Source organism: Novosphingobium sp. RL4 (genome assembly GCF_035658495.1).
In the GTDB taxonomy this organism is placed as follows: domain Bacteria; phylum Pseudomonadota; class Alphaproteobacteria; order Sphingomonadales; family Sphingomonadaceae; genus Novosphingobium.
The window spans coordinates 2,328,209-2,439,025 of sequence record NZ_CP141944.1 but is presented as its reverse complement, the minus strand read 5'-3'; the positions used below and the strand labels follow the sequence as shown (position 1 = coordinate 2,439,025).

The 110,817-nt window shown below is 63.2% G+C and carries 114 protein-coding genes, 1 tRNA gene and 1 pseudogene (2 of these 116 only partly in view); 56 read left to right on the top strand and 60 right to left on the bottom strand.

The window, feature by feature from the left end:
• The 5 genes from U9J33_RS11905 to U9J33_RS11885 form a co-directional block, all read right to left on the bottom strand.
• Positions 1-268: the 5' portion of a DUF4054 domain-containing protein gene (locus tag U9J33_RS11905; protein ID WP_324695510.1), read on the bottom strand. The gene continues 128 nt to the left of window position 1, outside the view; only the first 268 of its 396 coding nucleotides appear in the window; the start codon lies at positions 266-268; the stop codon falls past the left edge of the window.
• A 66-nt stretch (positions 269-334) separates the two neighbouring features.
• Entirely contained in the window at positions 335-517 is a 183-nt protein-coding gene (locus U9J33_RS11900; RefSeq protein ID WP_324695507.1) for a hypothetical protein, read from the bottom strand.
• A 3-nt stretch (positions 518-520) separates the two neighbouring features.
• A complete protein-coding gene (locus U9J33_RS11895) occupies positions 521-1,537 on the bottom strand; it encodes a major capsid protein (RefSeq protein WP_324695505.1) in 1,017 nt (338 codons plus the stop codon).
• Positions 1,538-1,548: 11 nt separating this feature from the next.
• Positions 1,549-1,914, bottom strand: a complete 366-nt coding sequence (locus tag U9J33_RS11890) for a head decoration protein (protein ID WP_324695503.1) — start codon at positions 1,912-1,914, stop codon at positions 1,549-1,551.
• Positions 1,915-1,917: 3 nt separating this feature from the next.
• Positions 1,918-2,994 (bottom strand): DUF2213 domain-containing protein, encoded by a 1,077-nt coding sequence (locus U9J33_RS11885; protein WP_324695501.1) that lies wholly within the window; start codon positions 2,992-2,994, stop codon positions 1,918-1,920.
• A 140-nt stretch (positions 2,995-3,134) separates the two neighbouring features.
• Here U9J33_RS11885 and U9J33_RS11880 point away from each other — a divergent pair, with 140 nt between their 5' ends.
• Positions 3,135-3,302, top strand: a complete 168-nt coding sequence (locus U9J33_RS11880; protein WP_324695499.1) for a DUF2158 domain-containing protein — start codon at positions 3,135-3,137, stop codon at positions 3,300-3,302.
• Here U9J33_RS11880 and U9J33_RS11875 read toward each other — a convergent pair.
• Together U9J33_RS11875 and U9J33_RS11870 are read right to left on the bottom strand one after the other, a co-directional pair.
• Positions 3,299-4,102, bottom strand: a complete 804-nt coding sequence (locus U9J33_RS11875) for a phage minor head protein (protein WP_324695497.1) — start codon at positions 4,100-4,102, stop codon at positions 3,299-3,301. The two genes, U9J33_RS11880 and U9J33_RS11875, sit on opposite strands and share 4 nt — an antisense overlap.
• An 88-nt stretch (positions 4,103-4,190) precedes the next feature.
• The gene (locus U9J33_RS11870; RefSeq protein WP_324695495.1) at positions 4,191-6,152 is read right to left on the bottom strand and encodes a DUF1073 domain-containing protein; all 1,962 of its coding nucleotides are present in this window, start codon (positions 6,150-6,152) and stop codon (positions 4,191-4,193) included.
• 361 nt (positions 6,153-6,513) lie between these two features.
• On the opposite strand from U9J33_RS11870, the gene U9J33_RS11865 reads away from it, so the two are divergent.
• Together U9J33_RS11865 and U9J33_RS11860 are read left to right on the top strand one after the other, a co-directional pair.
• Positions 6,514-6,942, top strand: a complete 429-nt coding sequence (locus tag U9J33_RS11865; protein WP_324695493.1) for a DUF4145 domain-containing protein — start codon at positions 6,514-6,516, stop codon at positions 6,940-6,942.
• On the top strand, positions 6,942-7,472 hold the full coding sequence (locus U9J33_RS11860) for a DUF4760 domain-containing protein (protein WP_324695491.1): 531 nt from the start codon (positions 6,942-6,944) through the stop codon (positions 7,470-7,472). Before U9J33_RS11865 ends, U9J33_RS11860 begins: the two co-directional genes overlap by 1 nt.
• On the opposite strand, the gene terL is transcribed toward U9J33_RS11860, so the two are convergent.
• The 17 genes from terL to U9J33_RS11775 form a co-directional block, all read right to left on the bottom strand.
• Positions 7,459-8,886: a phage terminase large subunit gene (gene terL, locus U9J33_RS11855; protein WP_324695488.1), complete on the bottom strand. Its 1,428-nt coding sequence runs from the start codon at positions 8,884-8,886 to the stop codon at positions 7,459-7,461. The genes U9J33_RS11860 and terL overlap by 14 nt on opposite strands.
• Entirely contained in the window at positions 8,883-9,152 is a 270-nt protein-coding gene (locus tag U9J33_RS11850; RefSeq protein ID WP_324695486.1) for a hypothetical protein, read from the bottom strand. Before U9J33_RS11850 ends, terL begins: the two co-directional genes overlap by 4 nt.
• Positions 9,149-9,622 (bottom strand): DUF2280 domain-containing protein, encoded by a 474-nt coding sequence (locus U9J33_RS11845; protein WP_324699055.1) that lies wholly within the window; start codon positions 9,620-9,622, stop codon positions 9,149-9,151. The genes U9J33_RS11850 and U9J33_RS11845 overlap by 4 nt, the downstream gene beginning before the upstream one ends.
• Positions 9,623-9,624: 2 nt before the next feature.
• Complete coding sequence (locus U9J33_RS11840) at positions 9,625-10,254, bottom strand: putative metallopeptidase (protein WP_324695484.1); 630 nt, start codon at positions 10,252-10,254, stop codon at positions 9,625-9,627.
• Positions 10,251-10,451 carry a hypothetical protein gene (locus U9J33_RS11835; RefSeq protein WP_147222467.1) on the bottom strand — a complete coding sequence of 67 codons (201 nt, stop codon included), beginning with the start codon at positions 10,449-10,451 and terminating at the stop codon, positions 10,251-10,253. Before U9J33_RS11835 ends, U9J33_RS11840 begins: the two co-directional genes overlap by 4 nt.
• Positions 10,438-11,010, bottom strand: coding sequence for a hypothetical protein (locus U9J33_RS11830; protein WP_324695481.1), 573 nt, complete (start codon positions 11,008-11,010; stop codon positions 10,438-10,440). Before U9J33_RS11830 ends, U9J33_RS11835 begins: the two co-directional genes overlap by 14 nt.
• Positions 11,007-11,507 (bottom strand): hypothetical protein, encoded by a 501-nt coding sequence (locus U9J33_RS11825; RefSeq protein ID WP_324695479.1) that lies wholly within the window; start codon positions 11,505-11,507, stop codon positions 11,007-11,009. The genes U9J33_RS11830 and U9J33_RS11825 overlap by 4 nt, the downstream gene beginning before the upstream one ends.
• Positions 11,508-11,511: 4 nt before the next feature.
• Positions 11,512-12,204, bottom strand: a complete 693-nt coding sequence (locus tag U9J33_RS11820; RefSeq protein ID WP_324695477.1) for a hypothetical protein — start codon at positions 12,202-12,204, stop codon at positions 11,512-11,514.
• A complete protein-coding gene (locus tag U9J33_RS11815) occupies positions 12,201-12,515 on the bottom strand; it encodes a GIY-YIG nuclease family protein (protein WP_324695475.1) in 315 nt (104 codons plus the stop codon). Before U9J33_RS11815 ends, U9J33_RS11820 begins: the two co-directional genes overlap by 4 nt.
• On the bottom strand, positions 12,512-12,859 hold the full coding sequence (locus tag U9J33_RS11810) for a DUF1064 domain-containing protein (RefSeq protein ID WP_324699054.1): 348 nt from the start codon (positions 12,857-12,859) through the stop codon (positions 12,512-12,514). The genes U9J33_RS11815 and U9J33_RS11810 overlap by 4 nt, the downstream gene beginning before the upstream one ends.
• Positions 12,859-13,191, bottom strand: a complete 333-nt coding sequence (locus U9J33_RS11805; protein ID WP_324695473.1) for a hypothetical protein — start codon at positions 13,189-13,191, stop codon at positions 12,859-12,861. Before U9J33_RS11805 ends, U9J33_RS11810 begins: the two co-directional genes overlap by 1 nt.
• Entirely contained in the window at positions 13,188-13,388 is a 201-nt protein-coding gene (locus tag U9J33_RS11800; RefSeq protein ID WP_324695471.1) for a hypothetical protein, read from the bottom strand. The genes U9J33_RS11805 and U9J33_RS11800 overlap by 4 nt, the downstream gene beginning before the upstream one ends.
• Positions 13,388-13,669, bottom strand: a complete 282-nt coding sequence (locus tag U9J33_RS11795) for a DUF2312 domain-containing protein (RefSeq protein WP_324695469.1) — start codon at positions 13,667-13,669, stop codon at positions 13,388-13,390. Before U9J33_RS11795 ends, U9J33_RS11800 begins: the two co-directional genes overlap by 1 nt.
• A gap of 44 nt (positions 13,670-13,713) precedes the next feature.
• The gene (locus tag U9J33_RS11790) at positions 13,714-14,160 is read right to left on the bottom strand and encodes a hypothetical protein (RefSeq protein WP_324695468.1); all 447 of its coding nucleotides are present in this window, start codon (positions 14,158-14,160) and stop codon (positions 13,714-13,716) included.
• A 158-nt stretch (positions 14,161-14,318) separates the two neighbouring features.
• A complete protein-coding gene (locus U9J33_RS11785) occupies positions 14,319-15,089 on the bottom strand; it encodes a DNA methyltransferase (RefSeq protein WP_324695466.1) in 771 nt (256 codons plus the stop codon).
• A 3-nt stretch (positions 15,090-15,092) separates the two neighbouring features.
• Positions 15,093-15,407, bottom strand: a complete 315-nt coding sequence (locus tag U9J33_RS11780) for a hypothetical protein (protein ID WP_324695464.1) — start codon at positions 15,405-15,407, stop codon at positions 15,093-15,095.
• Complete coding sequence (locus U9J33_RS11775; protein ID WP_313437199.1) at positions 15,404-15,610, bottom strand: helix-turn-helix transcriptional regulator; 207 nt, start codon at positions 15,608-15,610, stop codon at positions 15,404-15,406. The genes U9J33_RS11780 and U9J33_RS11775 overlap by 4 nt, the downstream gene beginning before the upstream one ends.
• Before the next feature lie 97 nt (positions 15,611-15,707).
• Between U9J33_RS11775 and U9J33_RS11770 the strand changes: the two genes are divergently transcribed.
• From U9J33_RS11770 to U9J33_RS11650, 26 genes and pseudogenes are all read left to right on the top strand, one after another.
• Positions 15,708-16,361: an XRE family transcriptional regulator gene (locus U9J33_RS11770; protein ID WP_324695459.1), complete on the top strand. Its 654-nt coding sequence runs from the start codon at positions 15,708-15,710 to the stop codon at positions 16,359-16,361.
• A gap of 65 nt (positions 16,362-16,426) precedes the next feature.
• Positions 16,427-16,918 (top strand): hypothetical protein, encoded by a 492-nt coding sequence (locus U9J33_RS11765; protein ID WP_324695457.1) that lies wholly within the window; start codon positions 16,427-16,429, stop codon positions 16,916-16,918.
• Positions 16,884-17,318: a helix-turn-helix transcriptional regulator gene (locus U9J33_RS11760; protein WP_324695455.1), complete on the top strand. Its 435-nt coding sequence runs from the start codon at positions 16,884-16,886 to the stop codon at positions 17,316-17,318. The genes U9J33_RS11765 and U9J33_RS11760 overlap by 35 nt, the downstream gene beginning before the upstream one ends.
• Positions 17,318-17,752 carry a hypothetical protein gene (locus U9J33_RS11755; protein WP_324695453.1) on the top strand — a complete coding sequence of 145 codons (435 nt, stop codon included), beginning with the start codon at positions 17,318-17,320 and terminating at the stop codon, positions 17,750-17,752. The genes U9J33_RS11760 and U9J33_RS11755 overlap by 1 nt, the downstream gene beginning before the upstream one ends.
• A gap of 23 nt (positions 17,753-17,775) precedes the next feature.
• Complete coding sequence (locus U9J33_RS11750; protein ID WP_324695451.1) at positions 17,776-18,156, top strand: HIRAN domain-containing protein; 381 nt, start codon at positions 17,776-17,778, stop codon at positions 18,154-18,156.
• A gap of 116 nt (positions 18,157-18,272) precedes the next feature.
• A complete protein-coding gene (locus U9J33_RS11745; protein WP_324695450.1) occupies positions 18,273-18,602 on the top strand; it encodes a hypothetical protein in 330 nt (109 codons plus the stop codon).
• The gene (locus U9J33_RS11740; protein WP_324695448.1) at positions 18,599-18,982 is read left to right on the top strand and encodes a hypothetical protein; all 384 of its coding nucleotides are present in this window, start codon (positions 18,599-18,601) and stop codon (positions 18,980-18,982) included. Before U9J33_RS11745 ends, U9J33_RS11740 begins: the two co-directional genes overlap by 4 nt.
• The gene (locus U9J33_RS11735) at positions 18,979-19,308 is read left to right on the top strand and encodes a hypothetical protein (RefSeq protein ID WP_324695446.1); all 330 of its coding nucleotides are present in this window, start codon (positions 18,979-18,981) and stop codon (positions 19,306-19,308) included. Before U9J33_RS11740 ends, U9J33_RS11735 begins: the two co-directional genes overlap by 4 nt.
• The gene (locus U9J33_RS11730) at positions 19,305-19,511 is read left to right on the top strand and encodes a hypothetical protein (RefSeq protein ID WP_324695444.1); all 207 of its coding nucleotides are present in this window, start codon (positions 19,305-19,307) and stop codon (positions 19,509-19,511) included. The genes U9J33_RS11735 and U9J33_RS11730 overlap by 4 nt, the downstream gene beginning before the upstream one ends.
• Positions 19,511-19,840 (top strand): hypothetical protein, encoded by a 330-nt coding sequence (locus U9J33_RS11725; RefSeq protein WP_324695442.1) that lies wholly within the window; start codon positions 19,511-19,513, stop codon positions 19,838-19,840. Before U9J33_RS11730 ends, U9J33_RS11725 begins: the two co-directional genes overlap by 1 nt.
• Entirely contained in the window at positions 19,840-20,082 is a 243-nt protein-coding gene (locus tag U9J33_RS11720) for a hypothetical protein (protein WP_324695440.1), read from the top strand. Before U9J33_RS11725 ends, U9J33_RS11720 begins: the two co-directional genes overlap by 1 nt.
• A 117-nt stretch (positions 20,083-20,199) precedes the next feature.
• On the top strand, positions 20,200-21,123 hold the full coding sequence (locus U9J33_RS11715; RefSeq protein WP_324695438.1) for a YqaJ viral recombinase family protein: 924 nt from the start codon (positions 20,200-20,202) through the stop codon (positions 21,121-21,123).
• A gap of 2 nt (positions 21,124-21,125) precedes the next feature.
• A complete protein-coding gene (locus tag U9J33_RS11710; protein ID WP_324695436.1) occupies positions 21,126-22,106 on the top strand; it encodes a recombinase RecT in 981 nt (326 codons plus the stop codon).
• A complete protein-coding gene (locus tag U9J33_RS11705; RefSeq protein ID WP_324695434.1) occupies positions 22,103-22,411 on the top strand; it encodes a hypothetical protein in 309 nt (102 codons plus the stop codon). The genes U9J33_RS11710 and U9J33_RS11705 overlap by 4 nt, the downstream gene beginning before the upstream one ends.
• Entirely contained in the window at positions 22,408-22,848 is a 441-nt protein-coding gene (locus tag U9J33_RS11700; RefSeq protein WP_324695432.1) for a DUF551 domain-containing protein, read from the top strand. The genes U9J33_RS11705 and U9J33_RS11700 overlap by 4 nt, the downstream gene beginning before the upstream one ends.
• Positions 22,841-23,731 (top strand): phage Gp37/Gp68 family protein, encoded by an 891-nt coding sequence (locus U9J33_RS11695; RefSeq protein ID WP_324695430.1) that lies wholly within the window; start codon positions 22,841-22,843, stop codon positions 23,729-23,731. The genes U9J33_RS11700 and U9J33_RS11695 overlap by 8 nt, the downstream gene beginning before the upstream one ends.
• Positions 23,724-24,017 carry a hypothetical protein gene (locus tag U9J33_RS11690; RefSeq protein ID WP_324695428.1) on the top strand — a complete coding sequence of 98 codons (294 nt, stop codon included), beginning with the start codon at positions 23,724-23,726 and terminating at the stop codon, positions 24,015-24,017. The genes U9J33_RS11695 and U9J33_RS11690 overlap by 8 nt, the downstream gene beginning before the upstream one ends.
• Entirely contained in the window at positions 24,014-24,247 is a 234-nt protein-coding gene (locus U9J33_RS11685; protein WP_324695426.1) for a hypothetical protein, read from the top strand. Before U9J33_RS11690 ends, U9J33_RS11685 begins: the two co-directional genes overlap by 4 nt.
• Positions 24,187-24,717: pseudogene (locus U9J33_RS24880) on the top strand (DNA cytosine methyltransferase); the annotation flags it as partial. The gene U9J33_RS11685 and the pseudogene U9J33_RS24880, both read left to right, overlap by 61 nt.
• Positions 24,718-24,772: 55 nt before the next feature.
• Positions 24,773-25,420: a hypothetical protein gene (locus tag U9J33_RS11680; protein ID WP_324695424.1), complete on the top strand. Its 648-nt coding sequence runs from the start codon at positions 24,773-24,775 to the stop codon at positions 25,418-25,420.
• Positions 25,417-25,668 (top strand): hypothetical protein, encoded by a 252-nt coding sequence (locus U9J33_RS11675; RefSeq protein WP_324695422.1) that lies wholly within the window; start codon positions 25,417-25,419, stop codon positions 25,666-25,668. Before U9J33_RS11680 ends, U9J33_RS11675 begins: the two co-directional genes overlap by 4 nt.
• On the top strand, positions 25,652-26,662 hold the full coding sequence (locus tag U9J33_RS11670; RefSeq protein WP_324695421.1) for a tyrosine-type recombinase/integrase: 1,011 nt from the start codon (positions 25,652-25,654) through the stop codon (positions 26,660-26,662). The genes U9J33_RS11675 and U9J33_RS11670 overlap by 17 nt, the downstream gene beginning before the upstream one ends.
• 95 nt (positions 26,663-26,757) lie before the next feature.
• On the top strand, positions 26,758-27,060 hold the full coding sequence (locus tag U9J33_RS11665; protein WP_185997323.1) for an Hpt domain-containing protein: 303 nt from the start codon (positions 26,758-26,760) through the stop codon (positions 27,058-27,060).
• Positions 27,061-27,149: 89 nt separating this feature from the next.
• The gene (locus U9J33_RS11660; protein WP_324695418.1) at positions 27,150-28,331 is read left to right on the top strand and encodes a hypothetical protein; all 1,182 of its coding nucleotides are present in this window, start codon (positions 27,150-27,152) and stop codon (positions 28,329-28,331) included.
• A gap of 35 nt (positions 28,332-28,366) precedes the next feature.
• On the top strand, positions 28,367-29,320 hold the full coding sequence (locus U9J33_RS11655) for a hypothetical protein (protein WP_324695416.1): 954 nt from the start codon (positions 28,367-28,369) through the stop codon (positions 29,318-29,320).
• Positions 29,320-30,696, top strand: coding sequence for a sensor histidine kinase (locus U9J33_RS11650; RefSeq protein WP_324695414.1), 1,377 nt, complete (start codon positions 29,320-29,322; stop codon positions 30,694-30,696). The genes U9J33_RS11655 and U9J33_RS11650 overlap by 1 nt, the downstream gene beginning before the upstream one ends.
• A 7-nt stretch (positions 30,697-30,703) precedes the next feature.
• On the opposite strand, the gene U9J33_RS11645 is transcribed toward U9J33_RS11650, so the two are convergent.
• The 3 genes from U9J33_RS11645 to gltX form a co-directional block, all read right to left on the bottom strand.
• Entirely contained in the window at positions 30,704-30,928 is a 225-nt protein-coding gene (locus U9J33_RS11645; RefSeq protein ID WP_324695412.1) for a hypothetical protein, read from the bottom strand.
• A gap of 267 nt (positions 30,929-31,195) precedes the next feature.
• Positions 31,196-32,479 carry a citrate synthase gene (locus U9J33_RS11640; protein ID WP_054437623.1) on the bottom strand — a complete coding sequence of 428 codons (1,284 nt, stop codon included), beginning with the start codon at positions 32,477-32,479 and terminating at the stop codon, positions 31,196-31,198.
• 13 nt (positions 32,480-32,492) lie between these two features.
• A complete protein-coding gene (gene gltX, locus U9J33_RS11635; RefSeq protein ID WP_054437621.1) occupies positions 32,493-33,947 on the bottom strand; it encodes a glutamate--tRNA ligase in 1,455 nt (484 codons plus the stop codon).
• Positions 33,948-33,976: 29 nt separating this feature from the next.
• Between gltX and U9J33_RS11630 the strand changes: the two genes are divergently transcribed.
• Positions 33,977-36,190, top strand: coding sequence for a ComEC/Rec2 family competence protein (locus U9J33_RS11630; protein WP_324695409.1), 2,214 nt, complete (start codon positions 33,977-33,979; stop codon positions 36,188-36,190).
• Positions 36,191-36,245: 55 nt separating this feature from the next.
• Here the strand turns inward: U9J33_RS11630 and lexA are convergent, their stop codons facing one another.
• From lexA to U9J33_RS11585, 9 genes are all read right to left on the bottom strand, one after another.
• Positions 36,246-36,941 carry a transcriptional repressor LexA gene (lexA, locus tag U9J33_RS11625; RefSeq protein ID WP_132469009.1) on the bottom strand — a complete coding sequence of 232 codons (696 nt, stop codon included), beginning with the start codon at positions 36,939-36,941 and terminating at the stop codon, positions 36,246-36,248.
• A 97-nt stretch (positions 36,942-37,038) separates the two neighbouring features.
• Entirely contained in the window at positions 37,039-38,250 is a 1,212-nt protein-coding gene (locus U9J33_RS11620) for a molybdopterin molybdotransferase MoeA (RefSeq protein ID WP_324695406.1), read from the bottom strand.
• Positions 38,247-38,726: a cyclic pyranopterin monophosphate synthase MoaC gene (gene moaC, locus U9J33_RS11615; protein WP_324695404.1), complete on the bottom strand. Its 480-nt coding sequence runs from the start codon at positions 38,724-38,726 to the stop codon at positions 38,247-38,249. Before moaC ends, U9J33_RS11620 begins: the two co-directional genes overlap by 4 nt.
• 62 nt (positions 38,727-38,788) lie before the next feature.
• Positions 38,789-39,577 (bottom strand): indole-3-glycerol phosphate synthase TrpC, encoded by a 789-nt coding sequence (gene trpC / locus U9J33_RS11610; protein ID WP_324695402.1) that lies wholly within the window; start codon positions 39,575-39,577, stop codon positions 38,789-38,791.
• 22 nt (positions 39,578-39,599) lie between these two features.
• Positions 39,600-40,601, bottom strand: coding sequence for an anthranilate phosphoribosyltransferase (gene trpD / locus U9J33_RS11605; protein ID WP_185997332.1), 1,002 nt, complete (start codon positions 40,599-40,601; stop codon positions 39,600-39,602).
• Positions 40,598-41,194, bottom strand: a complete 597-nt coding sequence (locus tag U9J33_RS11600) for an anthranilate synthase component II (RefSeq protein WP_054437615.1) — start codon at positions 41,192-41,194, stop codon at positions 40,598-40,600. Before U9J33_RS11600 ends, trpD begins: the two co-directional genes overlap by 4 nt.
• Positions 41,191-41,967 (bottom strand): phosphodiester glycosidase family protein, encoded by a 777-nt coding sequence (locus U9J33_RS11595; RefSeq protein WP_324695399.1) that lies wholly within the window; start codon positions 41,965-41,967, stop codon positions 41,191-41,193. Before U9J33_RS11595 ends, U9J33_RS11600 begins: the two co-directional genes overlap by 4 nt.
• A complete protein-coding gene (gene trpE / locus U9J33_RS11590; protein WP_054437606.1) occupies positions 41,967-43,478 on the bottom strand; it encodes an anthranilate synthase component I in 1,512 nt (503 codons plus the stop codon). The genes U9J33_RS11595 and trpE overlap by 1 nt, the downstream gene beginning before the upstream one ends.
• 23 nt (positions 43,479-43,501) lie before the next feature.
• Positions 43,502-45,469, bottom strand: a complete 1,968-nt coding sequence (locus U9J33_RS11585) for a peptidylprolyl isomerase (RefSeq protein ID WP_324695395.1) — start codon at positions 45,467-45,469, stop codon at positions 43,502-43,504.
• Positions 45,470-45,792: 323 nt separating this feature from the next.
• Between U9J33_RS11585 and tpiA the strand changes: the two genes are divergently transcribed.
• The 3 genes from tpiA to U9J33_RS11570 all read left to right on the top strand — a co-directional run bounded on the left by tpiA (position 45,793) and on the right by U9J33_RS11570 (position 48,897).
• The gene (gene tpiA, locus U9J33_RS11580; RefSeq protein ID WP_054437602.1) at positions 45,793-46,551 is read left to right on the top strand and encodes a triose-phosphate isomerase; all 759 of its coding nucleotides are present in this window, start codon (positions 45,793-45,795) and stop codon (positions 46,549-46,551) included.
• Between the two features lie 155 nt (positions 46,552-46,706).
• Positions 46,707-47,126 carry a preprotein translocase subunit SecG gene (secG, locus tag U9J33_RS11575; RefSeq protein WP_185997336.1) on the top strand — a complete coding sequence of 140 codons (420 nt, stop codon included), beginning with the start codon at positions 46,707-46,709 and terminating at the stop codon, positions 47,124-47,126.
• A 142-nt stretch (positions 47,127-47,268) separates the two neighbouring features.
• Positions 47,269-48,897: a CTP synthase gene (locus tag U9J33_RS11570; protein WP_132469010.1), complete on the top strand. Its 1,629-nt coding sequence runs from the start codon at positions 47,269-47,271 to the stop codon at positions 48,895-48,897.
• A gap of 74 nt (positions 48,898-48,971) precedes the next feature.
• Here U9J33_RS11570 and U9J33_RS11565 read toward each other — a convergent pair whose 3' ends face one another.
• Both U9J33_RS11565 and U9J33_RS11560 read right to left on the bottom strand, forming a co-directional pair.
• Positions 48,972-49,907: an AEC family transporter gene (locus U9J33_RS11565; RefSeq protein ID WP_324695391.1), complete on the bottom strand. Its 936-nt coding sequence runs from the start codon at positions 49,905-49,907 to the stop codon at positions 48,972-48,974.
• 165 nt (positions 49,908-50,072) lie between these two features.
• A complete protein-coding gene (locus U9J33_RS11560; RefSeq protein WP_054437593.1) occupies positions 50,073-50,543 on the bottom strand; it encodes an Hsp20 family protein in 471 nt (156 codons plus the stop codon).
• A gap of 157 nt (positions 50,544-50,700) precedes the next feature.
• Here U9J33_RS11560 and grxC point away from each other — a divergent pair, with 157 nt between their 5' ends.
• From grxC to U9J33_RS11540, 4 genes are all read left to right on the top strand, one after another.
• Positions 50,701-50,964, top strand: a complete 264-nt coding sequence (grxC, locus tag U9J33_RS11555; protein WP_324695386.1) for a glutaredoxin 3 — start codon at positions 50,701-50,703, stop codon at positions 50,962-50,964.
• A gap of 5 nt (positions 50,965-50,969) precedes the next feature.
• Positions 50,970-51,800: a carbon-nitrogen hydrolase family protein gene (locus tag U9J33_RS11550; protein WP_324695385.1), complete on the top strand. Its 831-nt coding sequence runs from the start codon at positions 50,970-50,972 to the stop codon at positions 51,798-51,800.
• Positions 51,801-51,806: 6 nt separating this feature from the next.
• On the top strand, positions 51,807-52,322 hold the full coding sequence (locus U9J33_RS11545; RefSeq protein WP_324695383.1) for a DUF1178 family protein: 516 nt from the start codon (positions 51,807-51,809) through the stop codon (positions 52,320-52,322).
• 44 nt (positions 52,323-52,366) lie between these two features.
• Positions 52,367-52,443, top strand: a tRNA-Arg gene (locus U9J33_RS11540).
• 45 nt (positions 52,444-52,488) lie between these two features.
• Here U9J33_RS11540 and U9J33_RS11535 read toward each other — a convergent pair.
• The 3 genes from U9J33_RS11535 to U9J33_RS11525 form a co-directional block, all read right to left on the bottom strand.
• Positions 52,489-53,652: a glycerophosphodiester phosphodiesterase gene (locus U9J33_RS11535; protein WP_324695381.1), complete on the bottom strand. Its 1,164-nt coding sequence runs from the start codon at positions 53,650-53,652 to the stop codon at positions 52,489-52,491.
• A gap of 87 nt (positions 53,653-53,739) precedes the next feature.
• The gene (locus tag U9J33_RS11530; RefSeq protein ID WP_324695379.1) at positions 53,740-55,452 is read right to left on the bottom strand and encodes a peptidase M61; all 1,713 of its coding nucleotides are present in this window, start codon (positions 55,450-55,452) and stop codon (positions 53,740-53,742) included.
• A gap of 91 nt (positions 55,453-55,543) precedes the next feature.
• Complete coding sequence (locus U9J33_RS11525) at positions 55,544-56,023, bottom strand: Lrp/AsnC family transcriptional regulator (RefSeq protein WP_231635872.1); 480 nt, start codon at positions 56,021-56,023, stop codon at positions 55,544-55,546.
• Positions 56,024-56,167: 144 nt separating this feature from the next.
• On the opposite strand from U9J33_RS11525, the gene U9J33_RS11520 reads away from it, so the two are divergent.
• A complete protein-coding gene (locus U9J33_RS11520) occupies positions 56,168-57,130 on the top strand; it encodes an ornithine cyclodeaminase family protein (protein ID WP_324695376.1) in 963 nt (320 codons plus the stop codon).
• Positions 57,130-59,220 (top strand): amidohydrolase family protein, encoded by a 2,091-nt coding sequence (locus U9J33_RS11515; RefSeq protein ID WP_324695373.1) that lies wholly within the window; start codon positions 57,130-57,132, stop codon positions 59,218-59,220. The genes U9J33_RS11520 and U9J33_RS11515 overlap by 1 nt, the downstream gene beginning before the upstream one ends.
• 61 nt (positions 59,221-59,281) lie before the next feature.
• On the opposite strand, the gene U9J33_RS11510 is transcribed toward U9J33_RS11515, so the two are convergent.
• The 5 genes from U9J33_RS11510 to U9J33_RS11490 form a co-directional block, all read right to left on the bottom strand.
• Positions 59,282-60,577, bottom strand: coding sequence for an APC family permease (locus tag U9J33_RS11510; protein ID WP_324695371.1), 1,296 nt, complete (start codon positions 60,575-60,577; stop codon positions 59,282-59,284).
• Positions 60,574-61,815 carry a S10 family serine carboxypeptidase-like protein gene (locus tag U9J33_RS11505; RefSeq protein ID WP_324695369.1) on the bottom strand — a complete coding sequence of 414 codons (1,242 nt, stop codon included), beginning with the start codon at positions 61,813-61,815 and terminating at the stop codon, positions 60,574-60,576. The genes U9J33_RS11510 and U9J33_RS11505 overlap by 4 nt, the downstream gene beginning before the upstream one ends.
• Before the next feature lie 299 nt (positions 61,816-62,114).
• On the bottom strand, positions 62,115-63,284 hold the full coding sequence (locus U9J33_RS11500; RefSeq protein ID WP_324695367.1) for a pyridoxal phosphate-dependent aminotransferase: 1,170 nt from the start codon (positions 63,282-63,284) through the stop codon (positions 62,115-62,117).
• A gap of 80 nt (positions 63,285-63,364) precedes the next feature.
• Positions 63,365-66,376 (bottom strand): TonB-dependent receptor domain-containing protein, encoded by a 3,012-nt coding sequence (locus tag U9J33_RS11495; protein ID WP_324695365.1) that lies wholly within the window; start codon positions 66,374-66,376, stop codon positions 63,365-63,367.
• A 161-nt stretch (positions 66,377-66,537) separates the two neighbouring features.
• The gene (locus U9J33_RS11490) at positions 66,538-67,998 is read right to left on the bottom strand and encodes a S10 family serine carboxypeptidase-like protein (RefSeq protein WP_324695363.1); all 1,461 of its coding nucleotides are present in this window, start codon (positions 67,996-67,998) and stop codon (positions 66,538-66,540) included.
• 263 nt (positions 67,999-68,261) lie between these two features.
• Here U9J33_RS11490 and U9J33_RS11485 point away from each other — a divergent pair, with 263 nt between their 5' ends.
• Both U9J33_RS11485 and U9J33_RS11480 read left to right on the top strand, forming a co-directional pair.
• On the top strand, positions 68,262-69,437 hold the full coding sequence (locus tag U9J33_RS11485) for an aminotransferase class V-fold PLP-dependent enzyme (protein WP_324695361.1): 1,176 nt from the start codon (positions 68,262-68,264) through the stop codon (positions 69,435-69,437).
• A gap of 15 nt (positions 69,438-69,452) precedes the next feature.
• Positions 69,453-70,970: a S10 family serine carboxypeptidase-like protein gene (locus U9J33_RS11480; RefSeq protein WP_324695359.1), complete on the top strand. Its 1,518-nt coding sequence runs from the start codon at positions 69,453-69,455 to the stop codon at positions 70,968-70,970.
• A 10-nt stretch (positions 70,971-70,980) separates the two neighbouring features.
• Here the strand turns inward: U9J33_RS11480 and U9J33_RS11475 are convergent, their stop codons facing one another.
• The gene (locus U9J33_RS11475) at positions 70,981-71,469 is read right to left on the bottom strand and encodes a GNAT family N-acetyltransferase (RefSeq protein WP_324695357.1); all 489 of its coding nucleotides are present in this window, start codon (positions 71,467-71,469) and stop codon (positions 70,981-70,983) included.
• A 235-nt stretch (positions 71,470-71,704) separates the two neighbouring features.
• Here U9J33_RS11475 and U9J33_RS11470 point away from each other — a divergent pair, with 235 nt between their 5' ends.
• Together U9J33_RS11470 and U9J33_RS11465 are read left to right on the top strand one after the other, a co-directional pair.
• On the top strand, positions 71,705-74,017 hold the full coding sequence (locus tag U9J33_RS11470; protein ID WP_324695354.1) for a TonB-dependent receptor: 2,313 nt from the start codon (positions 71,705-71,707) through the stop codon (positions 74,015-74,017).
• A 22-nt stretch (positions 74,018-74,039) separates the two neighbouring features.
• A complete protein-coding gene (locus U9J33_RS11465; RefSeq protein WP_324695352.1) occupies positions 74,040-75,659 on the top strand; it encodes an alkaline phosphatase D family protein in 1,620 nt (539 codons plus the stop codon).
• A gap of 46 nt (positions 75,660-75,705) precedes the next feature.
• Here U9J33_RS11465 and U9J33_RS11460 read toward each other — a convergent pair whose 3' ends face one another.
• From U9J33_RS11460 to U9J33_RS11445, 4 genes are all read right to left on the bottom strand, one after another.
• On the bottom strand, positions 75,706-76,716 hold the full coding sequence (locus U9J33_RS11460; RefSeq protein ID WP_324695350.1) for a FecR family protein: 1,011 nt from the start codon (positions 76,714-76,716) through the stop codon (positions 75,706-75,708).
• Positions 76,709-77,233, bottom strand: a complete 525-nt coding sequence (locus U9J33_RS11455; RefSeq protein ID WP_324695348.1) for an RNA polymerase sigma factor — start codon at positions 77,231-77,233, stop codon at positions 76,709-76,711. The genes U9J33_RS11460 and U9J33_RS11455 overlap by 8 nt, the downstream gene beginning before the upstream one ends.
• 105 nt (positions 77,234-77,338) lie before the next feature.
• Entirely contained in the window at positions 77,339-80,095 is a 2,757-nt protein-coding gene (locus U9J33_RS11450) for a TonB-dependent receptor (protein ID WP_324695346.1), read from the bottom strand.
• A gap of 335 nt (positions 80,096-80,430) precedes the next feature.
• On the bottom strand, positions 80,431-83,160 hold the full coding sequence (locus tag U9J33_RS11445) for a TonB-dependent receptor (RefSeq protein WP_324695344.1): 2,730 nt from the start codon (positions 83,158-83,160) through the stop codon (positions 80,431-80,433).
• A 349-nt stretch (positions 83,161-83,509) separates the two neighbouring features.
• Here U9J33_RS11445 and acpA point away from each other — a divergent pair, with 349 nt between their 5' ends.
• Positions 83,510-85,189: an acid phosphatase gene (gene acpA, locus U9J33_RS11440; RefSeq protein ID WP_185997358.1), complete on the top strand. Its 1,680-nt coding sequence runs from the start codon at positions 83,510-83,512 to the stop codon at positions 85,187-85,189.
• A gap of 219 nt (positions 85,190-85,408) precedes the next feature.
• Positions 85,409-86,788 carry a M20/M25/M40 family metallo-hydrolase gene (locus U9J33_RS11435; RefSeq protein WP_324695341.1) on the top strand — a complete coding sequence of 460 codons (1,380 nt, stop codon included), beginning with the start codon at positions 85,409-85,411 and terminating at the stop codon, positions 86,786-86,788.
• 39 nt (positions 86,789-86,827) lie between these two features.
• On the opposite strand, the gene U9J33_RS11430 is transcribed toward U9J33_RS11435, so the two are convergent.
• From U9J33_RS11430 to ggt, 3 genes are all read right to left on the bottom strand, one after another.
• Positions 86,828-88,432 carry an NAD(P)/FAD-dependent oxidoreductase gene (locus U9J33_RS11430; RefSeq protein WP_324695339.1) on the bottom strand — a complete coding sequence of 535 codons (1,605 nt, stop codon included), beginning with the start codon at positions 88,430-88,432 and terminating at the stop codon, positions 86,828-86,830.
• 1 nt (position 88,433) lies between these two features.
• Positions 88,434-89,759, bottom strand: coding sequence for an amino acid permease (locus tag U9J33_RS11425; protein ID WP_324695337.1), 1,326 nt, complete (start codon positions 89,757-89,759; stop codon positions 88,434-88,436).
• A 100-nt stretch (positions 89,760-89,859) separates the two neighbouring features.
• Positions 89,860-91,533: a gamma-glutamyltransferase gene (ggt, locus tag U9J33_RS11420; RefSeq protein ID WP_420719882.1), complete on the bottom strand. Its 1,674-nt coding sequence runs from the start codon at positions 91,531-91,533 to the stop codon at positions 89,860-89,862.
• 288 nt (positions 91,534-91,821) lie between these two features.
• Here ggt and U9J33_RS11415 point away from each other — a divergent pair, with 288 nt between their 5' ends.
• Genes U9J33_RS11415 through U9J33_RS11395 form a run of 5 tightly spaced genes read left to right on the top strand, consistent with a single transcriptional unit; the run spans position 91,822 to position 96,857 of the window.
• Entirely contained in the window at positions 91,822-92,202 is a 381-nt protein-coding gene (locus U9J33_RS11415) for a MarR family transcriptional regulator (RefSeq protein WP_231635882.1), read from the top strand.
• Positions 92,199-94,250, top strand: a complete 2,052-nt coding sequence (locus tag U9J33_RS11410; protein ID WP_324695334.1) for an FUSC family protein — start codon at positions 92,199-92,201, stop codon at positions 94,248-94,250. Before U9J33_RS11415 ends, U9J33_RS11410 begins: the two co-directional genes overlap by 4 nt.
• The gene (locus tag U9J33_RS11405) at positions 94,247-94,462 is read left to right on the top strand and encodes a DUF1656 domain-containing protein (protein WP_054437824.1); all 216 of its coding nucleotides are present in this window, start codon (positions 94,247-94,249) and stop codon (positions 94,460-94,462) included. The genes U9J33_RS11410 and U9J33_RS11405 overlap by 4 nt, the downstream gene beginning before the upstream one ends.
• A complete protein-coding gene (locus U9J33_RS11400) occupies positions 94,459-95,412 on the top strand; it encodes an efflux RND transporter periplasmic adaptor subunit (protein WP_324695332.1) in 954 nt (317 codons plus the stop codon). The genes U9J33_RS11405 and U9J33_RS11400 overlap by 4 nt, the downstream gene beginning before the upstream one ends.
• A complete protein-coding gene (locus U9J33_RS11395) occupies positions 95,412-96,857 on the top strand; it encodes an efflux transporter outer membrane subunit (protein ID WP_054437823.1) in 1,446 nt (481 codons plus the stop codon). Before U9J33_RS11400 ends, U9J33_RS11395 begins: the two co-directional genes overlap by 1 nt.
• An 8-nt stretch (positions 96,858-96,865) precedes the next feature.
• Here U9J33_RS11395 and U9J33_RS11390 read toward each other — a convergent pair whose 3' ends face one another.
• Genes U9J33_RS11390 through U9J33_RS11375 form a run of 4 tightly spaced genes read right to left on the bottom strand, consistent with a single transcriptional unit; the run spans position 96,866 to position 100,678 of the window.
• Positions 96,866-98,017 carry a glycosyltransferase gene (locus tag U9J33_RS11390; protein ID WP_324695330.1) on the bottom strand — a complete coding sequence of 384 codons (1,152 nt, stop codon included), beginning with the start codon at positions 98,015-98,017 and terminating at the stop codon, positions 96,866-96,868.
• Positions 98,014-98,538, bottom strand: a complete 525-nt coding sequence (locus tag U9J33_RS11385) for a DUF2141 domain-containing protein (RefSeq protein ID WP_324695328.1) — start codon at positions 98,536-98,538, stop codon at positions 98,014-98,016. Before U9J33_RS11385 ends, U9J33_RS11390 begins: the two co-directional genes overlap by 4 nt.
• On the bottom strand, positions 98,535-99,461 hold the full coding sequence (locus tag U9J33_RS11380) for a hypothetical protein (protein WP_324695326.1): 927 nt from the start codon (positions 99,459-99,461) through the stop codon (positions 98,535-98,537). The genes U9J33_RS11385 and U9J33_RS11380 overlap by 4 nt, the downstream gene beginning before the upstream one ends.
• Positions 99,462-99,487: 26 nt before the next feature.
• Positions 99,488-100,678 carry a glycosyltransferase gene (locus tag U9J33_RS11375; protein WP_324695324.1) on the bottom strand — a complete coding sequence of 397 codons (1,191 nt, stop codon included), beginning with the start codon at positions 100,676-100,678 and terminating at the stop codon, positions 99,488-99,490.
• A 619-nt stretch (positions 100,679-101,297) separates the two neighbouring features.
• Here U9J33_RS11375 and U9J33_RS11370 point away from each other — a divergent pair.
• Positions 101,298-103,109, top strand: a complete 1,812-nt coding sequence (locus tag U9J33_RS11370) for a DEAD/DEAH box helicase (RefSeq protein ID WP_054437818.1) — start codon at positions 101,298-101,300, stop codon at positions 103,107-103,109.
• Positions 103,110-103,189: 80 nt separating this feature from the next.
• Here U9J33_RS11370 and U9J33_RS11365 read toward each other — a convergent pair whose 3' ends face one another.
• Together U9J33_RS11365 and U9J33_RS11360 are read right to left on the bottom strand one after the other, a co-directional pair.
• Positions 103,190-103,648, bottom strand: a complete 459-nt coding sequence (locus U9J33_RS11365) for a GreA/GreB family elongation factor (RefSeq protein WP_324695322.1) — start codon at positions 103,646-103,648, stop codon at positions 103,190-103,192.
• The gene (locus U9J33_RS11360) at positions 103,645-105,522 is read right to left on the bottom strand and encodes an ABC-F family ATP-binding cassette domain-containing protein (protein WP_324695320.1); all 1,878 of its coding nucleotides are present in this window, start codon (positions 105,520-105,522) and stop codon (positions 103,645-103,647) included. Before U9J33_RS11360 ends, U9J33_RS11365 begins: the two co-directional genes overlap by 4 nt.
• Positions 105,523-105,661: 139 nt before the next feature.
• Here U9J33_RS11360 and U9J33_RS11355 point away from each other — a divergent pair, with 139 nt between their 5' ends.
• The 5 genes in view from U9J33_RS11355 to U9J33_RS11335 are tightly spaced (at most 59 nt apart) and all read left to right on the top strand, a layout consistent with a single transcriptional unit that may run on beyond the window.
• The gene (locus tag U9J33_RS11355; protein ID WP_324695318.1) at positions 105,662-106,678 is read left to right on the top strand and encodes an HlyD family efflux transporter periplasmic adaptor subunit; all 1,017 of its coding nucleotides are present in this window, start codon (positions 105,662-105,664) and stop codon (positions 106,676-106,678) included.
• 38 nt (positions 106,679-106,716) lie between these two features.
• Positions 106,717-108,483, top strand: a complete 1,767-nt coding sequence (locus U9J33_RS11350; protein WP_324695315.1) for an ATP-binding cassette domain-containing protein — start codon at positions 106,717-106,719, stop codon at positions 108,481-108,483.
• 59 nt (positions 108,484-108,542) lie between these two features.
• Entirely contained in the window at positions 108,543-109,622 is a 1,080-nt protein-coding gene (locus U9J33_RS11345) for an ABC transporter permease (protein WP_324695313.1), read from the top strand.
• Positions 109,623-109,626: 4 nt separating this feature from the next.
• The gene (locus U9J33_RS11340; RefSeq protein ID WP_324695311.1) at positions 109,627-110,739 is read left to right on the top strand and encodes an ABC transporter permease; all 1,113 of its coding nucleotides are present in this window, start codon (positions 109,627-109,629) and stop codon (positions 110,737-110,739) included.
• A gap of 17 nt (positions 110,740-110,756) precedes the next feature.
• Positions 110,757-110,817, top strand: the 5' end (the start) of a protein-coding gene (locus tag U9J33_RS11335) for an efflux transporter outer membrane subunit (RefSeq protein WP_324695309.1). The gene runs 1,457 nt beyond the window's last position; 61 of the gene's 1,518 nt are visible here — the first part of the coding sequence; it begins with the start codon at positions 110,757-110,759; its stop codon lies off the right edge, out of view.

The following is a 110,817-nucleotide window of genomic DNA, read 5'->3' as shown; positions in this document are numbered from 1 at the left end:
CCGAAAGGGTTGCGCTGAAGGTTCCGCTCTTGAAGCTAGTCGCGCCGGTAGCCGCGAGCGTGCCGACCCCTGCGGCCAAGCCCACGCCATTCAGGGCAAGCAGGTGCGCCGTGAGCAGCTCGGTCGCGCTCTGCTGCTGATCGCCATAGTTCTCATCGACGCGGCCCTCCGCTTCCGAAGCCCAGATGGCATACGACTCCTCGGTGAGGGTCGAGAAGGCGGTGTACTTGGCCTTGAAGGTGGCGAGGGGAAGGTGGGCGTAGGGCATATGGTCCTCACGAAAAGGGCCGCCGCCCGGTTGAGCAGCGGCCCCGTTTCATTGGTCGCGAATTGGTCAGACGGTGGGCTTGGCCAAGGTCTTCTTTTCCTCGACCAGTTCGACATCCAGACCCTCGATCTCGCCCAGCGGCTCCAGTACTTCGACAGAGGCGCTTTCACCCGGCTCGACCAGCTTCACGCCCTGCGGCGTCTGGAAGGCCTTCGCGCGGAAGTCGTTGTTCTTGACCTTGTACTTCATGGCTTACGTCCTCGTGCCGCGTGCGATGAGATCGGGCCGCTGGTTGAAGTACAGCGGGTAGCTGTAGAGTTCGCCACGCGACCATGCTGCGCGCTGGAGGTCAGGGATGTTCAGGGCGTAGATGTCCTGGCCCGGCGTGTTGACGTAGGGACCGAACTCGGCCGGAGCCATCGCCTTCTTGAACACGTCCTGCGCGCCGACGGGGAAGAAGATGGCATTGTCGACGCCGACAGCGACGGTCGAATTATCGTCGGTGCCCTGGTAGTTGTGCCAGGTGATGCCGCCGTACTCGAAATCGCCGAAGCTGTTGTTGCCGCGTAGGTCAGCGGCGGCCGACCAGTTCAGGTAGGTCTCACGGACCTGCGGGTGGTTGATGAGCGCGTCATAGAACGCATCGCCGACCAGCGCGTGCACCTTCGTCGCCGGGGTGAAGGCGCCCTTGGACGCGCGCTTCATCGAGCGGATGATCTGAGCGCACTTGCCGCGAACGTCGGTCGTGTCGACGTTCAGCGCGAAGCTGACTGCGGAAGGCTGGGTCACGCCGAAGGCCGTGTAGTAGTTGTAGATGACGGTGCTGCCGTCAGCGTCGAGCAGCAGGCCTTGCAGCGCGCCGAGGCGGTGGAACTCGTGGGTCAGCTCCATATCGTTGCGGATGCGCTGCATGCGACGCAGGTACTCGCCCTGAACCGACTGAAGTTCCGTCTGCGAACCGAAGGCGCGGATGCCCTGAACCTCTTCCGCGTAGATCGTGAAGCCCTTGGCGAGGCGCGTGGTCTTGAGCGGCACGGCATCGCGATTGTCGCGCACCAGCTCGGCGGGCGGCGCACCGACTGGCGACGAGGGGATCAGTGCGAGAGTTGCGCCCCGGCGATCAACCCAGATGTCGCGGGTGTTGACCGGCATTGCGTCGAACAGGCCAAGCTGTCCGAGAAGCTGCGGGTTGAAGTCCATCTTGTCGACCGCGCCGGTGAGCGAGGTCATCGAGAAGGCCGACGAGTTGAAGACGTCCATTCCAGCCATTTTCGGCCCCTTTATCGAACGATGATGCCGAGCGCGGCGAGGGCCGCGTTGGCGGTTGCGATGGCTGCGGCGTCAGCGCCCGCCGAATAGGTGAGGTGAGCACCCACCACCTGCGCGGCGCGCGAGACGATGGTGCGCTTGGCCGTGCCGACGACGCCCTCGAAAAGGATGCCCGCCACAGTCTGCGAACCATCCGACGCACCGGGCGCATAACGGACGAAATTTCCGCCTGCGGTCAGCTTGCCCAGCAGCGTGCCAGCGACGAGGCCGGGGGCTGCGCCGCCTGCGACCGTAACCTGGTCGCGAGAGCGATACATGCCCTGCGCCTCCGAGATCAGGAATCCAGCGGTGTGGATGCCCTCGGTGAGAGTTGCCATGGCTTAGGCTCCCTTCTTGATGGCCACACCGGCCGACTGGAATACGTTGTCGTTCCACGCCGCTGCGCCGTCCGACATGTTAATGGGCGAGCCGAGCGGCTGCACACCGTTGTCCTCGACCTTCGCGTCCTTGGTCAGGACGGCGAACGAGGCGGCGATCTGGTCTGCGGTCCAGCCCTTGGCCGCGTCACCCATCTGCTTCGAGACGGTGGCCGACATGATGGCGGCTTCGTCCATCTCGTCGGTGACGGTGATTCCGAGGGTCTTGGCCTTGTCGGCGACGATGATCAGCGCCTTGCCTGCGTCGCGCAGCTGGGCCGGGGTCGGCTTGGCATCCTTCACCTGCTGTTCGAGCGTGGTGATCTTCGCGTCCTTGGTCTGACTTTCGGCCGTCAGGGTGGCGACCTGCGTTTCCAGGCCTGCGACCTTGCCATTGGCGGCGTCACGGGCGGCGAGGAGGGTGGCAATGTTCGCGGCGGCGGTGTCCGCATTGCTCACATCGACGGACAGCCCGTCGATAAGTACGATCTTCGGCACAGGGCTCTCCTGAGTGAGTGAATCGAGAATGTTGGAGGGAAGGGCGTCGCAGACGGCGAACCCGTCCTTGATGGCGCACTCGGAACCGGCGCGGCCGCGATCGACGAGCGCAACGTGGTTGCCGGTGATGGACTTCTGGCGGGCCTGGCACTTGGTGCCGTCTGGTGCCGTGAAGTCGCCGAATTCGAGGTCGCTGCTGTAGCCGTTGCTCAGCTCGCGCTTGCCGCCGTCGACCTTGGCAATGGCCTCGGCGTCGGTCAGCAGCAGGTCGAAGGCGAGGTAATCGCCGTCGCGCATCGCGCCCATGATCGTGCCGCGCGCGTGGTCACGCCAGTTGGTGGTCGTGACGGGGGCGGCGGGGTGATCGTCGGTGATCGGCTTGCCGATGAAACTGCGGACGGACTTCTCGTCGAAGACGGTGCCGTCGTCGCGGAGCACGTTGACAAGGGCGGTATCGCGCAGGCCGTGCTTATTCTCGGGATCTACCTCGGGCCCGCCATACTGGTAGACGCCGGCGCGGGCCGCGCGTGCGCGAACGGCCATGGCGCCGCCTTCGATCCGGCGCGGGGCATCAAGGGTGAGGGCGTCCCGAAATTGCATAGACGGGACGATATTGGTTGCGGAAAGTCGGGTTTACCGCCGTCAAACTTTGAGTAAGCTGATTGTTCCAAAAGGAGAACAATATGAGTGAAGCGATTCAGCCTGGCGACGTTGTGCAAATGAAGTCGGGTGGCAATTTGATGACCGTCTCGAAGATCGACGGTAATTCCGCAAACGTTTATTGGATGCTTGAGGGCGAGATCAAGTGGGGCTCGGTTGCCCTTGTCGTCCTGGATAAGATTGCGCGTTAATCGAACGCCACCACCGCCTGAGATCTGCACCCGCAATAGGGCAGCCTACCCGGCAGGTCCTGCGGAGCCGTCTCATCGGTGTATTCTTTCCCATCCCGCGCCTGGTGATCCGCGCGCGGGTGGGCCTTCCGGCTATGCCGCCAGATCCATGTGTCGATACCTGCTTCCCGCCGCCGCTCCTCCGCTAGCGCGCTGGTCAGCTTGTTTAGCTGGTCCGAGGCAATGCGCGTCGCCCGGCTGCGGCTCATGCCTACGCTGTCCCGGATGGTCTTCGCCACTTCGCGCGCCGGGGTCCGGTTGCGCAGCCCGTCGAACACGGCGTTGCTGATCTTCTGGCGGGTCACGTCGGACACGTCCTTGATCAGGGCGACGTTCCACTCGATCGAGGTTTCCAGGCTGGCGCGCACGTCACCGGCGCCGATCATGGTTTCGAGGTCCACGCCGGTGGCCGATAGGACCGCGCCTCGCCACTTGCCGCGGAACCACTGCTCCGTTCGAAGGGCCCAGTCGCGCACCTCTGGCGTGAGCAGCAGCACAAGCCGGTTGATCTGCTCGGCAGCGCCGTCGATCTCGGCGCGTATGTCGGCGGGGGCGTCCGTCGTCATCTCGGACACGGTGGCGGCATAGGCGGCGATGATGCGTTCTGCACCGGCTGCCCACCCTTGAATCACAGGGTTATACACAGCCCGAAACAGGTTCGTCGCAAGCGTTCCCGGAGGATCGATGTCCCGCAGGACGATCGAGCGCTTGCGCATCCCCGGTTTGGCCCGGCGCGCCATGGCTGCGAGATCATACGTCATTGCATGCTGCTCCGGCATACGCTATATTGCGTGCTTCCACGGGTCGTTTCGGACGTGTGTTTGAGGCTCGCTTCATCAAACCCCGTGGTCATTTCACCCACCATGCATTCATCGGATAGACGGCTTTCGAGCTTGTCTCGTAGATGACCGTCATCGTTCCGCGGCGGTTCGTGTAGGTTACCTCGAAGCGGGGACCGTTCATGCCGCGCGACTTGGCTGGGCGAATATCCGTCGCTTGGTTGAGGCCGGTGGCAGCCCGCACGAGATCGCCCTTCGTCAATGACTTCGCGCCGTGCACCTTGCCGTCGGGACCATGGTTTTTCCACGCGTGCGCGATTCCGGAATGATCGAGGCGCAGTTCCTTCTCTACGATGTCGATCCCGGTGCGCTGCTTCACGAGCCGAGCAGCAGAAGGTGACACTTCACCGACCGGTCGCTGCTTCTGACCGTGACCGCCGCCTATCGCCCGGCCGACATAATCGCTCGGAGATCCGCCACCGCCTGGGCCGGACTTGAATTGCCCACCGCGAGGGCCACGCCCCCAGTGGTGCTTATTTGCGTCCTCAAAAGGGGAGCCGCCAGTCGGCGCACCCCCATCACTGGCAGCACGGCGGGCGGGCGCGTTCGTCCCGCCGCCGGCAGATACGGGATCACCTTCCTTTCCGGCTTGGAGGGTGGACGGATCGTCGTCCGTCCCGTCATCCTCGGAGGAGAGGCCGAAGCGTTCTGCCTCCGGGATCTCGGCAAGGGCGCCCTCAAGTCCAGGGATCCAGCCCCTCTCGGTCATGAGGTTCTGCACGCCCTTGGCGAAGGCTTCATCCGGGATGGTGCCGGTAGCCTGAAGCTTGGCCACCGCATCCATAGTGACGTTGAAGGTGTCGGCCTCTTCCTTCTCGCTGGGCGTGTCAAGGGGGGCCCAATCTGCCCAGACCTCGGCACCGTCGGTCGATACTACACCGGCAGACGCCATCAACAGCGGGTCGAACTGGTCCATGCAAGGCTGTAGCTCAAGCATCTGCTTGGCCTTGACCATGCGGTTCCAGTTCGCAGTGTCGCTGTCGCCGGTGGAGTTCTGGCCGTCGGGCGACTTGCCCATGAGGCGGGTAGCAGGGATGTCCGAGACCGCCGACAGGAACGTGGCGAACGCCATCATCACATCGGGGATGCCCGCCCAGTTGACCTGACGGTGATCGATCGTCTCGCCCGCGCCGGGAGTGCCATCCCCAGCATCGCGGAGCATGGCGTTGTACATGCTCTCGCCGAGGATCATGGCCGATAGGCGACGGCGCAGCGCGGCCTCGCCGTCGGCGTCTGACACGAGATCCATCAGGCCTGGAATGCCGATGATGACGTTGCGGACCTTGGTGATCAGCGAGGCGAAAGAGCCCTGGGCGGTGTCGACGTTCTGGACCGCATCGAGCACGCGCTGGACGCGAGCCCGGCCCCAGAAGCGTTCATCCGCCGATACCGGCAGGATCGGCGGTACCGGGTCGCCCCGGAAGCAGATCACGCGGGAAGGGTGAATGTTCGTCTGGCTATTGCCCATGCGCCAGTACGTGGGCTTGCCGTAATTCGGATCGGCGATCTCGTCGATGTAGTCGACGCCGGTAATCTGCCAGCGGGTGACGACGTTGATCGCGACAATACCGCCCTTGGCGATCTGCTCAGGCTTCAATTCGGACGAGTGCTCACCGGCGGTGATGATGATGAGGGCGCCGCCACCGAGGCCGCGATAGGTCTCGGCCATGCGGACCTTCTCGCGCAGGCTAAGGCGGCGTTCCTCAGCCTCAAGCGCCTTGATCTGCTTCGCATCTGCCTGCCAGTTCCGCCACTCCCGCACCATGTCGAGCGCGGGAATGTCGATGACCTTCGCCATCATGCCGGAACCGTCGTAGGCAGCGGCAATGTGGAACTGATCGAGGTTGCGCGGCAGGTAGCGGTTGTAGCTGCGCGGGTCGGCATGAGTGCCAAAGCCAGAAACCGCGTTGGTCAGGCTATCGACGGTGTATCCGTCCTTAAAGCGAATGGATCGGATGCGGCCGCCGGACATGTTGGGGAGGCTATGCAGAGGAGCATTGCAAGCTTACCGCCGTCGTTCACTCGATCGAGGGGGAATCAACGTGAAAGAGCTAACTACGGCAGATCAAGCTTACGCAGATTTGAAAGTTAATGCGGACGGTATACCTCGTTCGCCCGGAACTGCGTTTGTTTGCGTTTACAGTGACTGTCGGGCCTTCGCCCAACATCAATGGGGATCTGTTCGCGAGATACAAGGAATCTTCGGTGCACGTAAGCCTAGTGAGCCGCTCCTAGTATGCGCAACGTGCACATCATGTAAGCGCGATACCATCTGGGCCCAAGATCAGATCGTTTGGCCAGCTCAGGTCAATGCTCCACCGCCCACCGCCGATATGCCAGTCGAAGTATTGGAAGATTTCGAGGAAGCACGCCGAATTCACGCTCTTTCCCCCCGTGGCGCCGCTGCACTTTTGCGGTTGGTCGTGCAGAAACTTTGCCCCATTCTTGGTTCGGACAAGAAAGATATAAATCCGGCAATTGGCGAGCTTGTTGAAAAAGGGATCATCACTGGTGCCTTGCAGCAGGCCTTGGATTCCGTACGTGTAATTGGGAATGAGGCCGTTCATCCTGGCGAACTAAATCTAAAAGATGATGCGGTTACAGTTCATTCGCTTTTCAAGTTGATCAACTTCATCATCGAAAAGGCCATTACCGAGCCTAAAGCCATTGACGCCATTTATCAGTCACTCCCCGCCGGCAAGTTGGCTGGGATTGCCGCCCGAGATAAATCATCGCTTTCTGCTGTTTCGGACGAAGCATAATGATGCTGCAGCAAAGCTTTTCCAGATTGGCGGAAGCTTATGGATTCATCGTTGAACAGCATGACTTCCTCGAAACATTGGCTGCTGGCGCGACGTTTTTTGCACTTGTCGTTCAGTTACCAATTTTTTTGTGGGGTCAGAAGAAGCGCCGAAAGGATGAAGCGGTTGAGCGAGCTTTTAATTTATTAGAGCAATTTGATCGGGGAGATTTGGCCAAATTGCGTAGTGATGTCGTGCAAGTAAAGCGGAAGCACAATTTATCTACCCCCGGTATACTGGGTCTACTCTCATCATCGGAAGTTTCAGCGCTTCGTGAGTTCATGAATTATTACGAACTCATGGCGATTCAAATGCAAAAGGGGCGTGTTGATAGGGCTACTTTCCGCCTATGGTGGAACAATACCTTGATAAAGGATTGGGAAGACTTTCGACCGCTTGTTCAAGAACTTAGGGCTAAGGGTAGCAAGGCCCTTTTTGTACATTGGGAACGAGAGGCCTTGTTATATCAACGAAAACCTAAGCATTCCTGATGTTGTACCGCGTCCCAAGCGCGATGGCTGCGAACGCCCGAGAGGTGCTGTCCGGCGTGTCATCGTGCTTGGCGCTGGGGAAGTTCTCGTTCGCTGAGAACCACGCTTCGTTCCATGGACCGCGCAGCACATCCACATTGCCTGCCTCCGCTTGTGCCGAGAAAGGCCCGAAGCGCGTGACCTTGTCTCCCGACTCCGGTGAAGATCGCACATTGTAGCCCGCCAACTTCAGCTTGAGGCTCTGCACCTGAGCCTTGCCCGCCTGGCCCGGGTCCTGGGGGAGGTAGATCAGGCACCCCTTGCCGTCCTGCGACGCGGTGTTGACGATAAGGCTTTCGACGCCGTTCGGGCTGAGGCAGTCGGCATGACTGTCAACGACAATGAACCGGCCATCGGGCATGCGGCCAATCTTGGTCGAGGCTGTGGCATCTGGATCGGGGTTGTCCGCGGTGCGCGGCGTGGCAGCAAGGTCATAGCCGCGTGCGAATACGGTACCGGCCGGGATAGCATCGACCACCCGGCACCAGGAGCGCTGGAAGTAAAGCCCCGCGGCGGGCCTGATCTTCCAGTTGCCGCCAAGCAGGCGCTCGCGCTCGACCAGCGGCAGGGCCAGCAGGGACGCCATGTACCCCGGATCGGCGGCCATCAGCGCCTTGTTGTCGGTCAGCTTGGCCGGGATGAACGTCAGCGACTTCGGCGGGATCGGAACGCTTTCGCCCGCGTCGTTGAGCATGGTGTAGTGCTGAAGCTCGGACGGATCGTCTGCCCAGCGCAGGTCCTCGCCGACACGCACGAACCACCGCAGCTTGCCCGATCGCTCCGGGATCGGCAGGCCAGTGTCCTGGTCGATCCACCATGCGATGAGGTCGGCGACCCAGCTATCCGCATCAGGATTGCAGGTCGCGCGGATGTAGGGCCGAACCCCGCACATCGAGCGATTGCGGCTGACCATGTACCAGAACTGAGTGGGCGTGAAGTGCGTCAGCTCGTCGAAGCAGATCAGAGGGATCTGGCTGCCCTGCCAGTTAAAACGGGTCTTGTCGTGTTCCAGATGGGCGAAGCTGACGCTGGCGCCGGTCGGGAACGTCCACGACAGCGTGTGCTCTTTCGGCTCCGCGCGCAGCAGGGGATAGAGCGTGGTGCTCTCGTCCCATAGGCCGCCCTCGTTGCGGATCTGAACCGTGGAACGCCGGAAGAACACCGCGCCGAAGCCGGGGTTGCTGACATGGCGCAGCGGCTCCATGAGTAGACCCCAGGTCTTCCCGCCGCCGGCACCTCCGCCGTAGATGACGATGTCGGCAGGCGACGACAGGAATGCGGTCTGGGGGCCGGGCTGGGGCTTAATCGTCTCGGCGGTGATCTCCGGCCCGCCGTTATGGCCTATGCGGGGAGTGATGGAGGTGTGCGCGTTCACAGGTGCACGCGGTCCTCTCGCAGCATCTCGGCGGCGCGCCGGAGGTAGGCGAGGTGCATGCCGGCGCGCCCATCCTTGGGCAGCAGGCTTTCCACCATGCGCGCCGCTACCAAGTGTGGCGCGCTATCGAAGCACCGCCCGCCCATCGAGCATCGCCCCTGATCAGAACATGACGGCGCGTACCCTTCGCATGCGAGGATTGCATTACCGAAACGGACGGAATCGGCATCGTGCCCCAGGTCGCGCTCAGTGACCTTTACCCTCATGCATCCCTCCCGTTATCAGGCAGCGCGAACACCGCAACCGCAGGCGCCGCAGAGGGAAGATCCTTCCCGCCCTTGCCGGTCAGCTCGCGGCGATTGGTGTAGGCGTTGCCCATTTCCTCGGCGGCCTGCTTGTGCAGCTGGGCGGCGAGGGGGAAGTTGCCTTTGCGCTCGGCGGCCTGCGCCATCCTTTGCAGCGCCCGGAGCCGGGTGGAGCGGTGCGCGATCGGAATGCCGGAAGTATCGTCGATGAAGACCTTGCGCGCCTTCTCGAACATCGTCTTCCATTTCGCCGCCAGCTTGCGCCCGGCGTACTTGGTCGGGTCGTAAAGCTGCACGGCTTGCGGGGATAGTACGATGCCGTATTCCGCCTTTACCGCGTCTGCCACCTGCGATGGGCTGTCGAACGACGCGAGGGCCTGAATTACGAAGGCTTTCACCTCATCGGTCATGGCTGGGTTATTCGCCGCCATGTTCAAGCCGCCTTCAAGCCGCAGGTGCCGCAGACACCGGCGATCGATGCGCGTCCGATAGTCGGGCCAGCCTTCGCGGCATCGATCATGGCGGAGACGCCAGCGGCCTCCGCACCGTACCGGGCCACCACGCCGACGAACTCTTCCACGTCGTGTCCGCGCATCACGAGGATCGGCTTGCCCGTGTCCTTGTTGAAGGCTGGCATCCCGTAGCGATCGCGCTTCTGCGCGCAGTGGTAGAGCTCGTGCTCCACCAGGGCGCAGAACGATGGATCGTCCATCCCGGCGGCAGCGGGCGCGCTGAAGGTCAGCAGGAAGTCGGGCATCCCGTCGAACCACTCTTCTACCTGCTGGATTGCCCGGGCGCGCTGCCACTTCCCCATTGCCATCGGGGGCATCAACTCGGCCTGGCCGATGACGGCGCGCATCTGCTTGCTGTTGTCGCAGTTGGTCCAGAGCACTCCGAGGTCGGCGTCGCGGAGGTGAGCGTGCTCGTGGTTGTAGAGCGGGCTGGCCTCGTCGATGAACGTCGAGCGTATCCACTCCAGCAGGTCCGGCGCGGGGACGAACCGGTGCAGCATTTCCAGATCGGACAGCGTGGCGAGGTCATGGGGCGGGTACGGGCGGCTCATCGTGCAGCCTCCTCCTTCAGGAACCGCTTGCGTTCCGCTGCCATGCGCTTCGCCCCGATCGCCTTGCGCCAGGCGAGCACCGTGGACTTGCCCCAGATCTGTTCTACTCGGCGCCATCCGTGCTTCTTGAACTTCTCCATGAACTCGGGGGGGATGGGCTTCGGTGCGGAGGTGGGCAGGAGCTTACTCTTCGACATCGGAGGCCTCGTCTTCATCAACAATTGCAAACCCGTGGGAGGCGGCGAGCTTGAAGTGCTCGAAGGCGCTCTCTCGGGCTTCGGGGGTGGCGCGGTTCCAGGCGCGGACGATCAGGGTGCAGAGCGTGCTGTCCGTGTCGTCGTCGGCGAAGTTGGCGCCAGTCTCATAACGGCGCTGGGTCACATGCTCCCGGAGGGCGTTGACCGGCAGGTGGTCGGTGCTGGCGCGCTTGAGCAGGGGCAGGGCTTCATCCTGGGGAAGCGAGGCAACTGCGGCGTAGTGGTCTACCGACAGCGCGCGGTCGCGCAGGGCCGGGGGGAACGTCGTCGCGGCCTTGAGCGCGTCCTTCAGGCGCTTCGGGGCGAGGCCGAGGTTTTCCGACAGGAAGTCGAAGCCGGATTGCGTGAGGTATCCAGCCTCTTTGCCCTCAGCCATCCAATCCCCAAGGGCCCAGTCGACTTCACGGCGCTGGTCGGCGAGGCCACGGCCGCGCTCGATCCATTCCTCTTGGGTGGTCGCCGGGGCGCCAGCAGGGATGATGGTGGTGAGCGCGTTCATGCCGCCGTCTCCCGGCGGACGCGCGCCGTGTAAGTGCCGTCCTGATGGCGCCAGAGATAGCTGCGGGTCTCGGCGATCTCCTTCCAGCGGATGGGGAGAGCGTCGATCTCGCCTTGGCCGCAGGCGCCGGAGGCGAGACGGGCCATGGTCTCATCGAGGCGGGCTTGAAGCTCCCAGCGGACCGCTGCTTTGGCGTTGCGCTTTGCGCGAAGGACATCGTCGTTCCGCTCCCAGCGGCTCAGGATCTCGTTGCACTCCGAGGTGCTGGGGAAGAACTTGCAGGTGCGCAGGGCTTCCGTGACCAAGAACTCGATCGCTTCCTTCGGCCGGTTGCCGATCGCGATCTCGTAGGCCCTGATGCGTAGCTTGCCGCCAAGCGTGTCCGTCTTCTGGCGGGGCAGGGCATCCAGCATCAGCAGGCACTGGGCGAAGAACTGACCGTCGGCCTGCACCATGGCCGGCAGCGGTGCGGCGGCGACGGCTTCGGCGGCTGCCAACTGGCTATCCGTGAGCCGGACCGCCGAAAGCTCGTTCCTCGAGTTCGAGGCGGAATCCATCGCGGTTGTCGGCGGGGCGATTGCCGGGAGAACTGCGCCAAGCGTCCGGGCTCCGGGGTGTCGGGACAGGTCGGTCATCGTATTTGCCTTCCAGGATCTTGGTCACGGTGTCGGGGCGGAGGAGAAAATCGATGTTGGCGCCGGACCAGCTTCCGGTCTGGCCGCGCAAAAACGAACTTCGGGGTATTCGCTCGATCGCTTGGAGGATCGCAGGCAGGCCGTCGTCGCGGAGACGGGCTTGGCAGGCCTTGCGGCGAGCGGCGGTGAGCTTCTGGCAGGTCCGCAGGTCGTTGGCCTGGGCGGTCTCATTCCACTTTTCGACAACCGCCGTGCAGTCATCGCCTCTCGCAGTCTGACTTTCACCGTCAGGTGAAATGTCAGGAGAGGGGGTATGAGTATTATCTATAGGGGGCGTAACGCCGCGTAACGCGTTACGCGCGTTATCATCGTTACGAGCACCGGATTTGCGGGATTTCCGACTGTCGCGAAAGCGCTGCTGACGCTCCGCATTACCGGCGCGCTTGGCTTCCTTGCGGCCTTCCTGCTCTGCAAGATCAGCCTTCACGGCGGCGACTATTTGTTCTGCGGAGCAACCCGCAGCGAGCATTGCATCAAGGACGGCCGACGAGATCGTCACGGGTGAGCTGCCTCCGGGGTATAGCCGGAGAGGGCGTTGTTGATCTGGATGAGGGTGACGATCGGTTTCCAGAGACCGGAGGCGCTATCGTCCAGGCGGAACCATTCCCCCCCGATGCGATACGCGGCCAGGCTTTCATGCAGTCCGCGCTCCTCGCGCTGGGTGCCGGGGAACCAGCCAAGCAGCTTGAGCTTCATCGGGTTACCCGTCTGCAGCTGCTTCAGGCGCACACGCGGATCCTGTTTGGTGAAGCCAATCTTCACCGCGAGAGGCTCAGCCGTTCCGAGCAGGTAGATGTGGCCTTCGCTCACACCACCCGCCAGTCTATCGACGGCCACATGGCGCGCGCGAAGGCGAGCCGGAGGGTCGAGGCCTCTGTGTTGGTGGCTGATCCGCCCTTCACGTCCTCGCAGACCTTCTGGCCCTTCTCGACGTAGGAGAAATCAGGGGTGTAAATCGCGCAGCGCCCGTTGAGATGCATGACCGGCTTACCCTCAATCGCGAAGGTGAAGACGGGTTCGACCTCAAGGCCGACGATCTCGCCGGCGCGCTGGAGCAGGTGCAGATCGTTGCACCGGCGCGCTTCCTTGGCGCTGGCGTGCTTGTGCCCATGGAGGCAAGCCGACTTGCGAGCCCCGAACTTGTTGGGTCGCATCACGGGCGCACCGCCATCCGCCCGGCGCGCTCGGCAGCGTCGAACACATAGGGGTAGGAACGGTGCAGGGCGCGAAGCAGGGAAATGGATCCCCGCTGGATGTCTTCGGCACCGCCGTCGTTTGCGAAAATGGCAGCTGCGCCCCCAAGGTGGTGGTAGTTGCTCATGTTGTGCCCAGGCACCGGGGCGATCTCGCCCATCTGGGCAAAGCGCTTGGCGCGGGCGCGTCGCTCACGGCGGCGGCTTTCCTCGCATGTCCTGCACTGGAAGAAGCCCTTGGTGAACCGGCGGTTCTCGGGTGACTTTTCGTGGCCGCAGCGAAATGTATTCATAGGGCGCTCCAGTCTATGGCCGGCTTATCGATGCCGCGGGCGCGCATGTCGGCGCGCATCTGGTCGGCACGATCGCGGATGATCTTGCGGGCGGCGGCCCGGCGCTTCTCGGCGCCGTGGCTGGCGAGTTTCGATGCCGCTACAGGGGTGGTGGGCGGCACGGGCGCGGCGGCGCGCCGGAAGAGCCGGGACAGCATCAGTCGATGCCCAGCGCGTTCTTGTAGGTATCAAGCATCATGTCCGCTTCGCGCCGATCATCGGGCTTCAGCTTGCGGATCGCGACGACTTTGCGCATCGTCTTCGGGCAATACCCGACCGCCTTGCCCTCGTTGTAGACGTCGCGGATATCGTCGCTGATGCCCTTTTTCTCGTCCTCCAGGCGCTCGACGCGCTCGATCAGCAGGCGCAGCCGGTCGTCGGCGGCGCGGTGCTCTTTGCGCTCGGTGCCGGGGATGGAGATCTGTGCAGAGTCGGACATGGTGGTTCTCCGTGGGGAGGGGGATTGGAAAATGCGGGTTCCGGTCAGGCCGCCGGGCGCAGCTTCGCGAGCTGAGCCTCGATCGCGTCGCGGGCGAGTTCGAGGGTGCTGCGGTTGGCGCGCACTTCCTCGTGGTCGACAACGCCGTCTTCCAGCGCGACCGACAGAGCGAGGGCGGCTTTCAGGATCGCGGACTGGCCAGCGTAATCGCAGTGGGCTCCGGGGCGGCTGCCCTCGACGAGATCGCGGATCGGGCCGATGAACCGGCCATTCCACTCCCGCCAGGCAGCGAGCAGGGAGAACCCCGACATGTCGGAGAAGTCGCCGTTGCAGTAGGCCTCGGCGCGGTCGCCGCTCTTACCGATGACCCGGCCCATGTCGGCATAGGTCAGGCCGTCCTCTTCCTTGATTGCAGCAAGGGTCTCGGAGATCTTGTCGCGCACGGACGACGCGGAAAACACCGGGCGGGCAGGGGTGGATGTGCGGTTCACGGTCAGATTACCTCACGCTCATGAGCGAAGTGGTTCAAATCGATGGAAAGACCCGCCCGGCCTTGGAGGGGGGTGTGGGTTTCAGACCGGGCGGGCAGGGCCACGACCTCGCGGGCAGGGGCCTGCGGGGTGTGGGTTGGGAGGGTGATGGCGCGCATTCAGGCGGCTCCCTGCAGGAACAGGTCGCCTTGGCGCTGGGCGTCATCGATGCGGCGACAGGCTGCATCGAAATACATCGGCTCCACCTCGACGCCGACGAAACGGTGGCCCGCCTTGACTGCCGCCATCCCGGTCGATCCAGCACCCATGTAAGGGTCGCAGATCAGGCTGTCGGGCTTGAGATCGAGGAAGCTGAGGCACCATGCCATAAGGCTTTCCGGCTTCTGAGTGGGATGTTCGCGTTGCTGCCCAGCAGTCACTTCGTGTCGAGCAGCCGAACCGACGCAGACGCCATCCCAGAGCAAGCGATAGATGCGAAGAGCCGCATCAGGGTTGACGCTGCAGAGAGCGGTTTCGCCATCGCCTTGATCGCGGACTTTGCCGGTGGGCACCTTATCCCAGACCAAAGTGCGCCCGCGCGGCAAACGCTGCCCGAACTTGTGCGCACCCCAGAGCAGCCATTTGTCGGCGGCTTCCAAAAGGTGCGCAGGATCGAATGGCTTGTCGTCTCCAGCGATACCTTGCGGGAACTGGCGAGCAACGCCGGTGGAGTGTATCCCCGCAGCGGTCTTCCGGCGCTTGTCCAAGATGGCATAGGGCCGTCCACTGCCCGGCTTGCGGCCAGAAACCGACTTCCCGGTGACGTTGGTGTTGAGCTTCTGCCCATACGGAGGGTCGCTCAAGATAGCGTCAGGCCGCTCGATTGTCGGCAACACGTCCTCGCATCGGCCCAGATACAACGTCGCGCGCCCGATATGCTCAACGCGCATGCCTCAAGCTCCCACGACTTCTGGATTGGTCTGGACGGACCCGATACGGCGGCGTTCGAGTTCTGCGATGAGGTCGGCAGTGGACACGGTGTGGAGCGGTCCAACGTCTACGATCTCGATAGCGCGCGCTCGGTTCGGCGCCCGGCGGATGCGACCCCGGTCTTTGAGAGAAGCGAGCAGTCGATGCACACCGCTCTTGGAGGCGAGGCCCACAGCATCCCGCATTTCCAGGAAGCTCGGCGCTACTCCGCCCGTGCTCTCGATATAGCCCGTAAGGTAGGAGAGCAGGCGGCTTTGCTTTGTGGTGAGGCCGATCATGCGGCGGCATCCCGAGGCTCGACGATCATTTCGCCAGGCTTCGTCTTCCCGCCAGTCGCATCGCTGATCTTCACAGCCAGCGGAAGCGAGGGCTGCCTTTGACCGTAGACGATCTTGCGAATGGTGGTTTCCGCTTCGCCAACTCGGTTGGCGAACTCGGCGACGGCCACTTTCTCGGCCTTGAGATAGTCGAGCAGTTTCATGTGCCCTGATATGCCCAATATGGGCACATTCGGCAAGCCTAAAATGTGCCCAACTGGTCCACTATCGCATTATGCCCTTTCTGGGCACATAGGCCGCATGGCAGCGAACAATATAGCGGTGTTTCGGAAGCAGCGGGGCTTGTCTCAGACCGAGCTGGCCGAGCGCATCGGCACGACGCTCAACATGCTCGGCAAACTGGAGCGGGGCGACCGCTCGCTGGACCAGGCTTGGCTGGACAAGATTGGTGGCGCCCTTGGGGTTGCCCCGCACGAACTCATTGCCCCCGATGTGGCGGTAAAGGCGATCGCACCAGTTTCGGTCTTGGCTCCTTCGGCAGAGGAGGTGGTCTATATCCAGAAACTGGACCTCTCCCTTTCTATGGGGCCAGGAACGCATATCGAGGATTGGGTAGAGGCGGAGCCGGTCGCGTTCGACCTCGCTTTTATACGGTCTGTCACCCGAACTGCATCAGATCGGCTCAAGCTCGTCACCGGCATCGGCGACAGCATGTACCCGACTCTGAACTGGGGTGACGTGATCCTCATTGACACAACGGAGCGGCAGCTGGCGCGCCAAGATGGCGTCTATTGGATCGACGTGTACGGCGCAGCGGGGCTCAAACGCCTGCGGAACGTGGGGAAGAACCGCGTGCTAGTGATCTCGGACAATCCGACGGTGCCGGATATGGAAGTTGATGCTGCGGATCTGCGCATCCAGGGGCGCGCGATCTGGCTGGCTCGGGGAATTTGAGGATGGCTGTACCTCTTCCGATCCAGGCCAAATTCGTAACTTGCCATTAAGCTTGGTTGACTTATATGGCAACTATTGACGATGCGCTTCGTTCTCAGGTCCTGCATGAATTTGCGTTGCCGGATCATGAAGGGCGCATCCCACGGCGGCGATTGCTTTTGGCATCGGCGCTGTTCGATTGGGTAGATGAAACGGATGAGCTTTATGAAACCCATTGGGACAAGGCGTGGGGTGGTCGAACAAGGTTCGAGCATCTTCAGCAGACGCTCGCGGATTTTCGCTGCGACGAACGCGTGCTTGTCGGTGAACTCAATCGGGTTGTGCCGACTAAGCGGGGTGTCTGGAAGATTCACAGCCCCGGCCTGAGACTGTTTGGCTGGGTGCCTAGCGTCCACGAGTTTGTTGCCGTGGGGGCTGCATTGGCAGCTGACGTTCATGGTCCGAACTCAGCCGTCAAAATACATGTACAACAGGTTCTTACCTTCGCGCGAACACATCGCCTTGAGGGTACTATAAAGATGGGTGATCGCCGTGCGCTCTTTCCGCCGCCAAACTGACAATCGTAGATCGATCTACCTCAATCTCGTTGGATCGATCGAGGGTCAAATACGTCAGGCATACGCCAAACGGCACGATGCGGACGGCACAACGCAAAAAGATCTCGCCGACAAACTCGGTGTAGGAAAGTCGGTGATCAATCGCCGCCTCAATGGGCAGTCGAATATGACGGTCGAAACCTTGGCTGACATGGCATGGGGGTTGGGACACTGCGTGAGCGTAAACATATTTGACCCGACTGAGTCTCCGACGAATAGCTTTCATATCATCCCGCAAGATATAGGCCACGTGGTGGCAGAGCCTGCGAAAGTAAAATCTAAGCAATTTTGCACCACAATCGTAGGCAGTTCAGACCAATGGACGTCGTACATGACATCTGGCGAAGAGTTGGATCTCTGATGTCAAAAGGTATTTCTGCGACTGGCTTGTTCTGCGAAGATTTTCGCCAGGAAATTAGTGGCGCACACACTTTGGTTGGGATTTTTTCCGATACTATCACTATCAGTGATGTGCCTGGGCTTTTCCCGAAGCTCGTTGCGTACGTTCGGGCTGGTTTGTCTTTAGATTTTAAACCAAGTGGACCCATCAACATATATATTGTTGAAGCAACAGGGAGCAGGTTGTTAGTCGCAACGTTGTCCGAGGAGATGCTTAAGAAGTCAGTATCTGATGCGAAGCAAAAAGGCTCGCCTGCTCCTGGAGTTTATTGCGCGTCTCTTTCTTCGCCTTTTAATATTCCACAGGTCGGGAGAATTTCTCTCGAAATGGAATATGAAGGTCAAACTTCGGCGCTCGTCTCGATAGACATCAAAAAGGCTGCGGCGGGCTCTTGATACCGGCGATTTCCCTGCCAGTAGTGGGGGCTGATTATCCCAACAAGGGCAAGGCGCCTGGGCGCCGCTTCGAGCTCGCCCTGTGCGCACCAGGCGATCCGCTAGAATTGCGGCCGGAGCCTGAAAACCCGGCCGACGAGCATGCGATCGCTGTCTATTCTGAGCGCGGCGTGCAGCTGGGCTATATCTCGTCCCAGCGCGCCGTGCGCGTCGCCCAGCTGATCAGGCAGGGTCACACCACCACCGCCATCTTCCAAGAAGCGACGCGTTTCGGCGCGTTCGCGCGCGTCTCTTTTGACGGCGCTGTGCCCGCGTTACCTCAACCTGTTTGCGTCGGGGAAGAGCCTAACGGCGCTTTCGATCCAGAGCCGGATTGGTATCCCGACGAGGTGTGGCCTGACTAAAATTCAATATGCCCAAACCGGGCATATTTTACATGTTGACATATGCCCAAATAGGGCACATTGATTCTCCATCAGCCCAGCAGTGAGCCGCAAGCGCAGACCTGCCGGGACCACCGATGGAGGTCTATGTGTCCACCACCACGAAATTTACGCCAGGGCCTTGGTCCGCGAGCAAGCTGATCGGGGCCGATGACCTCGGCATCGTCAACAGCTACGGAAGCGCGGTCGCCCGCATCGGCAATCTTGATATTGCCAATCCGGCGAACGCCCACCTGATCGCTGCCGCGCCTGAGCTTTACGAAGCGCTGCTCGAACTGGCTCAGCACGCCAGCCATCAGGACAGCGCGATCAAGAACGGCGGATCTCTCGTTCCGTTCGATGTCCCGGCAAAGATCAAGAAGGCAATCGCCGCCCTCGCCAAGGCTCGCGGCGAGGTGGTGTCGTGAAGCACTTCGCTCCCGCATTCACCCCGGCGCGCGCCGCCGAGTGGCACGAAACCCCGGCTATCCTGGCGGTAATCGCCAACATCGACATCCACGACCTGTTCCTGCGCCGCCCGTGCCTCGTCATGGGTGCGGACCAGCTCGTGATCACCGGCGAGCCTGTCGAGGTTCTCGACCGCCTGCGCGCCGAGCATGCTTCCAACACCATGGGCAGCTTCGAGAACGCCGCTGACAAGCGCGCGTACATCGCTGCCATGGGGCCGGACGCTCGCGATGTTCTCGCTGACTGCTTCGGCGATCCCCACAAGTTCAACGGATACTCGGAATACGAGGCTACCGCGATGTGGCGGTGGGACTTCGAAGCTCGGGGGATTGCGGCATGAGCGCGCCTATCCTCAACCAGCCTTGGGAAGATGTGGCTGCAGATGTCACATCGGCCATTGAGGTAGCTGTTCAGCCGCTTCTCAAGAAGGCGGTAGACGACCTGTATTGCGGCCTGCTCGACGCGACGCAGGACTACCTGACCGAGAACCTCGCGTTCAACATCGCGAGCCGGATCGACACTGCCGAGCGTGAGGCCGCAAATGCCCGGCGATTGGTCGCGGAGATGGCAGACGCTCTCGAAGACGCTCGAAATAACGGCTTTGGTGAGAAGTTCTTCCGCATCCACGTTGGTAGCCTGCTGGCTCGCGCCCGAGGTGCGGCATGACCCACCCCGACACCACCCGCTGCCAGCGCGCCGTCGCAACTTCTCCAGAAGCACCGGCCTGCCTGCCCACCTTCACGCTCGATCGTCATATCGCTCAGAGCCGCCGGGAAATGGGCGAGGCTCGCTGGGCTGAACTCAACGCCGAATGGGAGGCTCCGTTCGCTGCTGGCCTTATCGCTGACATGGAAGAGGGGTGCGCCTGATGGCTGAGCAGCTTCCGCCAGAGTGGGCAATTGAGCGCGCGATTGAGCTTGGCGACAATCCACCTAGTCCGAACGTCAAGCAGGTCGTGGAATCTCCTCACGCATACCACGGCTATATCGCCTTCGCCCGCTACATCGCCGAGCACGAAGAGGCGCCGGTCGATCCGCTGCTGATTGAGGCACGGGCATTAGTTGCCGCTCGCTACAACGATAGCTTCGGCGCTGAACACAAGGCGGCCACCTTGGCTGGTGAAGACGATAGCAGCGAGCCAATTCGCAACTGCCTGATCGCTCTCCGCCGCGGCATCGAGATCGGGAGGGCCTCCTGATGGTCCGCATCGCTTTTGCCACCATCCTCTGCACTGCCATGCTCTTCGGTGTCGATGCATGGGCTTCATGGCTCATGGAAACCGATCACCAGACGCGGGAGGTAGTGCTCTCGCCTTGGTTTACGGTTCTGGCGATTGGCGGCGCGATTTTCGTCTGCTTTGCAGCCGCCGCCGCTTGCTACGCCCTCATTGTTTCCGCCTCCCGCCCGTCGGGTCGCCGGGCGAGCGGGGAGGGCGAATAATGCTCACCCGCTCGCCCCTTCGAGACATGGCGATGCTCGCCTTCATCCTCACCGCTTCTGCCAGCCTCGGCGCTCTCTGGGCGCACCTGATGGCCTGGCACTGAGAAGGACACGCACATGAGTATCAACCCGAACCATGACGCCATCTTCCGTGCCAAGCATGTCGGTGCGTCTGAGGTTTCGGCGCTGTTCGGCTGCAATCCTTGGCTGACCGAATTCGAGCTTTGGCATCGAAAGCGCGGAACCATCGCAACGCCGGACTTCAATGCGACCCGCCCGGATGGCTCACCCGAGAACGAGCGCATTTACTGGGGCGTGAAGCTGGAGGCCGCGATCATCGAAGCGGCGTTCGAACGGTATGGCTATGTTGATCGCGAGGACAAGGGCGCGCTGAGTAATGGCCAAGGGCTGGGCGGTCATCCCGACCGCATGGTCACTTGCCCCCAGCGCGGGCCGATCATCCTTGAAACCAAGATGGTTGATTGGCTCGAGCGCAAGAAGTGGGGCGAGGAACCGCCGCTGCACTATCTGCTGCAGGGAAACACCTACGCTGGCCTCGATTACGTCAATGGCTTCGACATGCTCGTGCTCGTCGGCGGAAACCAACTCGAGCGCATTCAGTACGACTTCCGGCCAAAGCTCTTTGCAGAGGCAGAGCGGCGCGTCCGAGAGTTCTGGAAAGCCGTTGCCGATGGCAAGGAACCGAAGCCCGACTATTCCCGCGACGGCGCTGCGCTCAAGGAAGTCTATTCCGAGCAGGGCGACGAGACGGTCAACCTTGAGGGCGACAACCGCGCTGCGATAGCTGCTGCCGAATATCTGGCCGCTGCCGAGGAAGTGAAGCTGGCGCAAGCCCGCAAGGATGCCGCGCAGGCTGAACTGATCGGCAAGCTCAAGGACGCTGCCGTCGGGTTCATGGACGGCTTCACCATCAAGTCAACGCTCGTCGCCGGGATACCGGATCGCAAGGCCAAGCCTGACGAGATTATCCGCGGGCGCAAGCCGTACCGCAGGTTCAGCATCAAGGAATTGGAGGCTTAATCATGGCATCCCAAGCAAACAACCCTGTCGCCGTGATCCGGCAGAACCTCGAAGTCATGGCGCCGCAGTTCAAGGCAGCGCTTCCGGCGCATGTCACGGTCGAGAAGTTCAGCCGCGTCGCCATGACCGCGATCCAGAACAACCCGCAGCTGCAGAACGCCGACCGCTCCAGTTTGTTCGGCGCCGTGGTTCGCCTCGCGCAGGACGGCCTGCTGCCCGATGGCCGGGAAGCCGCGCTCGTCATGTTCGGCAACAAGGCTCAGGCCATGCCGATGATAGCGGGCATCTTGAAGAAGATCCGGCAGAGCGGCGATGTCAGCTATGTGTCGGCACAGATCGTCTATGAGAACGATCGCTTCAAATGGTCGCTCGGCTTTGATGAGACGATCGAGCACGAACCCGCGCCTCTCGACCAGGAGCCGGGAGAGCCCATTGCGGCCTATGCCGTCGCCGTCCTCAAGGATGGATCGCGTCTGCTGGAAGTGATGCGCAAGAGTGAGATCGAGAAGGTCCGCGCCGTAAGCCGGGCCGCCCGCAATGGCCCGTGGGTGCAATGGTGGGGCGAGATGGCCCGCAAGACTGTCATGCGCCGGCTGTCCAAGCGCCTGCCGATGAGCACCGATCTGGAAGACACGGTTTTCCAGCGTGACGAGACCATGGCCCCGGAACCGCAGCCGCGCATTGTCGATGTGCAGGCCGAACCTGAAACGCCCGTCAGCCGTCTGGAGGCTCTTGAGCACCAGATCGACGATGACTCCAGTATGGAAGAGGGAAACGACAGCCAGATGGGCGAGGATGGCCCGGCATGGGAATCGCACGTCGCCGCTCTACGCAGCCGCCTGGCAGACGCGAGCGACGCCAAGTCCGTCGAGAAGGTTGAGAAGGACTGGATCAACAACGTGCGCCTTGGAGTGGACGGCGAGCAGGCTGTGCAGGCTTTCGAAGCCGAGATTGCAGCTCGCAAGCGGGAGTTCGCCGCATGAAACCCCACCACCTGGAACTGCGCGTTGACCCCGATACGGGCCGCATCATCGCCGTCCATGTCCAGCGCGGCAAACCGCTGCGCCGGATCAAGGATATCACCGACGAGGTTCTTCTGTGCCTTTGCGCGGACCTTTCGGCCGACAACGTGAGCAAGGAGGTCGAGCGCTCGATCAAGTTCAGCGACGGCATGGTCTGCCGCGTGCTGGTCGAGATGACGCAGGCGCCTGACATGGCGGTTCGGCAGAGGCTTGATCGGGAATATGCCGCGGGGAACGGCAATGGGGTGGAGGTGCTGGCGGCATGAGCACCACCACCTCCGATATCGCGGCGGGCGAGAAGATCGCATCGCTAGTCGAAGCCATGCAGGGCATCTCGCATTTCCGCGATGCCGTTTCCTTCCGTGCTGACCCGCTTTCCGTTGCGCTGCGCCAATGGATCGACGCCGGGGAAGAGGCGCTCGCTGCAGTCGAGAACCCTGACGGCCCAGTACCGGCGAAATGGCAGCCTATCGAGACCGCGCCGAAGGATGGTAGCGGCATAATCGTCATCGACATGACAGCGCCTCTGCCAGAAGCGGGACAGGCGTGGTTCAAGCATGGCGTCTGGACAGCTGTATGCCCTGATGGCGCAATTGCGCTGGAGGCAGAAGTCTACCGCGCCATGGCGTGGCCGACGCCCACCCACTGGATGCCTCTCCCCTCCGCCCCCTCTCAGATCGAGGAGGGGAAGGACAATGGCTGAGAACAGCGCAATCGAGTGGACGCACCACACCTTCAACCCGTGGATCGGCTGCACCAAGGTCGGGCCTGGCTGCGACAACTGCTATGCGTCGGATTTGGCGCAAGCCCGCCTTGGCGTCGAGTGGGGACCGGGGAAACCCCGCCGCCACACCGCTGCATCAACATGGAAGCAGCCGCGCGCATGGAACCGGAAGGCGGAATCCGCTGGCACCCGCTATCGGGTGTTCTGCGCCTCGCTGGCGGACGTGTTCGACAACGAGGTTCCCGCCGAGTGGCGCGCCGAGCTGTTCCAGCTGATCCGCGAGACGCCGCACCTCGACTGGCTGCTGGTGACGAAGCGCATCGGCAACGCTGGAAAAATGGCTGAAGCCGCAGGTGGGTGGCCCGGTAACGTCTGGCTGGGAATTTCCGTCGTGAACCAGGTGGAAGCAGATCGAGACATTCCGAAGTTGCTGACGACCTTCGGTCCGCGCTACCGATTCCTTTCGATGGAACCGCTGCTGGGCCCGGTCCATATTCGCGACCACTGGCTGATCCATCACCATCCCGGCGACGCCGCGATAGACTGGATTATCGTCGGCGGAGAAAGCGGCCCGCGCGCAAGGCCTATGCATCCGGATTGGGCACGTAGCTTGCGCGACCAGTGCGCAAGCGTGACTATCGCCAGCGGTCCAGCGCCGGTCCCGTTTCTGTTCAAGCAGTGGGGCGAGTTCTCAGACTTCGACCACATCGGCATGGGTTGGAATGACCTTCCTGATCGCATCCGTGGTCGCCAGCAGTTCATCGACGGCAAGGCGATGGTCCAGATCGGCAAGAAGCGCGCCGGTCGCCTGCTCGATGGCGTCCAGCACGACGGTTATCCGAAGGAGGCGTCCAATGCCTAACACCCGCACTGAGCATACGCCGGGGCCTTGGGAGCTTATCCACTTCGGTGGCCCGCAGATCGGGCACAAGGCATCCGGCGAAGCTGTTTGCACCATGTGGGGCGACGAGAACGATCCTGCCGATCCGTTCCACGCCAACGCTGCCCTGATCGCGGCCGCACCTGAACTGCTCACAATAGCCGAGCGGCTGCTCGATCGGGGCTATGTCAGCAAGCACATCGATGAAGAGCATGACGACCACATGCAACTCGTCGCCGCCATCGCCAAAGCCCGAGGTGCCGCATGAAGACCCTCACCACACAGGTCACCCAGATCGTGCAGCCCTACACCCTGCACCCTGTCACAGACGATTCCACCTTCGAAGAACTCCACCTCACCGACGTAGAGCGCGACTCCATTGCTCTGGATATCGAGAACACCCTCGGAATCCATGTGTGCGACAAGACCGCACGCGGATGGCAGTCGGTGGGGGATGTGGTGCGGGCTATGAATGCCCGTATGGGGGAGGTCGCTTGAATGTGGCTCTTCGTACCCGGAACATCCTCTCCTGCTGCGCAGGCGTCGGAGGTCTCGAACTCGGCATACTGCTCGCCCTCCGCCATCGGGGAGAGGATGGGCGAGGTATATGTTACCTGGAGGGGGAAGCCGCAGCCGCCGCAAGCCTGGTCGCGTCGATGGAAGCAGGGTGGTTTCATCCGGCTCCTGTCTGGTCTGACATGCGAACCTTCGACGCTCGACCGTGGCGTGGCCTCGTTCATATCCTCGCTTCGGGAGATCCCTGCCAAGACAATTCCGTCGCCGGGAAGCGACAAGGAGACAAAGGAGAGCGCTTCCTCGCCTCCGAGGTCACCCGCCTTGCCGAAGAGTGCAGGCCTGATCTTGTCTTCCGCGAGAACGTCCCGGGGAACGCGGACGGACAGCTTGCGGCCATCGCTCCGGCACTGGAAGGGCTGGGCTACCGCGTTGCGGCAGGAATATTCAGCTCGGCCGGCACTGGCAACACCATGCGACGCGAGCGACTGTTCATCATGGCCGTCGCCAATGGCGGGAGCCGCAGGGACGGACGCCTACAATGCGGCGGGGAACTCCGACTTCTCGCGCAAGGCGATGGAGCTGGCGGATGCGATGTTGGATCGTTGGCGCGGTCCATCCGACGTATCGAAGCGGGGCGGGAGCCAGACGCCGGAGAAGCGGATGGCCGGAGGGCATTCTGTCAATCTGGAGGATCAGGCAGAACATTGGGCCGGACCGAAGGCATCGGACCCGGAGAAGGCTGGCCCGAACATGCGGGGCAGCAAAGGCGATGTGCCGCTGCCGGGGCAGGCGGCCCAGTGGATAGCGCCGATGGCATCGGACGATGGCCGGAAGGTAACCAGCGTCGCTCATCAGAAGATGCTGTGCAACCAGGCTGCTTCGTTCCGCCCGCCGTCATCCCGGGGCCGACCGATAGCAGGTGGATCGACGTCCTCGACCGATTCCCCGAAGTCCAACCAGCCCTCGGTGAAGAGGAAGCTGAATCCCATCTTCGTCGAGGCGTTGATGCGATGGCCCACCGGGTTGAGCGGCTTCGAGCGACAGGAAACGGCGTGGACCCGCTGGTGGCTGCTCATGCCTTCCTTTCTCTCGGCGCTCTACTCGGTGTCTGAACCGGAGGAGCAGATGGACCTGTTTGGAGGATTGGCAGCATGACCCCCCATAGCATCGCCCGCTGGCCTGCAATGATGGGCCGAAAGACCGCGATGGAATACCTCGATGTGGGAGAGACCGCATTCGAGCGCGAAATCGCTGCTGGTCGCATCCCTGAGGGGATCATGTTCGGCGGGAAGCCCCACTGGCGCCGTGACGCGCTCGATAAGGCTCTGGCCGTCATTTCCGGCGAAATGGTCACCGACCACATCGCCCGTTTCGAGGAGCGCAGGCGTGGCAAGGCTGCCTAAACTGAAATACGTGAAATTCACCCGGTCGAAGGGGAAGGTCTATGCCTACTTCGACACGGGGCGGAAGAAGTCCAACGGTGAGCCGATTCGCTTGCCGCTCCCGCCGTATGGCACGGTCGGGTTCTACGATAGCTATTCGTCATTCCTGGGCGCGCGCACTAAGCGCATGGCCATTGTCCCCACGATCGCCAGCGTGGCGGAACTCTACCAGAACAGCGACGACTTCAAGGATCGGTCAGAGGGCACCAAGAAAGTGTACCGAATCACCCTGAAGAAGGTCCTGGCAGAATTTGGGGAGTTCCCCCTGGAGGACGTGACCCGCAAGAGAGTCTACGACGTGCTTGATGAAATTCCAGGGCCAGCCTCCAGAAACCTGTTCGTGGCCATGCTGGGTGTTCTTTTCCGCTACGCCCGCTCGCGCGACATGACCGAAGCGAACCCGATCAAGGATATCCGGCAGGCGAAGACAGGCGAGCACGAGCCATGGCCCGACGATCTACTCACCGCTGCATTGGCGGCGGACGAAGCTATGATCCGTCTGTCTGTCCATCTGCTCAATTTCACCGGCCAGCGCCTAGGCGACGTTCTCAAGCTGCGCTGGTCAGACATCCGCGGCGGCAATGTCGTGATGACCCAGCAGAAGACGGCCAAACCTATGATCATCCGCATGCACCGCGATCTGATTGCTGAACTCGATCAGGCGCCGCGCCTTGGAATGACGATCATCAGCCATGCAACCGGCAAGCCGGTGGGCGCTGACTTCCTGCGGAACCTCCTGAAGGGGTTCGCTGCAAAGCTTGGGCATTCTGTTGTGCCGCACGGTCTCCGCAAGAACGCGGTCAACAGCCTCTTGCGCGCCGGATGCACCATCCCTGAGGTACAGGCCATCACGGGGCAGAGCGTCGAAATGGTAATGCACTATGCCAAGCAGGTCGATCAGGGAGCTTTGTCGGAGGCGGCCATCATCAAATTGGAGCGAGGAAACAGATCGTGAATCCGCAAACCACTCGGAAAATACCCCAAAAAGCCCCGGAATTCCGCCATTTTCATTTAACCCTCCTTTAACCCGTTCGTCATTAAGCTGGGGAAATGGCTTACGAAGCAGGTGCCCTCGAAGCGACCCTCGCCGCCGCGGCAGGCGGGGATTCTGCGCTTTTTGCCGAATTGCGCGCATCCTACGCAGAAAGCGTGATGCGGCAGGCCGACCTTCTCGCGCGGTCGCGATGTGATGGGAACTGGCATCTTGCCGCGATGCGGCTCAAGGGGCTCGCGGCGAGCTTCCATTCCATGAAGCTTCTGGTACTGGCAGAGGAGGCGCTTCAGTCTGCGCCGGGCGAGCCGGCCGTCATTCGCAAGCTCAAGGCCTATCTCACGGAGTTTTCCGCCGACTGATGTGCCTGCGGTGCTTGGCACTGGCACGGCCATTGCCTACAGGTTGACGGTCGCTGGAGTTTACCAAACTGCGTATTGCCTTGCTCGCCATGATGGAGCCCGCCGTGGCGGGCCAGTCGATCCCGCGCGCCTTCCTGCGGGTGGGCGGCGCGACCTTGGCGCAGCACCAGCTGGGCATGGCCCTTGCGCTCGACTGCCAGCGGGTGATCTGCCTTGCACGCGGCCCGTCTCCAGATCTGATTGCCTTGCAGCACATGGCAGAAGATGCCGGGCTGCAATTCTACATCGCCACGGGATCGCGACCCCTTTCCGGGCTTGTCACGGCGAATGACGAACTCGTGGTGATTGGCGAGGGCCTTTTCGCGGAGCCTTCCGGCGTCGTGCCCTTGTTCGAAGGACGATCGCCGGCAGTCCTCGTGCAGCCGGTCGAAGGGGCGCTGGCGGCGGGTTTCGAACGTATCGACATCAGCCGTGCATCTGCGGGAATTATGAGAATTCCTGGACATCTGGTTGAAAATCTTCACGAACTTCCGGCCGATTGCGACGTTATCTCCGCCCTGATGCGCATTGCCCTGCAGTCCGGTGTGCCGATGCGCGAAGTCCCTGCTGCGGCACGGAGCGGTGTGGACTGGCGCCTGATCCGCGATGAGGGCGAAGCTCACGCGGTTGAGATGGAATGGCTGCGCGGCCGGTTCGAGGGTGGGGACAAGGTTTCGCCCGGGCGCGCGGTCGCTCGTTACGGCGTGCTCAACTTCGGCTCCTCGCTGCTGCATGCCGGCAATGCCAGCAATGTGCTCAGCGCGGCGGTACTTGGGGCACTGGCGATCGCGGGCGGTCTCGTCTGGTTCAGTTTCGTGGCCGCCGGTTTCCTGTTCCTCGCGCTTGCATCGGTGCTGGTGGAGGCGAGCCGCCTGCTGCGGTCTGCCGAGCGTCATGCGCTCGGACAACTGCCTCCCGCAATCCCGCGTGCCGATGTGCTGGGATGGCTGGTGGACACTGCTTTCGGGCTTTCCTTGCTGGCAGGGATCGCTCGGCTTGGTGGAGAATCACTCATCTCCTGGATGTTCCCGCCGGCCATGTTGATGATGCTGCTGGTGATGATCCCGCGTTTCGTATCCGGAACGGCGGCATCTCTCGCGGCGGACCGTGCCACATTGGGACTGGTGCTGGCTTTTGCCGCAGGATTCGGGCAAGTTGAGCCGCTGGTGGAAGTTCTGGCGATCGTGCTCGTTGTGATCGGCATGGTTCTTCCGCTACGTCGGAAGAACTAACCGGGGCTTAACCAGATACAAGGTAAACGGGACGGATGATCGACAACGCTGTTCATCCGGCCGACGACCAGACCGCGGAGGCATTGCTTCGCGCGGACCTCGCGCGCGGCGACGCCATGGCCGAGAGCGTACTTCCGATCCTCCAATATCTGCTGGCGGCGGAAGACAGCGCGCTGTTCAGTGACGAAATTCTTGCGCGGGTTCGCGGGATGCTGGCGGAACTGGCGCGCGGAGTGATCGAGCCTCTTCACGCTGACGGATCCACAGCCGTCCAGATGTCCGAAGATATCGAGGATCTGGCGCGGATGTTCATGGGCGACCCGCTGATTCTCTCGCACGTTCATGCGCTTGCACTCGAATGGCAAATGACCGAGCGCCTGCAGTCGCGTCTGGCGCTCGATCCCGTCGTTTCACCGCTGGTGCAGGCCATGGCTTCTTCGCCCGACAGCACTGTGCAGGGGATTGCCGTCAAATGGCTCGCGTCACAGGCGCGCTGGTGCCAGCGCCAGCGCCGCATGAGCCTCAGCCTTACCGAACTGCCGGGTGAACTGCTGCACCGAGCGCTGCTGGCTGTTCGCGGCATGGTAGCGGGCAGTCCCGAACGGATGGAGCGTCTTGCGTTGGTGGAGGCCGATGTGCGCCGCCGCTACGATGAAGGCGCGACCCGCCTTGGCCTTTCGGCAAGGCTGGTGACCGGCCTTGGCGCCGCGTTCCACGCCGCGCTTTCGGTAGGACATGCCGGCGCCGCGCTGTTCCTTACGGCTCTGGCGATCGGTTCCGGCCTGCGCCGGGAGGCAGCGGTGCTCGCCACCCATGAGGCGCAACTGGCGCGTCTCGCCCTTGCCTTGCGCGCAGCGGGGCTGAAGGCTGCCGACATCGAAAAGCAGTTTCTGGCCATTCACCCCGAAGCGATGTTGCCAGACGGCTTTGAGAGGCTCGGCAGCCATCTGGCCGCATCTATTCTGGCAACCGGGCGGCACGGCGGCTGATGCTGATGGAAGGCACCATCATCGCCCGCGCTGTTTGCGATGCGCAGGACCGATTGCTGGAAGCGGACGAACCGCTGGCGGGTTTGCAGGAGCGTTGCGGCGGGGAACTGCCCGGTACTATCGCCGTGCCCGAACTTCTCGAACTCGTTCGCAAGGCCCGTCGCTATGGTTTTCGCCTCGCGCGCGCCGTCAGCGCGCACGACGGCGGCGACGTGATCACCGCCTGGGTCGAAGTCGAGCCGCAGGGACGGGGCGAAGGTTGCCAGATCGTGGTTCGTAACTGGCAGACTGCGCCGGCACCGGTGGAGGATGCCGCGTCGGTCGAACGTCGCCGGACCATGATCGATCGCCACCTTGCCGAATTGAGCGCACAGCTTGACGCCGGGCAGCGCGTGCTTGCCGTCATGTCGGACAGTGCGGAACTCGCTGACGTGACGGCGGCGATGGAAACGGGGTTCGGGCAACTCTGGACGGAATTTCTTCCCCCCGAGAATGTCACGCATCAGCAGCCGCTGCATTGGCGCCTTCTTGACGGCGTGCGGGTCGCGGTGCCGGGTTCGCAGCGATCCTGGCGCGTCTCGCTGGTTCCGCACATGCGCCCGGGCTTCGACCCTGCCGGTTTCGAACTGCTGCTGGTCTCCGATACCCCGGCTTCCACCGCCGCGCCGGCGCGTGAGCCGATGGAGCCCATGCTTCGCCGGAGTCTTGTCGGGCAGGATCTGGCACCGGTCCTGCGGCAGCCGATCTCGCGCATCATCGCCAATGCCGAGACCATCCGCACGCGCCTCGCCGGGCCACTGCCGGATGCCTACGCGGAATATGCCGGAGAAATTGCGGGCGCAGGAAAGCTGCTGCTCGATCTCCTCGGCGATCTTGCCGATCTCGAAGTCGTGGAGACCGAAGGCTTCAGCACCGCGCCGGACCATGTGGACTTGTCCGAACTTGCGCGGCAGGCAGCGGGCATCCTGAATGTACGGGCGCGGGAGAAGAACATCGTGATCGAGGCCCCGCACGCAGCGGAGGCGCTTCCCGCCGTGGCGGAATATCGCCGCGTTCTTCAAGTTTTGCTCAACCTCATCGGCAATGCGATCCGCTATTCTCCCGAACAGTCCCACATCTGGCTCCGACTGGAAGCGGCCGGCGACCGTGCGCGCGTGATCGTGGCTGACCAGGGGCCGGGGATCTCGCAGGAGAGCCAGGAGAAGGTCTTCGAGAAATTCGAGCGCCTTGGCCGCAGCGGCGACGGCGGTTCCGGGCTCGGCCTCTATATATCGCGCAGTCTGGCCCGCGCGATGGGCGGCGAACTGTCGGTGCAAAGCGCTCCGGGGCAGGGGGCTCGTTTCATTCTGGAAGTGCCGGCAGACCCCGAGGCCTGAACCTCACCTAGAGGTGGTTGTTGCTGGCGCCATTCCCGCGACGGGCGAGCCAGATCAGGATGCCGCCCACGGCTGCCATCACGGCGCCGCGTATCGCCCATCCACGGTCATCCAGCATGAAGCTGTCCAATGGCCATGGGACGACGCCCGTACCCTGGCCGACGAGCAGGATACCCATGCCGATGGCGCATAGTCCAACAAGGATCACAAGAATTCTGAGGAACAGCATCATGATTCCTCCAAAGGAATTTTGACACCTGACAGCAACTTGCGGCGAGAATGTGGCTGGATCTGTGAAGTTCCTGCGGACGCCGCGCAATTGATTCGCAAGTTGTTCCTGCCAGCAGGATACTCCCCGCTCATCGCGTGCGACACCCCGATTTTTCGAAGAGCCGGTTCGCCGCTGCGACGTCAGCCGAAGCACAACGAAAAAGGCCCCCGCTTTCGCGAGGGCCTCTTCGAATTATCGCAATGTCTCGCGATACTTTGCTGCTCAGTCTCAGCGCTTGTCGAGCGGGATGTAATCGCGCTGCGTCGGGCCGGTGTAGAGCTGGCGCGGACGACCGATCTTCTGGCCGGGATCGGAGATCATTTCGTTCCACTGCGCGACCCAGCCCACGGTGCGGGCGAGAGCGAAGAGCGCGGTGAACATCGTGGTCGGGAAACCGATGGCCGAGAGGATGATGCCCGAATAGAAGTCGACGTTCGGGAAGAGCTTCTTCTCGACGAAGTACGGATCGCTCAGCGCGATTTCCTCGAGGCGCAGGGCCGTCTCGAACAGCGGGTCGGTGACCTTGAGCGCGTCGAACACCTCGCGGACGGTCTTCTGCATGACCGTGGCGCGCGGATCGTAGTTCTTGTAGACGCGGTGGCCGAAGCCCATCAGGCGGAACGGATCGTTCTTGTCCTTCGCGCGCTCGATGTAGTGCGGGATCTTGTCCGGCGTACCGATTTCCTTGAGCATGTTGAGCGCGGCTTCGTTCGCGCCACCATGGGCAGGACCCCAGAGGCAGGCGATACCGGCCGCGATGCACGCAAACGGGTTCGCGCCCGACGAACCGGCAAGGCGCACGGTCGAGGTCGAGGCGTTCTGCTCGTGGTCGGCGTGGAGGATGAAGATACGGTCCATCGCCTTTTCGACGGCGGGGATCACTTCATACTCTTCCGCAGGCACGCCGAAGGTCATGCGCAGGAAGTTGCCCGTGTAGCTCAGCGAGTTATCCGGGTAGAGGAAGGGCTGTCCGACCGAGTACTTGTAGGCCGCAGCGGCGATCGTCGGCATCTTGGCGATCAGGCGGTGCGAGCTGATCTTGCGATGCTCGGGATCGGAGATGTCGGTCGAATCGTGGTAGAACGCCGAAAGGGCGCCGACCACACCGCACATGATCGCCATCGGGTGGGCGTCACGGCGGAAACCGCGGTAGAAGTTCGCCAGCTGCTCGTGGAGCATGGTGTGGCGCGTGATGGTGTTCGAGAAGTTGTCGAGCTCACCGCCGTTCGGCAGTTCGCCGTTCAGCATGAGATAGCAGACTTCCATGAACGACGAATTCTCGGCCAGCTGACCGATCGGGTAACCGCGATGGAGCAGGACGCCCTCGTCGCCGTCGATGTAGGTCAGCGCGCTCTCGCAGCTCGCCGTCGACGTGAACCCCGGATCGTACGTGAACTTGCCCGTCTGGGCATAGAGCTTGCGGATATCGATGACATCCGGGCCGACGCTGCCCTTGAGCACGGGATAGTCGAATTCCGTGCCACCAGCATTCAGTTTGACCTGATCACCCACCAGTTCTTACTCCTTATATGTGCGACCCGGTCGTGGCGTCCGCTTGCGCGCCAATGCGTGCGAGGCTTTCGTCCCGGCCGAGCAAAACCAATACGTCGAAAATACCCGGAGAGGTCGTCTGACCAGTCAGGGCCGCCCGCAAGGGTTGCGCGAGCTTGCCGAGGCCCAATCCCAGATCCTCGGCCATTGCCTTCAGGCTGGCTTCCAATGCCTCCAGAGCCCATTCGGGCTGCGCGGACAGACGCTCGTGAATGGCGGCAAGGCGCCCCCGCGCCTCGTCCGTCAGAAGCGCCTGCGCCTTCTCGCTGAATGCGAGCGGACGCTTGGCAAAAAGGAAGGCGGCGCCTTCTGCAAGTTCGTTGAGGTCCTTTGCGCGGACCTTCAGTACCGGCATCGCCTGCGTGAGCAGGGCGAGGTCGGGGTCTTCGTAGCCGGCCTGCACCAGTCGCGGCAGCACCAGTTCGGCGAGACGCGCATCGCTGGCCTCGCGAAGGTAGTGGCCGTTGAGATTCTGGAGCTTGGCGAGGTCGAAGCGGGAGGGCGACTTGCCCACGTCCGCCATGTCGAACCATTCGACCGCCTTCTCGCGGCTGATGAATTCCTCGTCGCCATGGCCCCAGCCAAGGCGAAGCAGGTAGTTGAACAGCGCTTCCGGAAGCACGCCCATATCGTCACGATAGGCGTCCACGCCCAGCGCGCCGTGACGCTTCGACAGCTTTGCGCCGTCAGAGCCATGGATGAGCGGGACATGGCCGTAGACAGGCACGTCCCAGCCCATGCCGTGAATGATCACAAGCTGCCGGAAGGCATTGTTGAGGTGATCGTCTCCGCGCAGGACGTGCGTGACGCCCATGTCGTTGTCGTCCACGACGACGGCGAGCATGTAGGTAGGCGTGCCGTCGGAGCGGAGGATGACGAAATCGTCGATTTCCTCGTTCCTGACGGTAACTTCGCCCTGCACGAGATCGTTGATCGTCGTTTCGCCGTCGCGCGGGGCCTTCACGCGCACGACGTAGGACTTGTCAGCAGGCCAGGTCGAGGGATCGGCATCGCGCCATTCGCTGTCGATGCGGAACGGACGGCGTTCTTCCTGGGCCTTCTGCCTGCGCTCGGCCAGTTCCTCGGAAGTAAGGTAGCAGCGATAGGCATGACCGCCGGCCAGCAGTTCGGCAGCCACTTCGGCATGGCGGTCGGAACGGGCGAACTGGAACACGGCCGGTTCATCGCCTTCGAGCCCGAGCCATGTCAGGCCGTCGAAGATCGCCTCGATCGCGGGCTCGGTCGAACGAGCGCGATCGGTATCTTCGATGCGAAGCAGGTACTTGCCGCCGTGATGGCGGGCGAAGAGCCAGTTGAAAAGTGCGGTACGGGCGCCGCCGATATGGAGATAACCCGTGGGCGAGGGGGCAAAGCGCGTGACGACGGCCTTGCTGCCGTCTGGTCCGCTCGATGCACTGCCGCTTGCCATTATTGTAACCTTCCTGTCCTATGCGCGCCATGGCCAGCCAAGCCGCCACGTCACTTGATTCAGAGCATCCGGATCTTGCCGGAACCGCTGCATTGCAGCATCGCCCATGGATCAGCCAGAGCCACTTGTCGAGCAGTTTGGCCGGTGTCGAGTGTTTTCTTTCGAACTGCGGTTTCGCTAGAGGACCATGGCTCACCGTAGCCTTCGGAACCGGCATAACTGCGTGGTTTTTCCTGCCTACAGCCGAGGAGTGGGTCACCCTTTGCGTAGTATGCGTCGCAGTTGCTTTATTCGCACTGTACTGCCTTCAGGGTGCTACGCGGATTCCATATATCAGGCAGGCGATGATCGCTTGCTCGCTTCTCGTCATGGCGGGATGTCTCGTTGTCTGGGCGCGCTCGGAAACGGTTGGTCAGCCGGCGATCGCAAGGCCGCTGTTCGGAACATTCACGGCCCGCGTTCTCGCGATCGAGGAGCAGCCGGCGCTGAAGCGGGACAGACTGATTCTGGCACTGCGGGAGCCGGGGACCGGCAGGCCGATCAAGGTTCGCGTGAACTTGCCCGCATCGGCGCGGTCTCCGGCACTTTCAACCGGCGCTATCATCCGATTCCGCGGGAGATTGATGCCTCCGGCACCTCCGATGCTGCCTGGCGCCTACGATTTCGCCAGGGCGGCTTGGTTCGCCGGGATATCCGCAACCGGCGCCGTGCTTTCCCCTGTGGAGGTGCTTTCCCCCGGAGCGGGTGACGACTGGCTTGGCGAGCAGCGAATGCGGCTGTCCCGTCATATCGCTGCAAGCCTTGAAGGATCCGCCGGCGGGATCGCCTCGGCGCTCGTCACAGGGGACATGGGCGGGATCGGCAAGGCAGAGGCCCAGGCGATGCGCGATGCCGGACTTGCGCATCTGCTCTCGATCAGCGGCCTGCATGTCAGCGCAGTTGTCGGTGCGGTCTATATCCTCGCGCTGCGCCTGCTGGCGTTATCTCCCGCGCTGGCGTTGCGGGTGCGATTGCCTGTCCTTGCGTCGGCTAGCGGGGCATTGGCGGGCGTTGGTTACACTTTGCTGAGCGGATCGCAGGTGCCGACCATACGCTCCTGCGTGAGCGCGCTACTGGTACTTGCCGCATTGGCGATGGGGCGTGAGGCGCTGTCGATGCGATTGCTTGCGGCGGCCGCCTTCATCGTCCTTCTGATCTGGCCCGAATCGATTGTGGGCGCTAGCTTCCAGATGAGCTTTGCCGCCGTTGTCGTGCTGATCGCGTTAGGCAATGCGGTGCCCATCCGGCATTGGTTCTCGGCCCGTGACGAAGCATTGCCTTTCAAGGCGCTGCGCAGCCTATCCCTGATCCTCGTCACGGGCGTAGCCATCGAACTCGCGCTGATGCCGATCGGACTTTATCATTTTCACCGCGCCGGACTCTATGGATCGATCGCCAATGTGGTTGCCATCCCGCTCACGACCTTTCTTGTCATGCCCCTGGTCGGCGCGGCGCTGCTTTTCGATATCGTTGGGGCCGGATCGCCGGTCTGGTGGCTTGCTGGAGTAGCCATCGATCTGCTGATCGGTCTGGCACGGTTCATCGCCTCGCGGCCCGGTGCGGTGAGCATGGCGCCGACGATGGGCGGATGGCAGTTTCTACTTTTCGTGACTGGAGGACTTTGGCTGGGGCTTTGGCACGGAAAAGCCAGGCTCTGGGGTCTGCTTCCAGTCGCCAGCGGCTTTATCGGCCTGCTCCTGCTGACCCCGCCGGACATCGTCGTTTCGGGAGATGGCCGCCAAGTTGCTTTGATTGACGGTCCGGGGAGGCGCCTTGTCATGCTGCGCGACAGCTCGAGCGATTACGTTTTGGACAATCTGATGGAAGTAGCGGGAGTTCAGTCAAAACCCGTCTTGATTGCAGACTGGCCGGGCGTGCGATGCAACCCGGATTTCTGTGCGTTGATGCTGGAACGTGGCGGGAAGGCGCGCCACATACTGATCGCCAGGGGCCGGGATATCGTGCCGGAAGACACTTTGGCTCGGGCCTGCCAGCGCGCCTATCTCGTAATTGCGGGCCGACGTCTGCCGCGAAGTTGTCAGCCAATCTGGCTGAAGGCGGATCGCAACATGCTGAGCAAGACGGGCGGCGTGGCGATCGACCTGAAGCGCCGCACGGTACATTCAGTGGCAGATGCGCAAGGTGATCATGGGTGGTGGCGTTCGCCGCCGCTTTCTTATGGCGTCATCGCCAAGGCCCGGTAATAACGCGGCGGCGAGACGGCGGAACAACCGGACATCGTCTCACGCTTGAGCCGCATCAGTGATAGCGGCGTAGCAGTCCGGCCAGTTTGCCCTGAACCTCGACTTCGTCAGGCCCATAAATCTGCGGTTCGTAAGCGGCATTGGCAGGGTCAAGGCGCACCATTCCGGCTTCGCGGCGCAGATACTTGAGCGTGGCTTCAGCCCCTCGCACGAGAGCGACGACAATTTCACCGTCGCGAGCGGTATTGGTGCGCTTCACCAAGGCGAAATCGCCGTCGAGGATGCCCGCGTCTATCATCGAATCACCCGAAACCTCGAGCGCATAGTGTTCGCCCGAACCAAGCAGCGCTGCGGGAACCGGGAGCATGGACTGTCCTTCGAAGGCCTCGATCGGCACGCCGGCGGCGATGCGGCCGTGGAGTGGGATTTCGATGACATCGTTCGCGGGGGCAGGTGCGATCTGGGGTGCGCGGACAGGCGCTGCAGTATCGTTGCTGTTCGCCGCCGGAGTCGATCTTGCAGGTTTGGACGTTGCATCCTCAGGCTGGCGCAGGACTTCGAGAGCGCGAGCGCGATTGGGGAGGCGGCGAATGAAACCCCGTTCCTCCAAGGCGGAAATCAGGCGGTGAACGCCGGACTTGGACTTGAGGTCCAGCGCTTCCTTCATTTCCTCGAAGCTGGGCGAGATGCCGCTTTCCTCAAGCCGGACCTGAATGAACCGGAGCAATTCGTGCTGCTTGCGCGTCAACATCTGCGTTGCCTCTTCGTTCTGCGGCCCATGGCCCTGTCTCGTCCGGCGATTTGCCTGCGAACAATGAGGGAACAATTATGCAACGAATCCGGTATCGTCAAGCAATACCGCCATTTTGGAGCAAGAACACTTCAACAACATCTCCTGCATTCGCGGCCGGCGCGCCAATGGGGCGATCGATCAGTACATTGCTTGCCGCGAGCGATGCCAGAGCGCCGCTGTCCTGAAGCGGGTTCGCGCAGACCGTCTCGCCGTTCCAGTAACCGCGCAAAAACTCCCGGCGGTTGCCCGCAGCGGGCAGGGGGGCCGAAAGCCGGGTTGCAACCGGCTGTGGGATTGGCCGTGAAGCCCCCAACAGGGCCCGCAGGACAGGCAGGAGAAACTGATAGGCTGTCACAAGGCTGGATACCGGATTCCCCGGTAATCCGATGATAATTTGCGGCCCGGTAGCGCGCTGGCGGGTCGCCACGAGCAGGGGCTTGCCCGGCTTGATGGCCACGCGCCAGAAGTCCAGCTGTGCGCCCCATGCTTCGAGGGCCGGGCGGACAAGATCGTGATCGCCGACCGAGGCACCCCCGCTGGTCACGATGACGTCAGAATCGCTCGCCTGTTCGAAGGCGGCGATGAGGTCATCGAGCTTGTCGGCCACGGGGCCTATCCGGTTCGCATCCACCGGAAGAGAGCGGGCCATGGCAACCAGCATGACGCCGTTGCTGGCAGGAACCTGATGGTTGGCGCAGAACTCAGGGTCGGTCGAGAGTTCGTCGCCGCTATCTATGACGGTTACCCGCGGAATCCGTCGGACGGGCAGGTGGCGATGGCCGGCGGCAATGCCGAGCGCGGCTTGCGCCGGGCCGATCAAAGTACCGGCGGCGAGAAGTTCGCGGCCTTCCACAAAGTCCATGCCGCAGCGCCGGATATGGCGGTGGCTAGGTTCGGGTGCCTCTCCCGTCAGGGTGATCTGTTGCCCCTCGCGAGCGAGGTCTTCCTGAAGGATAACGGCTTGGGCGCCCTCAGGCAGCATCGCACCGGTCGAAATCCTTACTGCTTCGCCCGCGCCGACTGACGCTTCGTAAGGATGGCCGGCCGCGCTCTCGCCAATAACGCGCCAAGGCCCCGACAGGTCGGCGGTTACGGCATATCCATCCATTGCCGAGAGATCAGCCGGAGGCTGACTGCGATGAGCGCGCAAGGGTTCCGCTAGAAAGCGTCCGAGCGCGCCGTCGATATCGACCCGCTCGATGGGGAGAGGCTCGACAAGTGCAAGAAGACGGGACTGCGCTTCCTCGAGGGAAAGGTGCGGCTTCACAGCGCTTCAGCTCGCCAGTGGCCCGATTTTCCACCTGTCTTCTCGATCAGGCGAATGTCGCCGATGATCATGCCCTTATCAAGCGCTTTCGCCATGTCGTAGATTGTTACGAGTGCGACGGAAACCGCTGTAATCGCTTCCATTTCAACGCCAGTCTTGCCGCTTAGACTTACCGTTGCCTTGGCGGATATGGCTTGTGCGTCAAACGTGAAATCGAGGTTTACGGCATCAAGCAACAGCGGGTGGCACATCGGGATAAGGTCACCGGTCTTCTTAGCGGCCATGATGCCGGCGATACGGGCAGTGCCCAGGACATCTCCCTTGGGGGCATTGCCGGCCTGGATCGCTTCGAGCGCATCCTGCGTCATCACGATGCGGCCGGAGGCCACCGCGACACGCCGTGTCTCATTCTTGGAGCCGACGTCGACCATGCGTGCGGTCCCTTCGGTATCGATGTGCGTCAGGCTCTTGCTCATCGCCTCACCTCTCCATGGATCTGCGTGCTTACGCTAATCTCGAAACGGTCTGAAGTCGCGGATCAGCCGAAAAGCAGTGCTTTGGTCGCAGCTTCCACGTCAGCTTCGCGCATCAGGCTTTCGCCGACCAGGAACGTCCGCGCACCGCAACCTGACAGACGGATCAGATCGGAATGGGCGTTGATCCCGCTTTCACTGACGAGCAGGGTCCCTCCGGGTGCGAGGGGGGCCAGACGTTCGGTAATGGCGATATCCGTGACGAAGTGCTTGAGATCGCGATTGTTGACCCCGATCAGGCGCGATTTCAACCGGCTTGCACGCTCCATTTCAGATTCGTTGTGAACTTCGACGAGGCAATCCATGCCCCGTTCGTGAGCAGCTGCTTCGAGTTCAGCCATCAGGACGTCGTCGAGAGCGGCAACGATGATGAGGATGGCGTCCGCGCCGATCGCGCGGGCCTCTGCGACCTGCCAGGGATCGACCATGAAGTCCTTGCGGATGACCGGCAATGCGCATGCAGCGCGAGCATCCTCCAGATAGTCCTCGTGGCCTTGGAAATAGGGAGCGTCGGTGAGGACCGAAAGGCAAGCCGCGCCGCCGCGCTCATAGGCGACAGCATGTTCTGCCGGGCGAAAATCAGGCCGGATCAGTCCCTTGGACGGCGAAGCTTTCTTGATTTCCGCAATCAGGGCAAAGCCATCCTGGGCCTTGCGGCGCAGCGCAGCCTCGAAACCGCGCGGAGCGGACTGGCCCACGGCGCGAGCGTCGAGGTCGTTCACGGTGGCGAAGCCCTTGCGGGTTTCGACTTCCACGCGCTTGGTGTCGCAGATTTCGGTAAGCTTGTCGGACATGGTTTCCTCGGGACCGTCTGGGTCAGGACTTGAGCGCTGAAATCCAGCAGTTGAGCAGGGCATTGGCGAGGCCCTTGTCGATGGCTTCCGCCGCTTCCTCGACGCCTTCCTGCCAGGTTTCGACTTCACCGGCGACGATCAGTGCGCCGGCGGCGTTCAGCAGCACGGCATCGCGATAAGCGCCGGTTTCACCCAGCAAAAGGCGGCGCAGGGCATCGGCGTTGTGAGCGGCGTCGCCGCCGCGGATGGCGCCGACCGGCGATATCGGCAGGCCGACATCTTCCGGCGATATCCGGCGCATTGAGAGTTCGCCATGCCTGATCTCGGCCACTTCGTTGCCGCCGGCGAGGCTGAGTTCGTCGAGCCCTTCATCCCCGGATATGACGAACGAGTGCTCACTGCCGAGGTGCATCAGCGCTTCGGCATAGATCGGCACATAGGCAGGGCGGGCAATGCCGACGAGCTGGCGCTTGACGTTCGCGGGGTTGGCGAGCGGGCCCATGAGGTTGAAAATCGTGCGGCGGCCGATCGCCTTGCGGATGGGCATGATGCGGCCCATCGCGGGGTGGTGGCGCGCGGCGAACAGGAAGCAGATGCCAAGGTCGCCGAGCGTTTCTTCCGCGGTTTCGGCAGCCCGGTCCAGGTTGAGGCCCAGCGCTTCGAGGGTATCGGCCGCGCCGGCCTTGGAACTGGCCGCACGGTTGCCGTGCTTGGCGACCGGGACGCCGCAGGCTGCTACCACCAGCGAGACCGCTGTGGAGACGTTGAGAGTATGGTGCCCGTCGCCGCCGGTGCCGCAAACGTCGATAGCGTTGCCGGGCGCTGCGATGGGGATCATCCGTGCCCGCATCGCGCGAGCAGCGCCGGCGATCTCGCCGGCGGTTTCGCCGCGGTCGGTCAGGGCAATGAGGAAGCGAACGATGGCTTCGTCATCGACCTTGCCATCGAGGATAGCACCGAAAGCCTCTTCGGCTTCGGCTTCCTCGATAGGGTGCAGCGGATCGGGAAGGCTTGCCACAGTCATGCGGCGAGGCGGGCCGGAAGCTTCGGGTCGAGGCCGCAGAGCTTGAGATAGTTTGCCAGCATCGCGTGGCCGTGTTCGGTCGCGATGCTTTCCGGGTGGAACTGCACGCCGTGGATCGGCAGCGTGGCATGGCGGAAGCCCATGACGTGGCCATCGTCCGAACGGGCATTGACCTTGAGCGCCTGCGGAATGTCCTCGACAATGAGCGAATGATAGCGCGTCGCGGTGAAGGGCGAGGGGATGCCCTGGAAGACGCCGGTATCGTCATGGGTGACAGGGGAAGTCTTGCCGTGCATCAGGCCGCCGCGCACGACCTTGCCGCCAAAGTACTGACCGATCGACTGATGGCCAAGGCAGACACCGAGAAGCGGCTTGCCGGCGTCGGCAGCGGCGCCCACGAGATCGAGGCTGATACCCGCCTCGTTCGGCGTGCAGGGGCCGGGCGAGAGAAGGAAACCCTGCGCGCCGCTGTCTATGGCCTGCGCGGCGGTCAGGGCGTCGTTGCGCACCACTTCCACTTCGGCGCCGAGTTCCATCACGTAATGGACCAGGTTCCAGGTAAAGCTGTCGTAATTGTCGATGACGAGGATCATGTACTGCCTTTCGTCGCTTTCTCGACGACGATCAAGGGGCCCAGCGGAGGCCCGCCGTCCACGCGCCCGTGCTCCGGGTCCCAGAGCGAGGATACACTGCCGTCGAGGAACAGCGCATTGGGGCAATCGAGTTTGTCACGGAAGTAGCGTCCAAGCTTCCCGAAGGAAACCGGCTCGTCCGAAATTACGAAATGGGCGCGGCCCTTGCGGTCCACGCCCACGGCATTGCGCAGTTTCCTGGATCGGCCGTCCGCGTCGATCTTTGGATGAAGCTTGCCGCCGATCACCAGCATGGGGCCGGACTGGGTGCCGAAATCCGGGCGGTTGACGATGTTCCTGGCGAAATCGTTCGTGGCTCGCACGGCCCAGTGGCCATCCGCATCGCCATAGAACACGCCGTTGGGCTGGAGGTGGAAATTGCCCCAACCCTCGTTCGTGTTCAGTTTGTGCAGTCTTACGCCGTCCTCGACATAGTAGCCGATCGGCTGTCCCTTCTCGTCGAACATGCCGCCGTTCATCGCGAAGGCGACGGCGTGGTTCTTGCCGGGCCGATCCACCGCCAATTGCGAGAGGCTGCGGTAAGGGGCGCCGCCCTTCGGGCCGAGCACCATCTGGATGGTGTGCCGCGCGGGATCGGCGGTGCAATGCGTAAAGGAGGCGCCTTCGAAGGTGGCGCCTTCACATGGAGGCGGGGGCGGCGCGGCGGCCTCCTGCCGCGCATCGCCCGACGAGCAGGCAGCGAGAAGCAATACGGCCGCGGCGGCGGCGCGCATCACTGGCCGAAACCCGGCTCCCCGGCGACGCGCACGGCTTCGCGGGCGGCGGCGAACAGCGCGCCGGACTTGGCCTCGCATTCGCGCTGTTCGTAGACGGGATCGCTGTCGGCAACGATACCGGCTCCCGCCTGCACGTGGAGCACGCCGTCCTTGAGGACACCGGTGCGCAGGACGATGCAGGAATCGACAGAACCGTCCGGCGCGAAATAGCCCACGCCGCCTGCGTAAGCTCCGCGCGTTTCCGGTTCGAGTTCCGCGATGATCTCGCAGGCGCGGACCTTGGGGGCACCGGAGACAGTGCCGGCCGGGAAGCCCGCGAAGACGGCGTCGATGGCATCGTGCCTTTCCGTGTCGAGCTGGCCGACCACGTTCGAGACAATGTGCATGACGTGGCTGTAGCGCTCGATCGTGTAGCTGTCGGTCACTTCAACGGAACCGGCGGCCGCCACGCGGCCCACGTCGTTGCGGCCGAGGTCGAGCAGCATGAGATGCTCGGCGCGTTCCTTGGGATCCGCGAGGAGGCTCACTTCGTTGGCCTTGTCCTCGGCAGCGCTCTTGCCGCGCGGGCGGGTGCCGGCGATCGGGCGGATCGTCACTTCGCCCTCGCGCACGCGCACGAGGATCTCAGGGCTCGATCCGATCAGCGCAAAGCCGGGCATGTCGAGAAAATAGAGGAATGGCGAAGGATTGATGCGGCGCAGCGAGCGGTAAAGCGCGAGGGGCGGCAGCGGGAAGTCGCAAGTGAAGCGCTGGGCCAACACCACCTGGAATATGTCGCCGGCCTCGATGTAGTTCTTTGCCCTGAGGACCATGGCTTCGTAGTCGGCAGCAGCCATGACCGGGGTCTGTACCGGCTCGGCGAGATCCGTAGCGGTGGGCGCGGCGGGCACCGGCGCGGCCAGCTTGCGCAGGGCCTCGTCGATGCGTTCCGCTGCGAGTTCGACCAGACGCTCGGGCGCTCCTGCTTCCGGCCAGAGCGGCGCGACACAGAACAGTTCGTCGCTAAGGCGATCGAACACGAGGATCAGTGAGGGGCGCACGAACAACATGTCAGGCAAGGAAAGCGCGCTTTGCGGCGCGCGCGGCAGCTTCTCGACCAGGCCAATCGTCTCGTAGCCGAAATAGCCGACGAGGCAGGCAAGTGCCGGGGGAAGTTGCGGCGGCACGTCGAACCGGCAGCTTTCGACGAGCGCGCGCAGTTCCGCCAGGGCGTCGCCGGGAAGGGCGGTGAAGCTCTCCCGGTCGTGCTGCCAGTTGCGGTTGATCTCGCAGGCGTGGCCTTCGGCGCGGAACACCAGGTCGGGGTCAAGGCCGATCAGGCTGTAGCGCCCGCGCGTTTCGCCGCCCTCGACGGATTCCAGCACGAAATCCCCGCGCCCTTCCTCGAAGAGCTTCAGCGCGGCGGCGACCGGGGTCTCGGTGTCGGCGACAAGCTTGCGCCAGAGCAGCGCAGGCTTGCCTTCAGAGAGCTGCGCCAATGCTGCAAGGCGATCCGATTCGCGTTCCATAACCCCGGTCATCATCTCAGTTGTTACTCGGCGCTGCCGGCGCCATCGAGTTGGCGGCGAACGGCTGCGATAGCCTTGTCGTGCTTGGTGACGCCCACTTCCTTGCGGATCGCCTTGCCGAGGGCGTCGGTATAGGCCTGGCCGAGCTGGCCGCCCAGCTCACGCTGGGTGCCTTCGACGAGGACCGGCGAATCGACCTTGCCTGGCACGACCTCCTTGAGGACGACGACGAACCAGCCGCGATCCTGTCCGGCTGCCTGCACCTTCACGGTGCCCTTGGCCATGTGGAACATCAGCGACACCGGCGGCGGTACCTGACGGCCCGAACGCAGTGCGGCGGTGAGCGTGGCGCGCGACATGGAGACCTGTTCGACAGGTGGTACCTTGGCGCCGCTGGCGGCAATGGCCTGTTCCAGCGTCTTGCCCTGACGCATTGCTGCCTGAACCTTGAGCGCAGCGGCCTTGGCTGCGGCCGAGCCCTTGTCCAGCGCCCAGGCGGCCTTCACGTCGTTGGTGATTTCCTTGATCGGAGCAGGCGCCGACGGCGTGATCTGGGTCACGTCGTAGACGATGTAGTTCTTGCCGCCGAACTGGGTCGCATCCTTGCCGACCTGCGATGCCTGCGGCTTTTCCTGATCCATGCCGAACGCGGTGGCGAGAACGGGCTGGAGCTGCGCAGGCGCGGTTTCCCCGGCCTTGCCGTAGACCTGTCCGTTGGCGGTGATCGGCGCGGTGGTTTCGACGGTGGCGCCGACCGACTTGGCGACTTCGACGAGGCTGGCGCCATTCGCGAACTCGTCCTCGATCTTGGCGAGCAGGTCGGTGAAGGCGGTGCGCTTCTTTTCCTCGGTCAGCTTCGCGACGATTTCGTCCGAGACAGCGGCGAGGGGGCGCTCAGGCTTCTTCTGTTCTTCCTCCACGCGGATCAGGTGCCAACCGAGCGCGCTCTTCTGCGGTGAGGTCAGCTTGCCTGTCGGGGTCGCGAAGACGGCGTCTGCGACGGCCGGAGAGAACTGGCTGGCAAGCTGCTGCTTGCTGAAGAATTCAAGCTTCGCAGCCGAAAGGCCCTTTTCCTGCGCGGCCGCTTCGAGGGTCTTGCCCCCGGCGACTTCGCTGGCGACCGCCTTGGCGGCAGCTTCGGTAGGCACGATCAACTGCGTGATCTTGCGGTTGTCCTGCGGGGCATAAAGAGCCTTGTCGGTCTCGTAGCGCTTGGCGATTTCCGCTGCGGTGGGTGCGGCCAGGTTGCCAACCGCGTCCTCGCCGAAGGCTGCGTAACGGATCACGCGGCGTTCGGGACGGATGAAGGCGTTTGTGTGAGCCTTGTAGAATGCCTGGAGTTCCGCGTCGGTCGGGGCCTTCTCGGGGAAGAACGCCTGCGAGGGCAGCGCCACGACCGAACCCGAGCGGTTCTCGTCAAGGAGGGAAGCGTAGCGCTTGGCGGCGAAGCTCGACATCGTGGTGCCGAACTGCGCGGGCAGCATGAGCTGCTGCGCGATCAGGCCCTGCGCAATATCCTCGCGCAGCGACTTCTCGGACAGTCCCTGCTGAGCGAGAAGCTGGCGGAACGTGGCTTGGTCGAACTTGCCGTCGACGCCCTGGAAGGCGGGGATACGGGCGATTTCGCTGTCGATCAGGCGATCACCGGCGACCACGCCGACTTTCTTGCCGAAAAACGCCGTGGCGGTACGGTCGATCAGTTCGTCGAGAACCTGCTCGAGACCACCCTGCGCGATGAGCGCCTTCATGGTCATCGTCGGGTCCTGCCCTTGCACGCGGGTCAGCGCGGATTTGGCGGCAAGTGCGAGCTCGCCTTCTTCTACGTCGTCCTTGCCGACTGTGGCCACGGAAGCACCGGACACCAGGCCCGCGGAATCGCGTTGGCCGGTGATATCGCCGCCGACGAAAGCCAGGGTAATGAGCACCAGGACCAGCAGCGCGATGCCGGCACCTATCTTGGACTTCAGGAAGTTACGGAAGAAAGAGAGCATGGACCGTGCCGATCAGCGAGATTTGGGTTCAACCGGAGCACGACGGCCGAGCGTGATGACGGCCTTCGTACGAAAACGGGGCTGGCTTTAGGGGGGCTTGTGACATCCTGCAATGGCAAGGTTCTATCCGATGTCCTTGCTGATGGGCGCGACTCGCGAAGAATGGCGGCGGGCGGCAAGTTTTGCCTGAACGGTAGATCCACGGATTTTGACAAGAAGGCCCTGCGTGCCCTAGCAGCGCCACGAAAGCGCGGCCTGCGATTCCCGTCCTCTGCGGTATGTCAGAAGGTCGATGCGCCCCGAAATCAAGGTTTCTTAATAACATGGCTGGTCTGCCCTACATCGTCGGTAACTGGAAAATGAACGGCACGCGCGCGATGCTTAACGAGGCGCGCGCGATCGACCGGGCTGCCGCACGCTTCCCGAAGGTGCAGGTGGCGGTCGCGCCGCCGGCGACGTTGCTCTACCGCATCCGCGATGCGGTCGAACTGATCGGCGTTGGCGGGCAGGACTGCCGTGCGGAAGACAGCGGCGCCTTCACGGGCGACATTTCCGCGCCCATGCTCAAGGATGCGGGCGCGGATTTCACCATCGTCGGACATTCCGAGCGCCGTACTCTCCACGGCGAGAGCGACGGCGACGTCAAGGCCAAGGCGGAGGCCGCGCTGTCGGCGGGCCTCGCGGTGATTCTCTGCGTCGGTGAAACCGAAGCGCAACGCGATGCGGGCGACGCCGAAGCCGTGGTCGCCGCGCAGCTCGAAGGTTCGTGCCCGCGCACGGACGGCGCCCCTGAGAAGCTTTCGGTCGCCTATGAGCCGGTATGGGCCATCGGCACGGGCCGCGTGCCCTCGATCGAGGACGTGGCCGCGATGCACCAGGCCATTCGTGACAAGCTCAAGGCCATTTACGGCGAGGGCGGTGCGGATGTGCGCATTCTCTATGGCGGTTCGGTCAAGGCGGACAACGCGAATGAACTGCTGTCCGTGCCGGAAGTGGGCGGAGCATTGGTGGGCGGTGCAAGCCTGACCGCGGAAAGTTTCCTCGCCATCGTTGGCGCTGCAGCTTCGCTGGGCAACGACTGACGACGGAAACGGGGCGAGAATGCCCCGAAAGTCGGCCGGGCAGCGGGCACTGTGCAGCTGCTTCGGGTGATGACTTGCGCAGAGACGGACTAGCGCCTATCTGCGCGACTTGAGATGCGGGCCTTGGCCCCCGAGAACACTGAGAAAAACGCACGATGTTTCTTTTCCTGACCGTGGTCCAGGCGATTGTCGCCCTCCTTCTCGTCGGCGTCATCCTGATGCAGAAGTCGGAAGGCGGCGGTCTCGGCGTGGGCGGCAGCCCCTCGGGCATCATGTCCGCACGCGGCGCGGCCAACTTCCTTACCCGCGCCACTGGAATTCTTGCTGCGGTTTTCGTGATTCTCTCGATCGTGCTTGCGGCGCTTGCGGTGAACGAAACCACGGGCCGCGATATCGATACTTCCCTTCAGCGCGAGACGGCTCCGGCCGCGCCCGCGCAGCCGGCCGACCCGCTCGCCGGCCCGGCGGCTCCCGCCGCGGCTCCGGCGGATGGCGCGAGCCCGGCTCCGGCCGGTGCCGCTCCTGCGGGCACGACTCCGGCCAATGATCCGCTTTCGGGTGCTGCCGGCCGGTAATCCGGCAGGGCACACTACGGCGCATCATCGTAACAGGAATGCCGTCTGGCTCTGGCAGGCGGCATTTCATTCGTTTTGAACTGTGGATTCAGGCACAGCGCTCTTGCGCTCGTGCCCCCATGCAATTTAAGGGCCGACTCCCATGGCGCGGCATATTTTTATCACCGGCGGCGTGGTCTCCTCGCTCGGCAAAGGTCTCATGGCGGCGAGCCTCGCGGCTCTCCTGCAGGCACGCGGTTACCGCGTCCGCATCCGCAAGTTCGATCCCTATCTGAACGTCGATCCGGGTACGATGAGCCCGTATCAGCACGGCGAAGTCTACGTCACTGACGACGGCGCCGAGACGGACCTCGATCTCGGCCATTACGAACGCTATACCGGCGTATCGGCGCGCCAGGCTGACAACATCACCTCTGGCCGTATCTACCAGGACATCATCGCCAAGGAGCGCCGCGGCGACTATCTGGGCGCCACCGTACAGGTGATCCCGCACGTCACTGACGCGATCAAGGACTTCGCGATGACGGAGACCGAGGATCTCGACTTCGTCCTGTGCGAAATCGGCGGCACCGTGGGCGATATCGAAGGACTGCCTTTCGTCGAGGCTCTGCGCCAGATGCGCAATGAACTCGGCCGTGAACAGACCTGTTTCGTGCACGTCACCCTGGTGCCCTACATCGCGGCAGCCGGCGAGTTGAAGACCAAGCCTACCCAGCACTCCGTGCGCGAGCTGACCGGCCTCGGCATCCAGCCCGATATCCTGCTGTGCCGCTGCGACCGGGAACTGCCGGAGAGCGAGCGCCGCAAGATCGCGCTGTTCTGCAACGTGCGTCCGCAGGCGGTCATTCCCGCGCTTGACGCGCCGAACATCTACGCAGTGCCGCTGCAGTATCATCACGAGGGCCTTGACGCGGAAGTGCTTCATCACTTCGGCATGGCTTCCGAAGCCCCTGATCTTTCGCGCTGGAACGACATTACCGATCGCTTCGAATATCCCGAAGGTGAAGTCACCATCGGTGTCGTGGGCAAGTATGTCGGCCTTCAGGATGCCTACAAGTCGCTGAACGAGGCACTCGTTCATGGCGGCATGGCCAACCGGGTCAAGGTCAACGTCAACTGGATCGATGCCGAGATCTTCGAGAAGGAAGATTCCGAGATCGCCGCTGCCCTTGAGCCGATGCACGGCATTCTCGTGCCAGGCGGCTTTGGCGAACGCGGGACGGAGGGCAAGATCGCCTCGGTGCGCTTCGCGCGCGAGCGTGAAGTTCCCTTCTTCGGAATTTGCCTCGGCATGCAGATGGCCTGTATCGAAGGCGCCCGCTCTGCTGGTGTCGAAAAGGCCAACTCGACCGAATTCGGCCCCACCGAGGAGCCCGTTGTCGGCATCATCACCGAGTGGATGGGCAAGGACGGCCTGGAAAAGCGCGCCGAAGGCGGCGATCTGGGCGGGACGATGCGTCTCGGAGCCTACAAGGCCGAGCTTTCGCCCAACAGCCACGTTGCCTCGATCTACAATGCGACCGAGATTTCGGAACGCCATCGTCACCGTTACGAGGTGAACGCTTCATACCGCGAAACGCTTGAAGGTAATGGACTGATCTTCTCCGGCATGTCGCCTGACGGTTTGCTGCCCGAGATCGTCGAGCGTCCGGATCATCCGTTCTTCGTGGGCGTGCAGTTCCACCCGGAGTACAAGTCGCGGCCGTTCGAACCGCATCCGCTTTTCGCGGGATTCATCGCGGCAGCCTTGCGGCAGGCGCGACTGGTCTGAGCCGGTAGCGGCCGAATTATGAAGAGGGGCGGGCTCGCAAGAGCCCGCCCCTCTTCGATTCCGGATGTCCCGTTTCAGGTGAGGAGGGTGAGCAGCAGCGTGATCGTCCCGACCGAAAACACTGTCGAGATCAGAATAACCCTGGCTGTAAGCGCACCTTCCCGGCGATGGAACTCGGCCAACATGAAGGGGCCGGTTCCGGTCGGCAGGGCGGCCAGGAGCACGGCGGCATTGCGCAGAGGTGCGGTCAGGGGGAAGACCCAGAGGGCGAGCGCCAGCGTGATCGCCGGGTAGACGAACAGCTTGAGAGCGACCAGCAGGGCCGTCATCCTCGCGCTGCCGGGTTCTGGTTCGCGCGGCTCGGCGAGGAACATGCCGAGGCAGACGAGGGCGCAAGGGCTTGCGGCCGATCCAAGCAGTTTGAGGAATGCATCGAGGGGCGCGGCAACGCCTATCCCGCTCGACATCACGGCAGCGCCGAGTAGCGGTGCCAATACGAGCGGATTGCGAAACAGTGCCTGTAGCACGCGCAGTACGATCAAGGGGCCACCGCCGCCTGACTGGTTTCCGAATTCGATCAGTACGATGGCAACCGCAAAGAGCACGCAGACGGTGTTGATCGTCGCGATCAGGGTGAGTGTCTGGGAGGCCGGCCCCAGCGTTGCCAGCAGCAGTGGAAAGCCGAGAAACGCTGCGTTGGAATAAGCGCCGTTGAGGCCATGGATTGCGGCATTGCCGATCTCTGCGCCGGCCAGTCGGCTGATGGCTACGGTAAGCGCGAAGAAGAAGAACGTGCTCAGCCCAAACACCGCGACGAAACCGGGCTGCCAGAGTTGGGCCGCGTCGGCCTTGGCTACGATATCGAAAAGCAGCGCAGGCAGGGCGAGATAGACCACGAAGCGGTTCAGTTCAGTGGTCGATTGCGGACTGAAGATGCCCAAGCGCCGCGTCAGCCAACCTGCGAATGTCAGGGCGAAGATCGGCAGGACGACCGACAGGATCGAAATCATGGAAAAGTGCGGCCCATTGCTTTGCAAAGCATGCGGATTAAGCGCTGGGCCTGGCCTGTCCATCGCTGTTTTAATTGCATTCCGTGCGAAGTGCGCAATTTACCATCAAAAAGGGCGGCCCGGACATTTCCGGACCGCCCCCAATTCTGCAATTCACCCGGCTATTCAGGCGGCAGCGGAACCTTCTTCGGCGCTGCCCTCGACCACGGTGAGCGTATTGCCGCCAATCGCGATCTTCTTGGGCTTCATCGCCTCGGGCACTTCACGCACGAGGTCGATCACAAGGAGGCCGTCAGCCAGGTCAGCGGCATCGACGCGAACATAATCTGCCAGTTCGAAGCGTCGCTCGAACCCGCGCTGGGCGATGCCGACGTGCAGCATCTCGCCTTCGACGGATTCTTCGGGCTTGTGGCCCTTGACCACCAACAGGTTGGCCTGCGCAGTGATATCGATGTCGGCAGGCTTGAAACCGGCGACCGCCAGCGTGATGCGATAGGCATCGGCGCCGCGACGTTCGATATTGAAGGGGGGATATTTATCGCCCGGATTCACGCGGCCCTGGTTCTCGATCATGTCGAACAGGCGGTCGAAACCGACCATGGTGCGGCGGTAGGGCGAAAAATCGATACGGTTCATGACAAAAATCCTCGCTTGAGCAATCTTCGTGTGACGAGGCCCGGACTCCGGCGCCTCTTTGGCAAGCCATCCCCTTGGCGGGCCATGACTTGCATCCCTAGATATGATAGCGCGGCGCCCTTTCAAGGGTCGCAAAGAGATTGAAGGAACCGTATTCATGAGCCAGCCGAAGGTCGAGATCTACACCAAGTGGGGCTGCCCCTATTGCGTCATGGCCAAGTCGCTGCTCGACGGCAAAGGCGTGACCTACGAAGAGTATGACATCACGATGGGCGGGCCGAAGCGGGCCGAAATGGTTGAGCGGGTTCCCGGTGCCTTGACCGTTCCCCAGGTGCTGGTGGACGATAAGCCCTACGGCGGTTTCGACGACATCAGCGCGCTGGACCGCGCCGGCAAGCTAGACCCCGTTCTCGGGCTCTGACCGGAATGGTCCGCGCCGCCCTGTTCCAGATGACCACGGGCATCGATCCCGACGTCAACGCTGCCGCGATCGTTTCCGCCCTTGCCGAGGCGAAGGCGGGCGGTGCGGTCATGGTCTTCACCCCCGAGATGTCCGGCCTGCTTGACCGCAAGCGCGAGCGTGCAGCCGTCAACATAGTTACGGAGGGCGAGGATCGGGTACTGGCCGCCGTGCGAGAGGCTGCGGCGCGGGAAGGGGTTTGGGTCCATCTCGGCTCGCTGGCCGTGCGTCCCGGAAACGATGGGCAGGGCGATGGGCGCTACGCCAACCGCGCTTTCGTCATCGATGCCTCGGGCGAGATTCGCGCTCGCTATGACAAGATGCACATGTTCGACGTGGATCTGGCGACGGGCGAATCTTGGCGCGAATCGAATGCTTACGCGCCGGGCGACAAGGTGGTGACGGTGGAAACACCGCTTGGGCGCCTGGGTCTGGCGATTTGCTACGACGTCCGTTTCCCGGCGCTGTTCGAGGCGCTCGGCCGTGCGAGGTGCGATGTCATCGCCGCTCCGGCCGCATTTACCGTGCCTACCGGCCGGGCGCATTGGCACCTGATGCAGCGCGCACGGGCCGTGGAAGCAAGCGCTTTCATGCTCAGCGCAGCGCAAGTGGGCCATCACGAGGATGGGCGCGAGACTTACGGTCATTCGCTGGCGATCGACCCCTGGGGCGAGGTTCTGCTCGATATGGGCGGGGAAATGGCCGGTCTCGGCTTCGTCGATCTTGATCCTGGCCGCATCGCGGAAGTGCGCGCGCAGTTGCCAAGCCTTGCCAACCGCCGCGAGATCGCCAAATAGGCCGCGATGCCTATTGTCTTTGATCTCGAATGCCGTTCCGCGCATCACCGTTTCGAGGGCTGGTTCAAGTCCTCGGACGATTATGCGCGGCAGCAGGAACGGGGATTGCTGAGTTGTCCCCGTTGCGGGTCGGACGACGTTGGAAAGGCGGTTCAGGCGCCTCACCTTGCCCGCAAGGGGAACCAGCGGACTGCTGCGTCAGACGCACCGCCGCAGAAACCGGAAGTTTCCTCTGCGGTAGTGCCTTCAGAGCCGGCCTCGCTCCAGCAGGCGGAAGCAATCCCGCCGCAGGCGGTCGAACTGCTCCAGAAGCTTGCGCTGATGCAGGTCGAGGCGCTCAGGTCCAGTCGTTTTGTCGGTGAGACCTTCGTGGAAGATGCCCGGGCCATGCATTATGGCGAGCGCGATGCCGAAGTGATCCATGGCCGTGCCACGCCCGAGCAGGCGCAGGAGCTTATGGAGGAAGGCATTCCGGTCATGCCCTTGCCGTTTCCGGTGGTTCCGCCCGAACAGACCAATTGAACCAATTGCCAAGGCATTCGCCGCAAGCTAGGAGGCCCTCGAGTGCGCCCGTAGCTCAGCCGGATAGAGCACCAGATTCCTAATCTGGGGGCCATGGGTTCGAATCCCGTCGGGCGCACCAACAATAAAAGCCCGCGATTTTCGCGGGCTTTTTCGTGGTTGAGGGTCAGGCCTTAAGCCTTGTGCCGTCAACCGCTTCACGGCCCAGTGCCGGATCGTCCGTGAAGAAAGCGTCGAGCCCCAGTTCAAGATAACGGCGGATTTCGGCGATGCTGCCTGCCGGGTTGCGCGCGGCATCGCCTGATGCGTTGCGAAAATCGGCGGGAAGAAAGTAATTTTCCGGCCTGAAAGTCCAACTGGAAACCAGAAGGCCGGCCTCGTGTGCGTTGGCGACCAGACCGCTGGGCTGGGCTGCAAGGCGATTGTCCTTGTCGCGCGGGACAAGGGCGAGGTTGTAGGGCGATATCCAATCCGCATAAGTCGCGATTTCAGCGAGGCCTGCTGGCTTATGGAGATCGTCGAAACTGGGGCCAGAGCCCTTTGCTGCAAGATCGGCCGGGCGCTTTGCACCGGGTACGGTGAGTTGCATGAGTTGGACGTTGCGGAGCCCATCAAGCCGCTCGCGCAGCCATTTCAGGTTCGATACCTCGAAGCTCTGGAGGATCACCGGGGCAGTGCAGAGGTATGGGCTGGCGTGGAGGCGGTCGAGAACGCGCTGCTCAAGCGGAATGCCGATAGTGGCAAAGTAGGTAGAGTGCTTGATCTCGGGAATGACGCCGATCAAGCGGCCGTGGGCACGGGCCTCGGCAGCGACGAACTCGGCGATTTCCTCGAAGGTAACGACCTGGAACTGGCCGTCGAACCCATGGCTCTCCGGCCGTAGCGGGCCGAGTCGTTCTCTCGCGCGCAGGCGCTTGATTTCATCAAGCGTGAAGTCCTCGGTGAACCAGCCTGTAACATTCTCGCCGTCGATGACTTTCGTGGCTTTCCGGCCTGCAAACTCTGGATGGTCGGCGACATCGGTTGTGTCGGCGATGTTGTTTTCGTGCCGGGCCACAAGAATGCCGTCCTTTGTGCAGACAAGGTCGGGTTCGATAAAGTCCGCGCCGTCTGCAATGGCCTTGGCGTAGGAGGCGAGCGTGTGTTCGGGGCGCAGCGCGCTGGCGCCGCGATGGCCGATCACCAGAGGCTTTGCCGGGCGCGGGGCCCTTGGTCTTGCGTTGCTTGCGGCTGCAAGCCCGTCAGGCACGATTGACGCTGCCATCCCGACAAGCGTCGCTCCGGCGCTGCCGCGGATCAGCGAGCGACGGGAAAGCGGAGATTCGATCATGCTGAAAACCTTCGGGAAACCGGCTCTGTTTCCGCCGGCTATTCAGGGCAGGTGACAGCATGACGACAGCTCCGGCATGAGTTTGCGTCAGTGGCAGGAGACGCCGGGCTTCGCCTGCCACTGGTACGCATCCATAGTCTCTCCTCGCGGCAGATAGGTCAGCTTGCGCTTCTGGCCGTCCCTCTCGATGTCAAGGGTCAGGCTGGCGTCCTGATCGCCTTGCAGGCCGTCTTGCGGAAAACGGTTCAGGATGCGGTCACCGTTTTGCAGCCCTGCGGCTTCTGCGGCGGAGCCGGGCTTGAGGCCCTGCACCACGCGCTCCGGCGTGACGAGGATCAGCGGATCAAACCCGAGGTCGAAGCGCTTGAGTGGCTTGATAACGCGGTCGAAGCAGGGTCCAAAGGCATCTGCCGGAGGTAATACGGTCCGACCCGCCAGCATCGCTTCGAAATCGGCGATGCCCCGGGCGCCAAGCTCTTGGCCCAGCAGTGTCTTCCAGAGCGCAAGGTCCATGGCATGGCCGGCGCGGCGCTCGGCAAGCATGCGGCGCACGAGATCGTCGAGCGAACGTTTTCCACCCGAGGCGGCGCGGATTTGCGCATCCACCGAGGCGAAGTAAAGCGAACCGCGATCGTAGGGCAACACGCGGATTCGGGTGTCCTTCCAGAACCCGTCCGCGATGCGGTCATTGGGAGTGCCGATCAGGGCGTTTGTATAGTAGCGTCCGGCTGTGGAGTTGAGGTCGTCCAGGAAGGCCTGCCGCGAAATCAGTCCGGCGCGATAAGGCAGCATGCGCTGATAATGGACAGCGAGACCTTCACCGAACCACGAAAGACCGAGCCCGCCCGCCGCGTCCATCGAATCGCCGAGTGAGTTGATCCAGGCATGGACCATTTCATGCGCCAGCAGGCTTTCGAGGTCGGAGAGGGGCGTTTTTTCGCTGAAGGTAAAAGCGAAACTGTCTGTCAGGCCGATGCCGCTTCCGGGATTGAGCCGATTGGTTCGCGCAAACACCCCGAAGCTGGCTGGGCGCTGGTCGAAGAATTCTCCGTAGAATTTCTGAAGGCGGGCTGCCCAATCCATCAGTTGAGGCCCGGCGAAGCTGAATTGTCCCTGCCAGGCACCGAAGAATGTGCTCTTGGCGTAAGATCCGATGCGGCCGGCCATGTAGTATGTCCCGCCGATCTGGTCGGGCCGGAGAGGGCGGCTGCCATGGCTATTCCCGATCCCCAGGCTGGAGACGCCGCGTGCGTCCTTGCCTGCCCGCGCGAGGTCCCAGCTTACCGACAGGTCTCGGGCGCGTGCGTCGGCCGGCAGTATGAGAAAAGCGTTGCCTGCGCCGGACAGCCCGGCGTCGGCAGCCCGCAGTTCGTATTGCGGGCGTGCCATTTCAGGCTGGGCCGGGTCTACAGGCAAGCGGTAGGCGACAGTTACCGCGCCTTCGACCGGGCGCAGCGCTTTCCACGAGCGTTCGAGGTTGTCTCCGTCCCGCGCCGTGTCATGCATTTCGACCGGAATCAGGCCGCGGGTATCGGAGAAGACCAGACCTTGCAGGTTCCTCGCGGAAGTCTCCACGGTATTGGCGGTGACTGCAATGGCAGCAAGCGCGTCGCCTTGTGGAGGTGCTTCGAAGCGGATCGCCACGTCGAGACGTGTAAGCGCGCCCTGTTCATCGGCAACCGGCGCAAGTGCGATTGAAATTTCCGGCGCGGGGCCATCGGTCGCTTCGGCCGCCGTGGCGGAGGCGAGCGGCGTGGAGGAAAGAAGCGCGGCGAGCAGGGCGTTGCGAAGCGATGTCATGAAACGAGGCTAACAGGCTGTACCGAAGGAAAATGTGCAAAGAGCATCGCTTGCCGGCAGGCGTGCGCATGAAATATGCTTGGTGGGGAATTCAACCCGGCAACGACGGCAGCGGTAGCCGGTGCGTGCACTTGAGTTCCGAGAGCGTTGCCGTGGAGCGCACGTCCTCCACACCGGGCAGGCGGAGCAGGGTGCGGAACGTGAAGTTCTGGTACCAGGCGATGTTGGGGGCCAGGACTTTGAGCATCACGTCCATTTCACCGAACAGAGTGTAGGCTTCGAGGATTTCCGGTGTTGCCTCCACTGCGTGGACGAACCGGTCACGGTCGTCGTCCGACAGGCGAGACATCTTGAGCTGGGCGAAGATGAACATGCTTTCGCCGAACTTTTCACGGTCGAGGATCGCCACGGTGTGGCGCACATAACCCTCCTCCTTGAGCCGCTGCATGCGGCGCCAGCAGGGCGATTGGGAAAGCCCCACGCGGTCAGCGATCTCGCTGGAAGATTCGGAGGCGTCGATCTGAAGGCGATCGAGGATCTTCATGTCGAGCCGGTCAAGTTCGGCAGGCAAGATTATGCTCCCTGTTCTGGTTTGTTGGTTTGAACATGCCACGCAATTGCGCATGAGCGCAACAAAGGTCGAGATATTTCGCCACAGCGCGCTATCAGTGATGCTTGAGGAGCCGATAGCCGGCAACAGGGACGGATCAGGGATATGAAACGGAGCGAACTGTCGATCTTCGATGCAGAGGACGTGCGCGCCCTGCTCGGCTACCCTTCTTGCATCGAAGTCGTGCGGGAAGCGATGAAAGCGCTTTCGCGCGGTGAGACGCGCCAGTTGCTGCGAACGATGATCCACATGGGAGAGGGCCGGACTTTCGGCCTGATGCCCGGGGCGCTCTCCGATCAGGGCATGTTCGGGGCAAAGCTCATCAGCGTCTTCGCCGAGCCGGACAACCCCGGCGTACGCCGCCATCGCGGCGTCGTGACCCTGTTCGAGCCGGTGGAGGGGCGCCCGGTCTGCGTCGCCGATGCCGAGGAGATCACGCATATCCGCACCGCTGCAGCAACGGCCGTCGGCACGGACGCGTTGGCGCGTGAGGATGCGAAAGTGCTGTTGCTGATGGGCACCGGCGGTCAGGTCCATTCCCACCTTGAGGCGCTGCCGCTGGTGCGTCGTTTCGAACGCATTCTCATCTGGGGCCGCGATGCCGCGAAAGCGCAGGCCGTCGTCGATGCCTGGAGCGGGCGCCTGCCGGTGGAAGTGGCTTTCGATGCCAGGACCGCAGCGGCCGAAGCAGATGTGATCTGCACGCTGACCGGCGCCCGGCAGCCGATCCTGCTCGGCGAATGGGTGCGCGCAGGAACGCATGTCAATATCGTGGGATCAAGCGGCCCGGGCCCGGTCGAGGTCGACAATGATCTGGTTCTGGCCGCCCGCTTCATCGCCGACAGCAAGGCCTCCGCGCTCGATGCGGCAGCGGAATTCCTGGTGGCCAGGGCGGAGGGCGTCGTGAGTGACGATCACATCGTTGCCGAAATCGGTGAAGTGCTGCTTGGGCGCGCCCCCGGTCGGCGCAGTGCCGACGAAATCACCGTTTACAAGTCGCTCGGCCATGCGGTGCAGGATCTTGCATCCGCTGCCCATATCTTTCACGCAAGCCGGAATTCGAACTGATGCACCTCAAACGAACTGCGGCCTTGCGCTTGCTCGCCTGTTCCACGATCGCGCTTTCGGCCACTGCCCTTCACGCCGAGGCCGAGCGCTTCGCGGTGATCGACAACGGCGAGAACGTCGGCCACGTTTATGCGGACGTTCAGGGCAATACCGTCTCGATCGACCATGACGTCAAGAGCAATGGCCGAGGCCCGACCATGCACGAGACGATCGTGCTCGACGACAAAGGGCTGCCCACGAGTTGGACCCTTCAGGGTACCTCGACGTTCGGCAACAAGGTGGACGAGCAGTTCACTGCCAGAGGCAAGCGCCTCTCCTGGGTCGATACGACCGGCAAGGGCGCCATGCAGGCCAGGTCACCCACGCTCTATGTCGCGCAGGAAGGAAGCCCGTTCTCACTGGGCATCTATGCCCGCGCATTGCTGGCCGATAGCGATCATGCCTTGCCGGCAGCCCCCGGCGGCACGCTTTCGCTGGAAGAGGAAGCGCCGGTCTCGCTGGGCGCCATTGCCTATCGCGCCTTCCTCGTCAAAGGTATCGGTCTTACGCCGAGCGCCATCCTGCTCGATGACAAGGGCGCTCTGGTGGCGGCCTATTCGCCGACCAATGCCACCGTCCGCGAAAGTCTTGCGCCTTATGCCGGCGAACTGGCGAAAATCGCGGCAGAGCGTTCGGCTGCCCGTTTCGCCGCGATCCAGAAAAAGGTCGCGCATAACTACGACGCGCCGATCCGCATCCGTGACGTCCGAGTCTTCGATCCGGCCAGCGGCAAGCTGGGCGATCCGGTTTCGATAGTCGTGTTCGGAGACAGGATCGCCTCGGTCGAACCGCTCGACAGCCCTGCCTCGCCCGGCGAGGCCACGGTCGAAGGTGCGGGAAGAGTGGTCATCCCCGGGCTGCATGACATGCATGCTCACGTCTCGCTCCAATCGGCATTGCTGTACATCGCCTCGGGCGTGACCAGCGTGCGCGACATGGGCAACGAGAACGCCTTCCTAATCGACCTGACGCGCCGCATCGATGCGGGCGAAGTGGCGGGGCCACGCATCGTGCGCAATGGCTTCCTCGAAGGGCGAAGCCCCTACAGTTCGCGCAACGGCTTCATCGCCGGTAGCGAGGCCGAGGCGCTCGACGCGGTGCGCTGGTACGGTGCGCGCGGCTACTGGCAGGTGAAGATCTATAACAGCTTCAATCCCGAATGGGTGCCCAGCGTGGTCAGTGAAGCCAGGCGGCTCGGCATGGGGGTAACCGGGCATATCCCGGCCTTTACGAATGCCGATGCGATGATCGCGGCGGGTTATGACGAAGTGACGCACATCAACCAGCTCATGCTGGGCTGGGTGCTCGATCCCAAGGAAGATACCCGCACGCCGCTGCGGCTCACCGCCATGCGGCGGACGGCAGGGCTGGACATCACCTCGCCGCGCGTCGCTTCGACGCTCGACACGATGGAGGCGAAGCACATCGCGCTCGATCCTACGGCGGTGACGCTCGAACTGCTGATGATGAGCCGGGACGGCAAGATCAGTCCGGCCGTCGCGGGCTATTTCGACCATCTGCCGGTTGGCGTGCAGCGCAATCGCCGCCAGGGCATTGCCCCGATCAAGACGCCCGAGGATGCCGCCGGTTACGACGGCGCCTTCGTGACGATCAAGGCGCTGCTGCGCGACATGCACAGGCGCGGCATCACGCTCCTGCCGGGGACCGACGATGCCACGGGCCTGTCGGTCCACCGCGAGTTGCAAATCTACGCGGAGGCTGGGCTTCCCGTGGCCGATGTGTTGAAGATCGGCACGCTTGGACCGGAACAGTACATGCATCGCGACCAGTCCTATGGCTCGGTCGAAAAGGGCAAGTATGCCGACTTCGTGTTGCTTGACGGAAACCCGCTGGAGGATATCTCGGCGATCCACCGCATGGCCATGGTCGTGAAGGGGGGGACGGTGTACTTCCCGTCGGAAATCTGGGGCGAGGTTGGCGTGAAGCCTTTTGCGGAGCCGCCCAAGGTCGTTGCACCGGCAGCAGCCGCGAAGCCCGTCGCGCTGATGGGCGGATCGGGAGCGGAGGCGCACGAGGACTTCGCGTTTTGAACGAAAAGAGGCAGGGGGCGTCGCCACCTGCCTCTTTTCTCGTGAACCGGTTTTTGAGCTTCTAGCTGCGCCGACGGGCGAAGTACCATACCGCGCCCAGGAAGCCCCAGCCCAGCAGAAGGACATAGGGCCGCCAATCCGCTTCGAGGCCGATCACGATGAGGGCAAGCGCGCAGACCGTACCGGCGCAGCCCAGTGTCATCATCACGCCGCGTGCCGGACGGAACCCGGCGCCGCTGTGCAGTTCGGGATAGCTCCTCGCCACTCGTGCGGCGGACAGGCAGATGCTGCCATATTTCACCAGATTGGGGATGTTGACCGCGAGGAACAGGAAGGTCAGTTCCATCGGCATCAGCAGGCCGGCACAGCCGATTCCGAAGACGGTGAACAGTGCCACGTGCGGCACGTGCGAGCGGGGATGGACGCTGGCGATCGCCCGGGGCAGAACTCCCGCTTCGGCCATCGCGAAAAGGCTGCGGCTGAACATCGTGAAGATGGAATTGAGGCTGGTACCGATCGCGGCGATGGCGGCCAGCACGATCGCCGGCACGGCGAGCGGTCCCATGAAGCGACTGGCGGTTTCGAGGATCGGCGCTTCGCTGCCGGCCAGCGTGGCGGGGCCGAGCACGGTCAGCGCTACGAAGGCCACGGCTACGTAGAGAACCGTGGCCGAACCAATGGCGACCGCGATCCCGATCGGGATGTTGCGGCGGCTGTTGGCCACTTCGCCGCCCGCTTCCGTCGCTGCCTCGATCCCGAAGAACAGACCCATGAGAAGAGGCGCGGCGGCAAAGGCGCCGTGCAGGCCATGGGGAAGGAACGGTTCGAGCCGGGCCGGCTCGGACACGGTGATGCCGCCCCAGATCACGAACAGGCCGAACAACAGGATCAGCCCGCCGACCATAACAGTTTGCGCGCGGGTGGCGACATGGACGCCGACCAGATTGGCGAGCAACGCCAGTACCAGTACCGCGAACATTGTCGGCTTGACCGGTAGCGGCACGAGCATCGAGACGTATCGGACCAGCACCAGCGCCAGCACGACCATTGCCCCCATGTTGGCGATGATCCGCATCCAGGCGATGAAGAACCCGAGTGTCGGATGAAGATAGCGTGAGGGCCAGACGAAGCTTGCGCCGGAAACCGGATCGGCAGAGCCCAGGTAGGCATAGCTGACGGCGATGAGGTACATCGGCAACGCCGCGATCACCACCGATAGCAACATTCCCGGTCCGGCGAGAGCGGTGGCGGGGGAGACGGCCGAGAAGATCGAAACACCGACTGCCGTGCCAAGCCCCAGTGAGACCACGCCCCACAGGCCTATGCCCTTGCGCAGGGCATGTTCAGCTTCACTCACTTTTGCGCCCCCCGGCAGCTATCCGCATTGATGAAATCGACGAGATCCGACTGGAACCGCGCGCGGCTGCCATCGTCGGAATAGAATACATGGCCGCCGACATAACGCTCGTTGCGATAGCGCGTCTTCGGCAGGCTGGATTGTGCGAAGAGGTAATCGGCCGCGCCGATGGTCGTGGTGGTATCGTAGATCCCGGTGCCGACGAAAAGCCGCAGGCAAGCGTTGGTTGCCGCGTGGCGCTCGACCACGGACATGAACGGCCAGTCGGCGAAAGGTGAATCCTCTGCGCCGTAGCTCCATCCGCCTTCGAAGCGGGCGATCACCTTGTATGTATCGGCGCCGGGGACTTTGAGCGTGTCGCCCAGATAGACGGTCATCGCCTTGCCGAAAATGTCCGAGATCGACGATGAGGGATCGCCCGGCATCATCGTTGTCACGTTTCCGGGACGATCTGCGAGATAGCGGGCATCGTAACGACCCATGACCTTGCCTTTCGCGCGCAGTAGTTCGACGCGGAAGCGTTCCTTGGAAATGCGCAGGTCGTTTGCGAGGTAGAACGCCGCCGGGATGCCAGTTAGTTCGGCGAGCCGCGCGGCAAGCCTCTCACGATCGGCCTGCGGCAGGTCGCGGCCGCGATAGAGGGCGGGGAGGTAGTCCTCGCGGGCGAAGCTTGCCGCCGCGTCGGTCACGCCTGCCGCCGTGCAGGGCGCTTTCACCATGCCGTGGTAGCAGGCGATGGCGGCCAGCGTTGGCAGCGACACCGCGTAAGTCACCACATTGTCGGGGCGCTGCGAGGTCTCGATCATGTTGAGCGCCTGCCCCAGCAGGACGACGCCGCGCACGTTCGCAGCCAGGTCCTGCCGGTCCAGCGCATCGAGCATCGCAACCGCGCGGATCGTGCCGTAGCTTTCGCCGAGGATATAGAACGGTGAGTTCTGCCGCCCTTGGCTGGTGAGCCATTGGCGCACGACGTCCGCCGCCGCATTCGCATCGCCCTCAACCGTGCTGTAGGGCGCGCCTGCCGCACCGGCGGGGCGCTCCGAAAATCCGGTACCGGGTGGGTCGATGAAGACCACGTCAGCCACGTCATAGAGTTTTGACGGGCCGGGCAGGGTGTCGCCGGCGCCGGCGTTCGTATCGGCAGGGTCTTGCGGAACATGCGCGAGCACGGGGCCGAGCAGGCCCATGTGGAGATAGGCGGCCGAAGCGCCGGGTCCACCGTTGAAGGCGAAGATCACCGGCCGTTCGGTCTTTGCATTCCTGCCGGTCTGAGGGCGGGAATAGGAAATGTAGCCCGCAGTTGCGGGTGAACTGTCCGCGCCGGCTGAGACAGGGACTAGCCTCAGCTCGGCGCGGACAGGATGCGCGGGATCGGGTTTCGAAACCCGCGCATCGATGAGGACCCTCTCGGCCGGCGGCTCGGCCGCTTGCGTCGGAATGGGTCCGGCAGACGCCGCGACAAGCGCGATCCCCGTCAACGCCGAAAGGCGACGCGGAGACTTCTTTTTGCGACCGAAGGGCTGCTGCGGCGTCAGGATCATGGCAATTCCAGAAGTCTATGGGTTTCCCGGTAGGTCAGGAGGCCGTCGGTCAGAGCCTGAAGGCCATAATCGAGGCGCGACGGCTCCATTGCGAAACCGAGGCGGATATGTCCGGGCGCGCCGAAGTATTCCCCCGGAGCCACCAGTACTCCGCAGCGATCGGAAAGCCAGCCGGAGAAATGCTCGGTATCTCCGATCCCGACGAGGCGGGGGAAGGCGATGCAGCCGCTTTCGGGCAATGTCCCTTCCACCAGTCCTTCAGCGGTCCAGTAGGCGTGATAGGATTCTATGATCGGCCTGGCTTTTGCGATAACCGAGAAGGTGTTCTCCTGAAAGCGCGCCGGATTTTCGACAACCAGCGCGGCAACCGCGTGCGCAAGGTTCGAGATGGCGAACTCCACCTCTCGCGCCAGTTCGCGAACCGGCGCCACCAGGCTTTCATCGCCGACGATCCATCCGCAGCGCAGGGTACTGAGACCGAAGATCTTGGTCAGGCTGTTGACCGAAAGCACGCGCGGCGAAGCGCCAAGTGAGGCGGCAGGCTTCAACCGGTCCCCGGCATAGGGCGCATAGACCTCGTCCACAACCAGCACCACATCATGCCGATCCGCCACGGCGCAGAGCGCACGCATGGTATCATCCGAGACCGGCATTCCGGACGGATTGTGCAGGTTCGAAAGGACGATCATCCGTGTTTCGGGCCGGATGCGTGCCTCGACTTCGGCGGGATCGATCGTGAAGTAGGGAGCGGGGCGCTCGAACGTATCGACGGCGATGCCGACGGACTGCGCAAGACTGCCGAACAGCTCGAAGCTGGGGTTCTCGATAAGGATGCGATCACCTGCCTTGAGCAGGGCGCGGTAGATCAGCGAAAGTGCGCCGGTTGCGCCGGTGGTGGTCAGGACCTGTTCCTCACGCACACCGTAATCGCGCGCCAGCGCGGCGACGAGGAAGGGGTTCCCCTTCACGAAAGTACTGGCATAGCGGGAGCTTATGCCATTCTCGAAACCTTCGAGAAGCACTTCGCGCAGCAGGTCCTTGGGCTCGGGTACCGAACTTTCGAACAGGCTGACGAGAAGGCTGCGGGAATTGCTGTTCCGGATGATCGAGCGCCTCACCCATTGGGCGTAGGACTTCGAAGTCTGGTCGTCTGGGCTGGAAGCCATGTTCTCGAATCTGCCGGATAGAGCTGGATTGTGGATGGAGGCGGCGCCGGGGGGAATGGTCCCGGCGCCGCCAGAATCCGTCACATCTTCAGCTTGGCGCCGACCCAGAAGCGGCGGCCGAGGATGTCGCCATAGGCGATCTGCGGATAGGAAGGCGCCTCGTCGGTGAAGTTGTCGATGCCGGCGCGCAGTATCATGCGGCCTGTATCGAACTGCATCGAGATCGAGTGCGTGAGGTTGCTGTCGAGCAGCGGGTTGGGCGTGGTCTCGATGGTCGCGTCGTAAGCGGCCTTGGTCTTGTCGAGGTAATAGGCCTGGTAGCTCAGCCGGACCGGACCCTTGGTCCAATCCAGATTGAAACGGCCTTCCCAGGTCGGCTTTTCATAGGTGTTGTCGGTGCGGACGTAGTTCTCGCCAGTGACCGAAGTGGTCAGGAGCGTGTTGTGCGTCGCGTTCACGCCGAGGTGGAATGCGCCGATGTTCCCGGGTTCGAAGGTGTAGTCGACGGCGTAGACTTCGCCGCGGTACTTCACGACACCTGCGTTGAAGGTGGTCGTCGTGCCGGCGAGTATCGTGCCGCCCGGGCTCACGCCGTCCGAAGAGGCAATGCGGGTGAAGGCATTGCAGACGGCGGGATCAGGGTTGGTATTATCATAGCAGGCCGCCGTGAAGTCCTCGGTGGTGAAGGCCGAGAGGCCGTCCTTGAGGTCGATCTCGATGCGATCTGCGCTGATGGTCAGGCCCGGAATGAACCGGGGCTGGAGGACCACGCCGTACGTGAAGGTGTCGGAGATCTCGTTGCGCAGGTTTGCGTTGCCGCCGCTGGTGATGGTCGCGCGCTCGAAGTTCTCGGCGGGGTCCTGGAACGCCGCGAGACGCTCGGCCGCGCTCTTTCCTGCATTGGTGCCATCTGCTTCCACGCCGTAGTTCGGATTGGCGGTGAAGGCCGCCAGACAGTTGGCATAACGAACCGAAGGGTTCGAACCGCTGTTGATGCGGTCGGCATCGCAGGGATCGTAGCCCACCGAACCGAGCGAGGTAGTCGTCGGCGAGAACTTCATCGCAAGCGTGGGCGCGCGGAAGTTACGGCTGCGGCTTACGCGCAGGGTAATCCCGTCGAGCGGCTGCCAGCGAAGTCCGAGATCCCAGACCTGCTCCTTGCCGGCGATCGAATTGTCGACGAGGCGGCCCGCCGCGCTTGCTTCGAGCATGCGCACGATCGGTACGTTCATCGCGCTGTCGATCAGCGGGATCAGCAGTTCTGCCGAAAGTTCGTCCGTGTTGTAGCCGGCAGACTGGGCGACTTCCATGGTGCCGCCGCCGAACAGGCCCTGCTGGTTCGCTGCGAGCGGGGTGTAGGACACCTGCTCATCGCGGTGCTCGTATGCCAGGCTGAACTTGGCGGTGCCGCCGGGAAGCTGGATTACGTCGCCGCCAAGCGTGGCGAGGAAGTCGGTCTGCTCGTTACGATAGTCCAGGCCGGCGCGGACGCTCACATACTGCTGCGCGGCGCTGGAGACGTTGCCGTTGCCGAACGGATTGATGGGGGCGCACGAGGCGTCATTGTTGGCGGGATCGGCGTCGGCATTGATGCCGCAGACGATCTGGCCGCCCGAAAGCACGGCATTGATCGCGTTGCTGTACTTGGCATTGTCGACTTCCCAGCGGCGCTGCGAACCATCGACGCGGGCATAGCTTCCCGAGACCGTCCAGTAGAAGTTGCGGCTTCCGGCCGAGAACTCTCCGTCAACGGCGAGCAGGCCGCGGTAGGTGTCGGTCTTGTAGCTTTGCAGGTTGTCCGGGGTCAGATCGTAGAAGTACTTCGACAGGAACAGCGGAGCACCGGCGGCGAACCCGGGGTTCGCTGACGAAAGCACGCTTTTCGCCTGATCGGTGAGATAGGGGTTATTGATCGTGAAGATCACCGGACCGGCGTAAGTACCGTAGTTCAGGATCGTGCGGCTCTGGCCCTGCGGGATCTCGGTTCCGGCGGTATGGGCATAGAGCAGTTCGGTGCGCAGGGTGATCGCATCGGTCAGGTCGTAATGCGCGATCAGGTTGCCCGTGAAGCGCTCGACGCCGGTTCGCAGCCCCGCAAGGTCGCGGTAGGAGAAGCCCTGGCCGCCGCTGGAGAACGGGATACCAACATCGGTTCCCGGATCGTAGGAAACGACATTGCCGCTGGAGTCGAACTGGAGCGGCGTACCGTTCGACTGGGTGAGGAAGCGGGTGAACGGCGCGGGCGCGTTGAACAGGACGCCGTTGGAGTTGAACTCCCAGAAGTGCGCATCGAGCAGTTCCTTCACCGCCGGAATCCCGTCGGTTGCGGACTGGTCGGCGGGGTTGCTGACCGTGAGGCGGCCCAGTGCCGAAAGCGGCCGGTCCGCGAACATCAGCGTGGGGGTCCTGGCGTAGTTCACGTCGATCGCGATATTGCCGCGTCCGTCCGCGAAGTTCTTACCCGCGGTGCCGCGAAGGCTGTAGGTATGATAATCGCCGCGCGAGGAGATGCCGTTCTGCGCATCGAGTTCGAGGCCCTCGAACCTGTCCTTGAGCACATAGTTGACCACGCCCGCGATGGCATCCGAACCGTAGACGGCAGCACCACCACCCTGAACCACTTCGACGCGGTCGAGCAGGCCGAGCGGGATGATGTTGGCATCGACCTGCGCGTCGCCAAGACCAGAGGAACTGGTCACCATTCGGCGGCCGTTCAGCAGGGTGAGCGTGCGACCAGCGCCAAGGCCGAAGAGATTGGGGAACTGCTGCCCCGACCCGCTGCCTTCGCCGCTGCCATCTGCTTGGCTGAGCATCGGACTGTTGGACGTGAGCTGGTTGAGCGCGTCGGAAGCGCTGATGTAGCCGCGATCCGAGATGGTCTGGCTGTCCACGATATTGAGCGGCGCGGTCTCGTCGGCAGCGTCGCGGCGAATGCGCGAGCCGGTAACGACGATGTCCGCAGCAGGTACGCTGTCGTCGGCGCTGGGCGCCAGATCCTGCGCCTGCGCCGGTGCGCCGGCCAGCAGCGCGGCCGCTGCGGTGGAAACCATGAGCGCGGCAAAGCCCGCCCTCTCGATGCGTGACTGGATCATCGAACTACCCCTCATGTTCTGTCTGCGTGTTCTTTCCCTGAGGAGAACCTAGCGCATGCAGCAAGCGAGGGTTTTGCGAAGTGAGGGGCGGTGTGAACTGCGATTAAATTAAAATTACCTCAAATGGTGAAGGTGTGAATTTTCTAACCCGATATCGCCGATCAATGCGACTTGCTAAAGAAGCTGGATAGGTCTTTTGCAAATTGAGGGGCTTCCGAAGCTTCCTCGTACATCATGTGGCCACCGCCGTAGCAGTGTGCCTCGATCCGTTGCGCGAGAGGATCGGGAAAATCGCGAGCGGCCTGGCCGTTGGCTGCGCAGCCATTGAGTGAATCGTAAAGGCCTGTCGCGACGAACACCCTCATCGTCGGTGCCTTTTCCAGAGCGCGAAGCACCCAGGGCTGGGAGGCACTGGGCGGACCTTCGCCCGCCATGGCGCGGGCCAGCGATTCCTTGGTGATGGGTGACTGGTCATACTGCCAGTCGTTGCCAACGGGGAGTTCTGGGATATCGATCCCGGCATATTGACCGGCGCGATAGTTCAAAACCTCCCGATAGAATGCGATGATTGCGGCGCTTCCTGCTTTTTCGTCGGATGCCGGTGCCGTCTGCCGCATATCGAATACGCCCAGGGTTTTGCCTTCCGCGCCCAGGAGTTTGGTTCGGAACTCTCTGGGCGAAACCCACAGCGTCTTGGGATCTATCATCGAAGGTGCGAGGCCCATGAAGCGCGACAGTCCGGCGACGACGTTGGTACGGGAAGTGTCGTCCAGCCTATCCGGGTGGGCCAGCGCGGGATACCAGACCGTGCGCGCCCATGTTTCCGCATCGGCGAGGGTTCTGGCGCGATCGGCTGTGAGCGCGGCATCGAGTTTGCCGAGCGCCAGAGCCGTCGCAGTGCGGTTGGGAAGGGTAAGCGCACGCATCAGGGCGCGGTCGCGTTCCTCGCCCATCGGAATGCCGCCGGATACGAGCGCGATCCCCGCGACCGGTTGTCCACGGTCGATCAGCGCCTCCGCCACGCCCGCGGCGCGCCATGTGCCAAAGCTTTCGCCAACGAGGTAGACGGGTGCGCCCTCACGCTCGTGGGACTTCAGGAAGCGCTGGATGAACTGAGCGGTGGCGGCAAGATCGCCGTTCGTCGAATAGAGCTGCCTGGCCGCTCCTTCCGAAACGGCGCGACTGAAGCCGGTTCCGGCAGGGTCGAGGAACACGAGGTCGGCGACGGGGAGGGGGCTTGCCGGATTATCGCCCAGAACGTCGCCTTGGAGCGTGCGCGGTCCAAGGGCATGAAACTGGAGCAGGCGGGAATCCGCGCCCGGACCGCCGTTCCAGATGAAAACAATGGGGCGCGGCTTTTGGGGGGAAGCGGCTTTCGCGAAGTAGGCGGTGTAGAACAGGTCCGCCGCCTTGACGCCATTCGCATCGTCGATCTCGATCGTTCCGGCACATGTCGTGTAGTCCAGACCGCCAAGCTTGGAAGCCGCACCGACAATGCCCTTTCCGCAGAGGTCGCCAGGGAGGCTGCCGGCCTGCCTCTCCGCGGTGCCGATCGATTGGCAAGCGACAAGCGCAAGGAAAGACAGTGATGAAGCCAGCAGGCGAGCGGACTTTGACGGCATGGACGGGCCTTTTTGGTTCGACAACGGTGAGAGCCTAGCCCAGTTGCCCAGGCAAGATTATGCGCGAAATGGATTTCCGCCGCTGTGACGCCCTCATCCACCGGGGACATGAGAGCGGCTGAAGCTTTGAAATGCGCAATTCTTATGCGCCAGCCTTTGCATAGGATGCGTAAATGATCCAGCGAACCGATTCGCCCCCTTCGCCGCGCCTCTCTCGCAGAAATATCCTGCGGGCTTCAACGCTTCTGCCGCTGGCTCCGGCGATGGCAGGCGAAGCTCTGGCCGCTTCCGTAAAGGGGGTATCGCTTGCTCGCCCCGGCGACTTTGCGGCTATGCCAAGGGTCTATCTCGATTCCGGCACGATGCATCCGGTGCCCTTGCCCGCGAAGGCTTCGGTCGATGCCTATCTCCAGTCCCGTGCCGAAATGCGGGAATGGTCCAGCCACGATACGGAGGTTCGGATCAAGGCTGCTTTCGCGCGCCTCATCAATGCCGCGCCGGAAGATCTGGCTTTCGTCCAGAGCACGACTGCAGGCGAACAGTCGATCGTCGAGGCGCTCGATCTTCCGGCGGCGAAGGGCAGCGTCGTTACCGATACGCTCCATTTCTTCGGTTCGTTCTGGCTCTACGATCAGCTTGCAAAGCAAGGCGTTGACGTGCGCTGGATACGGCCGAAAGACGGACGCATAGACCCGGATGCCTACGAAAAGGCGATCGGCCCGGACACACGGCTTGTCAGTCTCTCACTGGTTTCGACCTACAACGGCTTCGAGCACGACCTCAAGCGCATCTGCGAAATCGCTCATGCTCGCGGAGCGCTGGTCTATGCCGATATCATTCATGCCGCCGGAACCGTGCCGATCGACGTGAAGGCAAGCGGCGTCGATTTCGCGGCGACGGCCAGCTACAAGTGGCTGATGGGCGACTTTGGGCTAGGTTTCCTTTACGTCCGGCCCGATCGTCTGGCACGGCTCAAACGCAAGCGGTTCGGTTACTATCAGCTCGATAGCTTCAAGCCGCACGTCTACCCGTTCGACGAGGCAGGCCAGAGCATTGCCGACATGACCCCGCGGCCCGATGCCGAAGGCATGTTCGCGATGGGCACGCATTCCCATGCGGTGATGGCGCAACTCGACTGGTCGCTGACGAGGCTGCTCGAACTCGGGATCGACAACATCATGGTGCATCGCCAGCCGATGCTCCGCCGTCTGCATGAGGCGCTGCCCTCAAAGGGCTATGACGTGGTAACGCCCGCCAATTGTCGAAGCTCGCTGCTCACTTGTGTCTTGCCCGATGCCTACAAGAGGTTGTCCGAGCCGCTTTCCCGCGCGGGCGTTGCAATCACGCTCAGTCGCAACCGTTTCCGTATCTGTCCTTCGTGGTTCAACTCGATGGACGACATCGAGCACCTGATCGACGCCCTGCCAATTTCCTCCTGATCGGAACCAGACGCAATGTCCGCCAAGAAGACCGTTTTCATGCGTTCCAGCCTGCTTGCCCTTGCTCCCGTCCTGGCGACGTTGCTCCCCGCCACGCCGCTTCTGGCACAGGACGAGAGCCTGCCGATGCCGCCGGTGTTCCTCAAAGCGATGGAGCCGATGGTGGAGCGTGCCGCCGTCAGCCGCAAAGTGGTCGTAACCCGGCACAAGGGCGAGTTTGGCGGCAGGAAGCTGGCCTATGACGCCATCGTAAGCGAAACGCCGGTGCAGAATGCCAAGGGGGAGGCTGCGGCGGTTGTCGTCACTTACGCTTACGTTGCGCGCGATGCAGGCAGCGCGAGGCGGCCAGTGCTGTTCGTGTTCAACGGCGGACCGGGAGCCTCGTCCTCTCCGCTGCACATGAATGCATTCGGCCCGCGTCGCATCGTCGGCAAGGGTGAGGGCGCGCATATGGAGAACAACCCGCACAGCCTGCTGGACGTAGCAGACCTCGTCTTCATCGATCCGCCGGGCACAGGCGCGTCGATGCCGGTCAAGGGCGCGGATGCGACGAGCCTGTTCTCGGTTTCCGGTGATGCGGCAGCCGTGGCCCAGGTGGTGCAGACCTGGCGGCAGGCCAATGGCCGCACCGAATCTCCCTTCGCGCTTGTAGGCGAGAGCTATGGTACCGCCCGCGCGCTGGCGATGCTCGATGCCGAGAGCAAGGCGAAGCTGCCGCTGCCCGACGGCGTGGCGCTGTTTTCCCTTTCGCTTGGCGACAACGACGGGCCGGTGATCTCCGACGTGTCCCTGTTGCCGACCCTGGCCGCTGTCGCCTGGTATCATCAGGCCATCGACCGCAAGGGCACGACCGTGGAGCAGCATTTCGCCGCAGCCCGCGCCTTTGCCGAGAACGATTACGCCCGCGCGCTGATCGCAGGAGCCTCGCTTCCCGAGGCCGAACGGGCAAAGGTAGCCGCACGCATATCGGCGCTCATCGGGCTGCCTGCCGCCACGCTTGAGAAGGACGGGCTGCAACTCGATCGCCAGGGCTTCATGCTGGGCCTCCTCTCCGCGAAGGGGCTGCGCACTGGACAGCTTGACGGCCGCGTAACCCGCGCCGTGGCGGAATCGAACATGCACCCGCCTTTCGATGATCCCTCGATGACGCTGGGCGCGGAAACCGGGCACCTGATCGCCGACTATATCGGCAAGGATCTCGGCTATGCGTTGCCGAGCGCCTATCGCACGCTCAATCTCGGGATCAATTTCAAGTGGGACTGGGGTCGCGAAGAAGTCTATCGCACCGTCCGTTTCGCACCGTTCCTCGCCAAGGCACTGGCGGACAAGCCAGGAATGAAGCTGATGACGGTGGGCGGCTACTACGACATCACCACGCCTGTCGCCGCCGGACAGTTTGCGCTCGACCATGCCGGGATCGGACCGGAGCACCGTACTTCGAAGACTTATGCTGCGGGGCATTCGGTATTCGAGGACGAGGGGGAACTGACGCGCTTTGCAACTGACATGCGGGCTTGGGCAAAGACGCTTTAGAAGCAGTTCTTCAGAATCGGCGCACAAGCATCCGTGCCTCGGGACCATATCCCTTGGCCGGATCGAGGAGCCCGTCGCCGAGCAACTCGAAGCCCTGTCTCTTCCAGAAGCTGTGAGCATCCCCGACGGCGATCAGTACCCCCCGGTCAAGGCCCAGCGCCTTTGCTTCGCCGAGCGCAATCCCCACGGCTTCACCTGCGAACCCTCGCCCGCGCGTAGCCGCGCCGAGGGCGAGGTCGTGAAGGAAGTAGCAGTCGAAAGGTTCAGCCAGGGCTTCCATCGGCGTGTCGAGAACGGGCGGATGATCCTGCCTGCCGGGATGCGATACGAGGTAGCCGGCGACCTGCCCGTCATCGTCTTCCAGTACGCGGCAGCCGGAAGGATAATGGCGGAGGCAGGCGGCGAAGACCTCCGGATTCTCCGGGTAATCGAGATGAACCGCATCCGCCACTGTGGCAACACCAGCCACATCGTCTTCCCGCATCTCGCGCCAGCGCATCTTCGCGTTTCCCTTGGTTCACGTCTGTGGGGAACCGTAAGCCAGAACACCACCACCGGTGGCAACCACGGGCTTTCGCCGATCCAAGGCGGTCAGACGATACCCAGATACGCTGCAACCGATTGCCATTTGCCTTCATCCACTGACTTAAACCGTCATTGGAATGCCATGGAAACTTAATCTGCGAGGCGTAACCCGCCGTCCCATCACCCAATCGGGTCCAGGGGAAACGGCAATGAAATTCGTTACTTGCTCGGCAGCTCTTCTTGTCGGAACGGCGTTTGCCGGAATGCCTTCGGCGGTCTTCGCGGCGGAAGCCGAGGCCGGCGCGGAAGCGACCGGCGGGAACGCCGGGGATGAAAGCGCCAACTCGATCATCGTCACTTCGCAAAAGATCGAGCAGCGCGCCGTGGACGTGCCGATCACGCTCAGCGTGCAGACGGGTGAGCGGATGCGCGAACTGGGCGTGACCGATATCGGAGAACTTTCGAACTACGTTCCGGGTCTCAATGTACAGGTCCAGAGCGCGAACAACCCCGGTTTCGTCATTCGCGGCATCACTTCCGACAGCGGTTCCGCGCAGCAGGGCCCCCGCGTCACGCTCTATTACAACGGTGTCGACATCTCCCGGTCGCGGGGCGCATATCAGGGCCTCTACGATCTCGACCGCATCGAAGTGGTGAAAGGCCCGCAGGCCACGCTGTTCGGTACGGCGGCCACGATCGGTGCGATCAGTCTCGTTTCGGCCAAGCCGCAGCCCGGTGTCTCTGCCGAAGTGACCGGCGCTTACGGCAATCTGGATGCCTACCGGGTAGAGGGCTTCGTCAACGCTGGCAACGACGTGCTGGCGGGACGCATCGCCTGGCAATGGAAGAAGCGTGACGGCTATATCGAAAACCTCGCCCCGGGGCAGGACGATCTCTACGCGCAGGACCAGCTCGGCCTTCGTGGCTCCCTGCGCTACACCCCGACCAGCGATTTCACCGCTGACCTGACTTTCACTTACGATCGCCAGCGTAATTCGGGAACCCCGTTCCTTTCGAAAAATCTCGGATCGACTTCGGTGGACGGCCTCTACGACGCCGCTTATCTCGGCGGTTCGCCCTATTCGGCGGAAGTGCTGGGCTCCGACAAGCTCGGGCTCGATCGCGATGTCTACGACGGCAACCTCACGCTGGCGTGGGACTTCGCGGATGGCTGGAATTTCACCACAGTCAACGGCTACCGCCACTTCGATGCGCTGGAAGTGTTCGATGCGGACGGTTCCGCTGCCTGGTATCTTGAATTCGCGGAACGCGCGAAGGGCTGGCAGGCGAGCCACGAAGGCCGCTTCACTTACAGCGACGACCAGTGGCGCGCCTCGTTCGGCTGGAACTACTTCATCGAGGACAGCTACCAGTATGTGCCGATGTCGTCGGAACTGGGTACCTACCTCCAGTGCAGCGCCAACGTCATTCCGGGGCTCGGCTGCGTCGCGCCGGACAACAGCGTTCCCGCCGCTTCTGCGACCGGGCTGCTCACCGGCGGGGCCTATTCAGCAGTGCCCTATTCGAGCTGGTACAAGAACGAGGGCCGCAACCAGTCCTGGTCGATGTTCGGTGACGTGAGCTGGAAACCGGCCCCCGCTCTTGAACTGACCGCAGGTGCCCGCGTGCTGATCGAGAAGCGGCGATCGGGCTACTCCGCGTATCAGCCTGACGCGCCGGTCTACGGTCAGCCGCTGTTGCCGCTCGTCGATACGGACGGACAGACCTTCTATGCCCGCAAGTCCTACGCGGCGGTGCTGCCGCGCTTCAACGCACTCTATCACCTGACCCCGAGCCTCAATCTCTACGCCACGATTTCGGAGGGGCGCCGTTCGCCGGTCGTCCAGTTGTCGGCAGCGGCGGGGCCGGTTGCGGATCTCGATCTCATCAAGTCGGAGACGGTCTGGAACTACGAGGCGGGCATCAAGGGCTCAGTCGGCATGTTTTCCGGCTCGCTGGGCGTCTACTACGACAAGTACAGCAATTTCCAGGTCTCGGTCCTTGACGCCACTACCGGGGTCGCACGCACCGAGAGCGCCGGGTCGGCATCCAACCTGGGCGTCGAAGCCGAACTCGAGGCTCGCTTCACCGACTGGCTGAGCGCCTTCGGCAATGTTGGTTTCATCAGCGGTGGGATCGACGACAAGGAATCCAACGGTGTCTATGCGGGGGACCAGTTCCGTCTGCAGCCGAAATGGCAATGGGCGGCGGGTTTCAATCTCAATTTGCCGTTGACCCGGAACACCAGCCTGTTCCTGACGCCAAGCGTAACCTACCGCAGCAAGATCTACTTCGAGATCCCCAACAAGGACGCGATCAGCCAGGGCCCGGTCACGCTGGTCAACCTGCGCGGCGGCGTTTCGCTGATGGAGGGCAAGTTCCGCATCGCCGGCTATGCCCGTAACCTAACGGACAAGAAGTACTTGCTCGATGCCGGCAATACCGGGGGCTCCTTCGGTTACCCCACGTTTATCCCGGCCGAACCGCGCACTTACGGCATCGAGATCACCGCGCGCTACTGAGCGAACAGCCCGAGGAATAGACATGACGCTTCAACTCGACCGCCGCCTGCTGCTCCAGGCAGGCGCCTTCGGGCTCGCCGCCCTTTCCACACCGGGAGTGGCGCAGATACTCACCGCGCGCGGCTTCACGCACGGCGTGGCGAGCGGGGAGCCGGCGGCGAACTCGGTGCTCTTATGGACCCGCTATGTCGGCAGCGGTGATACGAAACTGCGCTGCGAACTTTCGGCGGACGACACTTTCCGGAAAGTGGCGGGAGGCGGCGAGGTCGTCGCTTCTCCCGCGCACGACAATTGCGCCAAGCTGGTGGTTTCCGGCCTCGCGCCGGGGCAATGGTACTTCTATCGCTTCATCGCGCCGGACGGCACCAAAAGCGAAGTCGGCCGGACCCGGACCCTGCCGGTGGGTGAGGTCGAACGCTTCGGCATCGGGCTTTTCTCCTGTTCGAACATGCCGTTCGGCTGGTTCAACGCCTATGCCCACGCCGCCGCCCGCGACGATCTCGACCTGATCGTTCATGTCGGCGACTACTTCTACGAGTACGAATACGGCCACTATCCCGACCACCCGATGGCGGGTCGCGCGATCGAGCCGCATAACGAAACGGTGACGCTTGCCGACTATCGCCTGCGTTTCGCCAGCTACCGCCTGGATCCCGACCTGCGCCGGATTCACCAGCGATTTCCAATGATTGCCCAGTGGGACGACCACGAATTCGCCAATGACACCTGGAAAGGCGGGGCAGAGAACCACCAGAGCGACAAGGAAGGCCCATGGGCGATACGCCGTGCGGCGGCCGAGAAGGCCTATCGCGAATGGATGCCGGTGTCGGATGCGCTCTATGACAGTTTCCAGATAGGTTCGCTGGCAACTCTGTTCCGCCCGGAAACCCGCGTAAGCGAGCGCACGCAGCAACTCGATTTCGGTTCGGCCATGGCTGGACAAAACGACATCGCCAAGGCTCTCGCAGAATTCCGCGACGGCCCATGGATGTCCGCCGACCGCACGCTCATGGGGGCCAGGCAGGAAGCGTGGCTATACAAGGGGCTGGCGGACTCGGCGAGGTCCGGCACGCGCTGGCAGGTTCTGGCGCAGCAGGTGGTGATGGGGTCGCTCAAGGCCCCGCCGCAGATGGCGGATCTCGTTCCGGCAGGGGCAGACCCGAAAGTGCGGCAAGCGCTCATGGCCATTGCCGCCGCATCGAAGGCCGGCCTGCCGTTCAACATGGACTCTTGGGACGGCTATCCTGCCGCACGTGAACGCCTGCTGCGCGCTGCGCGTGAGGCGGATTGCAACCTCGTCGTGCTCTCTGGCGACAGCCACAATGCCTGGGGCAATGAACTCTCGCTCGACGGACGCGCGGCCGGTGTGGAATATGCCGGGCATTCGGTCACCTCGCCCGGCTATGAGGCATACTTGCCCTCCGTGCCGCCCGCTGACCTTGCCGCTGCGCTTCGGGGAGCAAATCCGGGGCTGGCATTCGCCGACACCAGCCGCCGGGGCTATGTCTCGCTGGATCTGACGCCTGAAAGGGTGAATGGGCAGTGGCATTTCATGAACACCATTGCCGGACGTTCCACCGCAGGTACTACCAGTACCGGACTTTCGGTAAACTGGAACGAGCGGCGCTTCGCGAAAGCATGACGTTATCGGCGGGCGGTCCGGCAAGGTGCAGGATCGCCCTTCCGTTTCATGCAGTTACAAGGTAGATACCATCGGCGCGGCGGCTTGCTTCAAGGCCGAACAGGGCGCCGATCAGGGCCAGCGACTGTTCTGGCCGGTCCAGCCGGAAGCGGCCGCTGAAAGTGCGGCTAGCCAGTGCGGGATCGCCGAGCCGGATGGGTGTTTCGCTATACCGGGCGAGCCGCTCTATCGCGAAGCCGAGCCGCATGGAATCTGCGTCGAGCCAGTCGTTCTGCCAGTCCGGCCGGGTCTCGGCATCGAAATTCCCCCGGCTTGTCGCACTGCCGTCGAACAACGCCCATTCCCGGGCCGGGACGACGAACGCGTCATGGCCGTCCGCCGCCATCCGAACCCGTCCGGAAAAGACGCGCAGTTCCGACGCACCAGTCAATCGATCGACGCTGAAGCTGGTGCCGAGCGCGGTCATGCTCGCCCCGGGGGTGCGGACTTCGAAAGGGCGCGCGGCATCGTGGCGGACATCGAAGCGGGCAGCTCCGCGCTCCAGCTCTACTGCGCGCATGTCGGCTGTGAAGTGAACGGCGACCGAGGAAGCGGCATCCAGCAAGAGGCCCGAGCCATCAGGCAGCGTGAAATGGCGCCGCTTGCCGACGGCGCTGGCAAAACGGAGCGGTGAGGCTGGCACGTCTTTGTCGTTCCGGAATAGGAAATAGCTGCCGAGGGGTACAACTGCGAGCGCGGCCAGACCGGCAGCGAGAGCCTGCCGCCTACCGAGACCCGGCGCCTCCTGCCCAGTGCGCCGCAATCCGGGCCTCATTGCCGAAGGCCGCTGACGCGGCAGTACGGGAATGGGCACCTCCACGACGCTCGCTGTGCTTTCGAGCGCTTCCGCCAGCGCTCCGTCCTGGAGCATTTGCCTCATGCGGGCAAAGGTCCGGCCATGTTCAGGGGATTGCTCCAGCCAGCGCGCCAGTTCTCGGCGACCGGCCTCGTCAAGGTCATCGTAGCGATCCGCCCAGTCGGCGGCGGTTTCAATCATTTCCAGCTGTCGTTCATCCATGATGGTTGGTTCCTGCCCCGGCTTCCGGCGCCCAGTCGTCGCCGAGGGAGAGGGTGAGGTCGGCCATTGCGCGCACGAGGTGCTTCTTCACGGCCTCCACGCTGAGGTTCATTTCAGCCGCAATATCCTGCCGCGATTTTCCGTCGATATGGCGCATGCGAAACACTGTGCGGCGTTGCGGGGTAAGTCGTTCGAGGGCGGCTTCGAACCGGCCGAGGCGCTGGCGGTAATCGAGCACCTCGTCGGCCAGCGGCAGGTTGCAGACCAGTTCGAATTCATCCAGTTCCGTTTCGCGCGCGGCCTTGCGGGCGCCTGCCATGATGACAGAGTCTGCAACTCTGAAGGCATAGGCCAGAGGCTGCTCGATCACTTGTCGGCGTTCCTGTTCGATCACGCGTACCAGCGTTTCCTGCACCACGTCCTCCATGCCGCCCGGGTCGCGCATCCGTTTGCGAACATAGCTGCGCAGCCGCCCGAGCCCGGCGGAAAGCTGGCTGGCGGCATCGGTCATGTACATTGTCGACGGCCCGGTGATGAGCGCGGCATGTCCGGCAATTCCAATGCGGTTTGCGAAGTAAGAGCGTCGAGGCGGCCGGGTGGGGACAGGATGGTCATCGCATCCTCAAAATCTGTACCTGAGCCCGGCGGAGAACACCCGCCCGCTGCGGGTTCTGGCGAGCAGTCGGCGGGCATCGCGGTCGGTGTACTGGGCGATCGGAGCGTCGGTCAGGTTACGGGCCTCCGCCAATGCCTGCAGCTTTTCACCAAGTGCGAAGTGAGCGGCGAGATCGAGTGTCAGGCTCGGCTTGATCCATTCCCCGATGTTGCCGTTATTGCCCACTCCAACCCGGTACGTTCCGCGGTATGCGGCGGCGATCCGCGCATCCCACTTTTGCCCCGTGTAATAGAGCGTAGCGTTGCCCGACCAGCGAGACAGGTCGATCAGGGGCAGGTCGACTGTATCGGTGCCGTAGGTCACGTCGCTCCTGCCTGAGGCGAAAGTGATGTTTGCGGCCATTCCGAAACCGTCGAACGGAGCGGGCAGGAAGCGCAGGTCACGCTGGACGGCTGCCTCCAGCCCGAAGATCGAGGCACCCGACCCATTCACGGGGCGCACGACGTTGTAGAGGATCGAGGGGGCCTGATCGGCGTAGAGGAACTCCAGCGGATAGCCGGTTTCCGAATAGGGCGTAACGCTGGTCTGAGAGGTGATGAACGAATCCAGGTGCTTGTAGAACAGGCCTAGAGAGACATAGCCATCTCGGCCCGAGTAGTGCTCGATCGACAGATCCAGCGCATCGGCCGTGAAGGGCTTCAGGGCCGGATTGCCCGAGGTGATGGTGCCGCCGAACGGCGTCGCATTGACCTGTGCCGCGGCGCGCAGGTCGGCGACGTCGGGCTGGTTCAGGTTACGGCTGGCGGCAAGACGCAGCAGCAGGTCGGGACGGAGTTCCAGGCGCGCCTGTATCGAGGGTAGCCACGCCCCCCGGCTACTGCGAAGGGAAACCGGATACTGGCTGACGTCGGTACTGGCCTTGCCTGAGGAAAGGGTATCCACGCGCTGGTATTGAAGCCCGAACTCGGCCCTGAGCGGCATTGCGCCAAGCTGTCCACCGACCGCGGCGAGTGCGAAAGCGGCATAAGTGTTTTCATGCAATGCGTAGGCGGTGCCGGGCATGTCATCGCCGCCGCCGAGATCGCGCTGCTGCCCGGTCGCGGCGAAAGTGGCATCGACATCGGCGACGATATAAGGGGCCAGCGTCTGGCCGTTGAACAGGGATGTCAGAGCGGGACTGCCTTCCTCGTAGTCAACCCTTACACGCCGTTCGTACCCGTCGTTGCCGAAGTAGCGATAGGAGCCGCCGAGGCGCAATTCGAGCCCCGAAGCGATGGTGTGGCTCAGTTCGACCCTTGCTGTGACGTTCTGATTGACGATCGAATCTTCGCGGGTGTCCGCCCGCATGAGGCTCCACTGGGAAGCCTGGGTGAGGTCGAAACCATAGGCGTTGCGTGCGCCATGCCCGGTCGCGACATAGCTGAAGTTCTTGCCGACGGCTTCGAGGAAAACCTTGTCGAACACCGGCTCCTCGAAATCGCTGCGGGCATAGCCGATCCGCGCGGCGACCTTCGTGCGTTCTCCGATCGGTGCGTCGAGCGAGAACACCGCCTGACTGAAATCGGTGTGATCTTCCGTCAGCTTGTGCTCCGAGCGGAAGTCCACCCTGCTGAAATCCGCCGCGGTGATCGTGTTCCCCACGACCGTTACCGCGTTGAGCAACTGGGTGCCATCGACATCCGCAGTCAGCCCGTTGGTTCCGGCTGCGGCCAGCGAGTATTCCTCGCGATGATTGGACAGCCGCGCGTGAACGAGATCCAGCGCTATTGTGACCCCACCGTCACTCTCATGTTGGAGCGAGGCAACGAGGTTCAGCCGATCGAAACGGTTAGTCCAGGTCGAGTAAGTTTGCGCGCGCGACATGTACAGTGGATCGCCATGGCCGGTAAGGCGCGCCCGGTCTTCGCTGCTCACCCCGGAGCCGACGTTGGCTTCTCCGAAGACGACGGGAACCCAGTCCCAGTTGCGGTAGCCGTATTCGGAAACCCGATTCCGGCTCCAGGACAACGCCAGAAGCGCACCCCATCGATCGTTTCTCCGCGAGATTTCGGCGGTGAGCTGCGGCGTGACGGCACTGCTGTTGGCACCTGCGCGGCCTTGCATGGAAAGCAGGGTGACGTCGCCGGATTGGTCGAAGGGACGAACCGTGCGCAGGGCCACTGTCCCGCCGACGCCGCCGGCCTCGCGATCCGCCGACCAGCTCTTGAGCACTTCGACTTCCGAGAACAGCCCTGCATCGAACACCGAATAGTCGAACCGGCGCTGGCGACTGGCCGAACCGCGATTGTCCAAACCCGATGCGGTGGTGGCGAGCGCCTCGATCCCGTTCAGTGTGGTGCGGGTGAAAAGCGGTCCGAGACCGCGCAGCGAAACCTGCCTGCCTTCGCCATTGTCACGGCTGATGGCAATTCCCGGCAGGCGTTGCAGAGCGTCAGCAGCATTGTGGTCGGGGAAAGCGGCGATATCCTCGGCACGGGTGACCTCGAGGATGGACTGCGCCCCCTGCTTTTCCGCCACCGCCTGCCTCAGGCTTTCACGGTAGCCGGTGACGATGATGGGCGGCGCTTCCGGTTCCGATGTCGCGGCAGTCGCAGCCGGAGAAGGTGCAGGGCTGCGAGATGCGGATGATATGCCCTGAGTGACCACGAACCCGTCCGGCATCCGTTTTACCGTTACCGGAACCTCGGTGGCGATCCTTGCCAGGGCTTCTTCGACCGTCAGCCGCTCTCGTACAGCACGACGGATTTTCAGGTCCCGTGTCACCGAGGTAACGATCTGTACGCCGGATTGCTGGGAAATCGCCCTCAGAACATCGACAACGCGGCCGGAGGGGATCTTGAAGGCAATGCTGCGCGGCTTTGGCCGCGATGTTGGAAGCGCAGGCTTTCCAGCACGTGCATGTGCGCTTCCGGCCGCAAGCGGTGCGGCCAGTGCCAGAACCATGCAGGATGTGATGAGCCGAACGCGACCGCTGGGAAACACAAGCCCTCCGGCGCGGCCGCTATCAGGGCTCGATGACGGTTATGTGACCTTGCGCTATCGTTTGTTCGCCATGCCGGTTGGGGCGCGAGACAGAGATGTGCCTCGCGCCCTTTCCATCAGAACTCGAAGCGGACGCCGCCCATAACGGTCGTACCCGAACGGGTATTCACATAAAGGCGCTTGGTGCTGTCCGAGTACTGCCGTTCGTGCTGGTTGGTGAGATTGATCGCATCGAGCGTGAGCTGGATGGCATCAGTCACCTTGTAGTGGGCGGACATGTCGACATAGACAGTTGCCGCATAGCCCGAGAGATCCTGGTCGAGCCCCAGCGAACTCGTGATCGGTGCTGCGCTATAGACGTAACTGCTGCGGTAATTGGCCGATCCGCGAATGTCGAACTTTGCATCCTGATAGTAGAGCGTGACGTTGCCGTTGTACTTGCTCAAGCCTTCAAGCGTGGTGTTGGCGCCGCCGCTGTACATCGTTGAGTAATCGTATCTGGAATCGACATATGTGAAGTTCACCACTGTCCCGAGGTGGTCGAACGGTGCGGGCAGGAAAGTGAAATCCGTCTGCGCCGAAAGTTCGAGGCCCCACAGGTCCGTCTTGCCCAGGTTCACCGGACGCGAGAACGAGGTGACGATGGTGTTGCCGGTCGCGCCAGGGACAAGATCGGTCGAAAGGCCGGTTTGGCTGTAGGGTACGTCGTTGACGGTCTGGGTGGTGATGAAGCCGTCCAGCGTCTTGTAGAACAGGGCCCCGCTGACCGAGCCGACCTTGCCGAAATAGTACTCGACCGAAAGATCGAGGTCGGTGGACTTGTAGGGCTTGAGGGCAGGGTTGCCGACCGAGACAGACAGTTCGCCGTTGTCACCGACCGAAACGGTGCCATTGACGGCCAGCGAGCCGAGCGAGGGACGGTTGATGTTGCGCGCAGCCGAAGCGCGGACAACAAGATCGCGAGCCGGCTCGAAGATCATGTTCACGGCGGGCAGGAAGCCCTGATAGCTCGCTGAAACCGCGATGGGCGTATTCGCGCCGCTCACGGTGCCGATGCCCGCCGAAAGGATGTCCGTATGATAGTAGCGGCCGCCGATGTTGCCGCGGAAGGGCAGGGAGCCGAGCTGATGGTTCCAGTCGTACTGCACGTATCCGGCGGCGGTACGCTCTTCCACCGCGAAGACGCTGTTCTTCGAGGTCAGGTAGTTCCCCCGGTCGATGCCGAGCACGTCGAGGGCCTTGTCATAATCGACGATCACCCAGTCCTGGCCCTTGTAGCCGGTGTAGACCTGCGAATAATCGCCGATGTCTGCGCTTACTGCACCTGACTTGAAATCGTTCAGCAGGGCATCGTTGTAGGTGCGCTTGAAGCCGGAGTTTTTGAACCGCCGCCATTCGCCGCCGACGGAGATCTTGTCGTCGGGCGTGAACTCGTAGGCGAGGGCGCCCTTGATGTTGTCGAAGGCGGTATCCTGGAAGCTTTGGTTCATGTCGATTTCATGCGCGTGGTAGTTCGACGCATCGCTCGTGTCCCAGCCATAAGTGTTGACGAGCGAGTAGTTGCCGCCGCGATAGTCTGAGATCACGTCGCCATAGGCTTCGGTGTAGAAATGGTCGTCCACCGGCATGTCGTAGCTGGAACGCTCGATGCCGCCCAGGAACGTCGCCTTGAGGCCCGGCACGATCTCGGCGTCGCCGCTGAGGACCAGTTGCTTGAACGTGTTGGTGGTCTTCTGGATACGGGTTTCGGTAGCGGTCTGTGCGCCCGAAACGTCAAGGTAGGTAACCTCGTTCTGGTCGTTCCACTCGATGTCGTTGATGGTCGAGTTCGGATAGTTCACGCCCGCGAAGGTCTGCCCGCCGCCAAGCCAGGTGGAACCGCCGCTGCCGCGCGAGGCGAGATGGGTCTCGAAGCGGTCGGCCTTGTACTTGCCGTAAAGGCCGTCCAGCGTGAGATGCACGGTTTCGGACGGGTTCCACTGCGCCGAAGCCGTTACGCCAAGGCGGTCCTGCGTGCTGTCCCAGACCGAAAGTCGGTTGCCGCGCGCGAAGCGCAGTTCACCAGAGTTGATCTTGTCCTGTTCCTCTTGCGTCAGGCCCGAGATATCCGAGCCGTTCGCCTTGTTGAGGCGCCAGCGATAGGTATCGAGGCCGGTTTCCCGGGTCTGGCGGTGGCTGTAGGCGGCGGAGACGAGGATGCCGAAATCGCCCCAGTTCTTCGAGACGAGGCCGGTCAGGCGCGGCTGGAAATCCTTGGTCAGCGTATTGGTGCCGGCCGAGGCCGAGAAGGCTACCTTCGTGCCCTCATAGTCGAACGGGCGCGCGGTATAGAGCCCCACTGTGCCGGCAAGGCCGCCTTCGGTCTGCTCTGCCGAGAAGGACTTGCGCACATCCACACGGTTGAACAGTTCGGCGGCGAAAATGTTGAAGTCGAACGCGCGGTCGCGCGTGCCTTGGCCGCGGCTGTCCTGCGGAGAGTCCACGTTGCCCAGCACTTCCATGCCGTTGAGCTGGACGCGGGTGAAGTCCGGACCAAGGCCGCGCAAGCTGACCCTGCGGCCTTCGCCGGCTTCGCGGTTGATGGCGACGCCTGGCAGGCGCTGGAGCGCTTCGGCAAGGTTGAGGTCGGGGAAGGCGGCGATGTCGTCGGCAACGATCGAATCCTGGATGATTGTCGCATTGCGCTTCACGTCACGAGCGCCCTGAAGGCTGGCGCGGAAGCCGGTGACGACGATATCGTTTTCAGGAGAAGCTGCAGGTTCGCCCTCGGCGTAAGCCGGCTGAGCTGCCATCGTGCCGAAGGCGATGGCTGTCGATACCAGCCAGAGGCTGCGTTTGGTCCACATTCGAATAACTCCCCGATGGATGCCGTGAGCGGAAGGCCCTGCGGCGGTCGGGGGTGGAGAGCGCGTGATCGACGCGATGGGGACAGAAGAATTTTGTGAAAGTTCGGAGTAACTTTGATTACATTTTTATTTCAAAGGAATTTTTTGAATAAATATATAAATAATAATTTTCAATTGTTGGTAAGGTATTAGAACTTTAAAATATAAAACTATTGTTCTTTTGTGATATTTGGTGAAGTTTCTATTAGTGTTCTGTAAATCTGGATCGCGTGGATGATGGCGGGTGGTTGACTTGCCTTATCGGTAAACGCAAACAGCCGAAGAAATTTCTCCTCCCGCCGGAGCTTCCATGACCGATTCCGACCTTCCCAAGCCGCAGGCAGACGAGCCCATTGTGCGCTCCGACCGCCGCGACTTTCTGGGCGGCCTTGCCGCTGCGCTTGGTGCCGCTGCCGTTGCCGGCGCTCCCGGAGAGGCTGCTGCCGCAACCGGGAAGGGGCTTAAAAGCCGTGCTCGGGTAAGCGATGCGAAACTGCGTGATGCGATCGATACCGTGGTCGTGATCTTTGCGGAAAACCGCAGCTTCAACAATCTCTTCGCCGATTTTCCCGGCCTGGAGCAACCGCTCGCATCCGTCCCGGCAGAGCGCACCGCCCAGCGTGACCGTGACGGCAAGATCATGGACAGGCTCCCGAAGATCTGGGAGGGGCTTGTTCCTGGCAAGCAGGTCGTCGAACATACCGAATATCAGATTGGCCCGGATGACCTCGGCCCGATCGCCAACGGTCCTTTCGCGCTCAAGACGCCGGAGGGAGATCCGCTTCCGCATGGGCTCGTCACCCGTGATCTCGTCCATGCGTTCTATCAGAACCAGTGGCAGATCAATGGTGGCAAGAACGACGGTTTCGTCGCCTGGGGGGATAGCGGCGCCTTGGTCATGGGCCACTACGGCGATATGCGCGCGCAGTTGCGGCTCTGGCAGGTCGCCCGCGAATTCACGCTTTGCGACAATTTCTTCATGGGTGCTTTCGGCGGCTCGTTCCTCAATCACCAATACCTCATCGCCGCGCAGCCGCCGTTCTATCCGGATGCCGACAAGAGCCCCGTCGCCAAGCGTATCGCGCATATCGAGGGAGACGATCCCAAGGGCATCAAGCTCAAGCTCGATCCCAGGAATGCGGCCAGTGCGATGGACGGTCCTGCGATGTTCTCTACCAGCACACTCTCGCCGGACTTCTGGGCGGTGAACACGATGCTGCCGCCTTACGCGCCGACCTACGAACTCGACCCCGAGAAACCCGGTTTCGCCAATGCCGGCAGTAGTCACACATTGGTGCCGCAACAGCACAAGACTATCGGCGATATGCTCTCGGCCAAGGGTGTTGAATGGGCCTGGTATGCCGGAGGGTGGAACGCAGCGATGGAAGGGCGTCTGAACGATGCCTCTTTCCCTTCGCGCCCGAATTTCCAGCCGCATCACCAGCCGTTCAATTATTATGATCGGTTCGCGCCGGGCACCGCGGAACGTGCGAAGCATCTGCGCGACGGCGGCGAAGGCAGCACGGCCCGCACCAATCGCTTCCTGGCCGATGCCGAGACGGGTAAACTTCCGGCGGTCAGCTTCTACAAGCCGCAGGGCAATCTCAACATGCATGCCGGCTATTCGGATATCGATGCAGGAGATCGCCATATTGCCGCTGTCATCGACGGCCTACGCGCGAGCCCCCAGTGGGAACGAATGCTGATCGTGATCACTTTCGACGAGAACGGCGGCTGGTGGGATCACGTGGCCCCTCCAAAAGGGGATCGTTGGGGGCCGGGCACGCGCATTCCCGCCGTCATCGTTTCGCCCCATGCAAAGAAGGGTGCGGTGGATCACACGATCTACGACACAGGTTCCATCGCGCGCTTCCTCACCCGCCGGTTCGGGCTGGAGAAACTGCCGGGCCTGCAAACGCGCGAAGATGCGATGATCGCGGCCGGCGGTGTCGCGCCAGGTGACCTTACGAACGCGCTGGATATCGCCTGAGCCGGCAGGGTGGGCGGCCAATGGCGCCTACTCTTGCCGTTTGCTTCAAACCGTGCAGGAAAGTCCGCAAAACAGGTGCGTTGCACCTGCGAATGCGACAGAGTGCCGGGGTTCGGAGCGATTCTCCATCGCCTCCGGTCAAGCACGAACTTCGGATCGCATTTTCAGAAAAACAGGGGCATCAGATCCATGCGGCATATTCCACTTACCGCTGCTTCCTTGGCGGCCGCCATGCTGGCGGCAACCGGCGCGCAAGCTGCACCGAAGGCTCATCCGGAGGCCGAGAAGCAGGTTCTCGAAATCTCGAAGCAAGCCATCGCGCTGCGTTCCGTGGAGGGTGAAGGCAACAAGACAGGCGACGTCGCCGAACTGTTCCGCAAGGAGCTGCTCGCGAACGGCTGGAACGCGGGCGACATCGAGATCGTGCCCCACAAGGACACTGCCTACCTGATCGCGACATGGCCAGGCAGCGATCCCTCGCTCAAGCCGCTGGTCGTTTCCGCACACATGGATGTGGTGGAAGCCAAGCCCGCCGACTGGGAGCGCGACCCCTTCACGCCCGTAGTCGAGAACGGCTACCTGTACGGACGCGGCGCTAGCGACACCAAGTTCGAAGCGGTGCTCGCGATGGAATCGATGATCGAACTGCGCCGTCAGGGCTTCCGGCCGAAGCGTACCCTCGTGATCGCGTATTCCGGCGATGAGGAAACCTCGATGGCGACCTCGAAGCTGATTGCCGAACGCTTGAAGAACGCGGACCTCGTACTCAACGTCGACGGGGCTTCGGGCACGCTTTCCGAGAAGACCGGCAAGCCGTCGTTCTGGTCATGGCAGGGGGCTGAAAAGACCTATGTCGATTACCAGATCGAGGTGACGAACGCGGGCGGGCACAGTTCCGCGCCGCGCACGGAAAACGCCATCGTCCAGCTTTCGGAAGCGCTTGAGCGGATCGGGCACTATCACTTTCAGCCGGAACTGAACGACATTACCCGTGCCTACTGGGTGGAGGCTGCCAAGCTGGAGCCCGACGCGGCGCTGGCCGGCGCCATGCGCGCCTTCGCAGCCGACCCCAACGACGAGGCGGCGCTCAAGGTGCTGCGGGCCAATCCCTCCATGGTCGGGCGTACCGGCACCACATGCGTGCCAACGATGATCGCCGGCGGGCATGCGCAGAACGCGCTGCCGCAGCGGGCCACCGCCAATATCAATTGCCGCATCTTCCCCGGCCATACCCGCGAGGAGATCATGGCTGAATTGCAGAAAGTCGCGAACGTACCGGCGGCGAAGTTCTCCGACGTGACCGGCGATGCCTCCACCATGTCGCCCGCATCACCGATGCGACCGGACTTCGTGGCCGCCACGCGCAAGGCGGTGACGGCAGCCTGGGGACCGATCCCGATCATCCCGTCACAGGCCTCGGGTGCTTCGGATTCGATGTGGTACCGCGCGGTGGGTGTGCCCAGCTACGGCGCGAGTGCGTCGATGATGAAGGACTCCGATGAGTTCGCCCACGGCCTCAACGAGCGACTGCCGCTGCTCAACGTCCGTCCGGGCATCACTTACTATCTCAGCCTTTACAGGGACCTTGCCGGCAAGTGAGGGAATACGCCGGGCGGGCGTGATCCCGCCCGGTATTTTCTAGATGCGAAAGCGCTTCATTCGGGCGCCGTCGGCAATAACTTCGTGCGCGCAGTTGTGTCCCGGCGCTCCGGTGACGCCGCCTCCGGGATGCGTGCCCGCACCGCACATGTAGAGCCCCCTGATCGGGCCGCGATAGGATCCGTGGCCAAGCACCGGACGCGCCGACCACATCTGGTCCAGCGTCAGGTTGCCATGCATGATGTCGCCGCCCACAAGGCCGAATTTGCGCTCCAGCCCCTTCGGGCTCAGTATCTGCCGTCCCAGGATCGAGGCACGAAAGCCGGGGGCCTGGGCTTCGACCGTATCGATGATCGTATCGGCGGCCTTGTCCTCCTCGTCATCCCAGTCCCTGCCGCCGGGAAGTTCGGGGGCGAACTGCTGGCAGAACAGGCTGGCTACATGTTGGCCCGGCGGGGCCAGACTGTCGTCGATGGTCGAGGGGATCAGCATCTCGACGATGGGCTTTCGCGACCAGCCGTAGGTTTTTGCGTCAAGGAACGCCCGGTCCATGTAGTCCAGAGTTGGCGCGATGATGATGCCGGACCTGTGATGTTCGCCTGGCTCCGGCAGGCAAGTGAAGCGCGGCAATTCGGATAGGGCCACGTTCATCCTGAAGGTGCCGCTGCCCGCCTTGAACCCTTTCATCCGGCGGGCGAAGTCGGGCGAGAGATCGCTTGCTGCCATCATCTTCCCATAGAGAAGCTTTGGGCCGACATTGGCGATGACACGCGGCGCGGCAATCTCCTCGCCGCTTTCGAGCCGAATCCCCGCGACCTTGCCGCCATCGACAAGGACCTGCTCTACCGGACTTTCCAGACTGATCTCTACACCGAGACCGCGGCACACCTCTGCCATGATGCGGGTGATTTGACCCATCCCGCCCACTGAGTGGCCCCATGCTCCTTTCTTACCGTTCACTTCGCCGAAGACGTGATGCAACAGGACGTAAGCGCTGCCCGGCGTATCGGGCGAGGCATAGTTTCCGACGACCGCATCGAAACCGAAGGCAGCCTTCACCGCCTTGCTTTCGAACCAGCCGTCAAGCAGGGTACGTGCAGACTTGGTGAACAGGTCGAGCACGTCTCGCTGAGCTTCGATCGGGAGGCCCGCAACTCGTCGCCCTTGCAGCGCTGCATCGATCAGGCCGCGCCAGCCGTCTCCGGCATTGGGAGGAGACTTGAGGGCGAGGTCGCGCAGAACTTCGGCAACGCCTTCAAGTGCATCGTAGTAGGCCGGGAGGATATCCGCATCATGCGGGGAAAAGCGCCGAAACTCGGCCTGAGTACGCTCCAGCCCGCCACCGAGCTTGAGGTAGCGGCCGTCTTCCTGCGGCAGGAAGTTCGAAATCGGTCGCTCGATCACGCGGTAGCCATGCTCCGCCAGCTTCATGTCGGTAATGACCTTGGGCTGGAGCAGGCTTACGGTATAGCTGGCGACCGAATTGCGAAAACCCGGATGGAACTCCTCCGTAACCGCCGCGCCGCCGACGACACCGCGCCGCTCGAGAATACGTACCTTCAGTCCGGAACGGGCGAGGTAGAACGCGCAGACCAGGCCGTTGTGTCCGCCACCGATGATGAGGGCATCGTATCTCTTCGTCATGCTAGTCGATCTCGTTGTGCTTGAGCCAGAGCCAGATGGGAAGACCCAGCGCCATCAGGACGAAGCTGAGGCCGCTGGCGCCGATCCCGGCGCCCCATAGGGTCCACAGAGCATAGAGCGCGCCGAGCAGCGCGGGGATGCGCGCAACGCCGAGCCTGAGCGCGGCAAGCGCGCAGGCAAGATAGAGCCATAGCGTTGCCGAGGTCGACAGAAGAAGGAGGTATTCGAACAGGGCCTGCATGGTCCTGCTGGCGTTCAAGGCGGCAAAGCAGCTGGCGACAACGGCGGAAACCAGAAGAGCCCGCCTCGCCGTTCCGCGCGCGTCGGTTTCGGCGAGCCAGTGCGGTAACAGGCGACGACTGGCCATGTCCCGCACCATTTCTGCTTCAAGCAGGGTCCACCCGTTCAGCGCGCCGATGCAACTGATGACGGCGAAGACGGCGATGAGCATCGCTGCGTTACCGTCCCAGAAACGGGCGACGAAAGTGGCGAACGGCGCTGCCGAATGCGAAGCGAGGTCGCTGGGCAGGAGCAGGGCGATGGCAGAGCAAACCATCAGGTAAAGCGCACCGGTCAGCGCGGTGCCCCAAAGCGTGGCCCGCGCGACGTTCACTTTCGGGTTGCGTACGCGCGCGGCTGCGACGCTGGCGGATTCGAAGCCGAGCAAGGCCCATAGCGTCAGGGTGGCGGCGCCGTTGATGGCGCCGGAGCGAACTTCGGAGGGATCGAAGGAGGGCAGTTGGGCCTTGCCACTGGCAAGGATATGGACGGCCAGCACTATGACGACCAGGAGGGGAATTATCTTGAGCGCCAGCGTGACGATCTGGAAGTTCCCCGCAGCGCGCGTACTGCGCAGGTTTATCAGCGTCACCAGCCAGAGCAGGGCGATTGCGGCAAGGGCGGGGACATGTTCGCCCCGTCCAAGAAACGGTACCATGCTGGACAGGTAGCTGACCGCGGCCACCGCGATCGTAACCACCGAGGTCCACAGCGAGACGAGATAAATCCAGCTTATGAAAAACCCGGCGGTCTTGCCGAAGGCGTCGGTGACGAAACCGGCGGGGCTGCCGGCTTCTGGACGGGCATGTGTCAGGCGGCTGAGAACGAAGGCGAGGACGAGAGCGCCGCTGATCGTCGTCAGCCAGCCGATCACGCCGTTCCAGCCGAACGGAGCCAGGCTGGCCGGCAGCAGGAACACGCCTGAGCCGATCATGTTTCCCATGACCAAGGCGATCGCCGCCATCAGGCCGAGGCTTCCCGACGATGTGGCTATAACGGAAGCCTTGCCGCCCCCTGCCTGTTCCGCCTCGTCCCAATCGCCTGCCATGCTGTATCCCTGAATGAAAGGCAGCGGCCCCTATGGCATGACTACGCTATTTTCAACGGGGAGGAAGTGGGGGGAGGAAGTGCGGGGCGATCCACGCCGCCTAGAACCCTCTTGCCACGCCTTCGCGCCGGGGATCTGCGCCGCCGATATAGCCGTTCGGCGTGGCGACAATCGCCTGGAGGCCCGATTCCTCGCCCCTTGCGGTCGACAGGGGCATGTTCCTTGCCGCCAGCCCTTCCATGATCGGCGCGGGGAAGACGTCGGCACTGTAGCTGTCGCCCTTGGCGACGAGGTTGGGCAGCGTCACTGCATCCTGCGGGGACATCTTCCAGTCGAGCAGGGCGACCAGCACCTTGAGATTGTAGGCCTGAATGGCGCTGCCACCGGGCGAGCCGGCGGCAGCGACGAATTTGTGCTGAGGGGTCAGGACGATCGTGGGAGCCATGCTGGAACGCGGACGCTTGCCGGCGGCCGGCGCGTTCGCGGCTTTCGCCCCGTCGTCGTCCGTCGGGCTGAACGAGAAATCGGTCATCTGGTTGTTGAGGAAGAACCCGCCTACCATTCGTCCGGAGCCGAAGATGCTTTCAACCGTCGTGGTCATCGAGACGACATCGCCTTGCGTATCGACGATGACGATATGGCTGGTGCCGCCGGGCTCATTGGTGCCATCGGGGCCGAATTCCGGCGCTCCCTTCGGTTTGCCGAAAGTGACCGGCCCAGCTTTTTCGCCCACCAGCGCCGCGCGCTCCTTAGCGTATGAGGGGTCGAGCAGACCTTCGAGCGGCACTTTCACGAAGGCCGGATCGCCGACATAGCGGTCGCGGTCGGCATAGGCGAGGCGGCTTGCCTGCGCGAATTCGAACCATGCCTTTTCATCGCTGGCGCTGCGCTTGTCGATGTCGGTATGTTCGAGAATGCCGAGCGCCATCTGAAGGCCCGGCCCGCCGGACGGAGCCTGCGGCGTGCAGACCAGGTACACACGGTAGGTGCGGCAAAGGGCTGGTCCAGAACGCGGACGGTAACTGGCAAGGTCCGCCAGCGTCATCGCACTGGGATAAGGCCCTTGGCTTACCCGATCGACGATCTGCTGGGCTATCGGGCCGGTGAGCAGGCCGGAAGCGCCGAATTTCGCGATCCGTTCGAGCGAACGGGCGTAATCCGGGTTTTTCAGACGGTCGCCCGCCGCATAGGGCATGCCGTCCGCCTTGGTGAAGTAGCGCCTTGCGTCTGGAGCCGAGGCCTGGGGCGCCTTGCGCTGGGAGATCATTCCAGCGAGCCGCGGGCTGACAATAAAGCCGTCCTGCGCGAGCTTGTGCGCTTCGCCGAACAATTCCGACCACGCCAGCTTGCCGTGATCGCGATGCGCCATGTCCAGCATGGCCACCGCGCCGGGCACGCCGGTAGAGATTCCCCCGAGCACCGCCTCGACGAACGGCAGGCGCTTGCCATCGGCACCCAGGAAAAGCCGGTCCGTCGCTCTGGCCGGAGCGACTTCGCGGCCGTCATAGGCGGTCGCCTTGCGCGTCTTCGCATCGTAGTAGACCATGAACGAGCCGCCGCCGAGACCCGAGCTTTGCGGTTCGACCAGACCGAGCACGGCCTGGATTGCGACCGCTGCGTCCACGGCTGAACCGCCTGCCTTCAGAACGTCCACTCCTGCCTTGACCGCCAGCGGGTTTGCGGCGGCGACCATGGCATGTCGTGCCGTCGCCGACTGGCCGGTCGGCTCGGCCGTCGCGGAGACGGCATGAGGCGTCCTGCCATCGGCGGGCATGGCTGCCGTCAACATCAGCGCAGACAGGCCAAGGGCGAGAGACGAGCGGCGCAAGGGCATTCTCCGGAAGGTGAGAGCAGGCATTTGCAGCGGCTTAGCGTCGCCCTTGCGGCTGCGCCACCCCCATGCGGCATTGCAATAAACTCACTGCAACTGACATAAAATCCACGTCAAAGCATCTTGCGCGAATTAGTTAGCACTCTAATTACCCGTCTCATGCAAGAACGACGATCGAGCGAAAAGGCTCTGGCCGCGAGGTTGGGGCCGGTTTCGCGTTCCTGGCAGCAAATGGCTGATTCGGCCCTGTCCTCCCTGGGAGTTTCGAACTCCTCGGCATGGGCGCTCGTTCACCTGCTTCGTCTCGGAGACGAGGTACGGCAGGGCGATCTGGCGCGCGTCATCAACGTGACGGAGCCTTCGCTGGTCCGCACGCTGCACCTGCTCGAAGACGCAGGCCTGGTGGAGCGTCATGCCGACGACAGCGATCGCCGGGCCAAGCACCTGCGGCTGACCGAAGAAGGATCTATCGTTGCAAAACGGATCGACAAACGATTGATCGAGTTGCGTGCAACGCTGCTCGATGGCATTCCGACGGAAGACGTCGAGACTGTCGTGCGCGTGCTTGACCGCATCGCCGCACGCATTGCGGAAAGCGCCGCCCGGCAATGACGAAACGTTTCGGACTGGACGCAGCGCTGTTTTCCGTGAAGGCCTACATGGCCTCGATGCTGGCCATCTACATTGCGCTGTCGATCGGGCTCGAACGTCCTTATTGGGCCTTCCTCACGTCCTACATTGTCGCACAGCCGCTGGCGGGGGCTGTCGTGTCCAAGGCGATGTTCCGCGTGATCGGCACATTTATCGGCGCGGGGATGGCGGTCATCATGGTGCCCGTGCTCGTCAACGCACCGGAATTGCTGACGATCGCGATAGGGGCATGGCTGGCGCTCTGCGTCTTCGTTTCCCTGCTGGATCGCACGCCGCGTTCCTATGCCTTTGTTCTGGCCGGCTATACCGCAGTGCTTATCGTGCTGCCGAGCGTGGACGTTCCCGGCACGATCTTCACGGTGGCGACCCTGCGCGTGCAGGAAATCACCATCGGCATCCTCTGTGGCAGTTTCGTCCACGCGCTCGTGTTGCCGCGCTCGGTTTCCGCTTTCATGCTGCAACGGGTGGCCAACATTCTCGCCGATGCCGAGCGCTGGTCGAGCGATTCCCTGTTGCTCGATGGCGACCCGGCAATCGACAAGGAACGCCAGCGCCTTGCGCTTGACGTGACCGAACTGCACCAGCTTTCCATTCACCTCCCTTACGAGAGCACCCGCATCGCGCCGCGTATCCGCACGGTACGCGCCTTGCAGGACCAGCTCTCGCTCATCATGCCGCTGGGCGCCGCAGTGACGGACCGGATCGGGCAATTGCGCGCGGCAGGAAGCATTTCCGCCGAAGTCGAGAGCCTGCTGGCCGATACCCGTCACTGGTTTTCCCGGCTCGACGCGATGCCGCTCGGCGAGCGCGAGAGCGCGGCCACCGCGCTTCAGGAGCGCAGCCGCGCGCTGGAACCGCGTGTTGGCCCTGATTCCTCGTGGGACGAGCTTATCCTGCTCAGCCTGCTTTCGCGCCTTGCGTCCCTGATCGGCGCCCATCGCGACTGCCGCCTGCTCGCCGAGCAGCTTTCCACGCCGAGCACTCGCCCGATCAGTCCGCGTGCTTCCGAACTCGTGGAAGGACGTCGCGGCCGTGAACTGCACCGCGATTTCGGCGGGGCGACGCGCGGCGCCATCGGCGCATTCTTCACGATCTGCATCGGATGTGCTCTCTGGATCGGCAGCGGTTGGCATGAAGGAGCCACGGCGGTCATGCTGGCGGGTGTCTTCACGGCATTGTTCGCGGCTGCTCCCGATCCGCTTGCCCCGCTGCGCGCTTTCTTCCTGGGAACGCTGATCGCGACGCTGATCGGGCTGCTCTATGGCTTCGTCATAATGCCGCGGCTCGACGGGTTCCTTGAATATGCCCTGGCCATGGCGCCGATGCTGCTCATGCTGGGAACGCTTATGCAGTCTCCCCGGTGGGGCGGCATCGCCTTGCCCATGCTGCTGGGACTGGGTTCGCCGGTTCTCGTTTCGGACCAGTATGTCGGCGGGTTCGCCGGTTTCGTGAACGGCGCGCTCGCCCAGCTTGTCGGCATCATCTACGCCATTGTCGTCATCCGCCTGCTCAACTCGACGGGGAGCCATGCGGCGATCCGCAGCACCGTGCGGGCAGGGTGGGCCGATATCGCCGAGCGCGCAAACCTGATGAGCCCGCCGGACGTGCGGGCCTGGATCAATCGCATGCTCGACCGGATCGCCTTGCTGGCCCCCCGTCTCGCCATGGCAGGCCGTTCCCCCGGTCAACCGCTTTACGACGCCCTGAGGGATCTGCGCACAGGCGTGGCGATCGGCGAACTGCGCGAACTGCGCCTTGCCCTTCCGCCGACCAAACGCGGGCCGCTTACGGAAGTTCTTCAGAAAGTGGGCGAATACTATCGCGGCCTGGATCCCGACCGTCCCGCTCCTGCCGACCCCATCCTGCTTGAGGATATCGACATCGCCATGACTGCCGTGTTGAACGACCAAGACCCCGAGTTGAGCCGCGCCGGTGCGCTGGGTCTGGTCAGCTTGCGCCGCAACCTGTTTCCGGCTTCGAGCCCCACGCCGAAGGCGCTGGCGGCATGAGGGGTGAAGTCTCCATCGACGGGGTTTTCCTCCCCACCTTGCTGGTTCTTGCCGTCATTGCCTCGGTCATCACCCTGGTGCTGATGCGCATTGCCAATGTCATCGGTTTCTACCGCCTGTTCGCCTATCGTGCGGCGGTGGACCTGTGCCTCTACATCCTCGTGCTCGGGCTTCTCGTCTGGGCCTCTCCCTTGATCGGTTTCCGCCAATGAAGCGCTTTCTTGCCCGGCTCGCGCCCAGCCTTGCCACCACTGTCCTCGTCATTCTTGCCGCCGTGATCGCGATCTGGCTCTGGCGCCATTATGAGGACAGTCCCTGGACCCGCGACGGCCGCGTCCGTGCCGACGTCGTGCGCGTCACGCCCGACATCGGCGGCCTCGTCACTTCGGTGGAGGTGAAGGACAACCAGACGGTCAAGGCTGGCGACCTGCTGTTCGTGATCGACCGCCCGCGCTATTCGCTGGCCGTGGAGCAGGCGCAGGCGGCAGTAGCAAGCGCCCAGGCCCGGTTGGGACAGGCCCAGCGCGAGGCCAGGCGCGACCTGGCGCTTGGCGATCTCGTGGCCACCGAAACCCATGAGCAGAACGTCGCCGCCGTCGCCACGGCCCGCGCTGCGCTCGACCAGGCGCTCAGCGGGCTAGACAAGGCCAAGCTCGACCTTGCCCGCACCAACGTGCACGCTTCGGTCAACGGCACCGTGACCAACCTCGATCTGCATCCCGGCGACTATGTGGCGCCCGGCAATCAGGCCATGGCCCTGATCGACAGCGATTCCATTCGTGTCGAAGGCTATTTCGAGGAAACCAAGCTGCCGAACATCCATGTCGGCTCGCCGGTAACTGTCGTGCTCATGGGTGAGGAGCGTCCGCTCAAGGGCGTGGTCGAAAGCATTGCGGCAGGGATCAACGATACGACACGCACCGATTCGCGCAACCTGTTGCCCAGCGTCGATGCCACCTTCACCTGGGTCCGCCTTGCCCAGCGCATTCCCGTGCGCGTGCGCCTAACCGAAGTACCCAAGGGCGTGAACCTGATTTCCGGCCGCACGGCGACCGTTACCATCGAACAGCCCGGTGCCGGAACACGCGGCCGCACCAAGGCACCGTCTCAGCGTCAGGTTCAGGCTGCGCCTTCCGCGCCGGCCGTGGAGGCGACGCAGTGATGAGGAACCGCGTTTCGCTTCTGGTCCCCGCGCTTCTGGCCCCCGCGCTTCTGGGCCCTGCGCTTCTGGCGGGCTGCGCCACGGCCGGGCCCGACTATGCGCCGCCTGAAAATTCGGTGGCCAGTGCGCCTGCGGCCAACGGGCCGTTCGTATCCGGGCAGGGGCAGGCATTCTCGCAAGCCGAACTGCCGGACCGCTGGTGGCGGCTCTACGACGATCCTCGGCTTGATGGTCTTGTCGAGCAGGCGCTCGCCGCAAACGCCAATATCCGGGCGGCGGACGCGAACCTGCGCAAGGCGGACGCCGTCATCCGGGAATATACCGGCCAGAAGACGCTGGCCACGACTATCGGCGCCGATGCCGATCTCGAGCGAGACTATTCGACCACTTCGGCCGGGACCAACATGCCCGGCGTGCTGACGTACGATCTGGGATTGACGCTATCCTATCCGCTCGACCTGAACGGCAAGATCAAGCGCGCCATCGAAAGCAGTCTTGCTGACCGCGAAGCGGTGGAGGCGGCGCGAGACGCCGTGCGGATCAGCGTGGCGGCAGCCACGACCAAGGCTTACGCCGATGTCTGCGCGGCCAATTATCAGATCGCGACAGTCCAGAGAGTCATCACCCTGCAACAGCAGACCCTGGATGCGACCGGACGCCTCCAGCGAGGAGGGCGCGGCACCGCCTTCGATGTGAGCCGGGCACGTACCGCGGTAGAAAGCAGCCGGGCCAACCTTCCGGCGTTCCAGGCCAAGCGCCAGTCGGCGCTTTACCTGCTGGCAACCTTGCTCGGCAGGGCACCCGCTGACTATCCAAGGGAAGTCGAAGGCTGCGCTACGCTTCCGCGACTTTCGCAGCCGATGCCGGTGGGCGATGGTGCGGCGCTGATCCGGCGACGTCCGGACATTCGCCAGGCCGAGCGCACGATTGCTGGCGATACGGCGCGCATCGGGGTCGCAACCGCCGATCTTTACCCGACGGTCAGCATCGGCGGCGGGATCATCAACGACGGCAAGCTGGAGAATATCGGCAAGACGCACAGTTTCGGCTTCAGCCTTGGGCCGTTGCTGAGCTGGTCGTTCCCCAATCGCCCGATCATTCACGCGCGGATCGACGCGGCCAACGCCCAGGTCGAAGCCGATATCGCGAAGTTCGACCAGACCGTACTGGACGCCCTGCGCGGCACCGAGACTGCGCTGGAGACTTACGCCCGCGATGCCGACCGGACCGACGCGCTTGGCCGGGCGAGCGACAGCGCAGGTCTTTCCGCGCAGCAGGCGGGCAAGCTGTTCCGCTTCGGTCGCAGCGACTTCCTCAATCTGCTAAGTGCGCAAGGTGCGCTGGCGACGGCGCAGGTCAACCATGCCGCTGCCGAAGCGGCTCTGGTGGATGACCAGATCGCGGTGTTCCTCGCACTTGGCGGGGGGTGGCAGCAGAGCCAGTAGGCTCTACCTCAAGCTGCCTTGCGGCGCTTGTCGAGGCAGGCTGCATAAGCCGCGAACAGGTCTTCGAAGTGGGCGTCCATGGTCCTTGCGGTGACCGCAGGGCGGGGCCGCTCCTGCACGACGGCGAGGATCGCTTCGGCTGCGGCCTGCGCATCGGCGGCGGCATAAGTCCGGCCCGCGCCTCCTGCTGCATGGTCCGCCGCGCCGCCCGCGTCCGGGACGATCACCGGAGTGCCGCTTGCACGGGCCTCTGCAGCTGTCATGCAGAAGGTCTCCGCCTCGCAGCCGTGCACCAGGGCATCGGCACTCGCCATGATGCGGGCGAATGCCGCGCGCTCGCGCTCGGGTGCAAAGAGGCGGACATGCGGATTGCCGGCGATGTGACGCAGGATCGTGCGCTGCTCGCGGCCTTCGCCCAGCATGACGAGGCCGATTGGCGTCCGCTGGCTTGCCATGCCCACAGCATCGATCACCAGCGGCCAGCGCTTTTCGGGTGCGAGACGGCCAACCGCCAGCAAGAGCGCGGCGCTCTCCGGCAGTTCGCAGGCCGCGAGCAATTCGGCCCGAAGCGCAGGGTCGCGGTGAGCGGGTGAGAAGCAGCCTCCCTCGACACCCATCGGGATCGTCACGGTATGCGATACGCCGCCTTCGCCAAGCCGCCTTGCAAGATCGCTGTTGGCGCAGACGACGTGATCGAACCGGCGACTGTGGCGGCGCAGGTGCTCCCAGAATACCGAGAACTGCCGGTCTATGGTCTCGCGAGAGAAGACGTTGCCGAGCCAGCGATAGGCGTAGGCGGACAGCGGATCGGCATGCATGACCAGACTGCGCGGTGCATCGCCCGGCCAGTCCGCCACGAGCCCGGCGCTCCGCCAGGGTGATGTCGCCTCCACGAAATCGGGCGCTTCGGCATCGAGCGCGGCGTGGAGCCGCTCGGGCTCGTTGAAGTACCAGTACTTCCGGTCCAGCGGGAAGCGCGGGCTTTTTACCAGGACGATGCGGGCGCCGGGGCCACGTTCGATCACAGCATCCTCGTCCCCGGGGGCAAGGATGACGATCTCATGGCCCATGGCGGGGCCGATCCGCAGCTTCTGTTCCACGTAAGTGCGTACGCCGCCGCCGTGGGGCGAATAGAAGGCACAGACGTCGACGATTTTCATTTGCTCAAGACCTTTGCCTGAAGGGGCGCGACACCGAGCCCGCTGCGGTAATTCATGACGATGCGCAGGCTCGTGAGCCCCGTGCCGGCGGCGGCGCTCGCCTTGCGCACGTTCGGCTTGCCCCAACCCAGCTTCGGATTGCCTGAGAAGCCGATACCGTCGATCTTCCAGTCGAACTTGCGGTCGTCGTCGCGGTCGTGAAGCAGGCTGACGGCGTAAGTGCCGGGCGCGGGCACACGGATGCAAAGGCTCGGGACGCCGCTGGGAGGCAACGCCGCCTCGACGCGGCGGAAGGTCTTCCCGGCGCTGACGAGGACGTTGTCGTCGGCAAGGAAGTCTTTCTCGTTGGCGGGGTAGACCTCCAGCCGGAGCCTGCCGCTCCTGTCTTTGAGGCCCACGGGCTCGACGACGAAGGCTGGACCGCTCTCGTTCGGCCGGCACCGGCCTTCGGCCTTGCCCAGATCGGGCGTGGAGGGAATGAGGGCGGCGGCAAGCAGCACGATGAAGGCCGGTGCGTTCATGCCGACTGCTCGGGGATTGCCAGGTCTCTGCCTGCCAGCAGCGCCCCTAGCACGAGATGCGCCGCCAGAATCAGGCCCGCCATCAAGGTCATGAGCGCGCCGATGTCACGCTCGTGGCCTAGGGCGAGCACTGCGACCCCTGCGAACAGCAAATCCTTGTTGGGTATCAACGGCAGCCGGGAGACCAGCAGACGCAGCGTGGCAAGGAAAAGCCACCAGGAAAGCTGCACTTCGGGAAGAACCAGATGCCAGAGCAGGGCATTGAACAACGTCGTCAGCGCGATCCGGCCGAAGTGGATCTGCGTTATCATGACGAGATCGGCCTGAGGCAGCGAGAAGACGCGGCGGCGGAGCAGCATGGCGGCCGCAGAAACGACCAGCAGGACGCCGAGAGAGAGGGTCATCATCCGGCTGTCGAGCCCGAGCCGCGTTGTGCCCATGACCGGCACCATCACCGCCAGCAGAGCCATGGTCACCCCGTTGCCGGTCATCGCCGACAGGATGGCCACGTCCTTCACCGCTCCGAACGGCGCTGCTCCCAGCGCGACCCGGCGCCGCGCCCAAGTGTAAAAGTACGCCTCTCCCAGGTAGCCAAGCAGCAGTTCGTTGTAGACCTTCTTGCGCAGCAGCGCGAGCATGCCGGAGCCTGGGATGCCCCAGAGCCGCCGGAAAATGAGCCATTCGCTGGCCGGCGTCACAAGATAGCTCAGCGTGAAGACCACCCAGAAGCCGGGGGTCGCCGGCACCATCGCGATGAGATTCCGGAGGTCGAGCCCGCCCAGTTCATGGAAGACCGCGGCAACGACAGCGAGCGAAAGAATAATGGAAAACGCGGCGTTACGGCCACGACGCGGATCGCGGTCCTGCGGCGTCAGTTGAAGGGCCGGGGCATCTGGCGCCAGAATGGCGGCGGTCTCTGTCACGAAAGTCTCCGCGAATAGGGGAGGGGTCAGAGCGTGCGCTGCCGGGACGCGTGCCCCGTCCATGCACTGAGCCCAAGATTGCGGCGGCGGTTGTGTTCGCGCTGGCGGTGAAGCTGCGTCATCATTTCGAGATAGCGCCGCGCCGCGCTTTCGACCTCGTAGCGCGCGGCAATGTCCCGGGCTCGGTCGGGGTCTCCGCCGAGCTCCCTGATGCGCGTGAGCCCTGCGGCAAACGCGCCTTCGTCCCGCGGCTGTACCAGCAGGCCGGTGCGACCTTCCTCGATCAGGCATTCCATGCTGACGCAGCAGTTCGTTGACAGTACCAGCAGACCTGCCGCCAGTGCTTCCACGACGACGCCGGGCAGGCCTTCGTAGTCGGAACTCAGCACGAAAACGTCTGCATCGGCCAGCAGGGTATCGATCGTTCCAAGATAGCCGGTGAGGAAGACCCTTCCATCGAGGCCGAGCTGTCGGACCAGATTTTCGATGACTCCGCGTTCCGGGCCTTCGCCTGCGATCGTGAGGGTGTCGGCCGGGCGGGCGGCGCGTGCGAAGGCGCGCAGCATCATGGCATGGTTCTTTTGCGGAGCGAGGCGTCCGGCTGTGAGATAGCGCGTTCCCCAGACCGAGCCGGGTCGCCTGTCGAACCGAGTGAGACGGGCAAGGCGAGCACGGGACAGGATCGGGTTTGCGATGACTTCCACCTGGCTTGCCCTGGCCCGCGTCGTTTCCCGGATTTCACGCGCCATGGGTTCGGAAAGGCCGATCAGCCGATCGAACATGCGGCCCTGGACGCGCAGCCATGCGCCGTATCCGTGCCGCACCCAGGGAGACATGTCGGGCCGGTGCAGGGCATTGCTGACCTTGAGCGCCATGGGCGGCGCGTGTTCACCCAGCAACAGGCGCATCGCCGCACCGACCACGGCATAAGTGTTGCCGGGCAGGAACAGCACGTCGGCGCCCTGATCGACGAGGTAGCTGTATAGCGAGTGGATCATCCAGGGCGTCTCCCACGACGCCGTGGGAAGGCGGGTGGGGATCTGCCAATAATCCAGTTCGGGCAGCCTGGAGAGATCGCAGCCGCTTGCCCGGCCAAGCACCACGGTCACCTGGTGCCCGCTGCGATCCCATTCCGCAGCGAGCCCCAGCGCCACGCGTTCAACTCCGCCCGGATCGGGGCTGTGCAGCGGCACCAGAATCCTGAGCGCGTCCGTCATGTGGCTCCTGCTGTCATGGCCTGGATCTTCGGGAAGACTCCGCCGAACCACGCGACCCGCAGCAGGCATGCCGATTAATTCCAGCGCGAGACGGGCTGATATGGCGGCCTGATTTCGGGTTTGTGACGGTCGTTCTCACCGTCATCTGCGAGACGTGAAATTGCTGGGAAACTGTCATCGACCGGGCAAACGACGGTGCTCGGCAGCAGTTGACGCCCGGTGCCATAGCCCGCACGCATCAGGAAGCGCCGACTTAAAGATATTTATTTAATATTATCAGATATTTGAATGTAAGACCTGCACGCTCAAAGCTGCCGCCGTTGATCGAAAGCCGGGGTGGTCATGCGTGGATTTGCAGGCTGTCCGGGCTCTGGCTGCAGCGCAGAAGAGCCCGGCAGGCACCCTGCATTATGCGCGGCGAACTTGCTGTTCGAAGCGTCCGACGACCGAAAATTTGCCGCCCGCGCAAGCCCGTTGTTGCTTTTTATGAAATTGGTGCGCGCCAAACGCGAGTTTTTTGTCTATGGAGCCCGTCAACAGGCCCGTTGGGGTCGCGCACCCCTCATCAGGCCTTACCAGATCAGACCGCGCAAGCGGCACAGGACGATTCGACAAACTCATGACTTTTTCCCAGCTCCCCCAGCCTCTCGCCGAAGCGCTTACCGCGCATGGCTATGAGAATCTGACCCCGGTTCAGGCCGCTGTCGCCGAAGCCGAAGCGCGTGGACGCGACCTCGTGGTTTCGGCGCAGACCGGTTCCGGCAAAACCGTCGCATTCGGCATCGCCATGGGCGACGAACTGCTGGCCGACGGCTCCATTCCTTATGCCGAAGCGCCGCTCGCACTTGCTATCGCGCCCACGCGCGAACTTGCGCTGCAGGTTAGCCGCGAACTGACCTGGCTCTACGCCTCGACCGGCGCTCGCATCGTCACGTGTGTTGGCGGCATGGACCCCGTTCGCGAGCGCAAGCAGCTTGAGCGCGGCGCCACCATCGTCGTTGGCACGCCGGGCCGTCTGCGCGATCACCTCGAACGTGGCAAGCTGGACCTCTCCTCGCTGCGGGTCGTCGTGCTCGACGAAGCGGACGAGATGCTCGACATGGGCTTCCGTGAAGACCTTGAGGAACTGCTCGACGCGATGCCGGCCAGCCGCCGCACGCTGCTGTTCTCGGCTACCATGCCGCGTCCGATCGAAGCGCTGGCCCGTCGCTACCAGACCAATGCCCTGCGCATTTCGACGGTCAGCGAGAACCGCGGCCATGGTGACATCACCTATCAAGCGGTTACCGTTGCGCCGGCCGATGTCGAAAACGCGGTGGTAAACCTGCTTCGCCTTCATGACGCGGAAACCGCGATCCTGTTCTGCGCCACCCGTGACAATGTGAAGCACCTTCACTCCACGTTGACGGAACGCGGCTTCTCGGCCGTGGCGCTTTCGGGCGAGCATTCGCAGAACGAGCGCAACAACGCGCTTCAGGCGCTTCGCGACAAGCGCGCCCGCGTCTGCGTCGCCACTGACGTCGCTGCACGCGGCATCGATCTTCCCTCGCTGAGCCTCGTCGTACACGTCGAGATTCCGCGCGATGCCGAAACGCTCCAGCACCGTTCGGGCCGTACCGGCCGCGCGGGCAAGAAGGGCACTGCCGTCATCGTCGTGCCGTTCCCGCGTCGTCGCCGCGTGGAGGGTATGCTTCGCGGTGCCCGCATCGAGGCCGAGTGGATTTCCGCGCCGAGCCCCGAAGCGATCCGCGAAGCCGATCGCAGCCGTCTGATGGACAAGCTGCTGGCCCCGGTCGAAGCGGACGACGAGGACCGTGAAATCGCGCGCGGCCTGCTTGAAAAGGTGAGCCCGGAAGACCTCGCCGTCGCACTTGTTCGCGCCCACCGCGCAAGTCTGCCGCAGCCCGAGGAACTCATCGGCAACAGCCCGGAAGCCCGCGAAGCGCGCCAGCGTCCCGGTTTCGACGATGTGGTCTGGTTCACGATGGATGTTGGCCGCGAACAGCATGCCGATCCGCGCTGGATCCTGCCGCTGCTCTGCCGCCGTGGTCACGTCACCCGCAATGCGGTCGGCCAGATCCGCATCGGCGCCGACCAGACCCACTTCCAGATCCCGCGGGACATGGCCGACCAGTTCATCCGTTCGGTCGAGCGTACCTCTCATGATGAGAGCGGCGACGTCGAAAACACGATCCGCATCGAAGTCGCGACCGAAACACCGCGCGATATCGCACGCGATCGTCGTCGTGACGGACCGCAGGGTCGTGGCCGCAAGCCTTATGGGCGCGAGGAAGGTGGACGTGGCGGTTTCGATGGCCCGCGTCACCACAAGCCCCGTCCGACCGGCGGTCCGCGCAATGATCGCGGTGGTCCCGGTGGCCCCGGCGCGGGCGGTAAGCCGTTCCACAAGAAGCCGAGGAAGTCGTTCTAAGAACGGCTTTTTCAGGACACTGAAAACGAAAACGGGGCCCGCGAAGGCCCCGTTTTTGGTTTTCGGGGATGTTTTCCGGTTCAGGCCAGAATTTCGAGGACCTCGATTGCGTCTTCCTGTCCGTTGAAATCGACGAACTCACCCGCCCCGGAGCCCAACAGGACGCGGGCGAGCGGGGCAGTGAAGGCGAGATCGCCCTTGGCCGGATCGGCTTCGTCATGCCCGACGATCCGGATTTCGCGCGTCTGCCCCTTCAGGGTGAAGCGCACGCGGTGACCGAACATCACGGTATCGCCGGCGGGCGCGGGCTGCTCTTCGGCTGTCGCCAGCCGTTTGCGCCAGTAGCGCAGATCACGCTTGGCGGTATTGAGAGCAGTATCCTCGGTCAATGTCGGAACCAGCGCCTCCAGACCAGCGATCCGCGAACCGATAATCGCCACGCCTTCGGCCGTCACGAGATTGGGGCCGGGCGGGATCGGCACTTCGAACTTGGGTTCGAGATGTTCTTCGTCACCGTCGCGCCGGAAGGCTACGCTCATGCGTTGCCGCCCATGTACTGGTCCATGGCCTCGCTGGCTTCGAACCAGAAGGCTTCGGCCACTTCCAGATCCTCTGCCGCCTGCGTGCGGCGCTTGCCGATCTCGCCGATGCCCAGTCTGGCAAGGTCGCCCTTGGCGGAGCCGGGGTCCGCGAGCACGGCATCGAGCGCGTCAAGCTGCTGCTGGATGCGCTTCATGCGGGTTTCGGTCTCCGAGACCTTCTTGCGCAGGGCCTTGAGTTCCTCGCGGGCGACGGTGCCATTCTTGCGTGCCGGCTTGCCCTCGCCTTGCCTGTCGCCGCTCTTGGGCTGGTTCCGGCCAAGCACGAAGTCGATGTAGTCCTCCATCGAGCCGTCGTAGTTGTCCGCCGTGCCCTGATCGACCAGTACCAGACGGTCCGCCGCCAGTTCGACCATGTGCCGGTCGTGGCTGACGAGAATCACCGCGCCGGCAAAATCGTTGAGCGCCTGCACCAGCGCCTCGCGGGCGTCGACGTCGAGGTGGTTGGTCGGTTCGTCGAGGATCAGCATGTGCGGCGCGTCGCGCGTCACCAGCGCCAGGGCAAGACGCGCGCGTTCGCCGCCGGAAAGGGTGCCGATCCCGGCCGTCGCGCGCGGGCCGGAGAACCCGAAGCGACCCAGTTGTCCGCGCACCGCGACCGGCGGCTTGTCAGCCATGGCACGGGTCATCAATTCGAGCGGGGTTGAGTCAGAGGGGAGTTCCTCCACCTGATACTGGGTGAAGTAGCCGATACGGATCTTGGGCGAGAAGGTGAGCGAACCTTCCATCGGTTCGAGCTGGCGGGCGAGCAGGCGGGCCAGCGTGGTCTTGCCGTTGCCGTTGCGGCCGAGCAGGGCGATGCGGTCCTCAGGATCGATGCGCAAGTTGAGGCGGCGCAGAATCGGCTTGTCAGCGACGTAGCCGACCGAGGCGAGGTCGAGCGTGACGAGCGGCGGGCGCAGTTCATCCGGGCTCGGGAAATCGAAACTCAGCGAGGAATCCTCGGCCATGGCCGCGATCGGCTGCATTCGCGCCAGCATCTTGGCGCGCGATTGCGCCTGCTTCGCGGTGGAGGCGCGGGCGGAATTGCGGGCAACGTAGTCGGCCAGCTTCTTGCGCTGGGCGTCCTGATTCGCACGTGCGGCAACCGCCTGCGCGGCGCGTTCGGCGCGGATGCGCTCGAAGCTGTCGTAAGTGCCGGGGTAGAGCGTCAGCTTGCCCTGCTGCAGGTGCAGGATGTGATCGACCACGTTGTTGAGCAGGTCGCGTTCATGGCTGATGACGATCAGCGTCTTGGGGTAGGTCTGGAGGAAGTTCTCCAGCCAGAGTGTCGCTTCGAGGTCGAGGTGGTTTGAGGGTTCGTCGAGCAGCAGCACGTCGGGCTGCGAGAACAGCAGGCCCGCAAGCGCCACACGCATTTTCCAGCCGCCGGAGAAACTGTCCAGCGGGCTTGCCTGCATCGCCTCGTCGAAGCCGAGGCCGACGAGAATGCGCGCGGCGCGCGCTTCGCCGGTATAGGCGTCGATCGCGATAAGCCGGTCGTGGAGGTCGCCCAGGCGGTTGGGATCGGTGCAGGTCTCGGCTTCGGCAAGCAAGGACATCCGCTCGGCGTCGGCATCCAGCACAGCCTGGAGCGCGGTCTTGTGCCCCGCGGGTGCTTCCTGCGCGATATAGCCCAGACGGGCACGGCGCGGCATGTCCACCGAACCTTCGTCGGGCTCCAGTTCACCGATGATCGCCTTGACGAGCGTGGACTTGCCCGCGCCGTTGCGGCCGATCAGGCCCACCTTGCCGTCCTTGGGAATCGTGGCAGCGGCCTGGTCGAGGATGGTGCGCCCGCCAAGGCGAACGGTAATGTCACGGATCGTCAGCATGCGCTGCCTCTAGCAGCGCCGGGCAAAAAGCAAAACCGCGCTCTTCACTGGAAAATGGCGCTTGATTTGCCGCAATGCGATGTAAGTATGTCGTTGGTATCTCTTGAGTTGCTCCACCGAAACAGGCCGGGGAATCTGAATGAAGAAGACCGTGGGGGCCGCAATTGTCGTGGCGCTTGTTCTTGCTGCTGCCGCGATCTGGTGGATGACCCGCAGCCAAAAGGACCCGAACGAGATCGTTCTCCACGGCAATGTGGACATTCGGCAGGTCTCCCTGGCGTTCGACGGTAGTGGGCGGGTCACCCGGATGACTGTCGAGGAGGGCGATTCCGTCAAGGCGGGACAAGTGCTGGCGCAACTCGATACGGCTACCCTGAGCTTGCAGGCCGACAATGCAGAGGCGCAGGTCGCGGCTTCCCGGGAAAGCCTGCTCAAACTTCGCAACGGCACCCGGCCCGAGGAACTCCAGCAAGCGCGCGCGCGGCTTGCCGCTGCAAGGGCGGATGCAGTCAAGGCCGCTGACGACTTGCGCCGGGCCCGAGAGGTATCCTCTACCACGCAGGGCCGCGCCGTCAGCGCGCAGGAACTCGATCAGGAAAGAAATCTTGCCGCCGTCGCCGATGCGCGGGCCAAGGAAGCGGCAGAAGCGCTCAAGCTCGCCATTCGCGGACCTCGCGCTGAGGATGTCGCGGCCGCCGATGCGCAGATGAAGGGCGCCGAGGCCCAGCTCGCGCTGCTCAGGCATCAGGTTTCCCAAGGCGAACTCAAGGCTCCCGGTGACGCGGTGGTCCGTTCACGCCTGCTCGAAGTGGGGGACATGGCCACGCCGCAAAAGCCGGTCTACGAACTGGCTCTGACCAGTCCGAAATGGGTGCGCGTCTACGTTGAGGAGGCCGATCTCGGCCGTGTCCGCATGGGCATGAAGGCGAGGGTGACGAGCGACAGTTTTCCCGACAAGCCGGTTGCGGGCACGGTGGGCTATATTTCCTCGGTCGCGGAATTCACTCCCAAGTCGGTAGAGACCGAATCGCTGCGCACTGCGCTCGTCTACGAAGTGCGCGTCAGGGTTGATGACCGCAACGGGACCTTGCGGCTCGGGCAACCGGTGACGGTGCGGATCAATACTGGTGCGCCAAGTGAAGGGCACGCCCGGTGAACGGCCCGGCCGAGACCGAAGACGCCGGGACAGGCAGGATGACAAGCGCACTGACGGTGCGGAGCCGGAACCTGCGAAAGAGTTTCATCGGCGCGGACGGTAAAGCGTTCGATGCCGTGCAGGATCTTTGTCTGGACATCCGCGAGGGGACGATCACGGCGCTCGTCGGGCCGGATGGGGCAGGCAAGACGACGTTGATGCGGATGATGACCGGATTGCTGGCTCCCGACGGTGGCACTCTGGATGTACTGGGCATCGACGTGACACGGCGTCCGCAGGCGGTGCAGGACCGAATCAGCTACATGCCGCAGCGCTTCGGTCTCTACGAGGATCTCAGCGTTCAGGAGAACCTCGATCTCTACGCCGATCTCCACGGCGTGCCGCAGGAGCTGCGCGCCGAGCGCTTCTCGCGAATGCTGGAAATGACCGACATGGCCCGTTTCACCGGACGTCCGGCGGGGAAGCTTTCAGGCGGGATGAAGCAGAAGCTCGGGCTCGCCTGCACGCTTGTGCGCGTGCCCGATCTTCTCCTGCTGGACGAACCGAGCGTCGGGGTCGACCCGCTGTCGCGGCGCGATCTCTGGGAGATCATCGAGCAGTTGATCGAGGCGGAGGGGCTGAGCATCATCGTCAGCACTGCCTACATGGATGAGGCTGGGCGCTGCGACGAGGTGCTGGTCATGGATCACGGCCGCCTGCTGGATCAGGGCACACCGGGTGAACTGACGAAAAAGGCCCGCGGTCTGACTTTCGTGGCCGCACCGCCTGCTAATATGCCTGCGCGCGATCTGCAGGCCAGGTTGATCGATGCGCCCGACCGGATCATAGACGCGGTGCCGAGAGGCGGTGCGGTGCGCTTCATCCGGTCGCCCGACGCCGAACTGCAAGACATGGAAGACCTGCTCGACGGCGTTGAAGCGGAGCCGAGAGCCGAACAACTGGAGGATGCCTTCATGCTTCTGCTGCGCCAACACGATGGCGTGCGCGAGGCGGAGAGCAAGGCGCCCATCGTTGCGATAGAACCCGAACCGGGAGGGGCGGAAGATGACGAGGCCGTCATCCATGTACGCGACCTGGTGCGGCGTTTCGGAGATTTCACCGCCGTCGCCAGCACCTCGTTCGACGTGCGGCGCGGCGAGATATTCGGGCTGCTCGGTCCCAACGGCGCGGGCAAGACCACGACCTTCCGGATGCTCTGCGGGCTGCTTCCGGCGACCAGTGGGACGCTCGAAGTGGCGGGTGTCAACTTGCGCCGCGCACGGGCGCAGGCGCGGCGGCGGATCGGCTATGTCGCGCAGAAATTCTCGCTCTATGCAAATCTCACCGTGCGCGAGAACCTTGAGTTCTTCGGGGGCGCCTACGGTCTTCGCGGCACCATCCTGCGCGAACGGGTGAAGGCGATCATCGGGCAATTCGATCTCGATCCGGCGGCTGTCAGTGGAGAACTGCCGCATGGCTACAAGCAGCGGCTCGCCATGGCGGCAGGGCTCGTGCACGAACCGGAAATCCTGTTCCTCGATGAGCCGACCAGCGGCATCGATCCGCTGGCGCGGCGATCCTTCTGGCGCACGATCACGGCGCTTTCGCAGGCCGGCGTGACGGTGGTTGTCACCACGCACTTCATGGAAGAAGCGGAATATTGCGATCGTATCGCCATCCAGGATGCTGGACGGATGCTTGCGCTCGGCACTCCGCAGCAAGTGCGCGAGCAGGCAGGCGGCGGCGACATCGACATGGATGCGGCCTTTATCGCCATTGTCGAACAGGGGCGCGCCGCCGATCATGACAGCAAGGTAGCGACGTGACAGCGGACAGCACCTTCCTGTCGAGGTTGGCCGCTCTTTCTCGCAAGGAAACGCGCCAGATGCTGCGTGACCGCAGCAACCTGATGGTCGGGCTGCTCCTGCCGGTCGGGCTGATCCTTCTGTTCGGCTTCGGGCTCTCGTTCGACGTGAAGAATGCGCCTGTCGCGCTGGTGCTTCAGGACCGTTCCGATACTGCGCGCGAGATCGTCTCGGGCATCCGGGGATCGCCCTATCTCTCCCCTGTCGATGTCGAGACGATGGAGGAGGCCAGCGAAATGCTGCGCAGCGGCCGGGTCGACGCCATCGTGCGGGTGCCGGTCGACTTCGCGCGGGCACAAGCGGTTGGCAGGGGAAGTGCAGGCGGCCAGATCCAACTCATCCTCAACGGCGTCGATTCCACGACCGCACAGACACTGGAGGCCTATGTGCAAGGCGCGATCGGCACGGTCGTGCTGCGGCAGTCCGACCGCGCAGGTTCGGTCGGGGCCGGCGGCAGCGTAACGCTGATGCAGCGGACCTGGTTCAACGAGGAGGGCAACAGTCGCTGGTATCTTGTGCCGGGGTTGATCGTGCTTGTCATGACCCTGGTGGGCGCCTTCCTCAGTTCGCTGCTGATTGCGCGGGAGTGGGAGCGCGGCACGCTCGAATCGCTGTTCGTCACGCCGGTTCGCCCCGTCGAAATGGTACTGTCCAAGATCGCGCCCTATCTCGTGGTGGGGATGATCGATCTGGTGATGTGCCTGCTGGCGGCGCGCTTCCTGTTCGATGTCCCGATCAGAGGCTCGATGGTGGCGATCGTGCTCTGCTCGTTTCTCTACCTGCTGGTTTCGCTGCTGGTCGGGCTCCTGATTTCAGGCGCGACACGCAACCAGTTCGCGGCGAGCCAGGTGGCGCTTCTGGCAAGCTTCATGCCCGCGCTCATGCTCTCGGGGTTCGTGTTCGACTTGCGCAATGTGCCTCTTGCGGTGAGGATCGTCGGCGAACTGCTGCCGGCAACGCACTTCATGAGCGTTATCAAGAGCCTGTTTCTCGCCGGTACGGACTGGACAATGGTCCTGCGCAACTGCGCGATCCTGATCGGCTACGTCGTGGTGCTGACCCTGCTGACGCAGCGCACCCTGCGCAAGCGTCTGGACTGACGGGATGGACTACCTGATCGCATGGTTCGCCCAGATCGCGGTGCTGTGCCGCAAGGAAGTGCTGGCCCTGTTCAAGGATCCGGCCAACCGCCTGTTGTTGGTGGCCCCGGCATTCATCCAGTCCATGCTGTTCGGCTACGGCGCGATCCTCGATCTCGACTATGTGCCCTATGCGCTGCTCGACCAGAGCAGGGGACAGGCGGCGAGCGAGTTCATCGCCCGGTTGGATGGTACCGGGGTATTCGCAAGAGAGGCCACCCTGACGAGCTCCGCCCAGATCGCGTCGTTGATCGATGGTGGGAAAGTGCTCATGGCGGTAACGATCCCGGCCGATTTCGACCGCCGACTGGCTGCGGGGGAAAGCGCACAAGTACAGATCGTCCTGGATGGCCGAAACTCGACTACGGCGGGTTCGGCTGCGGCTTACGTGTCTTCGGTGACGCAGGGCTTCAATGCGGCGCGAAGCGGAATGCAGGGCGTAAGCGTGATCCGGCGGGCCTGGTTCAACCCGAACCTCGAATCGCGATGGCAGATCATGCCCGCCATGATCGCCACACTTTCGATGTTGCAGACCTTGCTGCTGGCGGCGCTGTCCGTGGCGCGAGAGCGAGAGCAGGGAACATTCGACCAGCTTCTCGTCACACCGCTCACCCCTTTGCAGATACTGGTGGGGAAAGCGCTCCCCTCGATCGTCGTCGGATTGCTGCAATCGACGATCGTACTGATGATCGTGCGCTTCTGGTTCCAGATCCCGATGAGCGGATCGCCACTGCTGCTGTACTTCGGGCTTTTCGTGTTCAACCTCGCCTCGGTGGGCATCGGCATGTCGATCTCGGCGCTGGCGCTGAACATGCAACAGGCGATGCTCTACTCGTTTCTCATCATCATGCCGCTGACCTTGCTTTCCGGCATGTTGACGCCGGTGCGCAACATGCCGGAAGTGCTCCAGATCGCGACTTACGCGAACCCGCTGCGCTTCGGCGTCGCCATCGTCCGGCGGGTCTATCTCGAAGGCGCAGTGCTCGGAGACATCGCGCTCGATTTCGTGCCTTTGCTTGTGGTTGCGGCGATAACGCTGCCTCTGTCCGCCTGGCTGTTCCGCCATCGTCTCGCCTGATCCCAGGACCAATGCGCATGACCTCAAGGTTCCTGACTGCCGCACTCACAGCCACGTCACTGGCCCTCTGTCTTCCCG

Excerpts from the sequence above, each read along its gene's own strand:
- U9J33_RS11900 (WP_324695507.1), bottom strand. The coding sequence starts at position 517 with ATGAAGTACAAGGTCAAGAACAACGACTTCCGCGCGAAGGCCTTCCAG.
- U9J33_RS11895 (WP_324695505.1), bottom strand. The coding sequence starts at position 1,537 with ATGGCTGGAATGGACGTCTTCAACTCGTCGGCCTTCTCGATGACCTCG.
- U9J33_RS11890 (WP_324695503.1), bottom strand. The coding sequence starts at position 1,914 with ATGGCAACTCTCACCGAGGGCATCCACACCGCTGGATTCCTGATCTCG.
- U9J33_RS11885 (WP_324695501.1), bottom strand. The coding sequence starts at position 2,994 with ATGGCCGTTCGCGCACGCGCGGCCCGCGCCGGCGTCTACCAGTATGGC.
- U9J33_RS11880 (WP_324695499.1), top strand. The coding sequence starts at position 3,135 with ATGAGTGAAGCGATTCAGCCTGGCGACGTTGTGCAAATGAAGTCGGGT.
- U9J33_RS11875 (WP_324695497.1), bottom strand. The coding sequence starts at position 4,102 with ATGACGTATGATCTCGCAGCCATGGCGCGCCGGGCCAAACCGGGGATG.
- U9J33_RS11870 (WP_324695495.1), bottom strand. The coding sequence starts at position 6,152 with ATGTCCGGCGGCCGCATCCGATCCATTCGCTTTAAGGACGGATACACC.
- U9J33_RS11865 (WP_324695493.1), top strand. The coding sequence starts at position 6,514 with ATGCCAGTCGAAGTATTGGAAGATTTCGAGGAAGCACGCCGAATTCAC.
- U9J33_RS11860 (WP_324695491.1), top strand. The coding sequence starts at position 6,942 with ATGATGCTGCAGCAAAGCTTTTCCAGATTGGCGGAAGCTTATGGATTC.
- U9J33_RS11850 (WP_324695486.1), bottom strand. The coding sequence starts at position 9,152 with ATGAGGGTAAAGGTCACTGAGCGCGACCTGGGGCACGATGCCGATTCC.
- U9J33_RS11845 (WP_324699055.1), bottom strand. The coding sequence starts at position 9,622 with ATGGCGGCGAATAACCCAGCCATGACCGATGAGGTGAAAGCCTTCGTA.
- U9J33_RS11840 (WP_324695484.1), bottom strand. The coding sequence starts at position 10,254 with ATGAGCCGCCCGTACCCGCCCCATGACCTCGCCACGCTGTCCGATCTG.
- U9J33_RS11835 (WP_147222467.1), bottom strand. The coding sequence starts at position 10,451 with ATGTCGAAGAGTAAGCTCCTGCCCACCTCCGCACCGAAGCCCATCCCC.
- U9J33_RS11830 (WP_324695481.1), bottom strand. The coding sequence starts at position 11,010 with ATGAACGCGCTCACCACCATCATCCCTGCTGGCGCCCCGGCGACCACC.
- U9J33_RS11810 (WP_324699054.1), bottom strand. The coding sequence starts at position 12,859 with ATGCGACCCAACAAGTTCGGGGCTCGCAAGTCGGCTTGCCTCCATGGG.
- U9J33_RS11805 (WP_324695473.1), bottom strand. The coding sequence starts at position 13,191 with ATGAATACATTTCGCTGCGGCCACGAAAAGTCACCCGAGAACCGCCGG.
- U9J33_RS11800 (WP_324695471.1), bottom strand. The coding sequence starts at position 13,388 with ATGCTGTCCCGGCTCTTCCGGCGCGCCGCCGCGCCCGTGCCGCCCACC.
- U9J33_RS11795 (WP_324695469.1), bottom strand. The coding sequence starts at position 13,669 with ATGTCCGACTCTGCACAGATCTCCATCCCCGGCACCGAGCGCAAAGAG.
- U9J33_RS11785 (WP_324695466.1), bottom strand. The coding sequence starts at position 15,089 with ATGCGCGTTGAGCATATCGGGCGCGCGACGTTGTATCTGGGCCGATGC.
- U9J33_RS11780 (WP_324695464.1), bottom strand. The coding sequence starts at position 15,407 with ATGATCGGCCTCACCACAAAGCAAAGCCGCCTGCTCTCCTACCTTACG.
- U9J33_RS11775 (WP_313437199.1), bottom strand. The coding sequence starts at position 15,610 with ATGAAACTGCTCGACTATCTCAAGGCCGAGAAAGTGGCCGTCGCCGAG.
- U9J33_RS11770 (WP_324695459.1), top strand. The coding sequence starts at position 15,708 with ATGGCAGCGAACAATATAGCGGTGTTTCGGAAGCAGCGGGGCTTGTCT.
- U9J33_RS11765 (WP_324695457.1), top strand. The coding sequence starts at position 16,427 with ATGGCAACTATTGACGATGCGCTTCGTTCTCAGGTCCTGCATGAATTT.
- U9J33_RS11755 (WP_324695453.1), top strand. The coding sequence starts at position 17,318 with ATGTCAAAAGGTATTTCTGCGACTGGCTTGTTCTGCGAAGATTTTCGC.
- U9J33_RS11745 (WP_324695450.1), top strand. The coding sequence starts at position 18,273 with ATGGAGGTCTATGTGTCCACCACCACGAAATTTACGCCAGGGCCTTGG.
- U9J33_RS11735 (WP_324695446.1), top strand. The coding sequence starts at position 18,979 with ATGAGCGCGCCTATCCTCAACCAGCCTTGGGAAGATGTGGCTGCAGAT.
- U9J33_RS11730 (WP_324695444.1), top strand. The coding sequence starts at position 19,305 with ATGACCCACCCCGACACCACCCGCTGCCAGCGCGCCGTCGCAACTTCT.
- U9J33_RS11725 (WP_324695442.1), top strand. The coding sequence starts at position 19,511 with ATGGCTGAGCAGCTTCCGCCAGAGTGGGCAATTGAGCGCGCGATTGAG.
- U9J33_RS11720 (WP_324695440.1), top strand. The coding sequence starts at position 19,840 with ATGGTCCGCATCGCTTTTGCCACCATCCTCTGCACTGCCATGCTCTTC.
- U9J33_RS11715 (WP_324695438.1), top strand. The coding sequence starts at position 20,200 with ATGAGTATCAACCCGAACCATGACGCCATCTTCCGTGCCAAGCATGTC.
- U9J33_RS11710 (WP_324695436.1), top strand. The coding sequence starts at position 21,126 with ATGGCATCCCAAGCAAACAACCCTGTCGCCGTGATCCGGCAGAACCTC.
- U9J33_RS11705 (WP_324695434.1), top strand. The coding sequence starts at position 22,103 with ATGAAACCCCACCACCTGGAACTGCGCGTTGACCCCGATACGGGCCGC.
- U9J33_RS11700 (WP_324695432.1), top strand. The coding sequence starts at position 22,408 with ATGAGCACCACCACCTCCGATATCGCGGCGGGCGAGAAGATCGCATCG.
- U9J33_RS11695 (WP_324695430.1), top strand. The coding sequence starts at position 22,841 with ATGGCTGAGAACAGCGCAATCGAGTGGACGCACCACACCTTCAACCCG.
- U9J33_RS11690 (WP_324695428.1), top strand. The coding sequence starts at position 23,724 with ATGCCTAACACCCGCACTGAGCATACGCCGGGGCCTTGGGAGCTTATC.
- U9J33_RS11685 (WP_324695426.1), top strand. The coding sequence starts at position 24,014 with ATGAAGACCCTCACCACACAGGTCACCCAGATCGTGCAGCCCTACACC.
- U9J33_RS11680 (WP_324695424.1), top strand. The coding sequence starts at position 24,773 with ATGGCGGGAGCCGCAGGGACGGACGCCTACAATGCGGCGGGGAACTCC.
- U9J33_RS11675 (WP_324695422.1), top strand. The coding sequence starts at position 25,417 with ATGACCCCCCATAGCATCGCCCGCTGGCCTGCAATGATGGGCCGAAAG.
- U9J33_RS11665 (WP_185997323.1), top strand. The coding sequence starts at position 26,758 with ATGGCTTACGAAGCAGGTGCCCTCGAAGCGACCCTCGCCGCCGCGGCA.
- U9J33_RS11660 (WP_324695418.1), top strand. The coding sequence starts at position 27,150 with ATGATGGAGCCCGCCGTGGCGGGCCAGTCGATCCCGCGCGCCTTCCTG.
- U9J33_RS11655 (WP_324695416.1), top strand. The coding sequence starts at position 28,367 with ATGATCGACAACGCTGTTCATCCGGCCGACGACCAGACCGCGGAGGCA.
- U9J33_RS11650 (WP_324695414.1), top strand. The coding sequence starts at position 29,320 with ATGCTGATGGAAGGCACCATCATCGCCCGCGCTGTTTGCGATGCGCAG.
- U9J33_RS11645 (WP_324695412.1), bottom strand. The coding sequence starts at position 30,928 with ATGATGCTGTTCCTCAGAATTCTTGTGATCCTTGTTGGACTATGCGCC.
- gltX (WP_054437621.1), bottom strand. The coding sequence starts at position 33,947 with ATGGCAAGCGGCAGTGCATCGAGCGGACCAGACGGCAGCAAGGCCGTC.
- U9J33_RS11630 (WP_324695409.1), top strand. The coding sequence starts at position 33,977 with ATGGCCAGCCAAGCCGCCACGTCACTTGATTCAGAGCATCCGGATCTT.
- lexA (WP_132469009.1), bottom strand. The coding sequence starts at position 36,941 with ATGTTGACGCGCAAGCAGCACGAATTGCTCCGGTTCATTCAGGTCCGG.
- moaC (WP_324695404.1), bottom strand. The coding sequence starts at position 38,726 with ATGAGCAAGAGCCTGACGCACATCGATACCGAAGGGACCGCACGCATG.
- trpC (WP_324695402.1), bottom strand. The coding sequence starts at position 39,577 with ATGTCCGACAAGCTTACCGAAATCTGCGACACCAAGCGCGTGGAAGTC.
- trpD (WP_185997332.1), bottom strand. The coding sequence starts at position 40,601 with ATGACTGTGGCAAGCCTTCCCGATCCGCTGCACCCTATCGAGGAAGCC.
- U9J33_RS11600 (WP_054437615.1), bottom strand. The coding sequence starts at position 41,194 with ATGATCCTCGTCATCGACAATTACGACAGCTTTACCTGGAACCTGGTC.
- U9J33_RS11595 (WP_324695399.1), bottom strand. The coding sequence starts at position 41,967 with ATGCGCGCCGCCGCCGCGGCCGTATTGCTTCTCGCTGCCTGCTCGTCG.
- trpE (WP_054437606.1), bottom strand. The coding sequence starts at position 43,478 with ATGGAACGCGAATCGGATCGCCTTGCAGCATTGGCGCAGCTCTCTGAA.
- U9J33_RS11585 (WP_324695395.1), bottom strand. The coding sequence starts at position 45,469 with ATGCTCTCTTTCTTCCGTAACTTCCTGAAGTCCAAGATAGGTGCCGGC.
- tpiA (WP_054437602.1), top strand. The coding sequence starts at position 45,793 with ATGGCTGGTCTGCCCTACATCGTCGGTAACTGGAAAATGAACGGCACG.
- secG (WP_185997336.1), top strand. The coding sequence starts at position 46,707 with ATGTTTCTTTTCCTGACCGTGGTCCAGGCGATTGTCGCCCTCCTTCTC.
- U9J33_RS11570 (WP_132469010.1), top strand. The coding sequence starts at position 47,269 with ATGGCGCGGCATATTTTTATCACCGGCGGCGTGGTCTCCTCGCTCGGC.
- U9J33_RS11565 (WP_324695391.1), bottom strand. The coding sequence starts at position 49,907 with ATGATTTCGATCCTGTCGGTCGTCCTGCCGATCTTCGCCCTGACATTC.
- U9J33_RS11560 (WP_054437593.1), bottom strand. The coding sequence starts at position 50,543 with ATGAACCGTATCGATTTTTCGCCCTACCGCCGCACCATGGTCGGTTTC.
- grxC (WP_324695386.1), top strand. The coding sequence starts at position 50,701 with ATGAGCCAGCCGAAGGTCGAGATCTACACCAAGTGGGGCTGCCCCTAT.
- U9J33_RS11550 (WP_324695385.1), top strand. The coding sequence starts at position 50,970 with ATGGTCCGCGCCGCCCTGTTCCAGATGACCACGGGCATCGATCCCGAC.
- U9J33_RS11545 (WP_324695383.1), top strand. The coding sequence starts at position 51,807 with ATGCCTATTGTCTTTGATCTCGAATGCCGTTCCGCGCATCACCGTTTC.
- U9J33_RS11535 (WP_324695381.1), bottom strand. The coding sequence starts at position 53,652 with ATGATCGAATCTCCGCTTTCCCGTCGCTCGCTGATCCGCGGCAGCGCC.
- U9J33_RS11530 (WP_324695379.1), bottom strand. The coding sequence starts at position 55,452 with ATGACATCGCTTCGCAACGCCCTGCTCGCCGCGCTTCTTTCCTCCACG.
- U9J33_RS11520 (WP_324695376.1), top strand. The coding sequence starts at position 56,168 with ATGAAACGGAGCGAACTGTCGATCTTCGATGCAGAGGACGTGCGCGCC.
- U9J33_RS11515 (WP_324695373.1), top strand. The coding sequence starts at position 57,130 with ATGCACCTCAAACGAACTGCGGCCTTGCGCTTGCTCGCCTGTTCCACG.
- U9J33_RS11500 (WP_324695367.1), bottom strand. The coding sequence starts at position 63,284 with ATGGCTTCCAGCCCAGACGACCAGACTTCGAAGTCCTACGCCCAATGG.
- U9J33_RS11495 (WP_324695365.1), bottom strand. The coding sequence starts at position 66,376 with ATGATCCAGTCACGCATCGAGAGGGCGGGCTTTGCCGCGCTCATGGTT.
- U9J33_RS11490 (WP_324695363.1), bottom strand. The coding sequence starts at position 67,998 with ATGCCGTCAAAGTCCGCTCGCCTGCTGGCTTCATCACTGTCTTTCCTT.
- U9J33_RS11485 (WP_324695361.1), top strand. The coding sequence starts at position 68,262 with ATGGCAGGCGAAGCTCTGGCCGCTTCCGTAAAGGGGGTATCGCTTGCT.
- U9J33_RS11480 (WP_324695359.1), top strand. The coding sequence starts at position 69,453 with ATGTCCGCCAAGAAGACCGTTTTCATGCGTTCCAGCCTGCTTGCCCTT.
- U9J33_RS11475 (WP_324695357.1), bottom strand. The coding sequence starts at position 71,469 with ATGCGCTGGCGCGAGATGCGGGAAGACGATGTGGCTGGTGTTGCCACA.
- U9J33_RS11470 (WP_324695354.1), top strand. The coding sequence starts at position 71,705 with ATGAAATTCGTTACTTGCTCGGCAGCTCTTCTTGTCGGAACGGCGTTT.
- U9J33_RS11465 (WP_324695352.1), top strand. The coding sequence starts at position 74,040 with ATGACGCTTCAACTCGACCGCCGCCTGCTGCTCCAGGCAGGCGCCTTC.
- U9J33_RS11460 (WP_324695350.1), bottom strand. The coding sequence starts at position 76,716 with ATGGATGAACGACAGCTGGAAATGATTGAAACCGCCGCCGACTGGGCG.
- U9J33_RS11455 (WP_324695348.1), bottom strand. The coding sequence starts at position 77,233 with ATGTACATGACCGATGCCGCCAGCCAGCTTTCCGCCGGGCTCGGGCGG.
- U9J33_RS11445 (WP_324695344.1), bottom strand. The coding sequence starts at position 83,160 with ATGTGGACCAAACGCAGCCTCTGGCTGGTATCGACAGCCATCGCCTTC.
- acpA (WP_185997358.1), top strand. The coding sequence starts at position 83,510 with ATGACCGATTCCGACCTTCCCAAGCCGCAGGCAGACGAGCCCATTGTG.
- U9J33_RS11430 (WP_324695339.1), bottom strand. The coding sequence starts at position 88,432 with ATGACGAAGAGATACGATGCCCTCATCATCGGTGGCGGACACAACGGC.
- U9J33_RS11425 (WP_324695337.1), bottom strand. The coding sequence starts at position 89,759 with ATGGCAGGCGATTGGGACGAGGCGGAACAGGCAGGGGGCGGCAAGGCT.
- ggt (WP_420719882.1), bottom strand. The coding sequence starts at position 91,533 with ATGCCCGCCGATGGCAGGACGCCTCATGCCGTCTCCGCGACGGCCGAG.
- U9J33_RS11415 (WP_231635882.1), top strand. The coding sequence starts at position 91,822 with ATGGCTGATTCGGCCCTGTCCTCCCTGGGAGTTTCGAACTCCTCGGCA.
- U9J33_RS11410 (WP_324695334.1), top strand. The coding sequence starts at position 92,199 with ATGACGAAACGTTTCGGACTGGACGCAGCGCTGTTTTCCGTGAAGGCC.
- U9J33_RS11405 (WP_054437824.1), top strand. The coding sequence starts at position 94,247 with ATGAGGGGTGAAGTCTCCATCGACGGGGTTTTCCTCCCCACCTTGCTG.
- U9J33_RS11400 (WP_324695332.1), top strand. The coding sequence starts at position 94,459 with ATGAAGCGCTTTCTTGCCCGGCTCGCGCCCAGCCTTGCCACCACTGTC.
- U9J33_RS11395 (WP_054437823.1), top strand. The coding sequence starts at position 95,412 with ATGAGGAACCGCGTTTCGCTTCTGGTCCCCGCGCTTCTGGCCCCCGCG.
- U9J33_RS11390 (WP_324695330.1), bottom strand. The coding sequence starts at position 98,017 with ATGAAAATCGTCGACGTCTGTGCCTTCTATTCGCCCCACGGCGGCGGC.
- U9J33_RS11385 (WP_324695328.1), bottom strand. The coding sequence starts at position 98,538 with ATGAACGCACCGGCCTTCATCGTGCTGCTTGCCGCCGCCCTCATTCCC.
- U9J33_RS11375 (WP_324695324.1), bottom strand. The coding sequence starts at position 100,678 with ATGACGGACGCGCTCAGGATTCTGGTGCCGCTGCACAGCCCCGATCCG.
- U9J33_RS11370 (WP_054437818.1), top strand. The coding sequence starts at position 101,298 with ATGACTTTTTCCCAGCTCCCCCAGCCTCTCGCCGAAGCGCTTACCGCG.
- U9J33_RS11365 (WP_324695322.1), bottom strand. The coding sequence starts at position 103,648 with ATGAGCGTAGCCTTCCGGCGCGACGGTGACGAAGAACATCTCGAACCC.
- U9J33_RS11360 (WP_324695320.1), bottom strand. The coding sequence starts at position 105,522 with ATGCTGACGATCCGTGACATTACCGTTCGCCTTGGCGGGCGCACCATC.
- U9J33_RS11355 (WP_324695318.1), top strand. The coding sequence starts at position 105,662 with ATGAAGAAGACCGTGGGGGCCGCAATTGTCGTGGCGCTTGTTCTTGCT.
- U9J33_RS11350 (WP_324695315.1), top strand. The coding sequence starts at position 106,717 with ATGACAAGCGCACTGACGGTGCGGAGCCGGAACCTGCGAAAGAGTTTC.
- U9J33_RS11345 (WP_324695313.1), top strand. The coding sequence starts at position 108,543 with ATGCTGCGTGACCGCAGCAACCTGATGGTCGGGCTGCTCCTGCCGGTC.
- U9J33_RS11340 (WP_324695311.1), top strand. The coding sequence starts at position 109,627 with ATGGACTACCTGATCGCATGGTTCGCCCAGATCGCGGTGCTGTGCCGC.